Genomic DNA, 108,862 nt, shown 5'->3' on the forward strand with positions numbered 1-108,862 from the left:
GCGAGAGCGGCTCGTTCGAGGCCGGCGATCCGTCGATCGACGTGACGCTGGACTTCTGCGGGTCGATCGAGGTCTCCCTCCGCGTGACCGGTCCGGACGGCGGGGAGAGCACCGCGTCCGCGACGCTCTCGACCGTGGAGGGGTAGGGCCGGCAACGTTCCCCGCGGTTCTCGATCCTGGCCGGGCGGCCTTCCCCCTCGGTGACCGGGATTCCGGAGGAAGCGCACTCCTGCACGGCGCCCGACGGCCGGGCACGGGCGTTCGATCCGCCCAGTCGCGAACGCGACGGCAAACCTCGCCACCGTAGAAGACTTATCACCTCCCCACCCCCACGAACCGACCATGCCAAGTGGCACGACCCACGGTCGGCGCGACGGCTGCGAACGACGGCACCAGCCCCGCACGTCGACAACAATCATCGGGTCGGCCACGACGGACGGAACCCGGATCGGACCGGCGGACGCGCTCCGGGGGGCGAGTTAGATGACCCCCGAACCGGCGTCCGCCCACGGCGAGCGCCCGCCGTCGGGGAGGACCGTGCTGACCGACGGCGGCCCCGGACGCGACGACGCGTCGGGTGCCGACGGCGACGGCCCGAAGGGCGACCCCGCCGAGACCCAGGCCGACGGCGGCGACGCCCCCGTCGCCCACACCATCCGCCTCGAACTCGTCGACGAACCCGGCCAGCTGCTCGCGGCGCTGAAGCCCATCGCCGAGCACGGCGGCAACCTCCTGTCGGTGTTCCACGAGCGCGGGAACATCACGCCGCGCGGGCACATCCCCGTGGCCGTCGACATCGAGTGTCCGCCCGACCGGTTCGACACCATCCTCGAGGCGCTGCGCGAGAACGGCGTGAACGTCACCCGCGCCGGCGCCGAGGAGTTCGGCGCCGAGGTGACCGTCGTGCTCGTCGGGCACCTCATCGACACCGACCTCTCGGACACCCTCCGCCGGCTGGCCGACTGCGCGAACGCGACCGTCGCCGACCTGGAACTGTCCGCGCCCGCGGGCGCCGGGAGCGACGAACAGTCGAGCGCTCGCCTGCGCCTCCGCGCGCGGGAGGGCGAGACGCGCGAGGTGCTCGACACCGTCCGGTCGGTCGCCGGGGAGAAGGGGATCCACGTCATCGAGCCGATGGAGGGGGGCCAATGACGCGGCTCGCCGTCCTCGGCGCCGGCGCCGTCGGCCGCTCCGTGGCGGAGCTCGCGGCCGAGTATGGCCACACCGTCACCGCGCTCGCCGACTCGACCACCGCGACGGTCGACCCCGAGGGCGTGGACGTGGCCGCCGCGCTCGCCGACAAGGGAGCGGGCGCGGGGCTCGGCGACGCCGACCCGGCCGACGCGCTGTCGGCCGAGTACGACGTGCTCGTCGAGGCGACGCCGACGACGCTCGGGGACGCCGAGCCCGCGTTCTCGCACCTCCGGACGGCCCTGGAGCGGGACGGACACGTCGTGCTCGCGAACAAGGGCCCCGTCGCCGAGCGCTACGCCGACGTCCGCGCGCTCGAGGCCGAGAGCGCCGGCGAGGTGCTGTTCGAGGCGACCGTCGGGGGCGCGATCCCGGCGCTCGCGACCGTCGACGACCTCGGCCCCGAACGGGTCGAGGCCGTCAGGGGCGTGCTCAACGGAACGGCGAACTTCGTGCTCTCCCGGATGGCCGCCGAGGGGCTCGACTACGACCACGTGCTCGCGGAGGCCCAGGACCTCGGCGTCGCCGAGGCCGACCCGTCCTTCGACGTGGAGGGGACCGACGCGGCGCTGAAGTGCGTCATCCTCGCGAACGTGCTCCGTGAGGCCGACTGCGGCTCGATCGAGGAGCTTCGGGAGCGGGAGCTCTCGCTCGCGGACGCGACCGTCGACGGCATCCGGAACGTCACCGGGAGCGCGCTGGAACTCGCGAGCAACGACGGCCGGACGGTCAGGCTCATCGGCGAGGCGACGCGCGAGGGCGTTCGCGTGGGTCCGCGGCTGGTCCCGGAGAACGGCACCCTCGCGGTGTCGGGCACGCGGAACATCGTCGAGATCGACGCGAGGTACGCCGGCAACCTGGCCATCTCGGGTGCGGGGGCCGGGGGGGAGGAGACCGCTAGCGCGGTGCTCTCGGACGTCGGTCGGCTGGGGTAGGGTCGAGCGCGCCGGAGCCCGGCACCGTCGGTTCCGGTGTGACGCCCGTCGAGAACGCCGGGGGAGACGCCGTCTCTCGAGCGGAACGGAACCCGGCGGACGACGAACGACGAGGGACCCACCGTGAGAGCCGAACGCACGGGAGACCGACGCACGGAAAATCGCAAGACGGCGCCGCGACGGGTCGTGTCGCGTATCGAAATGGTTTTAGGGCAATCGGACGAACGAAACCTCACAGAGCGCCTTAGCGCGTGAATCCACAATGAGCCAAGACAAACCCCACCAGAACCTGGCCATCATCGGCCACGTCGACCACGGGAAGTCCACGCTCGTGGGTCGCCTCCTCTTCGAGACCGGGAGCGTCCCCGAGCACGTCATCGAGCAGTATCGAGAGGAGGCCGAGGAGAAGGGCAAGGGCGGCTTCGAGTTCGCCTACGTCATGGACAACCTGGCCGAGGAGCGCGAGCGCGGCGTCACCATCGACATCGCCCACCAGGAGTTCACGACCGACGACTACTACTTCACCATCGTCGACTGCCCGGGCCACCGTGACTTCGTGAAGAACATGATCACGGGCGCCTCCCAGGCCGACAACGCGGTGCTCGTCGTCGCGGCCGACGACGGCGTCGCCCCCCAGACCCGCGAGCACGTCTTCCTCGCCCGCACGCTCGGCATCAACGAACTCATCGTCGCCGTCAACAAGATGGACGTCGTCGACTACTCGCAGGACACCTACGACGAGGTCGTCTCCGAGGTCGAGGACCTCCTCAACCAGGTCCGCTTCGGCACCGAGGACGCCTCGTTCATCCCGATCTCCGCCTTCGAGGGCGACAACATCGCCGAGCGCTCGGACGAGACGTCGTGGTACGACGGCGAGATCCTCCTCGAGGCGCTGAACAGCCTGCCGGAGACGGAGCCGCCGACGGACGCGCCGCTCCGCCTGCCGATCCAGGACGTCTACACCATCTCGGGCATCGGGACGGTTCCGGTCGGCCGCATCGAGACCGGCGAGATGTCCCCCGGCGACAACGTCTCCTTCCAGCCCAGCGACGTGGGCGGGGAAGTGAAGACCGTCGAGATGCACCACGAGGAGGTCGACTACGCGGGCCCGGGCGACAACGTCGGGTTCAACGTCCGCGGCATCGGCAAGGACGACATCCGCCGCGGCGACGTCTGCGGCCCCGCCGACGACCCGCCGACGGTCGCCGAGACGTTCCAGGCCCAGGTCGTCGTCATGCAGCACCCGTCCGTGATCACGGCGGGTTACACGCCGGTGTTCCACGCCCACACCGCGCAGGTGGCGTGTACGATCGAGTCGCTCGACCAGAAGCTCGACCCAGCCTCGGGCGAGGTCGCCGAGGAGAACCCGGACTTCATCAAGTCCGGCGACGCCGCGGTCGTCACCATCCGCCCGCAGAAGCCGCTCAGCATCGAACCGTCGAGCGAGATCCCGGAACTCGGCAGCTTCGCCGTCCGCGACATGGGTCAGACCATCGCGGCCGGCAAGGTGCTCAGCGTCGACGAGCGATAGATGCCGGACCAGCAGGCGCGCGTCCGACTCGCGGGCACGGCCCCGGAGGACCTGGACGACATCTGTGACGACGTCCGGGAGATCGCGGACAAGACCGGCGTCGCGCTGTCGGGACCGATCCCGCTCCCGACGAAGACGCTGGAGGTTCCGACCCGGAAGTCCCCCGACGGCGAAGGCACCGCCACGTGGGAGCACTGGGAGATGCGCGTCCACAAGCGGCTCATCGACATCGACGCCGACGAACGCGCGCTCCGGCAGCTGATGCGGATTCAGGTGCCGAACGACGTCAGCATCGAGATCGTCCTCGAGGACTGACGCACCGCTAAGGCGCACGGACGCCCGACCCGTTTCTCACCTCTTTCGACCGCCGAGCGGCACCGTTCGGTCGATCGGCGAGAGCCGCTCCCGGCCGGCCGATCGGCGACTCCCCAGAGGGAGCGTCCACCGCCCGCAGCCGGGGGCTTTTCGTTCCCGTGTCACGGATAGTCGGCAATGTCCCCCACGTCGGGAACCGACGCAGGCGGTGGGCGCGCCGGACGGTCCGTCCTCCTCGGGAACCCGGTCGTCGAGACGCTCGCCGCGATGGTTCTCATGTCGACGCTGACCTGGATCGGCTCCCTCGTCGGGCTCGTCGGGCTGTTCGCGCTCGCGCCGCCCGTCCACCGGCCGCCCTGGGGGCTCCTCACGAGCGTCTACGCCCACGCCGGCCCGGGCCACCTGCTCTCGAACGCGGTCGTGGTCGCGCTCGCCGGCGGCCTGATCGCCCGGGCCACGACCCGGCTCCGCTTTCACGCCTTCTTCGTCGCGACGGGGGTGCTGGCGGGGCTCGCGCAGGTGTGGCTCGGCGGGCTACTCGGCCGGACGGGGGCGGTGCTGGGCGCCAGCGGGGCCGCGTTCGCGCTGGTCGGCTACCTGCTCGCGGCGAACCCGGTCTCGTCCGGGGTGCTCGACCGGCTCCGACTCCCCCCGCGGGTCGTCGTCGTGGTCGCCGGCCTGATCGCCGGCGGACTGACGCTCGCGTTCAGCCCGGCGGGGAGCGCGCTCGTCGCCCACTTCTCCGGCGCGACGCTCGGCCTGCTCGCGGGGCGACTCGGGCTGTTGCGGGTGTGAGTCGGTGCCGAACCGGAGGGGGAAACGGAACCCTCAAGTGGACGCCAGCGGTTCGTTCGTGTGCGGGCTCGTAGATCAGCGGTAGATCGCTTCCTTCGCAAGGAAGAGGCCCTGGGTTCAAATCCCAGCGAGTCCATCCTCGCAGTTCCCGTTTCCTTAGAAGCCTGTAGTAGCGTCTGAGGTAGTCTCTCGCGGGTCCTCCGATTCGCTTTTTCCACCCTTCGTGTTCGCCAGTTGGTCACGGCTGGCGACGGGCGAACCCCGCCGCCGTTGACTCGGTTCCGTTCATCCTCAGGGAACCCGATATCGACCAGCGCCATCAAGAGTTCGTCGACGATCTCCTCGAGGACCTGGACGCCAGTCTCGAAGCCGAGTCGTTCCAGCGACTGCCGTCGCTCGAACCGGACTGAGAACTCGAAGCCCTCATCGATTTGGATGGTGAGGAGCATTCGCCCAGAGACGGCGGTGTCGATATGGTTTCGCTGCATCTGCCGGTGGAGCGTGTGCTCGAGGAGACGCGGCTGTCACAACCGCTACAGAAGGGTGAGATCTGGGGTTGTCGGAAGTGTAACGTCGCTATGCATAATCCCGAGATGATGGCCAGTCATTTTGTCGATCACGAGTTTGAAGACCCAGGAAATGTTGACCGGGTATTGAAATGTAAATACTATAATGATTCTCCTCGCAAATTGGTTTGTCATAGCGACTCATATCTATGTTAGTTATATTTCTCATCTATTTGTTTATAGAATCTTGCTGTAGGGCGGCTGATTAATTCTCCCAATAACTCATCTACCAATTCAATCCCCTCAATCACTGAGTTATAGAATTCCTCAAAGTCGTCAATATTCACTACGTCATCCCGTTTTGTAACGTAGTGACTTACGTCGTCTCTTGATTCAACGACCTGACTTCTTATGCTATTGATATCGAAATCGTCACTAGCTGCATACTTATTCTCCAGGTCAGTCAAGATTGAACTTGCACTGGTATGATCACGATCGTAATCCTTCCCGTCGATGTATGAATTGATGTATTCTGCTCCAACCTCTTCGATCATAGTAGTACATGCAATCGTGGCAACTATCAGTGGAGGATGGGCTATATAGGGAAATGCTGCGGTTGTAAAGCTCTCAAATCTGTGCTCGCTCTGAAGATTCGCCCCAAATCGATTTGCCTGATGCAATGCCTCATGAGTCCATAATATCCAGAGATATGTATGAATGAATAATCGAATCCGTGGTAAAATTGTCCGAGAGTAGTTCAATCCAGCTTTAGCTAATTCTTCATATTCATCATGGCCGCCAAATACAGCTTCGGACCCAAATTGTTCAATCCTATCTTCAAATCCATTCAGCTGTGGTTCCACTTCGTCTTTTAATTTTATTGAGTTTAGAACTCCACCACTAATCTGAACTGGGTTTGCTGGATCGATTAGCCTTCCAGCAGTTTCAGATTCAGTTCTAATTTGCCGGTGGTAGTTTTTGATAGCTTCGTTGACGCTTGTCCTTGTAAATTTGCTCAGTTCATAGGACTCTCTGACAATAGAAACTAGCCACTGGTTCTCTGATTTTTGGTACTTCACCTTTTGTTCAGGAAATTCCTCTTCCTGATCCATTCGCCAATCAAGACAGAATCGAATTGCCTCCAGATGGCCGAAATCAATCATTAGGATTGCGTCTCTCTGCTCCTAATAAATACTATTTGCTGTGACAGTAGAACTATCGATAATCAGTTGTCTCGCTTAGTCTGTCAGTTTCACCTTCACCGAACCGTGCTCAAACTCTAGTATCGCCGACTGGAGTCATAGCAACCGAAGAAGCTCCGTCCTTCGACGATCTCGACCCGGTCGAGTCGCCGGAGGCGAACGACGACGACGAACCGGTCATCAAACTCGACGCGGGCGAGGCCATCGTGGCCGAGGTCCGCCACGTCGAGCCCAACGTGGGCAAGTTCGACAACACGGTGCTGCACCTCACCCAGGAGGGCGACCCGTGCCGGATGTGGTCGAACGCGACCATCGACCGCCAGCTCGACGCAGCCGACGTCTGCCCCGGTGAGACCATCGGGATCAAGAAAAGCGAGGAGCAGTACACTTACGAGACCGACGACGGCGAGGAGCGCGAGGCGTTCGACTACGAGGTATAGGTGCGCGGCGGTGATGACCGATGGCGCACGCGAACCGGATGCGCGGCGTCCTCGGTGACTACGCCAACATTTCACCGGTTCGGTTGGCGAACTCGAACCGACCGGCGTCGAGTACAATCCGGACGATACCGCTCCGTAGTCGTGGGACCTCGGATCCGGCCTGTCCGAGGCGGATCGTGACTGGCCCGGCTACCTCTCTCCTGCGTCAGCGTGGGCCGGTCGAAGAATGATCTTCGCGCGGCGGTGGTCACCTGGCTATCTTCTCAAGCAGGCGCGGTCGACGTGCGTCCATCCCTCTCTCGCTGAAGGGAGCGCCCGATGGGGAGGCGGCACGCGAGAGGCCTCTTGTGGGTCCGAGCGCGCGCCTCCCTATTGTTTTGCTGAAGAAAACTGTCGTCGAGGTGATGACGTTAGTTGCTCGGCGTGCTGCCTTCAGCAAGTGCCTGCGAGTTACTACCGTCCTGCGAGGTCCAGATTACTCTTACAGTTTCATCGGTCCCAACTTCCCTCAGGACAGCGGAGTCTCCAGAACTGATGCCCTCCGATAAGCCGTTGAATGCGGTGGTATTGCTCTCTGCACTGATCGTCAAGTTCCCGGCGTTGTCGTCACTTATCGTCGCACCACCAGAGTGCGTTGCAGTTACGTTGTAATCGCCATCAACATCGTCGTATTCATAGTCGAAGTCGAAATTCGCGTTCGGCGCGGTGTCGCCGAGGTTGTTCCCCAGCCCGAGGACGAACGTCCCGATCACTGCCGCGAGGATCACCGTGATCGCGACCATCAGGATGACGCCGATGACCGGCGACACAGCCCGTTCGTCCGTGAACAGCTTGCTGAATTTCATTGCAACCGGATGGAGACTGAATATACTGATAAATCTAACCGTCCGATTTTCAGGTACGATAAAAAGGCGGTTGCCCTTCGAAATCGACGAAGAGGGCGAGGGACGGTTCGAGCGGCGCCCGTTCACGAACGCCGTGGCTCGTCGTGGAGGGTTCCCTCTACGAATACGTGTTCCCCCGCTATCAGATTCGAGGTCCGAGGAACGGAGGTCTCCCGAGGGGGACGGACTCACACTCTCAGTAATCCGGTAGTGTCCGTCCGCGTTGCCACGACGATTCGACCGACGGGGACGGGTCGTCGACGGCGCGTGCCTCGACCGCGCGAACGCCCTCCGCGGGGTTCCTGCCGATCCGCCCGCGGTGCTCCTCGTTCCGCTGCTCTCCGATGGAGACCGTTCGCCACGCCTGCTGGAGACGGTAGGGGGGATTGCCGGGTGCGGATAGTTGATTGCCGGATGTCGTTTACGTGGTGCCGGAGACATATTTAAGCACGGGTGACGATGTGAGTAACAGCAGGAGCGGAATCATGGACTGCTCGCAGTGTGAAACCAGCGAGGGGGTGTTGATGCACGTCGATTACACCGACGGGAACGCGGAGGAACTTCCGTTGTGTGGGGACTGTCGGGAGGAGTTCGAGCACGGGGGCTTCATCTCCGATCTCGAACCCGTGGAGGAGCACGGCGAGTTTCGATCCTGAGGCGACGCTGTACGGGATGCACCGCGTGGACGAGGAGAAGTGGAGCGACGGACTCCGGATCGGTCCGACCGGGTGAGGCCGGCGTACGGTCGCCTCGGCCGGCGCCTGACTCTCGACCGACGGTTTACGTAGTAGTCACCGCTTAGTGACGGCCTCGCGGGGAACTCAGTACATAACTAACGGGTTCCGTACCGCCGGTATCCCCACCGTGAAGATCGCACTGATCGGGTTCGGGAACGCCGGCGGAAAGGTCGCCGACGAGGTCTTCGCCTACCAGACCGAGGTCGGGCGATCGCTCTGCCGGTCGATACTGGCGGTCAACTCCGCACGCGTCGACCTGGCGCGGATCGAACGCGTCCCCGACGACGACCGCATCCTGATCGGTCAGACGGACGATCGCGTGAAGGGTCACGGCGTCGGAAGCGACCCCGAACTCGGCGGGGAGATCACCCGCAAGGACCTCCACGAGATCGAGCGGGCGATCGACGACGTGCCGATCTACGACGTCGACGCGTTCCTCGTCGTCGCCGGACTCGGCGGCGGGACCGGGAGCGGCGGCGCGCCGGTGCTCTGTTCCGCGCTCCGTGAGACCTACCGGGAGCCCGTCTACGGGCTCGGCATCCTCCCGAGCGAGGAGGAGGGCGGCCGCGCGTCGTTCAACGCCGCCCGGTCGTTCCGATCGTTCGTCGACGCGACGGACAACCTCGTCGTCTTCGACAACGACGCCTGGCGGGCCCACGACGACTCCGTGGGCGCCGGCTACGAGCGGACGAACCGCGAGATCGCAAAGCGCGTCGAGACGCTGCTGTCGGCCGGCAGCGTCGACGGCCCCCGGGTGTCCGAGAACGCGATGGACGCGAGCGACGTCAGGCGGACGCTCGCGACCGGCGGGATCGCCACCGTCGCCTACGCCGAGACCGACGTCGAGCGGTCGACGCGGGACTCGAGGGGACTGCTCTCCCGGTTCCGGAACGGCGAGTCCGAGGGGGAGACCGACACCGCGAAGAAGATCAGCGGCCTGGTCCGGCAGGCGGTCCAGTCCCGGCTCACCTGCCCGGCGGACGTGGCGTCGGCCGAGCGGTCGCTGATCGTCGTCACCGGGCCGCCCGAGGAGCTCTCGCGCAAGGGGCTCGAGAGCGCCCGCCGGTGGGTCGAACAGCGGACCGACAGCGTCGAGGTGCTCGCCGGGGACGGCCCGCGTCCGTCCGCAGAGACGGTGTCCGCGGTCGTCCTGCTCTCGAACGTGACCGACGTGCCCCGGATCGAGCGACTCCAGTCGCAGGCGGTCGACGCACAGGAGAACGTCGAGGCGCAGGCCGCGACGCGCCAGGAGGAGATCCAGCAACTGATCACCGACGAGGGCGGCAGCCTCGACCCGCTGTGAGCCTCCGTTCGTCGGTCGGCGACGGTCGTCCCCCGCCGCCGGGCGCGCCCGGCGGTCCCGACCGTGACCCGGCCCCTTCCCGCACTTTCACTTTCACTCCGCTAGGCCGACCTACAAGTCACTCCCCCTCCACGACGGAGGTATGAGCGCGACCGTCACCGCACCCGAGCGTATCGACGTCGAGGGCCCCACGCGCGCGAGCATCGACGTGACCGAGTCGACGTCCGCGGAGATCCGGGCCTTCGCCGACCGCAACGACTGCGACATCCACCTGGAGCGGCGCGGCGGTCGGACCTACCTCGTCGCGGTCGCGGACCGGTAAGCCGGAACCCGGGCCGAGGACGCGAACGGCTCCCGGACCCCGTCGGCCGATACCGTCCGGGTCGACCCCGTCCCGACCGCTCCGGTCGCTCGCCCGCTGGCACCTCGCCCGTCGATCGGTGGACGGTCGGCGGGGACCGGCTACGTCCCGTCCCGGAACTCGTACTCGTCCTCCGGCTCGTCGTCGGCGAAGAACCCCCACGTCTCGTCGTCGCGGGGGAGGTACTCGTTCTCGAGCATCTCGGAGACGACCCGGCCGAGCGTGTCGAGTTCGTCCTCGACGAGCGCGACGACGTCGACCTCGAACTCCTCGCGCGCCTCGTCGGGGACCTCGGGCGCGCGGTAGCCCACCTCGTCGCTGGCGGGGTCCCAGTAGAAGTCGAACCGGTCGATCAGTTCGAGCCGGACCACCGTCCCGAACTCCCCCTCGGAGAGCTCCGTCCCGTCCGCCCACTCCTCGAAGGCGTCCGCCCAGGCGCCGTCGCGGAGGACGCTCTCGAGCTCCGCCCTGCGGTAGTCGTCGCCCGGATCGTCGTCCTGCTCGGCGACGGCCTCGTAGTTCTCCCGGGACTGTGGGCCGCGTAGCGACGGCGGGTCCGGCACCTCGACGTCGAGGGTCATGCCCGTACGTTCGCACGCCTCGGTGATGTGTCTTCGCTCCGTTCCGCGGCGACCTAGATGGCCCCGTTCCGGCGACGTGCGCGGGCCAGTTCCGAGGGCCGCCCCCACGGGTCGCCTACTCGGGCACCGTCTCGGGCGTCTCGTGGGTCGCCTCCGCGGGGTCCTCGACGACCTCGAGCCCGCGGTTGTTCACCGCGTAGGGGTCGAGCCCGACCTCCTGCATGAACTGCTTGTAGAGGCGCTCGACCGTCTCGCCGTCCTTCTGCTTGCGGGACGCGCGGTCGCACAGTTCCAGGAGGTCCTCGGGCACGTCGTTCGTGTGGACGATCCAGTGGTTGACCAGGTCCGACAGGCGCCGGATGGGCGAGGTGAAGTGGCCGTAGATGTCGAAGTTGAGCGCGTGGTGGCCGCCGAACGGGTCGTTCATGTACTTCGCGCGGGGCATCACCTTCAGCACGGCCCGCTGGATCTTCGAGAGCGCGCGGTCGGGCGCCTCCTCCAGCGCGGCGTTGACGGCCTTCCGGGGGTCGTCCCACGAGTCGCCCGGGATGGAGACGCCCTCGGTCTCCTGGATCTCCCGGAGCGCCTCGTTCCACTGGTCGGGCGTCGGCTGGGGGTGGACGCGGTACATCGCCTCGACCCCGCGGTTCCACATCAGCTCGTGGGTGACCGCCTTGTTCGCCTTCAGCATGCACTCCTCGATGATGGTGTGGGCGCGGTCGCGGCTGGGGTTGAGCACGAGCGAGCCGTCCTCCTTGCGCTGTTCGTGCATCCGGTTTGCCACCTCGTAGGCGAGGACGTTCTCCTCGTGGAGCGGGGGGTCGGGGTCGTCGAGCCGCGCCTCGCACTGCGAGTAGGTGAGCCGCTCGTCGGAGTTGATGACCGACTTGTAGATCTCCAGGTCCTCGAACGAGAGCGTCTCCCTGTCGAGGTGCATCTCGACGGTGTGGGCCAAGCGGTCCTCCTCGGGCACGAGCGAGCAGACGGTCTCGGCCAGCACCGGCGGGAGCATGTGGACCGTGTAGGCCGGGAGGTACACCGTGTTGCAGCGCTTCACGGCCTCCTCCCACATCGCGGACTCGGGGTGGACGTAGTGGGAGACGTCGGCGATGTGGACCCACAGCGTGTACTCCTCCTCGCCCTCCTCGATGGAGATGGCGTCGTCGAAGTCCTGGGCGTCGATCGGGTCGGTCGTCCAGGTCGTCAGGTCCCGGAGGTCCCGTCGCTCGTCGACCGCGTCGGCGATCTCGTCCTCCACGCCCTCGGTGCGCTCCCGGGCCTCGCGTTTCACCGCGGGCGGGAACTCGTCGTGGAGTTCGAACTCCTCGAACAGGTCATCGCGTTTGTTCTCGAGGTGACGCGCGAGGTCCTCCGTAATCGTGACGGGGCCCTGACCCTCGGCGGTACCCGCGGCCGCCTGCTCGTCCCGGTCGGACTCCTCCGGAGAAGGTTCGGTCATGACGGCGGCTACGGGGGAGCGGTACGTAGGCGTTTTGGGGTGCGCGCGGCCGTCGAAGCGGGCGAGACCGGGCGAATCGCGAGCCGGGGCGGCATCCCGGTCGGACGGCGGGTCGATCGCCGTCCTCCGGCGACCGTGCGAACCGGGCTCGGCACCGCGCCGTGGCCCCGACGCGTTCGATGAACTCGTCCGGACGTTACGGGGATCCGCGACGGGATCGGTCACGCATCGTCGGGATCCGTCGCGGGGAGCGTGAACGAGAACGTCGTCCCCTCGCCGGGCACGGAGTCGAGCCACAGTTCGCCGCCGTGGCGCTCGACGATGCGTTCACACAGCGCCAGTCCGATCCCCGTGCCCTCGTACCGGTCGCGGCTGTGGAGCCGCTGGAACACGTCGAACACGCGATCCGCGTTGTCCGGATCGATGCCGATCCCCTCGTCGCTGACGGAGACGACCCACTCGTCGCCGTCACGCTCGGCCTCGAAACGGACGCGTGGGGGTCCGTCGCCGGAATACACGATGGCGTTGTCCAGCAGGTTCTGGAGCACCTGCCGCAGTTGGCCACGGTCCCCCCGGACGCGCGGGAGCGGTTCGGCCGCGATCTCGGCGTCGCTCTCCACGATCCTCATCTGCAGGTCCTCACGGACGTCGACGAGCACGTCCCCGAGATCGACCGGCTCGAACGGCTCGCCCCGCGTCTCGACGCGCGAGTACGCGAGCAGACCGTCGATCATGTTCCGCATGCGGTCGGCGCCGTCGACGGCGAACTCGAGGAACTCCCGGCCGTCCTCGTCGAGCTCGTCCCCGTACCGGCCCTCGATCAACTGGAGGTAGCTCGACACCATCCGGAGCGGCTCCTGGAGGTCGTGGGAGGCGGCGTACGCGAACTGTTCGAGGCGCTCGTTCGACTCCTCCAGTTTCCGCTGGTACTCCCGCCGGTCGGTGATGTCGTGGATGTAAACGGACAGTCCGGACTCGGAGGGGTACACGTTGTACTCCAGCCAGGCGTCGAGCTCGTCGTCGTACTGCTCGAAGTTCGTGTGTTCCTGCGTGTCCAACGCTCCGTCGAACTCCTCCCCCAGCCGGCCGCCGGCTCGCTCGGGGAACGTTTCACGGAGGGACTGCCCCAGAAGCTCGTCCTCGGAGTGCTGGAACAGCTCCGCTGCGCGTTCGTTGAGGTGGGTGAACCGTCGGTCCTCGTCGAGCGCGAAGAACGCGTCGGAGATTCGTCCCAGGATCTCACCCAGTTCCGTCCGGAGTTCCGACCTTCGCCGTTCGAGCCGTCGCTCCCGTTCCCGCCGGTCGGTGACGTCCTCGATCACGACGACCGTTCCGCCGTCACCCGAGGGGATCCCATCGAGCGGAACCGCGGTGATCGAGAGCCACCGGTGATCCCCCTCGGGCCGGTCGATTCGGCACTGGAAATCGTGGACGGACTCTCCCGTCTCGCTCACCCGCGTCCACGGTCTCCTCCCGCCGGGAACGAGTTCGCCCTCGGCGTCGTACAGCGCCCTCGACTCGGCCGGGAGGTCCCCCAGATCGGCCTCGTTGATCTCGAGGAGGGCGAGTGCCTGCCGGTTCGCCCGCACGAACGTCCCGTCGGAGTCGATCACCGAGATTCCGACCGGGACGGTTTCGAGGATCTGCTCGGTGAGGTCGCGCTCCCGGCGGAGCCGTTGTTCGTACTCCCGCTGTTCGGTCATGTCGCGGGTTACCTTCGTGAACCCCCGGAGCGTGCCGTCGACGTCCCGGATGGCAGTGATGACGACGTCCGCCCAGAACCGCGAGCCGTCCTTGCGGATCCGCCAGCCCTCGTCCTCGACTCGGCCCTCCTCCGCCGCGGTCTCCAGGTTCGACTCCGGCACCCCCTCCTCGATTGCGTCCTCGGTGTAGAACGTGGAGAACGGCTCGCCGACGATCTCCCCCTCCGAGTACCCCTTGATGCGCTTTGCGCCCTGGTTCCAACTGACGACGGTGCCGTCGGGATCGAGCATGAAGATCGCGTAGTCCCTGACGGCGCTCACGAACGCGCCGAACTCCTGCAGTTTGGACCGCTGATCGGGGAAGTCGACCTCGTTCGCCGGCTGCCACCAGACCCGGCTTCCATCGGCGAGCTCCCTGGTTCGGAGCTCGCCGAGTTCGACGAGCCTGGACAGGTTCCGTGCCACGTTCCGTTCGGCGTCCCCTAGTCGTTCCGCGATTTCCGCCGTCGTGAAGGGCGTACACTGCCCACCGGACCGGGAGGCGTAGCGCCGTAACTGCGCCCGAGTATCGTCCAGCTCCGAACTGGAGGAATCCATCGGGAAGGTCTTCGTATCGTCCCGTATACACCTAGCGGTTGCACGCCGGCACGGTTTCTCGGCGGGACGGGTTGCCTTGCCGACCCCGAAGCGAGGTCCGGCGCGATGGTTCGACGATCGGGCGTTCACGGCGTACTGCCCACGACGCGTCGCGAACCCGTATCGGATCGCCGAGATCCGGCGTCACTCCGGGGGTCCGGGGCGCCGGTGACCGGAGGCGGTCCCCGAGCCGGGATCACTCGCCCCGCGCGTCCCGGTCGCCCTCCGCGCCGGATCCGGATGCCCCGGGCCCCGCCGCGCCGTACCGCTCCCGAACCGCCCCCTGGTACGCCCGCAGGAACTGCGCCGGACCGGTCCGGCCGTCGCGGTCCCGTTCCACGTCCACCAGCAGCGACTCGAGGTCCCCCCGCGGCTGGTGGCACAGTTCGCGGTGGCACGGCTTGCAGAGGTACTCGAACTCCTTGCCGTCCCGCTCCCAGCGGTTCCCCTCCTTGTCGTACTCGCGGGCGTTCCGGCGGGAGAGGGAGTCGCCACACGCGATACAGACGACCGATTGTTCGCCCCGGTTGGACCGGCCGCGCCACATGTACCGAACTGGGGCCGCCGGGAACTTAGCGATTTTCGTGCGACCAAGTGACAGTCCGTTCGCCGGAGGTGTTCCGGTCGACGTCGGGCGACCGCCCGACCGGCGCCCGCGCGGCGGCCGGAACGGGCGATTTATCCCCGATACGGACCCAACCCGAGACATGGACGTGAAATCCCGCCACCACCTCCGGAGCGACGCCGTCTCGGAGATCCGCGAGACGCTCGCCGATCGGCTGGGGATCGATCTCGGGGGCGACGCCTTCGAACTGGTGGAGCTGACCGACTCGGCGTTCGACCTCGTCCTCGTGGACGGCGACCCGGACGTGCTCTACTACGGGGACGAGCCGTTCGTGACCGTGCGCGGGGCGAACGACCACCCGCCCGAGCGCGGCGTGGTGACCGTCGACGCCGGCGCCATCTCGTTCGTCTCGGACGGCGCGGACGTGATGCGGCCCGGCATCACCGAGGCCGACGAGGGGATCGCGGAGGGCGACCTCGTCGTGATCGCCGAGGAGACCCACGGGAAGGCGCTCGGCATCGGGCGCGCGCTGGTGGACGGGTCGGAGATGGTCGGCGACTCGGGGAAGGTCGTGAAGTCGCTCCACCACGTCGGCGACGAACTGTACGAGTTCTCGGTGTGAGTCCCGTTCGAATCTGACTTCGCTGCCGCGATCGAACGTCGCCGTGGTGGTTCTCCGAACGGATGATGGCGGACCACCACTGCTCGACCAATTACAGCCACACCCTCCCCAGCCGATTCGCTCGCGTCGGCGCGCCACGCGGGCGCGTCGGTTCGCTCATCCCTCGCGCGCAGTCGCCCGCGACGGAGCGCGGGCGACGCGCGCCACCGCGATCGTTCAGTCGTCGTTTTCGCCGTCCCCGCCTCCCTCCCCGTCGTACCGCTCGAGGACGATCTCGCCGCCCCGCCGCGCCTCCTCGAACGTCTCCCGGAGGTCGACGACGGGCGTCTCGGTCGCGTCCACCCGGAGGTCGTCGTAGTACGGCTCGAACTCCCTGTCCTCGGTGGTGGCGACCTTCAGCGCCGCCGACTGGACCGGAAGCTCCTCCCGCTTGTCGCCGCCCTCGTCCTGTCCGGCCTCGAGCGCGTCGATCAGCCGTTCGGCGAGCGGCGCGTCGCCGAAGGCATCCGACTCGTAGGTCGCGGCGACCGCGTCGACGACCGACTCGCCGGTCAGCAGGTTCCCCGCGACCGTGTAGTTCTCCCCGCTCGCGTGGCCGTACCAGTCGTTGCACTCCTCGCCGGAGAAGGCGAACGTCCCGTCGGCGTCGACGCCGTGGAGCTGCCGCCGCTCGCGCCCGTCGTCCGCGTTCAGGAGCGATTCGAGCGCGTCCCCGATCGCCAGTCCGTCGTCGAGGTACTCGATCCCCCTGCGGCCGAGGTCGACGTTGACGAGCGACTGGGTCGCCACCGCGCCGTTCCCGGAGGCGAACGGGCAGATCGTCCCCACCCCCGGCAGCCGGGTCGTGACCGCCACCCCGAACCGAGCGTGCCGCTTCCCCTCGGCCCCCGTGTACGCCTCCCGGACGCAGATGCTGAACGTCATCGTCGGGGGTGGCGCGTCGGCGCGCAAAAAGACGGGGGTCCCGGCACGGCGGGCGCGCCCGGCGGGACCGAACCGACGGGACGCCCCGCGAATCGGCGCCGGCGGCGTGTTCCCTCCTCCGATCCCCGCACCCGCCCCGTCACCCGCGCGTCTGACGTAAGACCTTAAGCGTGCAGTCACACATGAGCGCGTATGGGCATCATGAGCAAGATCCTCGGGGGCGGTGGGACCCACAGCGCCGAGGATTACGTCGAGCTCGACCTGAACGACTTCGAGAGCGCCCACGGGGGCGCCGGCATGCAGGTCCACATCGCCGAGATCGCCGACCAGACGGACGTCATCGACATCAAGGACGCCGTCTACGACGGCGACTTCGTCATCGCCGACATCACGCGCCACTCGACCTCGGACCGCACGGTCGAGCACATCATCGACGAACTCCGGCAGGTCGCCGACGAGGTCGACGGCGACATCGTCCAGAAGGGCGACGACCAGCTGATCCTCACGCCGACCGGCGTCACCGTCTCGCGCGACAAGCTGAACGCCTGAGCCCCCGTCCTCCCCGCATCCGTCCCCGCCCCTGCCGGCCCGTTCGCGTCCGGCAGCTCCCGTGCTCCCGACGGCTCACCGCTCGGATCCGGTCACGTTCTCGGGACGCCGGCACCCGCGTGGGCCGACCGGTAGGCGGCGCGGTACCGATTGATCTTCCGCAGCAGCAACAGCCCGAAGACGCCGTCGTACACCACGACGTACGCGAAGAAGGCGAGCAGCCCGCCGAACGTCGGAATGCCGAGCGCGCCGAACGCCAGGTCGAACAGCCCCGCGCCGATGCCGACCGTCGTGTTGTACGTCGCGTGGATGGCCGCCGCGATGAGCAGCCCCTTGATGACGATGGGGCCGCGGTGCTCCGGGTTGAACTTCGCGAGCCCGAGGTAGTAGCCCGCGAACGCCGAGTAGATGACGTGTCCCGGCCCCGCGAGCGCCCTGACCGCGGTGATCCCCCCGCCCATGCCGACGAGCCCGAGGCCGAGGTCGAGCTCGCCGGGCGCCGCGCCGACGTTCTGGGTGATGTAGAGTGCGTTCTCGATGAAGGCGAACCCGAGCCCGGCCATCGCGCCGTACACCGCCCCGTCGAGCACCGCGTCGAAGCTGTCGTCGCCGTAGGCGTACAGCCGGACGGCGAGGAGCTTCACCGTCTCCTCGATCGGCCCGACGACGAGGAAGAAGAACAGCACGGTGCCGAGGAACTGGAGGGGCCGGAAGTACGGCTGGGCGATGCCGTTGAGCACCGCCGCGAAGTTCGCGGTGAGCACTCCGAGCAGGAACGTCACCACGAGCAGGGTCAGCGGTTCGTCGGTGGTGATGTCGGTGGCGTACACGTACGCCGCCAGCCCGAGCGCGGGGATCGCCGACAGCACCGTGAGCAGGCCGATGGCGGGGTCGGTGAGCGCCGAGAACCCCCCGATCCCGACGAGCAGCAGGAACGCGAGGAGGATGAGCCCCCATCGCGCGGAGGCCGACAGCAGCCGATAGATGGCGACCGCGAGCCCGTCCAGGGAACTCCGCTCCTCCCAGGTCGCGATGTCGTAGAGGTCGGACGACCCGTCCGTCGCGCCCTCGACGGGATCCGTCCGCTCCTTGGCAGTCATATCGATGCTGTCGGCCGCCGCCGTCTAAGTTCTTGTCGCCGACGCGGACGCCTCCGTCGGCGCCGACCCCACGTCCACGCCCCCATCGACGGCCGCGGGAACGTGACCGTTCAAATCCCCGGCGTCCGTAGCGGTGGCCATGCACTTCGACCCGCGCACCCAGGCCGCGCTCCGCGCGGTCGGGCTCGACACCGACGACCTCGAGGAGGCGTCCGACCTCGTCGCCGAGGCCGTCCGCGAGGACGCCGCAGCGCTGGAGACGTTCTTCGCCGACGGCGGCACGTACTACTCCGACATGGACGTCGCTCACGGCGACGCGACGATCCAGGAGCACGGGGTCGATCACCTCGACACGTACACCCACTCGGCCGACCTCCGCGGCTACCTCCGCTTCGACTCGTGGGGCGTCTACGTCGAGGGCGGGCGCGTCCTGAACGACGACGTGGTGGAGCTGACGCTCGGCCCGTCCGTCCACGACCGCGTCCGGTTCGCGCGCGACGCGGACGCGCTCCGATGAACGCCCGCGTCCGCGGCATCTACGCGACCGCGCTGACGCGGCTGCTGCTCGAGGCCGACCACGAGGTCGTCCAGGCCTCCTCCCCCATCCGTCGGCGGTTCGACGCGGAGCTGCCGACGGCCGACCACGACGTCTCGCTCGAGACGACCGACGACAGGCAGGGCGTCGGCGTCGGGGGCGAACCCGACGCCGTCGAGGCGGCGACCGCGCTCCTCCGCGACGTCGGCATCGACGCGTTCGCGTGGGCGGACGCGACCCCGCGCGGCGCGGTGTTCGACGGCCGCGTGACCGAAACGTTCGGCGGCGGCGCGGTGCTCGACCTCGGCGTCGGCGAGGGCTACCTCCCGTTCGAGAACGCCGAGGGCTACGTCGGGGAGGACGACGTCTTCCGGGTCCAGGTCGTCGAGTCGCGGGCGCCCTGGGGCGACGGCCGGCCGGAACTCGACACGCGCGTCCGGGCGATGGCCGGCCTCGCGACTCTCGTTCCGGGACGCGAGGGGACCCGCGTCGCCGGCGGCGACGACGCCGCGGCGCGGGAACTCGTGGGGATGACCGACCTCCTCGACCCGGAACTCCCCGAGGGCTGGGGGATCGAGTGGGCCCGCGGCGCGAGGGACGCGGGCATGGACGCGCTCGGGAGCGCACTCGAACGGGCGACCGAGCACGCCCGAACGCTGGAGCCGGTGCTCGACGAACCCGAAGGCGAACCGGGACGGGTCGCCGCGCCGACCGACGGCGCCTGGGTCTGGTTCGGCCGGGAGTCCCGGTTCGAACTCGACGGTCTCCGCCGGCGGGTGACGGCGACGATGCCGGGCCACCACCGGACGAAGGCGGCCTCCGCGGCCGCGAGCGCCGGCGTCGACCTCGCCGAGGCGCTCTGCTCGTTCGCGACGGACGGCGACGAGGGGAGCGTGGACGGCGGGGAGGGGAACGGGGGGTTCCCGTTCGGGGTCGTCGCGGACCGGTTCGGGCCCGTCGAGGGCGACTCGGTCGCCATCGAGCACGGGAAGCCCGACGGCAGGCTCATCACCCTCGGTCGCGGCGAGGTGACCGGCCGGGACGCGGACGGCACGGTCTCCGTCCGCCGGGAGATGACCGCCGGCGGGACCTACGACGCGCTGGACGCCCGTCGCGAGGCGGGGGACGTGGCGCTCACGACGTTCCGCGAGGGACGCTGGTGGTACCCGACGGTGTACCGGGACGCCGACGGCGAGCGGAAGGGGACGTACGTGAACGTCTGCACGCCCGTCGAGGCGTTCCCCGGGAGCGTCCGCTACGTGGACCTCCACGTGGACGTGGTGAAGCACGCGGACGGGCGAGTCGAGCGCGTGGACGACGACGAACTCGACGGGGCGGTCGCGGCGGGGGAGGTGTCCGAGTCGCTGGCGGCGAAGGCGCGGTTGGTCGCCGGCGCTGTCGAGAACGCGCTATAGGGGAACCGCGCGCTGGCCGACCTCGTCGAGGCGGGACGGACGGGCGGAGGGGTGAACACCGGGGACGAACGTCGGTGGGGTCGCGAGCCGCCTCCCCCCGGAGTTTCGCGGGGCGGCCCACGGCGACGGTCAGCGCACGGGGGCGCTGGTCCCGGCTCCGCGTATGAACCTTCGGTCGTTCCGGAGCCGCGAGCGTACGCGTCGAAGCGCGTCGGGGGAGAAGAAACGCGGGGACCGTCGCCGCCTACTCCGCGCAGCAGGCTTCCTGGCCGCCGTCGGCCTCGGCCCGCTGGGGGGCGTCGAGTTGATAGAGGTTCTGCCGGGCGTCGGCGAAGTAGACGTCCTCGTCCACGATGCCGATGTTCTCCAGTCGTTCGAGCGCGTACCGAACCGTGCGGGCCGAGAGCATCGACTCCTCGACGATTCCCTTCTGGGTCAGCGAACCGTTGTACTCCAGAACCTTGTACACGAGTTTGGCGCTGGGGGGCAAATCGTCGAGACTCTCCTCTTCGGTTCCAGCCATCGTTACGATTCGAAACAGTGCATCGGCTTAAAGCTTGACGACTCGCGAATCGAACCGTCGCCCGCGGAGGGGAGGTCGGCCGACCCGCCGGCACGCGGGCGGGCTCGAACGGGTCGGAGGGGCGTCTGAACCGCAAGCGAACCCCTTTTGTCGCCGCCCGCCGGATTCCCGAGTATGAGTACGGAAACCGCCTCCGGGCTGTCCGACCACACGCGCGGGGTCGCGGTCACCACCGTCGCGTGTCTGGCCGGGATCGCCGCGGCGTTCGTCTCCGCGGCCGTCTTCGGGCTCTCGACGGAGACGGCGGCGAGCACGGAGCCGTTGCTGGTGCTCGCGGCGTTCCTGTTCGTCGAGTACCCGCTCTTGAAACTGATCGGCGTCGACGTCGGCGAGTTCGGGATCAAGGACAACCTCTACGTCGGGTTCATGACGTTCACACTCTGGTTCATCTCGTACGGCGTGTTGCTGTCGACCACCCTCGCCGGGTCGGTCTGAGATGGCCGACGACAGCATCGCGGTCGTCGACCTCGACAGGTGCCAGCCCGACCGCTGCAACTACGAGTGCGCGAACTTCTGTCCGCCGAACCGCACCGGGAAGGACTGCATCGTCACCCGCGGCGAGCACTACGGGGAGGACGAGCCGTACGACGGCGGCCCCGACCAGGTGTGGATCTCCGAGGAGATCTGCCTGGGCGAGTCGTGTGGAATCTGCGTCGAGAAGTGCCCGTTCGACGCCATCGAGATCATCAACCTCCCCTCGGAGCTGGAGGACGAGCCGGTCCACCGCTACGGCGACAACGCGTTCGCCCTCTACGGCCTGCCGGTGCCCGAACCCGGCTCGGTGACGGGCATCCTCGGGCCGAACGGCATCGGGAAGTCGACCGCCGTGAAGATGCTCTCCGGGGAGCTGACGCCGAACCTCGGTCGACACGACGAGGAGGCGAACTGGGACGCCGTCCTCGACCGCTTCCGCGGGACGGAGCTCCAGAACTACGTCGAGAAGGTCATCGAGGGCGAGGTGACCGTCGCCCGCAAGCCCCAGTACGTCGACCAGATCCCGAAGCAGTTCGACGGCAACACCCGGGAGCTGCTGGAGGCGACCGACGAGCGGGGCGAACTGGACCACCTCATCGAGCGGCTGAACGTCGCGCCGGTGATGGACCAGGACATCGACTCCATCTCCGGCGGGGAGCTCCAGCGGGTCGCGCTCGCGGCGACGCTCGCGAGGGACGTGGACTTCTACTTCCTCGACGAGATCACGCCGTACCTCGACATCGGCCAGCGGATGACCGCCGCGCGGCTCGTCCGCGAACTCGCCGAGGACGGGGAGCGCTCGATGATGGTCGTCGAGCACGACCTGGCCATCCTCGACCTGCTGGCGGACACGCTCCACGTCACCTACGGCGAGCCCGGAGCGTACGGCGTCGTCACGGACCCCAAGTCGGTCCGGAACGGCATCAACGAGTACCTGAAGGGGTACCTCGACAACGAGAACATGCGCATCCGGCCCAACGCCATCACCTTCGAGGAGCACGCGCCCCGCGAGTCGGTGACCGGTCGGCCGCTGTTCGAGTACCCCGGCCTCGAGAAGTCCTACGGCGAGGGCGAGTTCTCGCTGACGGTCGAGGGCGGGACGGTGTACGAGTCGGAGGTGCTGGGCATCGTCGGCCCGAACGGCATCGGGAAGTCGACGATGGCGAAGCTGTTCGCCGGGCAGCTGGAGCCCGACGCGGGCGAACTCGACTTCCGGATGGACATCGCCTACAAGCCGCAGTACATCGACATCGACCGGCCGATGCGCGTGGACGCGTTCCTCGCCTCGATCACCGACCAGTTCGGCTCCTCCTACTGGGACACCGAGATCGCGCGACCACTCCAGTTGAACCGGATCATGGAGCAGAACCTGACGGACCTCTCCGGGGGCGAGCGCCAGCGCGTCGCCATCGCGGCGTGCCTCTCGGAGGACGCGGATCTGTACCTCCTCGACGAGCCGTCGGCCCACCTCGACGTGGAACAGCGCGTGCAGGCCACGACGGCCATCCGGCGCTACGCCGAGAACCACGACGCGACGGTGATGGTCATCGACCACGACATCTACATGGTCGACCTGCTGGCCGACCGGCTGATGGTGTTCGACGGCGAGCCGGCCGAGCGCGGGCACGCGAGCCCGCCCCAGGAGATGCGCGAGGGGATGAACGACTTCCTCGCCGATCTGGACGTCACCTTCAGGCGCGACGAGCGGACCGGGCGGCCGCGGATCAACAAGCCCGACTCGCAACTCGACCGCGAGCAGAAGCGCGAGGGCGAGTACTACTACTCAGTTTGAGGAGTCGGATCGTACGTTTCCGGCGCCCGGGCTGGTTCTTCGGTACATTCGACTCGGGGTAAATGCTCGGTGACGACTGCCTCGAAAGCCCCCGGCCGGCCCCTTTCAGTCCCGCCCGCCGCGCCGCACAGCACCTCACCCTCCCCAGCCTCCTGCGCTTCTCGCTCCCTTCGGTCGCTGCGATGCTCGCCCCTCGCACGAGCGGTCGCGCTGCGCGCGACCGCCGCGCGCCAAGCGGCTGATTCCCCCGTGACGCATCTGAAATCGTAGCCGCTGCGCTCGACCGATCAACCGGCGGGTGGGACTGAAAGGGGTCGCGGGGCTATCGGCGACTGCTCCGCGACGACCGGACGGATTCCGGAGCCGACAGCCGCGGGTACCTGCGGCACCTTCGAGACGACGACCGGACCGAGTGCCCAGGGGACGTTCGCGGTCGTCACCACGAATCAGTTTCCCCGTCCACCAGCCTGGAGAGGCGGCGAATCGACCGCGAACCCGAATCGGACTACCCGTTCCCGTACTCCTTCTTGAAGCCGCGGAACTCGGCCCGGTGGGCCTCCTCGTCGGCGAGCAGCGTCACCCCGAGGTCCTCGGAGACCGGGTCGTCCGCCTCCTTGGCGGCGTCGATGAGCGACTTGTACGTCGAGATGGCGTCCTCCTCGGCGTCGAGCACGCCGTTGATGACCGACAGGACGTCCGTCGAGTCCGCGGGCGGCTGGAGGCTGTTCTGGTTCGCCGTGAACTCCGCGGAGCCCGGCGGCCTAGCCTCCAGTTGGCGGAGGCGCTGGCCGATCCGCTCCGCGTGGCCGAGCTCCTCCTGGATGTCCGCCTGGAGGCTCTCCTTGATCTCCTCGGCGCTCACGCCCTCGAGGACGACGGCGTTCGTCTGGTAGTTCATCACGGTCTCCATCTCGTCGCCGTACGCCTTGCGGAGCAGCTCCACGACGCGATCGCTGGACATGACGGGTCGACGTTGGGCCGCGAACGGCAAATAGCTACTCGCCGAAACTCGCCGGGCCGACGGGTCCGGGTCGGGACTCGGACTCAGCGCACGGTCCGCGAGCAGGTGCCACAGAGGTTCTCCTCCTTCACGTCGACCTCGCGGACCGTGGGGGAGAAGCTCATCACGCACTTGTTGTTGTCGCAGTGTTCCAGCCCGAGCGTGTGGCCGATCTCGTGGACGACCTCCTTGCGGACGCGGTCCGAGAACACCTCCCCCGAGGGCTTCGAGGAGATGCCGCCGTCCGAGGAGGTCTGGAGGCGGTAGCTGGAGATGACCGAGCCGTTGCCGTTGAGGTACGCGAGCCCGAAGACGTAGTTTCGCCGCCGGTAGTAGAGGTCCTCCGGCGTGATGCCGATGTTCTTCTCGCCGGCGCCGACCCGCGAGACGAGTTCGATGAACTGCTCCGCCCGGTGTTGGTTCCGACTGCGGTCGTACGCGCCCTCGGGGATCTCCTGCTCGTCGTGTACGGACACCTCGCAGTCGTACACGGAACGGAGCGCCGCCGAAGCCTCCCGCTTCTCCTTCGCGGAGACGTCCCCGACGGGCACGATGTCGACGAGCATGAACTGCTTTATGCGTGGCCCCGCCATAAGTTTCCCGCCCGTGTCCGCCAGTCGCCCGCGCGCCGTCGTCCGGTTCCTCGCCCGCTACGCGAGCCTGTGCGAGGTCGGCGTCGGCCGCAGGCCGGACGTGGCCGCCGCGCTCGCCGACCGCGGCCGTCCGGTGACCGCGACCGACGTCCACGACCGGGAACTCCCGGCTGGGGTCCGGTTCGTCCGCGACGACGTGGTCGAGGCGAGCGAGCGACCCGACCCCGGCGACCACTACCGCGCGGACGCCGTCTACGCCCGGAACCTCCCGCCGGAGCTCCACCGGCCGGTCCTGACGGTCGCGCGCCGCGTCGACGCCGACTGCCTGTTCACCACGCTCGGCGGCGACCAGGCGGCCGTGGACGCCCGGCCCGTCGCCCTCGAGGACGGGACGACCGTCCACGTCGCCCGCGAACGGAACTACCGTCGGGAACGCGACGACGAGCCGAAGCGCGGAAGTGATCCGGAACGCGGGGGCGATTCGGAGCGCGAGATCGACCCCGGGTAACGCGACGGCAGTCCTCGGCCGCGCCCGCCGGCACCTCCCCACCGGCCGGAGTCGGAACGCACATACGCCGGGCCCCCGCCCCTCCGGACATGCGAGTGGACGCGGTCGTGCTCGACGTGGACGGGGTACTCGTCGACGTCGCCGACTCCTACCGGCGGGCGGTCGTCGAGTCGGTCGAGCGGCTCCACGGCGACACCCTGCCGAAGGCCGACCTGCAGGCGTTCAAGGACGCCGGCGGCTTCAACAACGACTGGGAACTGACCGACGCGGTCGCGCTGTACGTGCTCGCCCGCGAGCGGGGGCTGACGGCCGACGTGGCCGCGTTCACCGGCGCCGTCGCCGACCGGGGCGGCGGCCTCGACGCGGCCCGGGCGGTCGTCCGGACCGAACTGGGCGAGGACGCGGCCGACGACGTGGAGGCCGCGTGGGACTCCGACCGCCTGCGGGACACCTTCCAGACGCTCTATCTGGGAACGGAGCTGTACCGCGACGTCGAGGGCGGCGAACCGCCGTTCGACGCCCGCGGGTACGTCAACGACGAGCCGGTCATCGTCACGCCGGGGACCATCGGGACCCTCCGCGAGCGGTACGCGCTCGGCGTCGTCACCGGGCGGCCGCGCGAGGAAGCGGTCATCGCGCTGGAACGGGCGGGCCTCGACCTCCCCGAGGGGCACCGCTTCACGATGGACGACTGGGCGGAGGGCAAGCCCCACCCGCGGGCGCTCGTCACCCTCGCCGAGCGGCTGAACGCGCGTCGGGTCGCGTTCGTCGGCGACACGCTCGACGACGTTCGGACGGCCGTCAACGCCGCCGCGGCCGACGCGGAGCGGGCGTACTTCGGCGTCGGAGTCCTGACGGGCGGCCTGACCGGCGACGAGGGGCGGGCGAAGTACGCGGACGCGGGCGCCACGGCGGTGGTCGACTCCGTGAACGACCTCCCCGACCTGCTGGAATGAGCGAGCCGCGGGGGAGGGACGGGCGGCGGGTTCGACTGCTCCGGTTCCTGACCTACGTCGCCCTCCTCGACCTCCTGGCGCTCGCGATCGCGGCGCAGTTCGCCGCGCCGGACCCGCTCGTCCAGCTGCTCGCCGTCGGGCCGATGCTGGTGGTCGCGCCGGTGCTCGCCTACTGGTTCGTGTACGTTCGGGGACGGAACGACGGCGGCTGAGCCGGGCCGGCAGACGCGTCCGGTCACGCAACGTTTACCGGCGGCCCCCCCGCAGTTCGGGGCATGCGAATCGCGTTGCTCGGCGGAACCGGCGACGTCGGCGAGGGGCTCGCCCTCCGGTGGGGCCGGGACACGGACCACGAACTGCTCGTCGGCTCGCGCGACCCGGAGAAGGCGCGGGACGCCGCCGAGTCGTACGCGGCGGCCGTCGCGGACGCCGGCGGCGAGGCCGACCTGAAGGGGTTCGCGAACGGGATGGCCGCCGACCGCGCGGACGTGGTCGTGCTCTCGGTCCCGCCGTACCACGTCGCAGACACCGTCGAGTCTGTCGCGGACGTGCTGGACGGGGAGGACGTGGTCGTCACCCCCGCCGCGGGGATGAAGCGCGACGACGACGGCTTCCACTACCACCCGCCGAGCGCCGGGAGCGTGACGGCGCTGGTCCGCGAGGCGGTTCCGGACCCGATCCCGGTCGTCGGCGCGTTCCACAACCTCGCGGCCGGTCGGCTGGCGGACCTGGACGCCGACCTCGGCGTCGACACGCTCGTCCTCGGCGACGACGCGGACGCGAAGGGGACGGTGTCGCGGCTGGCCGAGGAGATCGACGGGCTCCGGGCGCTGGACGCCGGCGGGCTGGCGAACGCCGCGGAGGTCGAGTCGGTGACGCCGCTGCTGGTGAACGTGGCGACGAACAACGAGGGGATGCACGACCTCGGCGTACGGTTTCTGTGAGTAGTGGCTAGTTTCGGTGTGGACAGCGGTTCGTAAACTACTGCCTCGAAAGCCCTCGGCCGGCCCCTTTCAGTCCCGCCCCGTGGGACGGTCGGGTGAGCGTCGTGGTGTGTCCCCAGGCCTCCCCGGCGGGCGCGGCGTCGCTCCCTCCGGTCGCTCGCGGGGCGCCCGCCGCATCCTTCCGACCGTCGATCGGCAAACGATTCGGTGGACTACCGGCGACGGACGTACTTGGTAGTCGAGCCAACGACGCTCGGCCGGGAGGCCGGCAGGGTGGGAATGGAAGGGGCCGCGGCGCTCGGGGAAGCACGGCACCGCAAGCACCGCAGCGAGCGAAGCGAGCGAGGAGCGCAGCGTGTGGCGCGCGACCCGAGCGCCGCGGGGGCTTCCGTGGTCATGTCGTCGTTGGCAGCCACCACGACTCCCGAAACACGGACCGATCGAATAGGAATCCTACTCAGTGATCAGCGACCTCCACCACCTGCTTCCCGACGTTCTCGCCCTCGAACAGCCCCAGGAACGCGTCGGGCGCGTTCTCCAGCCCCTCGGTCACCGTCTCCCGGTACTGCAGTTCGCCGCCCGCCACCAGTTCCCCGAGGCGCTCGGTCGCCGCCCCGAACCGTGGCGCGAAGTCGCCGACGAGGAACCCCTCGACGCGGGCCCTCGTCTCGACGAGTTTCCCGAGTTTCCGCGGGCCTGTCGGAACCTCCTCCTCGTTGTAGAGGGCGATCTGTCCGCAGATCCCGACCCGCGCGTCGACGTTCAGGCGCTGGAACACGGCGTCCGTCACCGGGCCGCCGACGTTGTCGTAGTAGGCGTCGACGCCGTCGGTCAGTTCGTCCAGCCGCTCGCCGACGTCCTCCGACTCGTAGTTGACGCCGGCCGTCAACCCCAGCTCCCCGGTGAGCCAGTCGACCTTCTCGTCGCTGCCGGCGACGCCGACAACGTCCGCGCCCTGCAACTCGCCGAGCTGCCCCGCCACGGAGCCGACCGCGCCCGCGGCGCCCGAGACGACCATCACGTCGCCGGCCCGCGGCTCGACGACCTCGCGGACGCCGAAGTAGGCGGTCCGGCCGGGCATCCCGAGCACGCCCAGCGCGGTCGAGACCGGGAGTTCGCCCGTGTCGACCGGCGTGAGCTCGGAGCCGTCCGCGGCGGCGTACTCGGCCCACGGGAGGTTCCCGACGACCGTCTCGCCCGGCTCGAACCCCGCCCCGTTCGACTCGACGACCTCGGCGACCGCGCCGCCGTACAGCGGCCCGCCGACGTCCCACGGCTCGGCGTACGACTCCCCGGCGCGCATCCGGCCGCGCATGTACGGGTCCACGGAGAGGTACAGCAGGCGGACGAGCGCCTGCCCCGGTCCCGGCTCCGGCCGCTCCGCCTCCCGAAGGTCGAACGTGTCGGCGTCGGGCGTCCCCTCGGGTCGCTTCGCCAGGTGGTACCGACGGTTGTCGGCCATGGGCGGGAGGACGGGTCCCGCGCCCAAAGTCCCCGCGGCCGACGAACCCGAACGGCAGGTCGCCCCGGCGGTGGGACGGCCCGACGACCGGGTGAGACGGGCGTCCGAGCGCCGGAGCGACGGGGCGGCAGGGCGCTTATCACCCCCGCAGGACTACTGCGGGGCATGAGCGGACTCGCACTCGACTCCACCCAGCTCGACCGCTACTCGCGGCACATCATCCTCGACGAGGTGGGCCCCGAGGGGCAGTCGGCGCTGCTCGACGGCTCCGTGCTGGTCGTCGGCGCGGGCGGACTGGGCTCGCCGGCCATCCAGTACCTCGCGGCCGCGGGCGTCGGCCAGTTGGCAATCGCCGACGACGACGTCGTCGAGCGGTCGAACCTGCAGCGCCAGATCGTCCACGCCGACGCCGACGTGGGCCGACCGAAGGCGGAGTCGGCCGCCGAGTACGTCCGGGATCTCAACCCCGACGTCGAGGTGACGACCCACGAGACGCGGGTCGACCCGGACAACGCCGTCGACCTGGTCGCCGACCACGACGTCGTCCTCGACGCCTCCGACAACTTCCGGACGCGCTACCTCCTCAACGACGTGGCGCGGCTCGCGGACGTCCCGGTCGCCCACGGCGCGATCTACAAGTTCGAGGGGCAGGTCACGACGCTCGTCCCGGACGGCCCGTGCTATCGGTGTCTGTTCCCCGAGGCACCCGAACCCGGCGAGGTGCCCGACTGTGCCACGACTGGCGTGCTCGGCGTGCTCCCGGGGACCGTCGGCTGCCTCCAGGCGACCGAGGCCGTGAAGCTCCTCCTCCGGGGTGAGGGTCTCCTCGTGGACGGCGAACTGCTGCAGGGGCGCCTGCTGTTCTACGACGCGATGGCGATGAGCTTCGAGACGGTGCCGTACCGGCGGAACCCCGACTGTCCGGTGTGCGGGGACGACCCCATCGACACCATCGAGGGCGTCGAGTACGCCGGCGGCTGCGGCATCGGGGGCGAGGCGTGAACGTCGTCGACCTGCTCAACCGGATGCCGTACACGGACCTGCTCGGCGTCGACGTGGTCGAGGCGGCCGAGGGCGCGGCGGTCGCCGAACTTCCGCTCCGGGAGGAGCACTCCTCGGTCCCCGGCCGGACCGTCGCCCACGGCGGCGTGACCTACGCGCTCGCGGACACCGTCGGCGGGGCCGCGGTCATCTCGCTCCACCGCAAACCGACCCCGACCGTGGACATGCGGATGGACTACCTGGCGCCGGCCACGGCCGACCTCCGCGCGGAGGCCGAGGTCGTCCGCGACGGGGGGTCGGTCGCCACCGCGAGGGTCCGGATCGAGGACGTCGAGGGAACCCACGTCGCGGACGCCCGCGGGACGTTCAAGACCGGCGGCGGCGGGGACGGCGGCGCGTGGGGATCCGCCGACCCCGAAGACGCCGTGTGAGACGTTCTCAGGGACTGTACCCCCTGAATTACGCCGCGCACGTCCGCCAAGGCTTTTTAAGCTTGGGGCACCTAACTCGGAGTGAAGTAAACGTCCGGGCGCGAACCGTCCCGGGTCGTCTTCCCCCCTCCAATGAGCAACGCAAAACAGTTCCGACAGAACCGGCGAGAGCACCGAGCGGACGAACACGAGGTGAACGCGGACGAGCGGGAGTCGGCCGGCGAGCGGGAGTCGGCCGACGAGCGGCAGGTCTGTCCCGAGTGTGGCGGCACCCTGGCGTCCGACGAGCGCCGCGGCGAGACGGTGTGTCGCGACTGCGGGCTCGTCGTCGACACCGACGAGATCGACCGCGGGCCCGAGTGGCGCGCGTTCGACGCCGCCGAGAAGGACGAGAAGAGCCGCGTCGGCGCCCCCACGACCAACATGATGCACGACAAGGGGCTCTCGACGAACATCGGCTGGCAGGACAAGGACGCCTACGGCAACCAGCTCTCGGGCAACCAGCGGCGCCGGATGTCGCGGCTCCGCACCTGGAACGAGCGGTTCCGCACCTCCGACCACCAGGAGCGGAACCTGAAGCAGGCGCTCGGCGAGATCGAGCGGATGGCCAGCGCGCTCGGCCTCCCGGAGAGCGTCCGCGAGACCGCCTCGGTCATCTACCGGCAGGCGCTGGAGAAGGACATGCTGCCGGGCCGGTCCATCGAGGGCATCTCCACCGCCAGCCTCCACGCGGCCGCGCGGATGGCGAACGTCCCGCGCTCGATCGACGAGGTCGCGCGGGTCTCCCGCGTCGACGAGGAGACGTTCGAGCGGGCGTACCGCTACGTCGTCCGCGAACTGAGCCTCGAGATCGAGCCGGCCGACCCGGCCGAGTACCTCCCGCGGTTCGCCTCCGAACTCGGCGTCAGCGACGAGGCCGAGCGGCAGGCGCGCGAACTGCTGGAGACCGCGAAGGAGGCGAACGTCCACTCGGGCAAGTCGCCCGTGGGGCTCGCCGCGGCGGCCATCTACGCCGCCGGCATCCTCACGAACGAGAAGCTCACCCAGAGCGAGGTCAGCGAGGTGACCGACATGAGCGAGGTCACCATCCGGAACCGGTACCAGGAGCTGCTGGCCGCCCGCGAGGACGCGGTGGGGTTCGGCGCCGGGCGCGCCACGGCGTAAGGCGCGAGCCGCCTTCCGGCGGTTTCCGCCGGGAATCCGGCGTTCGCCGATTCCTCCCGAAAGATAACGCTTTTCGGCAGCCACTAGGAACCGAAGGGTATGTCCGACGAACTCAAGCGCGGACTGGAAGGGGTGGTCGTCGCCGAATCCGGTCTGAGCCACATCGACGGGGACGCGGGGAAACTCGTCTACAGGGGGTACGCCATCGAGGACCTCGCGGAACACGCGTCCTACGAGGAGACGCTCTACCTGCTCTGGCACGGGGAGCTCCCAACCGAGTCCGAACTCGCCGACTTCTCCGGGGAGACGTCGGCCGAACGGGCCCTGTCGGACGACGCGATGGAGACGGTCCGGCGGCTGGCCGAGGCCGACGAGGAGCCGATGGCCGCGCTCCGGACGATCACCTCCTCATTCTCGGCTCACGACCCCGACACCGACGAGGACCCGACCGACCACGACGCGAACGTCAGGAAGGGCCGGCGCATCACCGCCAAGATGCCGACCGCCCTCGCCGCGTACGCGCGGATCCGCAACGGCGACGAGCCCGTCGTACCACGCGAGGACCTCGACCACGCCGCCAACTTCCTCTACATGCTGAACGACGAGGAGCCCGACGACGTGTTCGCGGACGTCTTCGACCAGGCGCTCGTGCTCCACGCCGACCACGGGCTCAACGCGTCGACGTTCTCCGCGATGGTCACCGCCTCGACGCTCGCCGACCTCCATTCGGCGGTCACCTCGGCGGTCGGCACCCTCTCCGGGAGCCTCCACGGCGGCGCCAACGCCAACGTGATGCGGATGCTGGAGGAGGTCGACGAGTCCGACTCCGACCCCGTCGAGTGGGTCGAGCGGGCGCTCGAGGAGGGCCGCCGCGTCGCCGGCTTCGGCCACCGCGTCTACGAGGTGAAGGACCCCCGCGCGAACATCCTCGGCGAGCGCTCGGAGGAGCTGGGCGAGGCCGCCGGCGACACGAGGTGGTACGAGATGTCGGTCGCGATCGAGGAGTACATGGCCGAGGAGAAGGGCATCGCGCCCAACGTCGACTTCTACTCCGCCTCGACGTACTACCAGATGGGCATCCCCGTGGACATCTACACGCCCATCTTCGCGGTCAGCCGCGTCGGCGGCTGGATCGCACACGTGCTGGAGCAGTACGAGGACAACCGGCTCATCCGGCCCCGCGCGCGCTACGTCGGCGAGCGGGACGCCGAGTGGGTCCCCATCGAGGAGCGGTAGGCCGGAGCCGCGCGGTCGGCCGCTCGCGTCGCGTTCGCGTGGCCGGTAAGGAGTTCCTACCGCCCGACTCGGCGGGGTGGCGGCGCCACGACCGCCGACGAGGTTATCCGTTTCGCGGCCCAACGACGGGTATGGGGTTCACAATCAGTCCCGAGCAGCGCAGCCAGTACGCCGACCGAATGCGTGAGGGCGGCTCGAAGGCGCGGGTGAGGGCCCGCGAGACGGCCGCCGAGCGGCGCGAGACGCTTCGACGGGAGCTGGGCGACCGTCTGTTCGACGCCCTCGAGGAGAACTTCCCCGAGGAGTACGCCGCCCGCCGGCGCCGCGACGCCGCCAAGGCGTTCGGCGCGGGGGTCGCCGTCGGCCTCGTCGGCCGCGAACTCCTCCGGCGTCGCTGAGGCGGCCCCGCGGTTCGACCCGACCCGTCGACGGCGTCGACGTTTTTCGGAGCCGATCAGTCCGTCGAGCGGCCGCTCCCGCGCTCGGCCATCATCCCGGCCGCCCGTTCGGCCCACCCCGAGTAGCGGAAGCCGACGAGGACGACCAGCGCCATCCAGACGTACTGGAGGCCGACGCCCCAGTAGGCGCCGGTCGCCCCGTGGCCGAGGACGACCCCCGCGACGTACGTGAAGCCGAGCAGGAAGCCGAACACGCCCGTCAGCCGCGCGACCAGCGGGACCCGCGTCTCGCTCGCGCCCTGGAGCGCCCCCGAGAGCACCGAGAAGGAGACGAGGAACGCCCCCGAGAGCCCGTACACGCGCGCGAACGTCACCGCGTACGGGACCGCGCCCGACTCGTCGGTGAACACGTCGACGAACGCCGGCGCGGCGACGACCAGTCCGAGCCCGATGACGCCGACGGTCGCCAGCCCGAGCGCCGTCACCGCGTAGCCGTAGAACCGGGCCGCCTCGTCGTCGCCGTCGCCAAGCGCCTGCCCGACGACGACCGAGGCGGCGACGTTGTACCCACGCGAGAGCGGCCCGGTCACCTGCTGGTACATCCGCCGGCCGATCTGGAAGCCGGCGTTCACGTTCGTGCCGAAGCCGAGGAGGATGCCGTTGAACGGGAACTCCGCGAGCGTGGCCCCGAACCCCTCGACGATCCGCGGCGTCGACACCCGGACGAGCTGCCGGGCGATGACCGGGTCGCGCGGGCGGACGAGGCTCGCGTCCGACCAGTCGGTGACCATCGCGGCGACGAGCGCGACCGCCGTGAGGACGTTCGCGGCGGCGGTGGCGACGCCGACGCCGACGATGCCGAGCCGGGGAATCCCGAGCGGTGCGAACCCGAGCCCGAGCGCCAGCGACCCGGAGATGTTGAGCCCGTTGGCGACGACGTTGACGTACATCGGCGTCCGGGTGTCGCCGGTGCCCTGGAGCGAGCGCGCGCCGATCAGCGCGACGTGGCGGGCCGGCGCGGTGGCGAAGACGATGGCGAGGTACTGTCCGCCGAGTCGGACGCTCTCCGGGGCCGCCCCGAGGACGGCGATCATGGGGCCGCCGAGGAACAGGCCGGCGAGGACGAACGGGAGGCCCGCGAGCGCGCCCACGAGCACCGCCTGCGTGACATCCTCGTCCCGGTTCGCGGTCGCGGACGCGCCGGTGTCCTGGCTGGAGAGCGCGATGGCGCCGCCGCCGAGGCCGAGGCCGATGCGGAGCGGGAAGCGGGCGTACAGGTCCGCGAGGCCGATGGCCACGACCGCCGCGGGGGAGAACTGCGCGGTGACGACGACGTCGGTCGTCCGCATCGCCGTCCGGAACGTCTGCTCGGCCATGACCGGCCAGGCCAGCGAGAGCACTCGCCTCCAGACCCCGACCAGTCGGCCGCCGTCCATACCCCACGCTCAGCCGGTCCGGGTTTCACGGTACCGGAAGCGGAACCGCGAGCGGTCGGCGCGGCTGCCGAAAAGCCGCAAGCGATCGGGGTGACTGTCGAAAAGCCGCGAACGGTCGGCGCGGGTACTGAAATCGAGTACAGGATACAGTGATGGGACCCGGGCGCGTCCTCACGAACGGATGTCAGGCGACCAGGACGCCCCCGGCGGGATGGACCCCGACAGGTACCTCGAGCGCATCGGCGTCGATCCGGACGCCGTCGAAACCCCGGACCTCGAGACGCTCGCGCGACTCCAGCGCGCACACGTGACGGCGGTCGCGTTCGAGAACCTCGACGTCGTCGGGGACCCGTACGGCGACCGGGAGGGGTCGGGCGTGGTCCTCTCGGTGCCGGACCTCTACGCGAAGGTCGTCGAGCGGGGCCGGGGCGGGTTCTGCTTCGAACTCAACGGCCTGTTCCACTGGCTGCTCGCGGAGCTCGGCTACGACGTGGACCGGGTGGCCGCGCGGGTGACCAGCGACGGGGACGCCACCCCGCCCGCGAACCACCACGCGAACGTCGTCCAGTTCGACCGCCGGTACGTGACCGACGTGGGGATGGGGACCCCGACGATGCGGCGGCCGCTCCCGCTCGACGGCGGGTCGCGCGCCGACGGGGCCGGCGTCGAGTGGCGCGTCGCCGAGAGCGACCGGCCCGACGAGACGTACCGGACCGAGTACCGCACGCCGGGGGAGTCGGAGTGGTCGACGCGCTACGTGTTCAGCGACGTGCCGCGGGAGCTGAGCTACTTCGAGGCGACCTGCGACTACCTGGCGAGCGCCCCCGAGTCGACGTTCACGGGCGACCCGATCGTCACCGTCGCCACCGACGAGGGGCACCTCCGGCTGTCGCGGGACACGCTGACCGAGATCGTCGGGGGCGACGGGCGCGAGCGGACCGTGACCGGCGAGGAGTGGCACGAGGTGCTGGCTTCGAAGTTCGGCCTGCGCTACGACCGCGCGTAGCCCGAACGGCCGCGCCGGCCCGGCGAAAGCGCCTTCCCCGGCGGGCGGCACGGTCGCACATGGACGTGTTCGTGTACGGCACGCTGACGAACCCCGATCGCGTCCGGACGGTCGTCGACTCGTTCGTGTTCGTCGGCCCGGCCGTGCTGGAGGGGCTCCGCGTCGTCGACGGCGAGTGTCCGACGCTGGCGCCGCCGGCCGACGGCGGCGGGAGTGGATCGAGCGACGGCGGATCGAACGTCGACGCATCGAACGCCGACGCGTCGGGCGGCGGGATGGCGGGTCCGGACGTCGCGGGGCGCCTGCTCCGGACGAACGAGGTGGACGCGCTTGACGCCTACGAGGGGGTCGAGGACGGGCTGTACGTCCGGGTGTCCGTCCCCGTCGTCGACGAGACGGCCGGCAGCCGGACGACCGGACACGAAGCGGGCGCGAGCAGGTCGGATGGAGCGGCCGAGGGCGCGGGGGAGGCGGCGGTGTACGTCGGCGATCCGGACCGACTCGGCGCGCCGGCGGCGTGGCCCGGCGACGGACCCCTCCGCGAGCGGGTCGAACGCGTCCTCCGCGAGCGTCCGGTCGAGGTCCGAATTCCACCGACAGGTTGAAGCGAGCGACGGACGGCGGACGGGCGTCATACGGACCGAACTTCCCGCCGCCGTGCTGCGGTTTCACTTCCGGTTCGCGTGACTCACCTTTTTATACCTGGGGTGCCAGTGAACTGATGCACGTCACACGCGTGCATTTCCCCTCTTTCCCCTTCGGTCGCAACGACTAACCAGCGGCGCGTGGGACCCCCGGTATGCTCTCGCTGGAGGACGTGCTCGCGGCCCGAGAGCGGGTGGACGCGGTCGCCCGCCGGACGCCGCTGGAGTACTCCCACACCTTCTCGGAAATCACCGGCGCGTCGGTCCACCTGAAGCTGGAGACGTTCCAGCGGACCGGTTCGTTCAAGATCCGCGGCGCGACGAACCGCGTCGCGACGCTCTCGGCCGCCGAGACGGAGCGCGGCGTCGTCACCGCGTCGGCGGGCAACCACGCCCAGGGCGTCGCGCTGGCGGCCTCGCGGGCGGGCGTTCACTCGACCATCGTGATGCCGACGTACGCGCCCATCTCGAAGGTGGACGCGACGCGGCGCTACGGCGGCGACGTGGTGCTCCACGGCCTCGACTACAGCGAGGCGCAGGCCCGCGCCCGCGAGATCGAGGCCGCGGAGGACCGCACCTACGTCCACGCGTTCGACGACGAACTGGTCATGGCCGGACAGGGGACCATCGGCCTCGAGATCGCCGAACAGTGCCCGGAGGTGGACACCGTGGTCGTCCCCATCGGCGGCGGCGGGCTGATCGCCGGCGTCGCGACGGCGCTGAAGGGACGGCTCGACGACGTGCGCGTCGTCGGCGTGCAGGCGGAGGGCGCCTCCTCCGCCGCCGAGTCGCTCCGCAAGGGGAGCCCGCAGGAACTGGCGAGCGTGGACACCATCGCGGACGGCATCGCCGTCCGCTCGGTGGGCGAGCGGACGTTCCCCGTCATCCGCGAGCGCGTCGACGAGGTGGTGACCGTGAGCGACGAGGAGATCGCCGTGGCGGTGACGAAACTCCTCGAGCGCTCGAAGACGCTCGTCGAGGGCGCGGGCGCCGTCCCGCTGGCGGCGACGCTCGAACGGGCGTTCGACTACGAGCCGGACGAGACGGTCGTCCCGCTCCTCTCTGGCGGCAACATCGACATGAACACCATGACGACGGTGGTGATGCGCGGGCTCGTCGAGATGGGCCGATACCTGAAGATCAGGACCGAACTGAAGGACCGTCCCGGGTCGCTGGAGCGGCTGGTCGAGGTCGTCGCCGACGCGAACGCGAACATATTCGCGATCCGTCACGACCGCACCTCTCGGGACATCGCCGTCAACGCGGCGGAGGTCGAGGTCGACCTCGAGACCCACGGCCACGAACACGCGGCGGAGATCGTCGCCTCGCTGGAGGAGCACGGCTACGAGGTCGACGTGCTGGCGTAGATGCGGTAGCTGACGGTGAGGAACCGCCGCCCGAGGACCCACATCTCGTGTGATGCGCGGAGGTCGCCCTCCTCGTCCGGCCCCGCGGGTTCGACGGCGAACGACTGGTCCAGCGGGAGTTCGAACGGGCCGACCGGCGTCGAGAGGTAGAGCCCCGGATCGCCCGGGCCGTCCGTGTGGAGCCGGACGCCCGTTCCGCTGGCCGTCTCCCCGCGTTCGACCGTTCCACCCTCGCCGTCCGGGTCCAGGTGGTCGATCCGGAGCACCGTCGAGAGGTTCCCGCCCGGGAGCGGGACCGCGACGTTGACGAACCGCTCACCGTCCCGCTCGTGGCTCGCGTAGACGGCGACGAAGACTGCCGCGCCATCCTCGTCGGTTCGGACCCAGGCCCGCGCGCCCTCGCGGGGGTCGATACCGGGGCGAACCGCGGCGAATCGGCCGTGTAGTCGCCCGCCTGGCCCCGAACGGCCGGGGAGGTTCAACTGACCGATCGCGCTCGTGAGCGGCGAGACGAGCGCGGCGCCCGCCCGAAACGGCCCGTGCCACCGGACCGCGTACTCCATCTCGAACTCCGCGGTGCGCTCGTAGAACCCGCGAACGACCGGGGCCACCCGTTCGGAGTCGAACCCCGGGCGTTCGTAGGCGGTCAGGTCGTCCATCTCGCCGACGACGGGCTCCCGGTTCGAGCCGCCCGGTTCCCCGGCGGACCCGGTGTCGACCGCGATGCCGACCCGTTCGGGCCAGTCGGGACCGACCCGTCGGCCGGCCGAGAGCGGCGAGAGCGGGACCTCCCGGGCCCCACGCACCGCCCGGCGAACGACGACCCCGGCCAGGGCGACGAGGAGGACCGCCGGGAACGGGAGCGACGGGAGGACCCGTCGGAGTCGCATACCCGACCCAGGTCACGCCGATTTAAGGGCCGTGCGGTTCCACTGGGGGTATGAAGCGCGTGGTCTCCACCGACGAGGCGCCCGCGGCGGTCGGCGCGTACAGCCAGGCGACGACGAACGGCGACGTCATGTTCACCGCGGGGCAGATCCCGCTCACGACGGACGGCGAACTGCTGGACGACGCCCCCATCGCGGAGCAGACCGAGCAGGCGCTGGACAACGTCATCGCCATCGTCGAGGCCGAGGGCGCCGACGCCTCGGACGTGCTGAAGACGACGGTGTTCCTCGCGGACATCGACGACTTCGAGGAGATGAACGAGACGTACGCGACGTACTTCGAGGACGAACCGCCGGCGCGATCGGCGGTGCAGGCCGGCGCGCTCCCGAAGGGCGTCGGCGTGGAGATCGAGGCGGTCGTCGCGCTGGAGTGACGCCGCGCGGGAAGTCGGCGCTCCTCTGGGGCGCGATCGGCGCGCTGACGTTCCTCGTGCTCGCCCAGGGCGCGGTGCTGCTGTCGGTGCCGTTGCCGGTCGGCTTCCTCGGGCTCCTCGGGGTGGCGGCGGCGCTGGGCGGGCTCGTCGCGGTCGTCGCCCACCGGGTCGAACACCGCCTGACGGGGAAGGGACAGGCTTAAAACTGCGACGCCGGTATTTTCCGATGCGAGCCAGGATGGCCGAGTGGTAAGGCGCACGCCTGGAAAGCGTGTTCCCCTTGGGATCCAGGGTTCAAATCCCTGTCCTGGCGTCTTCCGACGGACTCACACCGCGAGCGACGCGGCCGGCGTCCCGAGGGCACGGGACGGAGTACCCGAGATAGGCTTTTCCTCGCGGCGGACGATGGTTCGAGGGAATGGAGCGGTTCTCGCGCCGTTCGGTGGTGTCGATGGGCCTCTCCGCCGCCCTCGGCGGCGGATACGCGTCGACCGCGGAGGGCTCGCCGAGCGATCCGGCGAGGGGATCCGAGACCCCCCCACCGAACGGATGGGGCTGCAACGACGGGCGGTCGCCGCAGGCTGTGAGCACTGGGTCCCGGCGGTGCCCCCCTCCGCCGCTCGACGTCCGGGGCGCCATCTACCTCCCGGCGCGAGCGTTCAACACCTACCAGATGTGGAGCGACTACGACCGCGAGGTCGTAGAGCGCGACTTCGGTTACGCGAACCGGGTGAACCTGAACGCGATCCGCACCTGGGTGAACTACGAGTACTGGAACCGGGAACCCCGCGACTGCGCGGCGAAACTGGAGCATCTCCTCTCGACGGCCGCCGACGAGGGGATGCGCGTGCTGTTGATCCTGTTCGAGGGGATCGGAAGTCGACCGACCGAGGACAACCTCACGGACACGGACCCGCAAACCGCGACGTCGGTCGCCTCGCCGGGGCCCTCGATCATCCGGAACCGGGACCGGTGGGACGAGCCGAAGCGGTTCGCGAACTGGGTGATGGACCGCCACGGGGACGACGAGCGGCTGCTCGGCATCGAGGTGATGAACGAACCGGGGTGGTTCGAGGGCAAGCCGGCGTTCACCCGCGCCGTGCTCGAGGCGCTCGACCGGCGCGAGGGGAGCGTCCCGCTGACCGTGGGGTCGACGAGCATGATCAACAACGTCGACTACTACGAGGCGGGGTGTGACGTCCTGCAGTTCCACTACAACTTCCCCATCGACGCGACGAAGTTCAGGGACGCGCTCCGGCAGGTTTCCATCGTCGAACGATCGATGGAAGCGCCGGTGTGGTTGACCGAGTGGCAGCGCATCCGCTCGGGCCGGGGCTCGCACGCCGCGCCCGCCGAGGACGAGCGGGTCCCGAACTACGCCTCGATGGCGCCACACATCCACGAGGCGGGGTTCGGCAACTTCTTCTGGTCGCTGATGGTGAAACCGGCGTTCAACCGCTCGCAGCGGCGGAAGGGGGTCCTCAACGGCCTGTTCCACGAGGACGGGGCGGTGTGGAGCCGCGAGGACGCCCGTGCCATCAAGGCGATGTCGGGCGACCCCGAGTTCCACGGGGAGAAACGGCAGGAGTGGCCCGAGTGGGCGGAGAGCGCACGGCAGGGGTAGCGACGGCGCCGACCCGGGCAAGGGCGTCGACGCTCTCGTCGGGGTGTCGTGTGGCTCCCCCTTCCCGGACGACGTCGTCGGCGTGGTTTGGTCCGAACGTGACGTTCGCGAGCGTCGTGGAGCCTGCGTCGTCGAGGTACACGCCGACGAAGCCGGTCGAGGCGGTCGAGTCCCTGATCGTGCCGTTTCGGGCGTCCTCGAGGAAGAACCCGTAGGTGTTCCCGGTCGAGTTGACGCCGCGTATCGTCACGTTGGCCGCGTCGTGGACGTAGACCGCCCGATTCCACTCGGTGACCGAGAGGTCCGCAACGGTCACGTCCTCGAGTTCGTCTGACCCGGCGACCCGGATGGCCGTCGTGTCGCTCACGCCGAAGCCCTCGACGGTGTGGCCGTCGCCGTCGAGACGGACGTCGCTGGCCTCGATCCGAATGCAGGCCTCGGAGATGAACGTGAAGTTGCGACCCCTGTCGGCGTCCGCGATGTCCCTCGTGAGCCGGTACGTGCCGGGTTCGGAGATGGTCGTGCATCCGGAGATCGTCCGCACCGTCTCCGACCCGCGGTCCGCGTCCGGCGGCGGTTCGGTCCCGTCGGACGGTGGTCCGTCCTCGTCCGACGGCGACGTGTCCACGCCCGGGGGCGGGACGAGCGCGGCGGTCGCGGCCACCAGAATCACGACGAGGAGCAGCCCCGCGCCGACCGCGGGACGGACGCGACCGCTCATGCGGGAGGAACCACGGCGTGGACCAAAAGAGTGTACGCGGCATCTGCCACGTCGGGCGACCGATCGGTCCCGCTGGGCGGTCGACCGACCCCGCTGGGCGGCGTTCCGCCCGTCCGGCACCGCCCGTCGGTTTCCGGTAGGCACCTGGTACGTATCGGCGACGTATGGCGGTCGATACCTGTTCCAACCGTCTGAAACCGTGGAAAACCGTTGAAGGGATCGATGCCGGTGGTGTCGGTATGGGACCCCGACCCGGGGCGGAGCGTGGCGACAAGTGGCCGGTATCGCGTCGCGAGTACCTCCAGTTGACCGGCGCGGTCGCAGGATCGCTGTCGGCCGCCGGCGGCGACGGCGCCGACGATGCCACCGTCGAACGGACGCCACCCGGGCCTTCCCGGGCCGCGACCGCCGTCGACACCGAGTGGTACGGGCCGGAGCCGGCCAAGGCCGACGTCGAACCGGCGATCGGTCACACGTACACGGCGACGGGCAGCGGCGACCGGTACGTCGGGACCGGGACGGGGTGGGAGCGGGTCGCCGCTCCGGTCCGGATCGGCCTCCTCGGCGACGTCCACTACCCCGGCGGCATCCCCGGCCTCGGGTCGGTGAGCCGCGACCGGACGGGGCGGAAACTCGAGGCGTTCGTCGAGGGGATGAACGAGTGGGGCCCGGACCACGTCTTCTTCATGGGGGACATGACGCACGAACACGGGACGAGAGCGGGGTCCCGGCGGCTGATCCGGGAGTTCCGGGCGCTCGTCGAGGACGGGATCGACGCGCCGACCCACCCCGTGTGGGGGAACCACGAGTACCACGACGCGAAGCGCTGGGGGGCGACGTGGTCCTACGAGCCATGGGGGATCACCGACCACGAGGAGACGTGGTACAGGGTAGAGACGCGGACCGCCGACGTCGTCGTGTTGAACAACGGGTACTCGGAGACCGGAAGCCTCGACCCGCGGTTCCACCCCCAGGAGCTCCCGTGGCTGAAGCGGCTGCTCCGGACCACCCGGAAACCGGTCGTCGTCCTCACCCACGTCCCGTTGTCGGTCGGAAACGGGGAAGCGTACGACCACGCGGTCGGTGAGGAGCCCGTCGGGCGGCTGCTCGGTCGGTACGACAACGTGGTCTGCTCCCTGTTCGGTCACTGCCACCACGACAGCAACACGGCCAACAACCACGGCAGCCATCCGAACCCCTTCTTCGATCGGATGCGCGAACAGCGCGCCTACGGGATGTGCCACGTCTACGTCCCGTGGATCCACCGGCTCCGGTGGGACGGCTCGTACACGCCGTACGGCCGGCTCTACCTGTACCCCGGCGGCGAGGCGCGACTGGAGGCCCCGTACGCCGGTTCGGGCACCCGGGAGGCGTTCGTGATCGGTCCCCGCGGGCGGACCGCCCAGTCGCCCGACGACACGTCCCTCCGAACGCCGCGGCGGCGGCTCCGGTGGCAGACCCACTTCGATTCGCTCGACGGGCTACGGACGCGGGCGACGGACGGTGCGTCCGTCGACCTCCACGAGCGCGGCGTCCGCCTGTCGACTGCCCCGAGCTCGGCCACCGCGGCGACGGTGGCGGGCACGGGCGTCGGGGAGTCGACGGCGAGAGAGCAGGAGGCGAGCGTCGCGAAGGTCCGGGGGTTCCCGGGCGCGCCCAACCCCGTGCTCGGCGGGTGGACGAACTGCGTGTGGCGGTGCTACGCGAACGTCCGGGCCGTCCAGCAGGCGACCGTCGAGTTGCTCTGGGGCCGCCCCGACGTCGCGTACGTCGGCTACCGGATCGAGTCGGGCGAGGTGTACGGCGTCCGTGAGGACGGGCGGGGCGAGGAACGCGTTCGCGTGGGTTCGGTCGGGGACGGCGACGCCGAACTGTTCCAGCTCTTCTACTCGGTCGACCTGGACCGGGTCGACTTCATCGTCGGCGAGCACGGGACCCGTCCCAAGCGGGGACTCACGCCAGGGTCGCCGGACGAAGCCTGTGCCGACCACGTCTTCGTCGCTCGGATCGCGAGCGCCGAGGCGAGCGAGCAGGCGATCGACGTCGGGTGGGTCGAGGTCGACAAGCGCCCGGACCTGCCGATCCGGCAGTGAGTCGCCCCAGCCGGCACGCGCCACCGCACCCCCGGGGGCTCCGGCGGCTACTCCGCGGTCAGATCGTCCAGCCCCGGCGAAACCGACTCCGCGTACCCCTCCAGCATGTTCTCGACGTACTTCGCGACCACGTCCACCTCGAGGTGGACCGGGTCGCCCGGTTCCTTCTCCGAGAGGTTCGTCAGGTCGTACGTCGCCGGGATGACCGCGACGTCGAACTCGTCGGGACGGCGCTCGGCGACGGTGAGCGAGACGCCGTCGAGCGTCACCGACCCCTTGTCGACGACGTACTTCGCGTACGCGGGCGGCAGCGCGAACGAGAACCGCCAGTCCTCGCCGACCTCCTCGATCCCGGTCACCCGGGTCGTCGTGTCGACGTGGCCCTGCACGACGTGGCCGTCGAAGCGCCCGTCCGCGGCGAGCGCGCGCTCGAGGTTCACCGCGTCGCCCGCCCGGAGCTCCCCGAGATACGTCCTCCCGACCGTCTCGGCCGCGAGGAACGTCTCGAACCACCCGTCGTCGAACGCCTCGACCGTGAGACAGACGCCGCTCACGCTGATCGACTGGCCGTGGTGGAGGTCGTCGAACCCCTCGACGCCGACGCGGAGGCGCACCCCGTCGTCGGTCGCCTCGCGGCCGAGGACCTCCCCCGTCGTCTCGACGATGCCGGTGAACATGCTCCCGTCTTCCGCCCCGGAAGTGGAAAGCGTTCCGACCCCGTGACGGCGGCGGCCGGCGCCGGAAGGCGCGGAAGTTTTCTCCCCCCGCTCCGTACCGCCCGGCGTGGCACTCGGCATCCTCGACCAACTGGGGCTCGCCGCGAGCCTCGTGTTCGCGCTCCCGGTCGCGCTCTACGGCCTCCAGCGGGCGGCGGGCGGCGAGGCGCTCGTCGGCGCGGCGTTCCTCGTCGTCGCCGCGCTGATGGTGTATCTCCCGCAGCGGCTGACGACGCCGAGCGACATCCCCGGCAAGGCCGCCGAGAAGGCCGTCGGCGCCGCGGTCAGGACGGAGGCCGAGGCGGGAACTGACGTCGAGCGAGCGGGCGACGCCGACGACGAACTCGACGACGACGCGGTCGCCGAACCCGAGCCCTAGCGTTCCCGCGGCACCAGCCCGAACGGGTACTCGCCGAGCAGTTCGTACCCGTCGTCGGTGACCAGCGCGAGGTCCTCGAGCCTGACGCCCCCCCGCTCGGGATCGTAGACGCCCGGTTCGATCGTGACGACGTTCCCCGCCTCGAGTTCCGCGTCCGCCGGGAGCGACGGCCCCTCGTGCAGCGAGAGGCCGACGCCGTGGCCCGTCGAGTGGACGAACCCGACCTCGTCCGAGTCGACCCTGAAGCCGTACGCCGCCAGCTCCGCGGCGGTCTCCTCGTGGACGGTCGAGGCGGGGACGCCCGCCGCCAGTTCCCCGAGCGCGGCCTCCCGGGCGGCCTCGACGGCGACGTACGCGCGTCGCTCCCAGCCGCCCTCCGGATCGACCGCGAAGGTCCTGGTGAGATCGCCGTAGTAGCCGTCCGGCCCGCGCGGCGAGACGTCGAGCAGGACCGTCTCTCCGGGTCGGATCGCGTCCAGCCCGGTGAAGTGGAGGTCCGCGGCCGTCGGCCCGCAGCCGACGACGGTGTTGCCCGCGTCCCGCACGCCGTGGGCCGCGAGGACCCCGTTCACCTGTCGGCGCAGCCGCTCGGTGGAGAGGGGCCCGCCGTTCCAGACCACCTCGTCCCCCTCGGCGTGCGCCTCGTACAGCACCTCCTCCGCCCTCTCCATTCCGCGGACGGCGGCGCGCTGGACCCGGCGCAGCCGGTCGACCTCCGCGTCGGCCTTGACCCGCCGGGCCGTCGTCACCGCGTCGGTCGATTCCAGGTCGTATCCCGCCTGCTGGAGGTAGACCGCGGCGTCGTGTGGGACGTGTTGCGGGACGAGCACGGTCCCGCCGTCCGCCGCGTCCGCCGCCTCGAGGACCGCGGCCGCCCTGCGTCCGGCGGGGTCTCCCTGCGTCGCAGTTTCGACGGCGTCGCCGGGGAACTCCCGCTCCGCCTGCCCGTCGAACGGCGCGGGCGCACAGAGCGTCGCGGTCCCCCGCCGAAGGACGAACGCGTAGCCGCGGTCGGGACCCGAGAAGCGCGTCAGGTACCGGAGGTCGTCGTCGAAGCGGTCGCCGACGTGGACGAACGCCTCGGCGTTGCGGCGGCGGAGTTCCGCTTCGAGGAACCCGTAGTCGGTGGAGAGCGGGGAGTCGCGGCCGGTCGGACCGGTCGCGTCCGCGTCGTCGGCCGCATCCGCCGACCCGGTCGGATCGTCCGCGTCGCGCACGGCTCAGGCTTCCGGCTCGGGGGCGTCCAGCTCCGCGATGACGTCCTCGACGAGTTCGTCGGCGGGCTGCTCGTGGAGTTCGTTGTACAGCACGACGCTGATGGGGAGCGTCGGGGCGCCCTTGACGAGGTTCTCCATCAGGACGAGCCGCTCGCGGGCGCGCGACATCCCGACGTAGAAGACGCGTCGCTCGTTGTCCGTGAGGATGGGCACCGGGTTCGTCGTCTTCGTGAACTCCTCGTCGGGCGCCAGTCCGGGGACCTCGATTCCCTCCTGGCGGACCTGGGCGGCCATCTGCTCGACCACCTTCTCGGTCAGGTCGGTGTTGACGAACACGTGGTCGGCCTCGCGACCCTTCGCGGAGTGGATGGTGCCGAGCCGGACCCGGCTGGGGTCCATCCCCTCGTAGTCGCCCGCGAAGTACGCCTTCACGGACTTCCGCTGGAAGGAGGTAATCTTCCGGGCCATGTCGGCCGCGCTCACGCCGTCGGGCATGAACGGGACGAAGTCGGTCACGTCCTTCGGCGAGAGCGGGATCTCCGCGAGGTCGTCCTCGTCGGCGGTCTCCTCGGCGTCGTCGAGGAAGTCGTAGAGGTCGTCGCGCTCGTTCGAGCCGAACGCCGAGTCCTGGAGGATGTCGGCGAGCCGGCGGGCCTCCAGCACCGAGAGCGGCTCGTCCGCCTCGATCGCCTCGATCGCGCGGACGTAGTCGGTGAGTCGGTCGGTCCACATCCGCTGGTCGGTGAGACACGAGAAGGGGATGCCCTCGGTGATGAACTCGTCGATGAACTGGAACATCTGGTAGCGCGCCCGGAACAGCACCATGATCGTCTCGTCGGTACGCTGGACGGTGTGGCGGACGTTCCGCACCAGATCGAGCATCGACGGCGACTCGATGGCCTCCACCGAGCCGCCCTCCTTGCGGGGTTTCAGGTCCTTCTCCTGGCGCTTATCGATGTGTCGGATCTCGCGGTTGACGACGTTGAGGATCCGGGAGGGGAGCCGGTAGGAGTTGGGAAGCACCTGATCGTGGTCGACGTGGGTGTCGAGCAGCAGGTCGGGGTCCGCGCCCTGCCAGGCGTAGACGACCTGGTCGTCGTCGCCCGCGATGAGGACGGTCTCCATGTGCGGGCGCCACTCCTCGTACACCTCGTACTGGAGGGTGGTGATGTCCTGGAACTCGTCGATGACGAGGTAGTCGACGTTCGGCAGCAGCGAGCGCTGCTTCACGCGCTCGAGCATGTCGGCGAAGCCGGTGAGGTCGTGTTCGCCCTTGTACGTTCGCCAGGCGCGGATGGCGTTGGGCACGTCGAGTCGGTCGTCGTCGCCGGGCCAGGTCGGGGTGTACTTGTTCCCCTCCTGGGCGTTCGGGTCGATGTCCGGGGGGAGCCGCACCTCCTCGACGTCCCACTGGAACGGGACGTCGTACCAGTCGGCGACCTCGCGGTTCGTGCGCTGGAGCCACTGGGAGGTGGCGATCACCTTGTTCCCGAGCGTCGTCGAGCGGGCGGTCCGCCGTCCGGCGCCAGAGTACTCGTCCTCGAACTCGACGCCGTACTCCTCGCAGAACTCCTCCTTGTCGGAGTCCGAGACGACGTCGCCCCGCGAGAGGTTCAGCAGTTCGTACGCCTTCGCGTGCATGGTGCACACGTTGCCCTGGAGGTGCCGGGGCGTCGTGTCCAGTCGCTCGGCGAGTCGTTCGCGGATCTCCGCCGCGGCCGCCCGAGTGTACGAGACCACGAGGATGTCGCGGACCTCCGCGTCGTCCTCCTCGATGATGGTCTCGACGCGGTCGAGCAGCGCAGTCGTCTTCCCGCTGCCCGGACCGCCGAACAGTCGGGTCACCGTGGGGTCGCTCATCGTCCACGTACTGGCCCTGCCACCCCATAAGCGCCGTGGCTTCCGCTCGGCGGGGAAACGGCGGGCAGAACGGGTCGAGCGGGCGGTCGACCCCTCAGGGATCGGGTCGCCAGCCGCACACCGAACACGTTACCGCGTCCGCCCCGTGGAGGCCCCCACAGTCCGGACACTGCTTCTTGTTGTACGACTCCTCCCACTCGGCTCGCTCGGTGTCGTGGCCGCGGGCGGTCAGGAATCTGTCGAACAGGTCGTCGTCGGTGTTCGGGGCCGACGCCATACATGCTACGCTATGTCATACCAGTATTTAGCTATTGGGGCGCTATGCGACTCGAAAAACCGCTGCACGACGAGGGGTAATCGTTCCCTTCGTGCGGTTTCGGTGAGGTGGCGGTGCGGCCGACGCCGGTCGGGTCGGCCCGACCGGGGCACGGGTGGTCAACGGTGCTACAGCCCGTACAGGTCGCCGAACTTCGCCTCGACGTAGTCGACGAAGTACTCGGCGGTCAGCGGCTCGCCGGTGGCCTCCTCGACGAGTTCGTCGGTCGGGTAGCGCCGGCCGTGCGAGTGGACGTTCTCGGTCATCCAGTCCCACAGCGGCTCGAACTCGCCCGCGCGGATCTTCGCGTCCACGTCGTCGACGTCCCGCCGCATCGCGTGGTCGAGTTGGGCGGCCAGCACGGAGCCGATGGTGTACCCCTGGAACGCCGCGAACCGGCTCGACCAGTGGATGTCCTGGAGGACCCCCTCCGCGTCGGCGTCCGGGACCACGCCGAGGTACTCCTCCATCTTCCGGTTCCACGCCGCCGGCAGTTCGTCCACCGAGAGGTCGCCCTCGACGAACGCCCGGTCGAGTTCACAGCGGAGGACGATGTGGAGGTGGTAGGTGAGCTCGTCCGCCTCGACGCGGATCAGGTTGTCCGGGTAGATGCGGTTCACCGCGGCGTAGGCCTCCTCGGCGGTCACGTCGTCGATGCCGTCGAGGTGCCCTTTCGCCGTCGGGAGGAACCCCTCCCAGAACGGCTTCGTCCGCGCCACGTGGTTCTCCCAGAAGCGCGACTGGCTCTCGTGGACGCCGCTGGAGAGCGACGCGCCCAGCGGCTCGCCGAACCGATCCCTCGGCAACCCGAGTTCGTAGCTCGCGTGCCCGAACTCGTGGACGGTCGCCGTGAGCGCGTCCATCGGGTCCTCGGGCTTGAACCGGGTCGTGATGCGCGCGTCGTACTGGTTGCCGGAGGTGAACGGGTGCGCCGACTCGTCGAGGCGGCCGTGCTCCTCGGGGTAGCCGAGCAGGTCCAGCACGGCGTCCGAGAGCGCACGCTGGTCCCCGTCGGGATGCGGGCCGGCCGCCACGAACGGCGACGGGAGGTCCTCCCCCTCGGCCTCGATCCGCTCGATGAGCGGCACGAGCGCGTCCTTCAGCTCCTCGAAGATCGCGGCCATCCGGTCGAGCGGGAGGTACGGCTCGCCGTCCTCGTACATCACCTCGTAGGCGGGCCGGTCGGGGTCGATCGCCTCCGCGCGCCGGACCTGCAGGTCCCTGAGCGCCCCCAGCGCGGGCGCGAAGCGGTCGAAGTCGTCCTCGGCCTTCGCCTCCTGCCAGACCCGCTGGCTGCTGGAGATGTGCTCGGTCAGTTCCTCGACGAGCGACTCGGGGACGCTCCGGTTGCGGTCGTGCCGCCGGCGTATCTCGCGGACGTTCGCCGCCCGCTCGTCGGTGAGGTCGGCGTCCTCCGCGTCGGCGATGGCCTCGGCCATCGCGTCGTTCGTCAGCTTCTCGTGGGTGGTCGCCGAGAGCGCGGCGAGTTGCTTGCCGCGTGCCGGCGTGCCGCCCTCGGGCATGGTGACCTGCTGGTCCCAGTAGAGGACGCCGGCGCCGCTCTCGAGGCGTGCGATCCGCCCGTATCGGTCGAGGAGGGCTTCGTACGGTTCGGGCGTTTCTCGATCGGATTCGGCGTCGGAGGACTGGCTCGACATCTCGTGTTAGTGTGTTTGGTGGACGGTATCAAGTTCCGGGTGTACCGCGTTCGTGGCCGGTTTTCGTTCGATGTGTGGCCGTGCTTCGGAGGGACCAGGCAGGGGTTCTCGGTGGCTAATCGGACGACCTGGAAAGCGTCCGTAACCCTCGGTTCCCAAAATGTCGTCTCCGGTACCGTTTCGGATGTCGCGACGACCGCCTCGAAAGCCCCGGCCGACCCCTTTCAGTCCCACCCCGCACCGCAAACCGCAGCCACGCCCTCCCCAGCCGACTCGCTCGCTCCGCTCACTCGTCCCTCGCGCACGTCCCGGTCCAACCACGTGGCGCGCGGCGGCCAGGCGCAGCGCGGCCGCTCGTGCGAGGACGAGCACCGGAGCGTGCGCTCCCTCCGGTCGCGCACGCGAGGAGCACAGGAGGCTGGGGAGGGCGAGGCTGCGGTCCGGGCGGGACTGAAAGGGGCCGCAGGGCTCGACGACGTTCACGAGAGCTGCGCTCTCGTAAACGGCGCGGACCGACAAGCACCGCAGGAGGGAGGCCGCAGGCCGGCCGACGAGGAGCGCAGCGGCCGCACCGAGTCGAGCCCTGTGGGGGCTTTCGAGGCATTCCGAACCGTATGATCGAACGGTTTACCACCAACGGTACAGCCGGGGGCTTCCGCGGTCGTCACCACGGTAGTCGCGGTGCTGACCGAACCAACACCGACGACGAAACCCGACCCGAAGAAAACCGATCAGTCGCGCAGCTCCTTCACGCGCTGGATGTTCCACGCGAACGACTTCCCGTTCTCCGTCGGCGTCTCGAGGGCCAACGGAACGCAGCGCAGGTCCTCGTGGTTGAGGAACGCGCGCATTCCCTCCTCGCCGATGAGCCCCTCGCCGATGTGGGCGTGCTCGTCCTTGTGCGTCCCGCAGGCGTGCTTGGAGTCGTTCAGGTGGACGTACTTGAGGTGCTCCAGGCCGACGACGTCGTCCAGTTCCGCGACCGTCTCCTCGACGCCCTCCGCGGTCGAGAGGTCGTAGCCCGCCGCGAACGCGTGGGCCGTGTCGAGACAGACGTCGAGGTCCAGGTCACAGCGGTCGAGCACCCCCGCGAGGTGCTCGAACTCGCCGCCCAGTTTGGTGCCCGAACCGGCGTCGGACTCGACGAGCACCGTCACGCCGTTGGGGACGTCGAGTTCCTCCAGCGCCGAGGCGGCGTTGTCGAGGCCGCCCTCCACGCCCGCGCCGGTGTGGGCGCCGAGGTGGACGTTCACGTACGGGACGCCGAGCCGGTCGGCCGCGTCGACCTCCTTCTGCATGGACTCGATCGACTTCCGGCGGAGGTCGTCCTTCGGCGTACAGAGGTTCACGAGGTACGACGAGTGGATGACCCACGGGCCGACGTCGTTCTCGTCGGACGACTTCCGGAAGCGCTCGACCTCCTCGTCGTCGATCTCGCCGTGGTTCCAGACCTGCGGCGAGTGGGTGAAGATCTGTCCGCAGTTGCCCCCGTCCTCGAGGAGGTCGTCGACGGCGTTGGAGACCCCGCCCGCGATGGACTCGTGTGCGCCGACGCGAAGTTCCGTCATACCAGCGGGTGGTAGGCGGGTCCTAAAAGCCGCTTCGGAAGCGGAGGCGCGGACCGGTGGCCACGGGTTCACACGGGACCGCGCTCCCCTATCGCTCGCCCGGAACCCGCCGCACCCAGTCGTCGCTCCGGTACTTCCCCTCGGCGATCTCCTCGGCGCGGGCGAGTTCCGCGTCCGTCCACTCGCCCGCCGCCGCGTCGGCCCACTCCGCGAGCGCGTCCTCGAACGCCGCGACCGCGTCCGCGCGCGTCGCGTCCGTCAGTTCCGCGATGCCGACCACCCGCTCCGCGAAGCGCGAGTCGGTCACGCCCGGGTCCGCGAAGCAGGCCAGGTGCTCCCCCGCCTTCGCCTCGTAGGTCACGGAGCCGTGCTGGATGACCGCGTCCTCGCGGCGGTACTGGGCGTTCCCGGAGAGCTTCCGACCGCCGCCGCCCGCCGAGAGCACGTCGTGGGCCGGGTGGAGCCCCCGGAGGTAGCACGCGGGGTGGTGGATGGCCTCGCGCTCCTCGCTCACGTAGTCGGCGTCGACGCCGAGCCGGGCGAACGCGTCCAGCACCGGTTCGCAGAGGAGGTGGTACGCTTCCAGCAGCGACCCGGGGAGTTCGGCCGCCGGGGCGGTGATGGAGTACGAGACGTCGCCCGAGTAGTCGTGGTAGATGCCGCCCCCGCCGGTCTGACGGCGCGTCACGTCCACGCCCGCGTCGGCGCAGTGGCCCCAGTCGACCGTCTCGGGGTCCTGGTTGTAGCCGAGCGAGAGGCACGACGGCTCCCAGCGGTACACCCGGACGGTTCGCGGGCCGCCGTCGGCCGCAGTCTCGGCCGCGACCTCGTCGAGTGCCATGTTCAGCGGACCTGGCCGGGCCTCCTCGCGGATCAGCCGCCACTCGCGGTCCGCGAGGGGGCCGACTGAATCCGCGTCGCCGTCAGTCATGCCCGAGGATGGACCACGACGGGGCAAAGACCCCTCGGTGTCGCGGTGTGAACCGACCGGGTTGCGGTGGCGCGCGTGACGGCGAGCCCAAAGGGCGAGCGGACGCGCGCGAGGGATGAGAGAGGAGCGGAGCGACGAGCGAATCGGCTGGGGAGGACGTGGGCGGGGCGGGTGCGGTGGGTGGGACTGAAAGGGGCCGCGGCTATCGGCGACGGCGCGGACCGACAAGCACCGCAGCCGAACGAGCGAAGCGAGTGAGGCGAGGAGCGCAGCGGCCGCACCGAGCCGACAGCCGCGGGGGCTTTCGGGGGCTCTCGCTCAGGACGAGACGAAACCCTCGGTACGCCCGCTATGTTCTTCGTAGAGAGCGGTGGAGCTATCGTTCTTTGATCCACCATTCAATGACCCGCAGGCCAAGGTCGTAACCTCGGGGGTCCGGACGTGTGATTGCCCCATAGAGAATGACACCCATCATGGTTGCACTTGATTGAATCACTCCCTCGTTCCATCCGGCCCGGAACCGGAGTTCTGTTGGAGGTACCCGAGTGCGTATCCTCCAGAACGGATACGCACTCTCAGTTACAAGGGCTTTTGCGAATACCAGGCCAGTGTTTAACGAATAGATGAACAGAGTCACTCCAAACGAGAGGATAATTGATGGAATCGATGGAACTCCGAGAGTTCTGGCGACCCAATTAACGATCAGTCCGAGAGCAGCAGAAAGCGCAGCATCTGAGAGGTTTAGCAAGTCAAGGTGAGTGCCGAACGTTACATATTGACGTCGAGTTTCGTCAAGACCCTGTCTTCCCATTCTCATCCATGCTCGTTTCTCCCCACTCCGTCGCGTCACTCTCGTCTCGGTGATTAACATATATCTCGCACAAATCGTCCCTGAAGGACAATAACGTCTCATCGCCAAATATGGAATCGAGTTGTGCCTGGGCCTTCTCTATCTCGGATTTGAATAGGCCACTGACCGGCATTGAGGCACGATTGTATGTCCGTTGGTTTAAGTTTCGTCCAGTTACTCCCCAAACAGATACAATCTCGACATCCATCAGATGTCGACCAAGCACTAGATTCGATAACTGATGCTTTCGTGACCGACCGCTTTTACCGCGTCCCACGCCTCGTGTAACACATGGTCGAGAACGTCGCGGGGGTGATGGCCGAACTCGAACCCGAGGACTTCTACCTCCTCTCGGGCGTCGAGCAGGGGATGCGCTTCTCCGAGTGGGTGAACCGCGAGAAGCTCCCCGAGTACGCGAACCTCACCGACGAGGAGGTCGAGTACCGGGTCGACCGGTGTTCCGACCGCGGGCTGATCCGGCGCAAGACGATCCAGTACGAGGGGTACCAGCTCACCTTCCGGGGGTACGACGCGCTCGCGCTGCACACGTTCGCCGAGCGGGACACCGTCCTCGGCGTGGGCGCCCCCCTCGGCGTCGGCAAGGAGTCGGACGTGTACGAGGTGGAGTCGTACCGGCCGTTCGCGCTGAAGTTCCACCGCGAGGGGTACACCAACTTCCGCGAGGTGAGCAAGGGACGCGACTACACCGCAGACCGCCAGCACGTCTCCTGGCAGTACACCGCCCGGAAGGCCGCCGAGCGCGAGTACGGCGCGCTGGAGGACCTCTACCCCGACGTCTCGGTTCCCCGCCCCGTCGATCACAACCGCCACGCCATCGTGATGGAGAAGCTCCCGGGGCCGGAGCTCGCGGACGCGAAGCTCCGGTCGGAACAGGTGGTCGGCGTCCTCGATCTGGTCCTCCGCGAGGTCGCGGCCGCCCACCGGGTCGGCTACGTCCACGCCGACATGAGCGAGTACAACGTCGCCGTGAGCGAGGACGGCGTCGTCGTGTTCGACTGGCCCCAGTCGGTCGGGACCGACCACGAGAACGCCGACGAACTGCTCGCGCGCGACGTGGCGAACCTGATCGGCTACTTCCGCCGGAAGTACCCGCGGGAGACGCCCGAGGTCGACGCGGACGCCGTCGCCGACGCTATTGCCGGCGGCGAGTTCGAGTCCGTGCGGACGTTCGGCGAGGCGGAGCAGTAACGGGTTTCCTCAACAGTTTTCCCGCAGTCGGACGTGTCCGGACGCATGAACGAGTCCCTCGCGGCGCTGTTCCTCCTCGCCGCCCTCCTCTCGCCCGCGCTCGTGAGTCGTCGGCCCGGTGTGCTCGGCCGGGCCGGCGCGGCGACCGCCGGAACCCTCGCGCTCGCGTACGGCGGCCGGGAGGTGCTCCGCGCGCTCGGCGGCGGCCACTACTGCTGCTCGCACGGCTACTACGCGGCCGCCGGCGTCGTCCTCGCCTTCGCCGGGTGGATCGCCCTGCTGCCGGCCCTGGGGGTCGTCGAGCCGCCGCGTCCGCCCGGCGAGCGGGGCGCCCCGTCCGCCACGAACCGTCCGGACGAGCCCTGAGCCGACGGCGCTTCGAAGTCCTTAACAGCGACCCCGCGGTACTACCGCCAACTCGCTGGCAGGTGGGCCGCCAGCGGGCACCCGGTTCGCCGGGACGAAATGTGGGTTCCGCGGCCGTCGGCCGCGCACGCCTGAATCGCAAGCGCCCGCAGAACACCCATGGCACGAAGCTTCTACTCCCACATCAAGGAGGCCTGGAAGGACCAGGACGACGGAAAGCTGGCGGAACTGCAGTGGCAGCGGAAACAGGAGTGGCGGCGCGAACCCGCCATCGTCCGCGTCGACCGCCCGACGCGCCTGGACAAGGCGCGCGAACTCGGCTACAAGGCCAAGCAGGGCATCGTCGTGACCCGCGTCTCGGTCCGCAAGGGCGGGGCGCGCAAGCGCCGCCACAAGGCCGGCCGCCGCTCGAAGCGGCAGGGCGTCAACCGCATCGGCCGCCGGAAGTCCATCCAGCGCATCGGCGAGGAACGCGTCTCGCGGAAGTACCCGAACCTCCGCGTGCTCGCCTCCTACCCGGTGGGCCAGGACGGCTCCCGGAAGTGGTTCGAGGCGATCCTCGTCGACCCAGAGCACCCGGCCATCCAGTCGGACGACGACCTGAACTGGATCTGCGACGACTCCCAGAAGGGCCGCGCGTTCCGCGGGCTGACGAACGCCGGCACGAAGAACCGCGGCCTCAACAACCGCGGCAAGGGCGCCGAGAAGACCCGGCCGTCCGTCTCGCGCGGCGACCGCGGCGGGAAGTAGGCCGTCCGGCGTCCGCGGTTCCCGTTTCTCCGAGCGCAACATCCAGTAGCGCGCTCTGCAGTCCACGTCACTCGACTTTGAAAGGTGACACCTCGACGCCGTGGCCGCACGGGCCGTTCGCCCGGCGGCCGGCCCGCGACCCGCGGTCTCAGCCACCGATATCCGCGTCGAACTCCTCCCGGGAGAGTTCCTCCAAGAGGTCTTTCACGTTCCCCTCGGTGTCGTCGTCGAGGTCGTCGACGGCCTCGACGCTGTGAGCCCCGCCGTGTGCGGCCTGGAGGGCGTTCTCGTTGAGGTTCCCGTCGGGGCCGACGACCGGCAGTTTGAGGTCGGTGAAGTCGTCCGGGGGAAACCCGGACGACGAGAGCAGGAAGCGGTCGTCGATCTCCGAGAGGTCGTCGGTATCGAAGTCCTCTGCCTGCGGGGCGTCCCACCCCTCCGCCGTCGTCCCCGAATACTCGGGTTCGTGGAGTTCGTACTCGGTCATGGGCCAGCACCGGATTACCGAACGTCACGGTGAAGAACGCTACGGCGGAACTCCTCCGGGCAGTGCACCGGCGCCCCCGTTCCGGGTTCGGTCCCCGGGGGCTCAGTACTCGCCCAGCCGCGACTGCCCGCCGCCGGACTCCCCGACGCCGGCCAACTCGGCCGCCCGCAGGATCGTTGATTCGAACGTCTCCTCCTGGCTCCGGTCGTACAGCGTCGCCGCCGGGTGAACCGACACCAGCAGCCTGATCGCCGTCCCGCCGACGCGGGCGTCGAACACCTCCCCCGCCTCTGAGGTCACTGCGACCGACCGGTCCAGCAAGTGCTCCGATGGAACCTTCCCGAGCGTGACGACCAGTTCGGGGTCGAGTCGGTCGAGTTCCTCGGCGAGGTACCCCTTGCAGTTCGCCAGTTCCTCGACGTGCGGGTCGCGGTTCTCGGGGGGCCGACAGCGGATGCAGTTCGTGATTCGGACGTCCGCACGGGTGAGCCCGGCGTCCCGGAGGGCGTCGTCGAGCACGGTCCCCGAGCGGCCGACGAACGGTTCGCCGAGTTCGTCCTCGGTCGCGCCCGGCGCCTCGCCGACGAACACGAGGTCCGCGTCCGTCGGGCCGCCGCCGTTGACGATCCGAGAGCGCGACTCGACGAGCGCCGGACAGCGCGTACACTCGTTCACGCAGAGGTCGTCGTCGAGCTCCATGGGGGGAACGCGGGTCGGCGGGGAATTAGGTCTCCCGGTCGTCGTCGACCCCGTCCGCGCCGTCGGCGTCGGGGCCGCGGAACGAGCGCCCGGCCCGCGCCGCGATGCGTGCGACGCGGAGCGGCTCCGGTCGACGCTCCCCGTCGGGGGTGAGCGCGCGGACGACCGCCGTCGCCTCGTCGTCGTCGACGCCGACGGCGCGGACCCAGGTGTCCGTCCCGTCGACCCGGACGCGATCCGGCTGTCGTTCGTACGTCCCGAGCCGTTCCTCGAGCGCCGCGCCCGAGAACTGCTCGCCGAGCGCCGAGGCGAGCCCGGGACTCGCCTCGAAGGAGACCGAGAGCACGGGACGCTCGACCGCCTCGTGGACCCGATGGAGGTCGAGAACGTTGAACCACGCCGGCGCGACGCCCGCCGTGAGGAGGTACTGGACGTCCTCGCGGCCGAGCGTCCCGACGCAGTCGAGGACGGCGTCGGTGTAGTCGGTGCCCCCGACGGTGCAGGTCGAAAACGAGAGCCCGTCGAAGACGCGGTCCGCGCGGACGAGCGCCCCGGCGACGATGCCGGACGCGGCGTCCTCGGTCGCGGCCGTCGATGCGACCCCGGGGGGTGTAGAGACCGCGATTCCGAGCGTCCGCGCGCCGGACTTCACGTCAGTCGTCCTTTATGTCCGAGAGCCTGTCGAGGAGTTCGTCGTTCGACGCGCCGATCTCGAACTCGACGCTTCCCTCGTGGTCCGCCTCGCCGGTCGAAACCGTCTCGTCGTCGAGGTCCGCGTCGACGTCCTGGTTCTCCTGTTCGGACTCGTCGTAGCTTCCGAAACCCATACGGGTACGAATAAGGGGTACGGAGGGAAAAATCCCGTGGTCGAGCCGGCCGAAACCGCCCCGAACGCGCGATATACGGGCTCTCGCTGGCGTTTTCTGAACTGAGGCCGGACGCTGGCAACCGCCGCGGGAGCCGGCGTACCCACGTCTTCCGGAGTCGTTCCCACGCCTTCCGGGGGTGTTTTTCACCCGCGGGCCCCAGGGCCGGGTATGGACGTCGTGAACGTGACCGCGGACGCGGAGGAGTTCACCTGCAACGCGTACTTCCTCGACGGGGAGGTCCCCGCGCTCGTGGACGCGGGGACGATGCCGGGCGTCGTGGACGTGCTCCGGGAGCACACCGACGAACTGGACCGCCTCGTGCTCACCCACCAGCACCACGACCACGTCGGGGAACTCGACGCCGTGCTCGACGCCTTCGACCCGGAGCTGTACGCCTACGCCGATCACCCCCGCCGCGACCACGCGCTCGAACCCGACGACGAGGTCGACCTCGGCGACGAGACGTTCGAGGCCGTGTACACGCCGGGCCACGCGGGCGATCACCTCTCGTTCGTCGGCCAGTCGGCGCTGTTCTCGGGCGACGTGGTCGTCTACAACGACGCCGCCTTCGAGGACGGCTCGTTCGGCCGGACGGACATGCCGGGCCAGTCGCGCGAGCGGCTCGTCGAGAGCCTGTACGACCTCCTCGAGCACCTGCCCGACACGGTCACCTCGATGTACCCGGGCCACGGCGACCAGTTCCACGCGAGCGACGACGAGTCGGTGCGGGACGTGATCGACCGCGCGCTCTCGCGGGCCGAGCGACGGGAGCCGAAGTACCCCGAGGGGTGAGTCGAGGGGATCGGGTCCCGTTCGACCGACGACGCGGTGGCTCGTCCCTGAGAACTGATCGGGTGGCCGACCGCCACGCGGGAGATCGGCCGAGAAGCTGATCGGGCGGCGTTATGCGGTCCGGGGTTCCTTCGCCTTGGGCCGGAGTCGGGAGTAGCCGCACTTTCGGCAGCGGTCGGCACGTTCCGAGTTACGGGCGTTACACCGCATACAGATCATCTTGTTCAGGGTGCGGCGTTCGGCCGCGTCGAAACTCGCCATGGTAGAGTGGAGTGGGCGGACCCGTGTTAACGGTTCCGAGTCGAAGCTCCTCGGTACGGTTTCGCGAGAATCGACTTGCTTGGCCGTGGACCAGCCGTTCCTCGAGGGTGCAGTCCGGCACGAAAGTCCCGCCCCGGGGACGGTCGGCCAGCCATCGCGGTGGCTCCCCGCCCCTCCCCGGCGGGCGCGGCCTCGCTCCCTCGCGACGCTCGGTCGCTCGCCGTGCGCCCGCCGCATCCCTCCGACCGTCGGCCGGCGAACGCCCCGCTGGACTACCGACGGCGTCTGCGAGCGGTAGTCGGGCTTCCCCCTTCGTTCGGCCGGAAAGCCGGCCGGGCGGGAAGAGGGGGACGCGATCGTCACTGCGGTAGCCGCGGCGCTGACCGAACCGACACCGACGAAAACGGCGAACCCGAATCCCCGAGCGAATCAGGCGCCCGCGGACGCCAGCGCCTCCTCGATGTCCTCGCGCTGGGTGACGCCGACGAACCGCTCGACGACGCCGTCGTCGTTCTCGACCACGACCGTGGGCAGCGAACGGACCTGGTACTGGTTGGCGATCTCCTGCTCCTCCTCCACGTCGACCTTCTCGAAACTCACGTCGGGGTAGTCCTCCAGCAGTTCCTCCAGGATCGGGTCCTGCGTCTTGCACGGGCCACACCAGTCCGCGTGGAAATCCTTCAGTCGGACGGTCATTTACGGCCGAGGATTGCGCCGGCCGGCGCATAAGGGTTACTCACCTCGCCAGGTTCACCGATTGCCGTCCCGAGCGGCGAGCGGGGCGGCGGCCCGACGAGTCGAAAGGCTTAGGCAAGACACCCGCGTCGCTCCGGACATGAGCAGCGGACAGAACAGCGGCGGGCTCATGTCCAGCGCGGGGCTCGTCCGCTACTTCGACGCCGAGGACCGCAACGCCATCCGTATCGACCCGAAGACGGTCGTCGCCTTCGGCGTCCTCTTCGGCGTCATGATCATCCTCCTCAACTTCGCGTACTGACTCGCGTCCCGACTCGCCGGTCGGGCCCGCACAACGACACCTTTTCCCCGGTCTCGCGCCGACCTGCTACCATGAGAGCCGGCGTCATCGCCGTCCAGGGAGACGTCTCCGAGCACGCCGACGCGGTTCGACGCGCCGCCGCGAGCCACGGGATCGACGCCGAGATCGTCGAGATCCGTGAGGCGGGGGCCGTCCCGGACTGCGACGTGCTCCTCCTGCCGGGGGGTGAATCGACCACCATCTCTCGGCTGCTCCGCGAGGAGGGCATCGACGAGGAACTGAAACGGCACGTCCGCGACGGGAAGCCGGTGCTCGCGACCTGCGCGGGGCTGATCGTCGCCTCGCGCGACGCGAGGGACGAGCGCGTCGACACCCTCGACCTGCTGGACGTGACCGTCGACCGCAACGCGTTCGGCCGGCAGGCCGACTCCTTCGAGGCACCCCTCGACGTGACCGGACTCGAGGAGCCGTTCCCGGCGGTGTTCATCCGCGCGCCCGTCATCGACGGCGAGGCGCTCCGCGCCTCGAACGCGAACGCGGAGGGCGTGAGCGGCGGGCACGTCGAGGTGCTGGCCGAATGGAACGGCGACCCGGTCGCGGTGAAGCAGGGGCCGGTCGTCGGCACCTCGTTCCACCCCGAACTCACCGACGACGCCCGCATCCACGACCTGGCGTTCTTCGCGCAGGAGCACGCCGGGGCCGACGCGAACGTCGAGGTGGCCGAATGAGCGACGCGTCCGAACGGGTCGGGGCGGAGACCGACGACGGCTCCGAGATCGACGCCGTCCTCGCGGAACTGTTCGCGACCATCGAGTCGCGCGGGGAGGAACTCCCGGATGGGTCGTACACGGCCTCGCTGTTCACCCACGAGAAGGGGGAAAACGAGGTGCTCGAGAAGCTGGGCGAGGAGACCACGGAGGCCATCCTCGCGGCGAAGGACGACGACGACGAGGAGCTGCTCCACGAGAGCGCCGACCTGGTCTATCACCTCCTGGTGCTGCTCGCGATGAAGGACCTCGACGTCGACGACCTCGGGACGGAGCTACGGGACCGGTTCTGAACGTGTCCGTGACGGGACGTTCGGCCGCCGAAGCCGTGCCGCGAGGAACGACTACTTATCCGCCCGCCGAGTACGCCCCCTCATGAGTGGTCGAGCCGACATCGTGCTCGTGGACTACGGGCTGGGGAACCTCCGGAGCGCCACGCGCGGGCTGGAGCGAGCCGGCGCCGACGTGACGATCTCCGAGGACCCGGGGACGTTCGCGGCCGCCGACGGGGTCGTCCTCCCCGGGGTGGGCGCCTTCCGGGAGGGGATGGAGAACGCCGGGCCCTACCGCGACGCGCTGGTCGAACACGCCGAGGCGGGCCGCCCGCTGTTCGGCATCTGCCTCGGGATGCAGATGCTCCTCACCACGAGCGAGGAGGCCGAGCGTGCGGGCCAGGGCGACGTGGAGGGGCTCGACCTGATCCCCGGGACGAACGTCCGCTTCCGGGACGTCGAGACGGTGCCCCACATGGGCTGGAACGATCTCCGGCTCGAGCGCGACCACCCGGTCGTCGGCGGCGTCGACGGGGAGTACGCCTACTTCGTCCACTCCTACTACGCGGAACCCGATACCCCGGACGCCGTGGTTGCGTCCTGCGAGTACGGCAGCCGGTTCCCGGCCGTCGTTGCGAACGAGGCGGGGAACGTCTTCGGCACGCAGTTCCACCCCGAGAAGAGCGGCGAAACCGGGCTCCGCATCCTCCGCAACTTCGTCGACTACTGCGCGGAGCAGTAGCTGACGGCGGGCTGTCACACCGGGGCGCTTATCCGCGGTCCGGGCAGAGCGGTGGGCATGCAGGCAGTCACTCTCGGGCCGGCCGGGACCTACTCCCACCGTGCCGCCCGGGCCGTCGCCGACGGCGTGAGCTTCCGCGAGTCGGTCACGGCCATCGTCGAAGCGGTCGCCGACGGGGAGGCCGAACGGGGCGTCGTCCCGATCGAGAACAGCATCGAGGGGAGCGTCTCCGAGAGCCTCGACGCGCTCGCCGAGTCGGACGTCGCGGTCGTCCGCGAGGTCGTCACCCCGATCCGGCACGGGCTGCTCGCCCAGTCGGAGGAGTTCTCCGTGGTCGCGTCCCACTCGCAGGCACTCGCCCAGTGTCGCGACTACCTGGAGCGGGAGTACCCCGACGTCGACCAGGAGGCGGTCGCCTCGACCGCGCGCGGCGTCGAACGGGCGCGCGAGGACCCGTCGGTGGCGGGCATCGGCCACCCGGCGACCGCCGAACCCGAGGGGGAGGGACGGACCCTGCGGGTGCTCGCGGAGGACATCCAGGACCAGTCGTCGAACGCGACCAGGTTCCTCGTCGTCGCGCCCGAATCGGAGCGCTCGGACGGCGGCGGGAAGACGTCGGTGGTGGTGTACCCGGGCACGAACTACCCCGGGCTGCTGCTGGAACTGCTGGAGGCGTTCGCCGACCGTGACATCAACCTCACCCGCATCGAGTCGCGACCCAGCGGCAACAGGCTCGGCGATTACCTCTTTCACGTCGACTTCGAGGCGGGACTCTACGAGCCGCGCACCGAGGCGGCGCTCGCCGACGTGGAGGAGCTGGCGGCGAACGGGTGGGTCAAGGTCCTCGGCTCGTACGACACCCAGCACGTCGTCGAGTGAGCCGGTCACCCCGAAGCGAAGCGACGGCTGTCCGGTGGTTGGCGAGCAGGCGACCCCCGCGCCGCCGGCGCACCGTCGGATCGCACGATCGCGTTCCGGCACGCCGCGAACCTCACGTCACGGGGCGCCTGGTTCGTCATCCGGTTCGAACGTTGGTCCGGTGAGGACGGGGTCGCGGAATCCGTCCCGTAACTGGCGACAAGATTCAAGAGGAATCGCGCTCCAGATACGTGTATGCCACCCAGGAGCCCCTTCGACGACATCGAGAGCGTGTTCGACCGGATGAATCGGGAGCTCGAGCAGCTCGGGCAGCAGCTCGAGGGCGAGTTCGGCGGCACCGTCGACGTCGACGTCTCCGAGACCGACGACGCGGTCGTCGTGGTCGCGGACCTCCCCGGGTTCAGCTCCGACGAGATCGACGTGAACGTCGCCGATCGGGATCTCACGCTCTCGGCCGACCGCGAGGAGAGCGAGGAGGAGAACGAGGAGGGCGACGGCCGACGGTACCACCGCCGCGAGCGTAGTCGACGGAGCACGACCCGGAGGATTCGCCTCCCGGCCGACGTGCTCGAACGCGAGGCGGACGCCGAGTACAGGAACGGCGTGCTCACCGTCACCCTCCCCAAGGCGTCGCCCGACGAGACCGACGGGACCCACATCGACGTGGAGTAGCTTCCGAACGCCGGATCCGGCACTCGACGGCGACGCCACTGCCAGTGTTTTTCACTATCGTCGGGGAAACCGTGCGATCGGCTATCAACCGTACAGCTACGGTTAATATCTCGGAGATCCTCTAACCCATCGGTGAAACGACGATGACTCGCATGACCCCCTTCGACGACGTGAACCGAATGTTCGACCGGATGTCCCGCCAGTTCGACGAGACCTGGGGCGGCTTCGACGCGATGGCGCGCGGGGACGGCCCCGACGTCGACCTCGCCGAGTACCACGACGAACTCGTCGTGGTCGCCGACCTCCCGGGGTTCGACCGCGACGACATCGACCTGACGGTCCGCGGTGACGTGCTCACCATCAGCGCCGACCGATCGGCGGACTCCACGGAGCAGGACCAGGAGGGCGAGGAGGGCGCCTGGGTCCGCCGCGAGCGCCGCTCGGAGTCCGTCCGCCGGCGCATCCGCCTCCCCGACGAGGTGCGCGAGGACGAGGCGAGCGCGACCTACACGAACGGCGTGCTCACCGTCACCCTCCCCAAGGTCCACGCCGACGACGAGGGCGAGGACCACCACATCGACGTGAACTGAGCGCGGTCGCCCCCGACTGAGCCCGGTCGGCCCCGTGGGACCCCGCCCACGGGTCCCGAGAGGTTCCGTTCTCGGTTTTTCGTACCGTTCCCGCCCACCCGCCGACCCGTCACTCCGCGATGTCGATGGCCGGACGGCCGGGTTCGGCCTTCCGGGCCACGTCGTCGGCGGCGTCCTCCGCACGCAGGACGCGGACCGGGGCGTCGAACTCGCGCTCGACGAGCCAGGCGGCCTCCTCCAGCGCCTCGTGCTCGCGCTCGGGCGCCAGCGCCGGACGCAACGCCTCGCGCTCCGCCTGCAGGTCCTGCCCGTAGGACGCGGCCGCGTCGCCCTGCTCGCGGATCTCCTCGACCCCCATCAGCTCCGAGATGAGGTTCGGGGCGTCGCTCTCCATCGCCAGTTCGAGCGCGCGGTGCTTCCACTCGGGCGCGACGACCACGTCGATTCGCTCGGGGTCCTCGATGCCCGCCACGTCGACGATCTGTCGGACGTCCTCACGGGTGTTCTCGACCAGGCGCCGGCGCTCGTCCGCGGCCGAGGCGTCACCCGCCGGTTCGGGCCACTCGGCCTCGAGGACGAAGCCGTCGCCGCCGAGTTCGTCGTACAGTTCCTCGGCGATGTGGGGGGCGACCGGGGCCAGCAGCCGGACGGCCGTCTCCAGCCCGTTCCGGACGGTCCAGGGGTGGACGTCCCCGTCCCGTTCGTCGGCGTACTCGCGGTAGGTCCGGAGCGTGCGAACCAGCCCTTGCGTCTCGCGCAGGGCGGTGTTGAACGTCAGGTCGTCGTACTCGTCGGTGGCGACCGCGACGGTCGCGTCGGCCTCGCTGCGGACGTAGGCGGCGGCCGCATCGTCGGCGGTCGCCGCGCCGCCCGAGCCGTCCACCTCGTCGACGAACCAGTCGACCAGTTCGGCCAGCCGGGTCAGGAAGCGGTACGTGGAGCGGACGCCCTCCTCGGACCAGTCGAAGTCGCGCTCGGGCTGGGCGGCCTGCATCATGAACAGCCGGGCGGTGTCGGCGCCGTACTCCTCGACGATGCGCTGGGGCGAGACGACGTTGCCCTTCGACTTCGACATCTTCTCGCCCTCGAGCTGGACCATCCCCTGGGCGAGCAGGTTCGTGAACGGCTCGCGGTGCTCCAGCATGTCCAGATCCGCGACGACCTTCGTGACGAACCGCGAGTACAGCAGGTGCATCACGGCGTGCTCGATGCCGCCGACGTACTGGTCGACGGGCATCCAGTCGTTCGCCCGGTCGACGTCGAACGGCGCCGTCTCCAGGTCCGGTGAGACGTAGCGCAGGAAGTACCACGAGGAGTCGACGAACGTGTCCATCGTGTCCGTCTCGCGGACCGCCGGGCCGCCACACTCCGGGCAGTCGACGTGCTTCCACTCCTCGGCGGCGTCCAGCGGGTTCCCGGTCGTGTTGACGAACTCGGGCAGTTCGATCGGCAGGTCGTCCTCGGGCACCAGCACCGGGCCGCAGTCCTCGCAGTGGACGACCGGGATGGGCGTCCCCCAGTAGCGCTGCCGGGAGATGCCCCAGTCGCGCAGGCGGTACTGGGTGTGGAACTCGGCCGACTCGATGTCGGCGGTCAGCCGCTCACGCGCCTCGGCGGAGGACAGGCCCCCGTACTCGCCGCTGTTCACCAGGACGCCGTCGTCGGTGAAGGCGGCCTCGCTCACGTCTGGTTCCGGGGGCTCCTCGTCGTCCCCTTCCGCGTCGTCCCGGCCGGGCTCGTCCGGTTCGGGCGCGACGACCGGGACGATGTCGACGCCCATCTTCGAGGCGAACGCGTGGTCGCGGTCGTCGTGGCCGGGGACTCCCATCAGCGCCCCCGTCCCGACGTCCGAGAGGACGAAGTCCGCGACGAACACCGGGACCTCCTGGCCGGTCGCGGGGTTCGTGGCGGTCAGGTCGGTCCGGACTCCGTTCGGTTCGTCGCCCTCGGGGTCGGCCTCCTCCTCGACGAACCGGCGGACGTCGTCGTCCTGTGCGACCAGCTCCTCCGAGATGGGGTGGTCGGGCGCCAGCGCGAAGAACGTCGCGCCGAAGATCGTGTCCAGGCGGGTCGTGAACGCCTCGACGGGGCCGTACACCCGCGGCTCGCTCCGCTCCCCGCGTCCGTCCGAGGCGCTTCGCGCCTCGCCGATCGTGAACGAGACGCGCGAGCCCTCCTGCCGGCCGATCCAGTTGCGCTGCATCTGCCGGACGCTGTCGGGCCAGCCCTCCAGGTCGTCGATGTCCGCGAGCAGTTCGTCGGCGTACTCGGTGATCTTCAGGAACCACTGCTCCAGTTCGCGCTGCTCTACGGGGGTGCCACAGCGCCAGCACAGTTCGGCCTCGCCCTCGACCTGTTCGTCGGCCAGCACCGTCTCACAGTTGGGACACCAGTTGACCTCCGCGGCCTCGCGCTCGACGAGGCCCTCGTCGTGGAACTCGCGGAACAGCCACTGGTTCCAGCGGTAGTACTCGGGCGTGCAGGTGGTGACCTCGCGGTCCCAGTCGTAGCCGAACCCCATCGACTCCATCTGGCCCCGCATCGTGTCGATGCACTCGAACGTCCAGTCGCGGGGGTTCGTGTCGCGCTCCTTGGCGGCGTTCTCGGCGGGCAGGCCGAACGCGTCCCACCCCATCGGGTGGAGCACCTCGTCGCCGCGCATCCGGCGGTAGCGGGCGTACGCGTCCGTGATGGTGTAGTTCCGGACGTGGCCCATGTGGAGCTGTCCTGACGGGTACGGGTACATCCCCAGGACGTAGGTGGGGTCCTCGGCCTCGTCCGGCGTCCGGTACGCGTCGGCGTCGTCCCACGCCGCCTGCCAGCGTCGCTCGACCGCGGCGTGGTCGTATCCCTCCTCGGACATTCTCTTGGCATCACGTCGTCGGCTTCGGCCCATATCCCTTTCCATCGAACTGGAGGGATTCGGCGGCGTCCCCGCGCGGAGCGGGTGGGTTTCGACGAGGCCGCCGGGCGGTCGACGGACCGACGCCCGTCCTACCAGGTCACGAGGTGATCGACCGACCGCGGTGGCGCGCGCGAGCAACGCGTGCGAGGGACGAGAAGCACAGCGGGAGTGACCGGAGGGAACGAACGCGAGCATCGCAGGAGGCTGGGGAGGACGAGGTGCGGTGCGGTCGGGCGGGACTGAAAGGGGCCGCGGCTGTCGGCTCGGGAGACCGTGCCTGCGCTCCTCGACTCGCTTCACTCGTCTGCGGTGCTTGTCGGGTCCGCCAGCGCCGACAGCCGCGGGGGCTTTCGGGAACTCTGGCGCGACGACCGGCCCGACCACCGAGCCGACAGCCGCAGGGGCTTTCGAGGACTCCGTCACGACGATCGACCCTGTCACGACGACCGACCGAACCAGCCAGTCGGCAGCCGCGGACGCCCTCGACGACGAACCCCACGGAGCCTTTTTCGCCGAGTAACCCCACTAGAGGGGCATGAGCGAGTCCGCCGAGTCCGACGAGCCCGGCGTGCTGAAGCGGACCTACCGGACGGTGACGCCGGGCTACCGGGGCCGCGAGGACGTCGAGATGAACGCGATCGGGTGGGGGATCCTCCTCGGCCTCGTGCTCATCCTCATCCCGCTGCTGCCGTTCATCGTCATCGTCTGGTTCGTCGGGAAGGTGCTGGAGGCAGTCACCCCCAGCGGGGAGTAGCGTCGCCGTTTGCCCGCCGGGGGCGGGGGCCCCTCGCCGAACGCCGACCACGGATCGGCTCGAACGCTCAGTCCGCCAGGCCGAGCAGGTCGAACGGGTAGCCGTTGTCCCGCTCGTTCGCGTGCTCGTAGACGACGTGGGCGGCCGCGACGTCCTGGATCGCCAGCCCGGTCGAGTCGAACACCGTGACGCCGTCCGAGTCGGTCCGGCCCGCCTTCTCCCCGACGACGATCTCGCCGAGCGCGCCGTAGATGTCGTCGTCGCCGAGAACGCCCGCCGTGTACGGGACGTTGATCTCGCCCGAGTGGGTCGTCTGTGCGTGGTCGTCGATGACCAGTTTGGCGTCGAGCAGCAGGTCGTCCGCGAGTTCGTGTTTCCCCTCCGCGTCGGCGCCCATCGCGTTGACGTGGGTGTGCTCGCCCACCGCGTCGCGGGGGACGATGGGGTCCTCGACGGGCGTCACCGTCGAGAGCACGTCACAGGATGCCGCCTCGGCGATGGAGCCCGCGCGCACGTCGAACCGACCCTCGAAGGCGTCGACGAACCGGGCGACGCGCTCCTCGTCGAGGTCGGAGACGACGACCGTCTCGACGTCCCGAACCGTGGCGATGGCCTCCAGTTGCGTGTACGCCTGGGCGCCGGCGCCGACGATGCCGAGCGAGGTGGCGTCCGCAATCGCGAGGTGGTCGGTGGCGACGGCGGCGGCCGCGCCCGTGCGCTTCATCGTCAGTTCGGTCCCGTCGAGGATGGCGAGCGGGAACGCGTTGCTGGGGTCCGAGTAGATCATCGTTCCCATCACCGTCGGGAGGTCGTACTCCTCCTCGTTGTCGGTGTGGACGTTCACCCACTTCACGCCCGCGGCGTCCCAGTCGCCCGCGTCGAGGTAGGCCGGCATCGATCGGAAGTCCCCGTTGTACTGCGGGAGGTCGATGTAGGACTTGGGCGGCATCTGGGCGTCCCCGCGCTCGTAGGCGGCGAACGCCTCCTCGATGGCCGGCACGAGCTCCGCCATCTCGGCGTTCTCGTGGACCTCGGCGCCGTTGAGCAGCAGCGTCTCCATGCGCGCAAAATTTGCGCGGCGGGATTAGAACCCTCCGATAGCGCCCGCGACCGAGCGGGCGACGCGTGGGACGCGGAGCCGCCCCCGCCGTGACGGCCGTCGAGCCCTCGTCCTGACCGTCGTGACCGCGCACGGGTCCCGGTTCGGCCGGCCCGCCCACCGGGACTACGTCCGCACGGACTCCACCCGAGTCCGGCGATTAACTCGCCTTAATCGGGCTGACCGGGCGCCGAATCCGTCCGAATTCCGGTACGGCGTCTCCACCCCCCATTACCCTCCGGTCGGAAGCGGCGGGTGTAGCATGACACCGAAGAAGTTCGTCGCAGTCGCGCTCGCAGCACTGCTCGTGACCGCCGGCGCGGCCGCCGCGGCCGCACCCGGTAACGGATCCGGAAACGGCACGGACGACGCCGGGAACGGCGACGGGGCACGGGGGCCGCCGAGCGACCTCCCCGGACCGGTGCCCGACTTCATCTCGGGCGTCCACGACGCGATCGACTCGTTCCTCGACGGCGACCTGACCGGCTCGCTCGGCGAGGCCGTCCCGGGCATCGCGGGCGGGGGGAACGGCGACGAGGGTGACGCGAACGCCGACGCCGACGACGGCGCCGAGGCGTGAGGCGACCGTTGACGGCGGCTCGCTGAACTGACCGCAGACCGGATCTTCCGACCGCGCCCGTCCGACCGTTCCATTCCCGTCGTTCGACCGATTCCAGTTGCTATCGGTCGACCGGTTCCGGTCGCCGTCGGCCATCCGCTTCGACGGTCACGGTCCGACCCCTTCCGACTACTACGCTCCCTGGGCAGCATCGCTGTCGGACTCGCGGGCCGCGAAAGAAGGTTCGAGCGTTCGGGAGACGGTGCGACGGAGTCGGCGGTCGGTGTGGGTGGCGTGTCTCGGTCGACGCTTACATCGCGCCGCCCATGCCACCCATGCCGCCCATGCCGCCCATGCCGCCGCCGGGGGCACCGCCCTCGTCGCCGTCGCCCTCGGTGGAGAGGTCGCCGGCTGCGATGATGTCGTCGATCTTGAGGACCAGGTTCGCCGCCTCGGTGGCCGAGGAGAGCGCCTGCTCCTTCGAGTGGGCCGGCTCGACGACGCCCGCCTCGAACGTGTCAACGACGTCGCCCGAGAACACGTTCAGGCCGGCGTTCGGGTCGCCGCCCTCGTGGGCCGCGCGGAGGTCGACCAGCGTGTCGATGGAGTCGAGCCCGGCGTTCTCGGCGAGCACGCGCGGGACGAGTTCGAGCGCGTCGGCGAACGCCTCGACCGCGAGCTGCTCGCGGCCCTCGACGGAGTCGGCGTAGTCGCGGAGCCGAGAGGCGAGTTCGACCTCGATGGCGCCGCCGCCGGGGAGCACGCGGCCGTCCGAGACCGTGGTCGCGACGACGTCGAGCGCGTCCTGAACGCCGCGCTCGAGTTCGTCGACGACGTGGTCCGTGGAGCCGCGCAGGAGGAGCGTGACGCCGTGGGCCTCGTCGCCGCCCTCGACGTAGAACAGTTCGTCCTCGTCGTCACGGGCGACCGAGCCGTGGCCGAGGTCGTCGGCGGTCGCCGACTCGACGTCGGAGACGATGGCGGCGTCGAGGATGTTCTGGAGGAAGCCCAGGTCGGACTTCTTCACGCGTCGGGCCGCGAGGATGCCCTCCTTCGCGAGGTAGTGCTGGGCCATGTCGTCGATGCCCTTCTGGCAGAAGACGACGTTCGCGCCGGTCGCCTTGATGGCCTCGACCTTCGCGCGGAGCTGCTCCTCCTCTTGGTCGAGGAACTGCTGGAGCTGGTCCGGGTTCTCGATGTTGACGGAGGTGTCGACGTCGGCCTCCTCGACCTCGATCGGGTCGTTCAGCAGGAGCACCTTCGCGTCCTCGACGCCCGTGGGCATGTCGTCGTGGACGGGGTCCTTGTCGACGACCGCGCCCTGTAGGAGTTCGGACTCGCCGGCCGAGCGGCCGGTCTGGGTCTCGATCTCGACGTTCTCCAGGTCGACGACGTGGCTGCCGTCGTCCGCCTCGACGGTGACCTGCTGGACCGCGCGGTAGATGAGGTCGGCGAGGACCTCCTTCTCCAGCTCCGCGCCCTTGCCGGTCATCGACGTCTCGGCGACCTTCTTGATGCGCTCCTCGTCGTCGTGGTCGACGTGCTCCGCGATGTCGTCGACCTCGGCGCGGGCCTGCTCGCTCGCGAGGTGGAAGCCCTTGATGATCGCCGTCGGGTGGATCTCCTGCTCGATGAGGTCCTCGGCGTTCTTGAGGAGTTCGCCCGCGATGGCGACGGCGGTCGTCGTCCCGTCGCCGGCCTCGTCCTCCTGGGTCTCGGCGACCTCGATGATCATCTCGGCGGTCGGGTTGTCGATGTCCATCGTCGTCAGGATGGTGACGCCGTCGTTCGTGATGGTGACGTCGCCCATCGAGTCGACGAGCATCTTGTCCATGCCCTTCGGGCCGAGCGTCGAGCGCACGGCCTCCGCGACGGCGCGCGCCGCCGAGATGTTGTACTCCTGAGCGTCCTTGTCCTTCACCCGCTGGGAGTCCTCGCCCATGATGATCATGGGCTGACCCTGCATTCGTCGCTGACTCATGGTCACCTCCGAATGAGGTTGTGATTCTATATAAAACTTTGGTTGCCGTCCGACGGCGTGGCGCTCGGGCCGATCGGATCGAACGAGCGAAAGCGGAAGACTCGGACGGGGCGTTATGTGCTAATCTGTACCACACCGTTCGGGCCGACGGCCGGCGAACGACGAGCGAGCGCCTCCTTTAAGTGCGAGCGGACGACGGCGGGAGCGGCGGACCCGGCGGACGGACCGTACCCGGCGGACGGACCGCTCGCCGGACGGATCGTCCGCTGAACGGCCGGTCCACGTCGGACGTTCCGCCCGCCGGAGGGGCCCTACTCGTCGGACGCGCCCCGCCCCGGTCCGCCGGACACGTTCCGCCCCGGGGCGCCGGACGCGTCCCGCTCCGATCCGCCGGACGCGTCCCGTCCGTCGACTGCCCCCTTCCAGTGGATGCGGACCGTTCCGACCGCGAACGCGTCGGTCGTGTCGGTGTCACGCTGGATGGCGACGGTGTTCGTCCCCTCGACGAGCGAGGTCCCGGTGAGCGAGTCCGCCCAGTACTGCCACCCGTCGTTCGGCGGGATGTCGAACCCCGAGAGGGAGTCCCCGTTGACGAGGATCTCGTGTCCGTACTCGGCGACGTCGAACGCCTGAACCCCGACGAACGGGTCCAGCGGCTCGTCGGTCGCCACCTCGAACTCGAACTCGTCGGTCCGGTCGCCGGCGTCCCGTGCCCAGTCGAGGTCGAGTCCCCGACCCGACGGCGCGAGCTGGGCGCCGACGTAGACGGTGGCGTAGTTCGCGTGCGTCCGCATCGGTGTACCCTTCGGGGCGACGGATGAAAAGAACAGCCGTTCGTTCGGCTCAGTCGTCGAGCGCTTCCGCGGCCGACAGCAGCTCCGACTCCAGCTCCGCGGGCGGATACTCGGGCTCGTCCTCGGCGTCGATCGTCTCGAGCTCGCGCCGGTTGAGCTGCCGTTCCAGTTGCTCGCGCTTCTTGCGGCCCTGACGCTCGCGCCCACGTTTCGTGTCTGGCATTGACAACCGTGCCAACGCAACCCACAGTTAAGAACCTTTCCGCTCGGCCGGGTCGTCCCCGAACGCACCTGTCCGGTCGGCACCCGCCGTGGCCGGACCGACTCCCCACCGTGGTCGCCCGCGCGGCCCGCCCGACCGCGATTCCCGGGTCGCCCCGGGCGCCGTCGCGTCGACGGACTCGGACCCCCTCCGGCAGCCATGACGCGCCGGTTAAGTGTCTCGACCCCCTGCATCGTCGTAATGACCGAACGGGTGTCGAGCACCCGCGACGCGGTGCTCCGACGGGGTGGTCGGTAGTGGCGAAGGACTTCATCGAGGTCACGGGCGCGGAGGAACACAACCTGAAGGACCTCGACGTGTCGATCCCGCGGGAGAAGTTCACCGTGGTCACCGGACTGTCGGGGTCGGGCAAGTCCTCGCTCGCCTTCGAGACGGTGTACGCCGAGGGGCAGCGCCGCTACATCGAGTCGCTGTCGGCGTACGCGCGGAACTTCCTCGGGCAGATGGACAAGCCGCAGGTCGAGAGCGTGGAGGGGCTCTCCCCGGCCATCTCCATCGACCAGAAGAACGCCGCGAACAACCCCCGCTCGACGGTGGGGACCGTCACGGAACTCCACGACTACCTCCGACTGCTGTACGCGCGCGTCGGCCAGCCGCACTGCCCGGAGTGTGGCCGCGAAGTCGGCGAGCAGTCGGCCCAGCAGATGGTCCGCCGCGTGTTCGAACTCCCGGAGGGGACCAGGGCGAAGATCGCCGCCCCCGTCGTGCGCGACCAGAAGGGGGCGTTCGAGGACCTGTTCGAGGAACTGCGCTCGGGGGGGTACGCCCGCGTCGAGGTCGACGGCGAGGAGTACGACCTCGCGACCGAGACGCCGGACCTCGACGAGAACTACGACCACACCGTCGACGTGGTCGTCGACCGCGTGAAGGTCCGCGAGGAGGACCGCTCGCGCATCACCGACTCCGTGGAGACCGCGCTGGAGGAGGCGGACGGCGTGCTGAAGGTGATCCTGCCGGACCCGCCCGCCGACGTCGACCTCGGCACCGAAGCCCGCTCGACGGGCGACCTCGCCGGCGACGCCGCCGAACGGCTGGTCGTGGAGTTCTCCGAGGAACTCGCCTGTACCCACTGCGGCATCGACTTCTCGGAGATCGAGACGCGGTCGTTCTCGTTCAACTCCCCGCACGGCGCCTGCCCGGAGTGCGAGGGCATCGGCTCGACGAAGGAGGTCGACGAGGACCTCGTCGTCCGCGACGAGTCGAAGCCGATCAAGCACGTGTTCGAGCCGTGGAGCTACAACCGGAACTACTACCGGACCCGCCTCGACAACGTGGCCGAGCACTTCGGCGTGAGCGTGACCACGCCGTTCGAGGAACTGGACGACGACGTGCAGCGCCAGTTCCTCCACGGCACCGACCGACAGGTGTCCTTCGAGCAGCAGACCAGGAACGGCGTCCGTCGCAAGACCCAGCGGTTCGAGGGCGTCATCCCGAACCTCGAACGCCGGCACGTCGAGACCGACTCCGACCGCACGCGCGAGCACATCGAGGAGTTCATGGCCGTCACCGAGTGTCCGGCCTGCGAGGGGACCCGCCTGAAGCCGCAGTCCCGCTCGGTGTACGTCGCCGAAACCGGCATCGCGGAGGTGAACCGGATGTCCATCGGCGACGCGCTGGCGCACTTCGAGGGGATGGAGTCGACGCTCACCGACCGCGAACGCACCATCGCCGAGGAGATCCTGAAGGAGATCCGCGCACGCCTCGGCTTCATGGAGGAGGTCGGGCTGGAGTACCTGACGCTCGACCGGGAGGCCTCGACCCTCTCGGGCGGCGAGAGCCAGCGCATCAGGCTCGCGACCCAGGTCGGTTCCGGCCTCGTCGGCGTGCTGTACGTGCTCGACGAGCCGTCGATCGGCCTCCACCAGCGCGACAACGACCGACTGCTGAACACGCTCGAGGGATTGCGCGATCTCGGGAACACGCTCATCGTCGTCGAGCACGACGAGGCGACGATGCGCCGGGCCGACGAGATCATCGACATGGGTCCGGGGCCGGGCAAGCACGGCGGCCAGGTCGTCGCGCAGGGCGACTTCGACGACATCGTCGCCTCCGAGGAGTCGATCACGGGCGACTATCTGGCCGGCCGCAAGGACGTCGACGTGCCCGACGAGCGGCGCGGAAGCGACGCCGCGCTGACGATCAGGGGCGCGCGCCAGCACAACCTCAAGGACGTCGACGTGGACGTCCCGATCGGCCAGTTCACCGCCATCACCGGCGTCTCCGGGTCGGGCAAGTCCACCCTGATGCACGACGTGCTGTACAAGGGGCTCGCCAGGACGATGAACGACAACACCGAGGTCGACCCCGGCGACCACGACGCCATCGAGGGGACCGAGCACGTCGAGGGCGTCCGGCTCATCGACCAGTCGCCCATCGGGCGCACGCCGCGCTCGAACCCGGCGACCTACACCGACGTGTTCGACTACGTCCGGGAACTGTTCGCGGACACGAAGCTCGCAAACCAGCGCGGCTACGAGAAGGGCCGGTTCTCGTTCAACGTCAAGGGCGGCCGCTGCGAGGAGTGCGGCGGCCAGGGCACCGTGAAGATCGAGATGAACTTCCTCTCGGACGTGTACGTCCCGTGCGAGGAGTGCGGCGGCGCGCGGTACAACGACGAGACGCTCGACGTGACGTTCAAGGGCGCCACCATCGCGGACGTGCTCGACATGACCGTCGAGGAGGCGTACGACTTCTTCGAGTCCCACACGGGGCTCAGCCGCCGGCTCGGCCTCCTGAAGGACGTCGGCCTCGACTACATGCGGCTCGGCCAGCCCTCGACGACGCTCTCGGGCGGCGAGGCTCAGCGAATCAAGCTCGCCGAGGAGCTCGGCAAGAAGGACTCGGGCGACACGCTCTACCTCCTCGACGAGCCGACGACCGGCCTCCACAAGGAGGACGAGCGGAAGCTCATCGACGTGCTCCACCGCCTCGCGGACAAGGGCAACACGGTCGTCGTCATCGAGCACGAACTCGACCTGGTGAAGAACGCCGACAACGTCCTCGACCTCGGCCCCGAGGGCGGCGAGGGCGGCGGCGAGGTCGTCGCCACCGGCACCCCCGAGGAGGTCGCCCGCACCGAGGGCTCCTACACCGGGAGGTACCTGCGCGACTACCTCCCCGACGTCGACCTGGAGGGGCCGCGTGCGGACCGCCGGCTTCCCGCGCGGGAGGAGGAGGCCGAGGCCCCCGCGGCGACCGACGACTGAGCGAAACCGGTTTCCCCCGGGTTTCGAGTCCCACGTCCATGCCCGCACGACGGCTCGGCGACCTCGCGTACGCCCTCGCCGGCTGGTTCCTCCTCGCGCTCGCGCCCGCCGCGGGGGTGATCGAACTGCTCTCGCTCGGCGCCGTCGGCACCGGGCCGGCGTTCGTGCTCGCCGCGCTCGTCGCGGCCCCGCTCGCGGCGTTCCACTGGCTGGGTCGCCGGTCGGTGGGCCCGCTCGGCGCGATGTTCTTCTGGGCGGTGGCGCTGTCGGTCACCGCCGGCCTGCCGCTCGCGTTCCTCCTCGACAGGTTCGCTGTCGGGGGCGGGCTCGGCGCCCCGGCGGTGCGGCTCGCGTTTCTCGCGGTCGTGTACGCCGGCGCGTACGTCGTCGGCGTCCGGCGACGGTCCGACGGGTTCGCGGTCCGGCCGTGAGCGGCCGACCACCTCCCCCCGAGTCGACGCGAGGCTTTTGTGACTGTCACGCACAGTTCCACGCATGGTCACCGCCTACGCCGCCATGCGCGACCGCTTCCTCGCGGCCGACCCCGACGCGGGGACGACCGTCTCGACGGCCCTCGACGGCCGGTCGCTGGAGTGCGTCGCCGTCCACCCCGACCGGTCCGAACGCGTCTTCGTCGGCACCTTCGAGTCCGGCCTCCGCCGGTCGACCGACGGGGGACGGTCCTTCGAGCGCGTCGACGACTTCCCCCACGACGCCGTGATGTCGGCCGCCGTCTCCCCGCACGACCCGGAGGTCGTGTGGGCCGGCACGGAGCCCTCGCGGGTGTACCGCTCCGCGGACGGCGGCGATTCGTGGACCCACCTCGACGGCCTCGTCGACCTCCCGTCGAGCGACGACTGGTCGTTCCCGCCCCGACCCCACACCCACCACGTCCGCTGGCTCGAACCCGACCCCGCGGACCCCGACCGCTGGTACGTCGCCATCGAGGCGGGGGCGCTCGTCCGGACCCGCGACGGCGGCGCGACGTGGGAGGACCGCGTGCCGGGCTCCCGGATCGACAACCACTCGCTCGTCACCCACGCCGACGCCCCGGGGCGGGCCTGGGTCGCCGCCGGCGACGGCTACGCCGAGACCGACGACGGGGGCGACGGCTGGCGACACCCCCAGAGGGGGCTCGACAGGACCTACTGCTGGAGCGTCGCCGTCGACGAGCCGGCCGAGGACGGCGCGAATCGCGTTCTGGTCTCGGCCGCGCGCGGCGCGTACGAGGCCCACAGGGCCGAGCGCGCCGAGACGTACGTGTACCGCCGCGAGGGTGACGGCGACTGGGAACGGCTCGACGACCGAGGACTCCCGCTCGGGAAGGGCGTCACGCGGCCGGTGCTCGCACGGTCCCCCTCGGACCGACCGGGCAGGTTCTACGCCCTGTCGAACCGCGGGCTGTTCCGGACGGCCGACGCGGGCGACTCGTGGGACGCCGTCGGCGTCGACTGGCCCGACCGCTTCGCCGACCAGACGGCCCGCGGGCTGGCGGTAGTTCCCTAGACTACGGCCGACTCGCTCCCGGTTCACCCCGGCGGACGCTCCCACGGTTTCAAGGCACGGAACGGGACCATCGTCGTCGATGACGTAGCCGGCGACCGGACGGCGTGGAGCGGGTGCGCGACGCGTCGCCGTCCGGAGGGGAGCGTCGCCCGCACGCCACGACCCGGGGTCCGAACCGACGGTGGCACGTCGGACCGGGACCCGTCCCGCGAACCACGAGACATATCTCCCTCCGCGCACAGCCGGAAGTATGTACGATTTCGTCGTGGTCGGCGTCGGCCCGGCGGGGGCGCGGTTCGCCCGGCGCGCGGCCGAGTCGCGATACGACGTGCTCGCGCTGGAGAAGGGCGAGGTCGGGACGCCCCTCGCCTGCTCGGGCCACGTCTCCACGGACGTCTGGAACTACGTTCCCGAGGGGGCGCGGGAGGACCTGTTCCAGAACCGCGTCTACGGCGCGGAGTTCCACGTCGGCGGCCCCGACGGGGACGGCTACCGGTTCTACAAGCGCGAGGAGGTGTCGAACGTCATCGACCGCGTCGAACTCGACCGGACGCTCGCGGACGCCGCCCGGGAGGCCGGCGCGGACGTGCGGGAGGGCCACACCGTCACGAGCGTGGAGGAGCGGGCCGGCCACGTCGCCGTCACCGCCAGCGTCGGCGGCGCCGAGCGCACCTTCGAGGCCCGGATGGTCGTCGGCGCCGACGGCCCGGTCTCCCGGGTCCGCCGGGGGCTCGGCCTCCCGGAGCCGGACGAGACGCTCCACGGGGTGCTCGCGTTCGACGAGGAGCCGGACGGCGGCGACTACGTCTCGGTCCACCTCACCGCGCCGCGCTTCTTCGCCTGGCGCATCCCCCGCGGCGACGCCGGCGTCGAGTACGGCCTCGCCGCGCCGCCGGGCCACGAGGTGAACGAGCTGTTCGACGAGCTCACGGACGCCTACGACGTGGAGACGGACCACTTCTGTTCGGGCGCCATCCCCATCGGCCCGCCCGAGCGGACGACCGCCACACGGGGGTTCCTGATCGGCGACGCCGCCGCCCAGACGAAGCCGTTCACCGGCGGCGGCATCCTCTACGGGATGCGCGCGGCCGACGTCGCCGCCGACGTGGTCGACCCCGAGGACCCCACGACGCTCCCGCGCTACGAGGAGGCGTGGCGCGACGAGCTGGAACGTGAGATCCGGTTCGGCCACTGGATCCGACGGGCCTACTCGCTGCCGGAGCCGGTCCAACGTGCGGGGCTGTGGGCGCTCTCGGGAGAGATCGGCGTCCACATGGACGAGCCGAGTTCGTTCTTCTCGCGCGAGCACCTTCGAAAGTTGTTCTCCTGAGGGGGCATGGAATCGTTCGTCCCTTCGGTGTCGACGGTGTGACGGCCACAGTCGGCGAGAAGTCCCCGGAAGCCCCCGCTCGCTGACCGAGCCCCGACGACGCAAGCACTGGAGCCGAGGGAGCGAAGTCGTTCGAAACGGCGAAGCCGTTTCGTGATGACGAGAGGCGCGAAGCGCCTCTCGAACCACGACCGAGGTGAAGCGCGCAGCGAGCGGCCCCTTCCACTCCCACCCGGAAGTCAGTCGGGGTCGTCCCTCGCCGGAGAATCGGCTTCGTCGCCGGCGGTCACTCGGGGTACGTCGGGAGCCGGGCCGAGTCTGCGCTTCCCTCGACGAAGGGGAGGTCGACGCGTTCTGCGGCCACCTCGTCGCCGCCGACGCGGACGGTCAGGTTGCTTCCGTCGGAATCGAAGTCGACGAACGCGAGCGCGACGGGGGCGTCGAGCGTCGGCGACTCGACGGCGCGGGTCACCTCGCCGACCGCGGCGTCGCCGTCGAACACCGCGGCGCCGGAGTCGGGGAGCTCCTCGGGCCGAAGCCCGACCAGCCGACGGCTCGGCCGGCCGCGGTTCTCCACCTTCGAGACGACCTCCTGGCCGACGAAACAGCCCTTCTCGTAGTCCACGGCGTTCCGGAGGCCGACGACGTTCGGGAGTCTGCCCTCGAGCTCGGACTCGAACTGCGGCGTTCCGGCTTCGAGGGTGAGCGCGTCCCAGGTCCGGTAGCCGAACGGCGCGGCGTTCAACCCCCGCGTCAGGAGGGTGTCGAACACGTCCTCGGCGTCGGCGGCCGCACAGATCACCTCGTACCCCTCCTCGCCGAGCGGCGCGTCCGCCGCGACGACGGTGACGCCGATGTCCTCCTCGGGACCGCCGTCGATTCGCCCGCGAACGAACGAGAGCGCGGGTTCCGGCGCGCCGGCACCGTTCAGCACGGAGGCGACCTTCTCAGTGGCGTTGTGGCCGTGGACGCCGAACACGCCGAACTCGTCGCTCGCGTCCCGGAGTTCGACGTCGTCGATGAACACCTTCCCCGACCAGTCCTCGACGAGTGGCCCCGCCCGGTCCGGCGGCGTGAAAAGCAGGAGCCGCTCGCCGGCGTTGTAGACGTACATGTCCGTCTCGACGGCGCCCTGCGGGTCGAGCAGCAGCGCGTACGTCCCCTCGCCGTCGGTCGTCGGCACGCGGTTCGAGACCGCGTTGTCGACGAAGTCGACGCGGTCGTCGCCCTCGACGACCACGACGCCGTACCCCATCTCGATCGCCCCGACGCCGTTTCGTACGGCCCGCGCCGCACTGTCCGGGCGCCCGTAGTGGGCGACGACCTCCCGGCCGCCGCGCTCCTCGAACGTCGCGCCGTGGTCCTCGTGGACGTCAGCGACCAGACTCATGGCCCCGCGTACGGCCCCGGCATCAAAAGGCCCCCCGGTCGACCGGCGACCGGCGACCGGCGACGTCGCGGTGACGGTCGACCGACGAGATCACAGCCCGAACCGGTCCCTGATCGTGTCGAGGAGCCCCGCGTCGTCGTCCGGAACCTCGCCCGGGTCGGGGACCACCCTGTCCTCGGGGAAGATCCTGACGCGTTCGCCGTCGTCGTTCACCTCGATGAGCCCGTCGTCCTTCAGGGTCGCGAGCGCGCCCTCCAGTTCGTCGATGCCGGCGTCCACGCCCGAGCGGAGTTCGAGGACGGTCATTCCCTCGTCGGCCCTTGCGACGAGCGCGTCGAGGACGGCGACCTCCACGTCCGCACGGTCGCGGAACTCCGACCGCGCCTTCATACGCGGGGTATCGGCGGGCGCCGGTTTACGTGTACCGGCGTCACCGTCTGTCGGGCGTCAGACGGTGAGGGAACCCTTTTGTCCACGAAGCCGGTGTTGGTCGGTAATGGGACTCAGGTGCCTGCTCGGTCACGACTTCACGGAGCCGACGGCCGAGCGAGAGCGCGAGGAACGGGGGGACGAGGTCGTCGTCACCATCAGGGAGGTGAAGGAGTGCCGACGCTGCGGGGAGACGCAGGTGATCACCGAGAACACGGAGGTCACGTCCGTCGACCGGCCGGCCGACCGGGGCCGGAGCGGAGCGGAGCCGAACACGGGGTTGTTCTCGGGGGAACCCGACGCGGGCGGCGCCGGCACGAGCGACTTCGACGCGGGCGGCCGGTCCGGCGTGCGCGTCGACGAGGCCGAGGCCACCGACATCGACGAGGGGTTCGACCACCCGCACGGGGATCCGGAGGACGTGGACCCGTCGATCGAGAACGACGCCGAGATCATCAGGGAGGGTCCCTCCGACGCCCCGGAGGAACCGTCCGGCGCCCCGTCCGGGGAACCCGACGTCGGGTCCCGAGCGCGTGACGCCCACGACGAGGAGGGGGCCGAACGGGCCGCCGAGTCGACGGTCGCGGACGCCGAACCCGCCGGGAACCCCGAGCGCGGCCACGGGGAGTGGCCCGACGCCGACCGCAAGGACGCGGCGGGTGCGGACGAGGAGGCGACCGGCTCTCGCGGCGGGTGGCCCGACCCGGACGGAGCCGACCGCACCGCTCGCGACGGGGCCGTCGACAGCGAGGGGTCCGCGGCCAGCGAGGCCCGCACCGGGGTCGTCTCCGGCGACGAACGGGACGGGGCCGGCGGAACGGCCGCGACCGGGGACGAGGACGTCGAGTTCATCGACGCCGACGGACGGGACGACGCGGACGGACCGGGCGCCTGGCCCGACCAGACGGGCGAGGACGAGGGATTCGACGCCGAGGTGGGAACCGGCGGGTCGGACGGGGACGTCACCGTCGACGGGAACCTCACCCCCCGGGTGAACCCCGACGCCGACCCGGGGGAGGACGTCGAGTTCATCGAGGCGGAGTCCTCGAACGCCTCGACCAGGGAGTCCCGGCCGTCGCCCGGCGTCTCGCCGACCGGGGGTTCGGACGACCCGTCGAGTTCGGCCACCTCGCCGACCGGGCCGGCCAGGAACGGAACGTCCAGCGGCGGCGCGGCGGACCGCTCCTCACGGAGCCACGAGGTCGAGTTGACCACGACCGTGGGGGACCGCGAGACGGAGTACGTCTGCCCGAAGTGTGGCGCGCGCGAGCGCGTCGGCGCCTCCTCCATGCGGGCGGGCGACATCTGCCCCGAGTGCAAGCGGGGCTACATCGAGGAGCGGGAACTGGAGTAGCTCCCCGGTCACCCCCAGCGAAGTTCCAAATCCAGTTCTCCAACGTCCCGTCCTCCGGTCGGTTCCGTTCTCAGTCCGGTCCTTCCGCTCTGCCCGCCCCGTCGCTCCGTGCATCCCCGTTCCGGTCCAGTTCGTTCACGTCGGACTCGCCACCCCGGAGCGTGCGACGGGTGCACACGGGACGCCCGTCACGTCTGACGAAACTCGTTTAGGGACCCCTGCCGAACGGGTGGCCATGAAGCAGTACAAGATGCGCCGCGGAGAGCACCTCGAGGACCGGATGCCGGACCTGAAGGGCGAGATCGAGGAGCGGTTCGGGCCGGTCTCCGGCACCGAGGAGCACGACGGCCACGAACTGTACGTCGTCGAGGAGCCCGACAACCCCGTCTTCGATCGGATCCTCGCCGGTGCAGCCTCCTACTCCGGCAAGAAGGACAAGCTCGCGGTCCACTTCGAGGAGCGACCGGCCGAGGAGGTCATCGCGGAGGGGAACGCCGACGCCGCTGCCGACGCCGTGGACGCCAAGAACTCCTTCCTGCTCGACGCCACGGGCCGGGACGCGAAGTCGCGCCGCGAGTCGCTGAAACGCGAGGTCGAGGACGACGCGCCCGACTACTGATTCTGGGCTCGTGTGGCCATTCAGTACCGGAGAGTCGGTAGCGACTGCACGACCTGCTCGTTAGCCCCGGAAGCCTCCGCCGCTCCCGACCCGTGGATCGATTCGGGTATCGTGGTGCGGTTCCCGAAGCCCCTGCGGCTGTCGACTCGGTAGACTGCTGCGCTCCTCGCTCCCTCCGGTCGCTGCGGTGCTTGGCGGTCCGTTCCTTCGCCGACCCACTGGAGAGCACGCTCTCCCGAGTTCAGGGCGCACGCGCCCGTGAAAGCCGCAGCCCCTTTCAGTCCGGCCCGGACCGCACCTCGCCCTCCCGTACCTCGGAGCACCCTCCTCGGAAACTCACCCCCGCTCGCAGGCTCGCTCGCGTGACCGAGGCGCGGCCGCAGTTCGCCACGACCCGTCGTCCCGACCGTAGTAACCCGGAATCAGAGCCGCTCCGGCAGATACCCCCCGTCGACCTCCACGTTCTCGCCCGAGACGTACCCCGACTCCTCCAGCAGGAAGAAGGAGAGCACGTTCACCAGGTCCTCGACGGACGCCCACCGGCCCCGGGGGGCGTCCTCGGGGAACGCGTCGGAGGTCTCGACCACGTACGGCGAGACGGCGTTCACGGTGACCCCGTCGTCCTGGGTGTCGGCCGCGAGCATGCGCGTGAACATCAGCACGCCCGTCTTGGCGATGAAGTAGGGCGCGTTCTTCGGGTGGACCATCGACTTCCCGCTGCCGGCGTAGCCCACGTTGACGATGCGCCCCCACCCCCTCTCGCGCATCCCCGGCAGCGCGCGCTTCGAGCAGAGGTACGTCCCGTTGACGTTCGTGTGGAGGACGGTCTGCCACGTCTCGAACGGGATGTCCGCCCAGTGTTCCGGCGCGAACGCGCCGACGTTGTTCACGAGCACGTCGACGCCGCCGAGTTCGGACTCGACGTCCGCGAACAGGCCCTCCACCGCGTCCGGGTCGGTCACGTCCCCCTGGACCGTCGTCGCCGCGACGCCGCGCTCGCGGGCCTCCTCGGCCGTCGCCTCCGCCTCCGCGCCGCTCGTCCGGTAGTGGACCGCCACGTCGGCGCCGTACTCCGCGCACGCGAGCAGGAAGCCGCGGCCGATCCCCGTCGCGCTGCCGGTGACGAGGGCGGTCCGCCCGGTCAGGTCCGGTTCCATGCCCGTCCGCTCGCCCGCCGCCGACTAAACGCTGCCCACCGTCGCTACCCTTTTGATACAGGGGTCCAAGTCGCCGCGTATGCCTATCGAAACCGTGCTGCTCGCGGTCGGTCGCGACGATGACGCTCGGATGAAACGAATGGTCGAGGCCGCCGTCGACCTGGCCGCCTCGGCGGACGCCCGAGTCATCGTGGCTCACGCCTTCCCAACGCAGGGATCCGTGGACGACGCGCTGGGCCGGCTCGACATCACCGGTGGATCGCCCGACGACGTGACCCGTCGCCTGGAGAGCGTCCGCGTCGCGCGGTCCGAACTCGAGGCGGCTGAGGTGAACTTCGAGATCCGTGGCCTCGTCGGCGACCCCGGCAGCGCCATCTCGGACCTGGCCGGCGAGGTCGGCGCCGACCGCGTCATCGTCGGCGGCCGGAAGCGCTCCCCCACCGGGAAGGCCGTCTTCGGCAGCACGGCCCAGGAGATCCTCCTGTCCGCGCCGTGCCCCGTCACGTTCGTGCGCGAGTGAGTACTCGCTGGCTTCCTCGGAGGCTGGACGCCCGAGAGCGTCCCCGTCCCGTTCCGCGGCCCGGCACCGTCTGGGTTCGAACGCCCATCAGTTCGCCCGAATATTCACTCGCGGACGGGTGAGAAACGGCACCGTTACGTATCGCGGCGGTCACCGTACGAGTGATGGCTTCGTACGTCGGCGTCGACCTCGGCGCGACGAACGTCCGCGCGGTGGTCGGCGACGAGGAGGCTCGAGTTCTGGGCCGGGCGAAACTTCCGACGCCCGACGGCCCCACCGGCATCGCGATCACCGAGGCGGTCCTCGACGTGACCCGGGGCGCGTGCGCCGACGCCGGCGTCGACCCGAAGACCGTGCAAGCGGCCGCCGTCGCCTCGTTCGGGCCGTTCGACCTCGCCGAGGGGGTCGTCGACAACCCGGCGAACTTCCCGGACACGGTCGGGCGCATCCCCCTCACGGGCCCGCTCTCCAACCTGCTCGGCACCGACGAGGTGCACCTCCACAACGACACCGCCGCGGGCGTCATCGGCGAGCGCTTCCACAGCGAGCGGAACCCCGACGACATGGTGTATCTCACCATCTCCTCGGGCATCGGGACCGGGGTCTGCGTCGACGGCAACGTCCTCTCGGGGTGGGACGGCAACGCCGGCGAGTTCGGCCACGTCGTCGTCGACCCCGACGGCGCGATGACGTGCGGGTGCGGCCGGGAGGGCCACTGGGAGGCGTACTGCTCGGGCGAGAACGTCCCCCGGTACGCCCGCCACCTGTTCGGGACGACCGACACCCCCACGGACCTCCCCGTGAACGCCGACGGCTTCGACGCCGCCGACGTGTTCGGCGCACACGGCTCGGACCCCCTCGCGGACCTCGTCGTCGAACGCGTCCAGCGGTGGAACGTGCTGGGCGTGGCGAACATCGTCCACGCGTACGCGCCGCTCGTCGTCATCGTCGGCGGCGCGGTCGCGATCCACAACCCGGAACTCGTCGTCGACCACCTGAACGAGCGGCTCGCCCCGGAGGTGTTCACCAACGTCCCGGAGGTCCGGCTCACCGAACTCGGCGACGACGTGGTCGTGAAGGGCGCGCTCGCCTCCGCGCTCACCGACGGCACCGGCGACCGGAGCCGGCTGTAACCGGCCGGCGCGTTCGACTCCGCCACGTCTATGCCCGCCCGCCCCGCAACTGGGGTATGCGACGACGCGACGCGCTCCGCGCGGGCGGGGCCCTCCTCGGGGCGGGACTGCTCCCCGGCCGCGCGGTCGCGGACGCCGCCGGCGTGGCGGGCTCCGACGCGACCGGCGTCGGGGACTCCGACGTGGTCGGTTCCGACGGCTACGAGCCGATCGGCCGGCTCGACCTCGAGGGGACCAAGGAGGCCGTCGTCGGGCCCGACGGCGAGGCGGCGTACCTGGCGCTGACGAACGGCTACGCGACGGTCGACCTCTCGGACCCGTCGAATCCGGCCGTCCTCGCCGAGCGCCGCGGGCTCCGGGAGGACGCCGAGGCCGGCGCGCTGCGGCAGGTGTACGACGTGAAACACGACGACGACACGCTCGCGGTCGTCGGCCCGGCGAACCCGGGCGTCGAGGGGTCGTCCGGCGCGCTGCTGGTCGACGTCTCCGATCCCGGCGCCCCCGGGGAGCGGGCGTTCTTCGGGACCGACTACCCCATCCACAACTGCTTTCTCGACGGCTCGACGCTGTATCTCACGGGGAACGGGGCCGGCGGAAACCCGCTCGTCGTCGTCGATGTCGGCGGCGGGGAGCCGACCGAACTGGCGCGCTGGTCGCTCACCGACCACGAGGCGGCCTGGCGGGACGTCGCCCCCGGCCTCCGGGTGCTCCACGACGTGTGGGTGAACGACGGCCTCGCCGCGCTCGTGTACTGGGACGCCGGGACGTACCTGCTCGACGTGAGCGACCCCGCCGCGCCCGAACACGTCGGAACGGTCCCCGCCGGCGACCCCGCGGAACTCGCGGACCCGCCGGCCCGCGAAGCGCTCCTCCCGCCGGGGAACCACCACTACGCCGCCACCGACCCCGCGAACGACCTGCTCGCGATCGGGATGGAGTCGTGGGGCGCGCTCGTCGACGAGGACGGGGAGTACGAGGGCGGGCCCAGCGGCGTGGAGCTGTACGACGTCTCCGACCCGAGCGAGCCCGAACTCCTGTCCGCCGTCGCGTCCCCGGAGTCGCCCGACCCGACCTACTCGGGCGTCTGGACCACCGCGCACAACCTCGAGTTCCGCGACGGGACGCTGTACACGTCCTGGTACCAGGGCGGCGTGAAGCGACACGACCTGACCGACCCGACCGACCCGGTCGAGGAGACGTGGTGGGTCGACCCCGACGAGACGAGCTTCTGGACCGCGCGGACGGCCGTCCCGGACGAGTTCTTCGTCGCCTCCTCGATGGACATCGGGGAGACGACGGCCGGACTGTGGACGTTCCCGGACGAACCCGGCGTCGGCGGGAACCCGGACGCGCTCGCCGAGGGTGGCTCGACCGACGCGCCGGGCGCGACCGGAACGTCGACGGCGACGTCCTCGCCGACGACCGCGACCCCGCCGCCGGCCGCGACGCCGACGGCGACGTCGACCGGGAGCCCCACCGAGACGGCCGGATCGGGCTTCGGCGCGCTCGCGACGCTGGGTGGGGCGAGCCTGGCACTCCTGCGGGCGCTCGGCGGGCGTTAGGAACCCTGACACACTTTCCTTCGGGGAACTCCGGATCGGTCGAACCGCAAGCTTTCAAGGCTCCGACCCCTACGAGGAGGTAATGAACGACCTCGCCGAGCGCGTGGAGGAGTGGATGGTCGGGCAGATGCCGATCATCCGGATGCACGGCGGCACGAGCGTCGTGCGCGAGGCCGACCCCGAGGAGGGGCTGGTCGTCGTCGAACTCGGAGGGACGTGTTCGGGCTGTGGCATTTCCGACGTCACGGCCCAGAACATCAAACGCGACCTCATCATGGACGTCGAGGAGGTCGAGGACGTGCAGGTGAAGGTGCCGGACACGGGCGACATGGGCGCGAGCACGGTCGAGGGCGGCCGCGGCGGCGAACTCCAGTTCTCGACCGAGTCGTCCGACCACTTCTGAACGGGTCGGAACGTCGCGGGGACCGGGTCGCCTGGTCCGCCGCTCGCCCCCCTCCCGGAATTCCGACCGTTCGTCTATCTTTCGTTCGTTTTCATAGACGCATGTTCGTGGAAACGGGGATTCGTAATGATACACCTTATACTCGAACGGTGCATCTATGGACAAACTTTATCCGGTGTTCCCTGCCAGTATCGGTCGCAATGTCCGATGGAAACGAAACGCTCGGTCGGTTCTGGTCCGCCGCTCCGTTCCCGCTGCCAGGGGAGCGTCGCCGGCGCGGGCCGGCCCGGACGAGAGGAGCGAAACGCCGGAGGTGGTCGACGGGCCGGTGAGCGTCCGAGACACCATCCGGCCCGCCCTGCCGTAGTCGCGGGCCAACCACTACCTGCCTTCACCGCTGGAGGCTCCTACGTGTGAGAGCGGTCCGCGCCGCCGCGCGGGCCCACCCGGTCGGTGCCGCCGCCGTCGCTCGGCGACGTCACGCCGGCACGACCGTTATCGTCCGCTTCCTGTCGATCGCGTCCTCGAGTTCCTCGGCGATCGCCGACCCGCGCGACACCTGGATGTCGCCGCCGCGCCCCACCGTCGCCGTGAACAGGTACTCGCCGTCCGCGCGCACCTCCACCGTCTCGCCGACGTGCTCGTCCATCCGGACGACGACGTGGCGGCTGGTGATCTCGGGCTGGACGACCTGCCCCTGCGGCTTCGGCGTTCCGCCCGCGGTCCCGGCACCGCCCGCGTCCCCTCCCCGTGCCCCGCCGTCGGCCGCGTCGAAGCCGCTCGCGCCGCCGGAGTCGGCGGGCCGCTCCGAGTGGGTCCGCACGTCGATGTCGATGCCGAGCCTGTTCTCGATGTCGGAAATGCGGCCGCCGCCCTTCCCGATGACGTAGCTGATGTCGTCCTCGTCCACGTAGACGATCGCCTCGTTCTGTCCCCGGAGTTCGACCTCGACGTGCCCGCGGGCGACCGACCGGATCTCCCGCTCGATCTCCTGTTTCGCGATGCGGCCGACGCCCGTCTCGGGCTCGTCCTCCTCGTCGCCGAGCGGGACGGTGACGACCTGCCGGTTGAACGTGTAGATCTCGAAGGCGGGGACGCCGGTCTCGAAGTCGACGACCTGGATGACCGGACGCGCGAGGTCCTCGGCGGTGAGCCCCGACGGCACCTTCACCTCCGTCGTCACGTCGTAGACGGTGTCCACCTCCCCGGCCTCGATGAAGACGACGGTGTCGACCACCTGCGGGATCATCCCGAGTTCGACGCGGCCGACGAGCCGCTGGAGCGCGTCGATGGCGCGGGTCGCGTGGGTCACCCCGACCAGGCCGACCCCGGCGAGCCGCATGTCCGCGAACACCTCGAAGTCGTGGGTCTTGCGGACCTCGTCGTAGATGGTGTAGTCCGGACGCACGAGCAGGAGCGAGTCGGCCGTCTTGGCCATGTCGCCGCCGAGCGCGGTGTACTGGGTGATCTCCTCGGACACCTGCAGGTCGCGCGGCTTCTCCATCGTCTTCACCGCGTAGTCGTTCTCGTTCAGGAACTCCGCGACCGCCTGCGCGAACGTCGACTTGCCGGCGCCGGGCGCGCCCGCGATGAGCACGCCGCGCTGGCGCTCGAGGAAGCGCTCGCGCAGTTCGTCCGCGAACTCGTAGTCGTCGAGCGTCGTCTTCGCGACCGGCCGGACCGCCGTGATCTCGATGGCGTCCGAGAACGGCGGCCGGGCGACCGCGACCCGGTAGTTGCGGTACTGGACGATGGTCATCCCGGGCTCGGAGAGCTCGATGAACCCCTGGGGGGACGCGCGGGCCGTCGCCTCCACGTCGTTGGCCCAGTCGGCCATCTGCTCCTCGGAGACGACCTCGTCGTCGATGAAGACGTAGCGCATCTCCCCGATGGTGCCGCGCTTGGCCTTCGGCCGCGTGCCGGTCTTCAGGTGGACCGACATCGTGTCCTCCGTGAAGAACGACTCGATGGCGAGCCCGTCGTCCTTCCGGCCGCGTACCTCGGCCTCGACGTACTCGACGTCGAGCCCCGTCGCCTCGCCGGTCTCGGCCTGCACGTAGTCGCTCGTGAGGAGGGTCGCGTCGTGTTCGACCGCGAGCGCCCTGATGAGCGCGTCGACGTCGCCCTCGCCGGCGCCCTCCTGTTCGGCCGCCGAGGGGCGCCGGCCGACGAACTCGGCCTCGACGGTCCCCTCCTTCGCGAACTCGGCGAGCCGCTGGAGTTCGGCGATGCCGTCCCAGCCGGTGTCGAGGCCCTCGTTGGCCTGCCGTTCCAGCTCCGCGACGACGGCCTCGGGGACGAACACCGTCGCTCCCTCGTAGCGACCGTCCTCGACCCGTTCGGACACGCGTCCGTCGACGACGGCGCTGGTGTCCGGTACGACGTTCATACGCCCACTCCGGTCGGCTCACCCATAAAATCCGCGTGTACGGCCGGCGTGAGGGACGCCTCCCCCGTCGGTCGTCGTCGTTGCCCGCGGCTCATCGTCGACGTCCCCGGCCGTTCCACCCGGGGCCGCAACAGCAAGCAGAACGGTTTGGGCCGTGGAGCCGACCGTGCCGGACGCCGCGGGGAAGCCGCATCGATCCCTCCGACCCCTGCATATGGTAGCACGCCACTGATTGACGCAGTCGCCCTCACGGAGAACGGGTGTAACCCGTGTTCTTTCACGACGACGAACTCCAGTTCGAGGTCGAGGTCGAGGAACCGAACCCGTACTTCGCGAAGATGCTCCAGCAGGCCATCGGCGGCGCGGAGGGCGAGATGCGCGTCGCGCTCCAGTACATGTTCCAGGCGTTCGCGGTGCCGGCCGAGAAGCAGGAGTTCCGGCGGCTCCTGATGGAGACCGCCTGCGAGGAGCTCGGACACATCGAGATGCTCGCGACTGCCGTGAGCAAGAACCTCGCCGGGGCCCCCGAGGAGCTCCGCGAGGAGGCGCGCGAGGACGCGGTCATCGACGCGATGATGAGCGGCGGACAGCCACGGCAGGCGCTCTCGGCCGGCCTCCACGCGATGCCCGTCGACAGCAACGGGGTCCCGTTCACCGGCGGGTACGTCGTCGCGAGCGGCAACCTCGCGGCGGACATGTACGCCAACGTGATGGCCGAGTCCACCGGCCGGCTGCTGGCGACGCGCCTCTACGAGTTCACCGACGACCCCGGCATGAAGGACATGCTCGCGTACCTCATCGCGCGGGACACGATGCACCAGAACCAGTGGCACGCGGCGCTCGAGGACATGGGCGAGCACGTCCCGGTGCCGGCGAGCTTCCCGCAGGAGAAGGAGAACGACGACTGGAACTACGCGTTCATGTCCACGTACCGGGAGGAGCGGGAGGACCCCGGGCGGCCGTGGACGGAGGGCACCTCCTTCGACGGGAAGGAGGAGTTCACCTACAGCCCCGACCAGCCCGGCGGCGGCCCCCCGGACCTCGAGGAGGTAATCGACGAGATGTACAACGAGGTGAACTGACGGCGGCGGGCGGGCCGACGGCGGGTCGCGTCGCTCGCAGGGGCGTCGCGGGCGAAGCCGTCGCGAGCGGGACGGCCCCTCGGCGACTCACTCCTCGTCGTCCTCCGGTTCCCTGTCGTCGGGGGACTCGTGTTCCGTCTCGGTCCACTCCTCCTCGTCGACGTCCGCCCCTCCGCCGTCGTCGGAGTCGTCGGCCCCGTTTTCGTCGGTCATGCGTCGGGACGTTCGCGCGGAACGGGCAAAACCGCGGCGGCCGTCGGCGGGGCCGCGCGCGAACGTCCGCCTCCACGAACGTTTTGTCCCCGCTGACGGATGGGGTGACATGGACGAACGCAAACTCGCGGACCTCGCCGCCGACCTCGTCTCCGTCCCGAGCCACGAGGACGAGACGGCCGCCGGCGACGCCGTCGAGGACTGGCTCCGGCACGAGACCGACGCGGCGGTCACCCGCGACGAGCACGGGAACGTCCTCGCCCGCCGCGGGGATCCGACGGCGCCCTCGGTCGCGCTCGTCGGCCACCACGACGTCGTCCCGCCGGGCGAACCGCAGGTCGACGGGGAGGGGAACTACGTCGTCGAGGAGCGGGACGGCCGCCTGTACGGCCGCGGGAGCGCCGACATGAAGGGCGCGGTCGCGGCGTCGATGCTGGCGTTCCGGGACGCCGACCTGGGCGATCGGACGGAACCCGACGGGAGCGGCGCGCCCGCCTGCGAACTCGTCCTCGCCTCGTTCGTCGGCGAGGAGGTCGGCGGCGTCGGCGCCCGCGGCGCCATCGCGGACGGGTTCGCGCCCGACTACGCGGTCGTCGCGGAGGGGTCGACGAACTACTCGAAGGAGGGCGTCACGGACGTCGTCGTCGCACACAAGGGGCGGCGCGCGAGCACGCTCCTCGCGAGCGGGTCGAACGCACACGCCAGCACGCCCGATCGGGGCGTGAACGCCGTCTACCGCGCCTGCGACGCCGTCGACGTCGTCAGGGGACTCGAGTTCCCCGAGGTCGAGGTGATGGGCGAGTGCGTCCGCGGGAGCGTCGCCGTCACCGGGATCGACGGCGGGAGCGCCTGGAACGTCGTCCCCGACGAGTGTACGGTCACCGTGGACGAGCGGACGGTTCCCGGCGAGTACGCCCCCCTCGACCGGACGGAGGAGGTCCCCGGCGTGGAGTGGCGCGTCGAACAGGACCTCCCGCCGATGGCCTGCTCGGACGACGCGTTCGCCGACGCGGTGCTGGCGGCCGCGCGGGACGCCCAGGGGGGCGACCCGGAACACGTCTCGAAGCCGCACGCGACCGACGCCGGCTGGCTGGCGGGCGCCGGCACCGCCTGCGTCGTCTGTGGCGCCTCCGAGCCGGGGGAGGCCCACACCGACACCGAGAGCGTCTCGCTCGACGTGCTCTCGCGGTGTTACCGCATCTATCGGAACGTGGCGGAGGGCGCCGGCGGGTTCGTCGGGTGAGCCGCGGGCGACCGTCGCGGAGCCGACGGCGCCGGAGGCCCCTCCGTCGACGCCCCCGCGCGGGACCCGTCGTCGTGGACCCCACGTGCCGGGAACGGACGTTTCAAGGCCGCCCCCGCGCAAGTTTTGCGCGATGGCAACGGATGCGGCGGCGGCCGAGGAGGCCGACGCGTACGCGGAGCTGACCGAGCGGCTGGAACGGATCACCGCGGTGCAGGGGGCGAGCGGCGTCCTCGGCTGGGACCAGCAGGTGATGATGCCCTCGGGCGGGACGCCCGCCCGCTCGAAACAGCTCTCGGTGCTCTCCTCGATGAGCCACGAGATGCTCACTGACGAGCGCACCGGCGAACTGCTCGACGCCTGCGAGGAACTCGACCTCGACGGGCCGGAGTCGGCCGTGCTCCGAGAGACGCGACGGGAGTACGAGCGCGCCGCGGCGGTCCCGGGCGAACTGGTCGAGGAGATGTCCAGCACCGCCTCGGAGGCGCTGGCCGCCTGGGAGGAGGCGAAGGCCGAGGACGACTTCGAGGCGTTCGCGCCGTACCTCGAGAGGCACGTCGAACTGAAGCGGGAGTACGCCGAGCACGTCGACCCGGACCGCGATCCCTACGAGGTGCTGTTCGAGGACTACGAGCCGTGCCTCCCGCTCGAACGGGCAGAGGATATCCTGGCCGAGTTGAAGGGGACGCTCGTGCCGATGATCGACGAGATCCGGGCGAGCGACGTGGACGTAACGACCGACGCCTTCGAGGGCACGTTCGACGCGGACGCCCAGGAGGCGCTCTCGCGGGACGTGCTCTCGACGCTCGGATACGACTGGGAGCACGGGCGCCTCGACGTCTCCAGCCACCCGTTCACCTCCGGCAACCAGTTCGACTGTCGCGTGACGACCCGGTTCGACGAGTCCGACCCGCTCGGCGCGCTGATGTCGACGATCCACGAGTTCGGCCACGCGTTCTACAACCTGGGGCTCCCCCGGGAGCACTACGGGACGCCGCTGGGCGAGTCGCGGGACCTGTCGGTCCACGAGAGCCAGAGCCGCCTCTGGGAGAACCAGGTCGGTCGGTCGCGGGCGTTCTGGGACCTTGTCCTGCCCGAGGTACGCGAGCGGTTCCCGGACGTCGACGCGTCGGTCGACGAGGCCTACGAGTCGGCGAACCAGGTGTACGAGGACAACCCGATCCGCGTCGAGGCGGACGAGCTCACCTACCACCTCCACATCGTCGTCCGGTTCGAGATCGAACGGGCGCTCGTCTCGGGCGACCTCGACGTCGAGGACGTGCCGGAGGCCTGGAACGACAAGTACGAGGAGTACCTCGGGATCCGGCCCGGGACGGACGCGGAGGGCTGTCTCCAGGACATTCACTGGGCCCACGGCAACTTCGGCTACTTCCCGACGTACTCGCTCGGCTCCGTGATGGCTACCCAGCTGTACGACGCCGCGAGCGGGGAGATCGACGATCTGGATGGGAAGGTCCGGGAGGGCGAGTTCGCCGACCTGCAGGACTGGCTGCGCGAGAACGTCCACCGCCACGGCGCCCGCTACGAGACGGACGAGCTCGTGGAGCACGCGACCGGCGAGGAGTTCACGGCCTCGCACTTCCTCGAGTACGTGACCGAGAAGTACGGCGAGCTGTACGACCTCGAGGAGTCGGTCTGAGGCGTCGGGCCACCTGTAACCGCGGTTTTCGCCGCTTTCTCGGACCGCAACCGCGGGCACGAGCACCGCTACCGTGTCCCCGGGAGCCCCCGTTCCCTCATCGGCCGGGCCTCGCCGTGCTCCTCGTCGCTCGGCTGACGCCCCGTCGCCTCCGGCGCGCGTTCCGACGGGAGCGCACCGGGCGTCGGGCATGTCGCGACCCCTCGGGGAACCGACCCCTGGCGGACTCACGAAGGGCGAGGGCTTCGTTCCGTGGTTCCATCGAACCGATCGACGGTGTACGCGACTCATCCGACCCCCTTTTCACCGACCCGCACACACCGGAACCCGAACGAACCGAAATGCGCCGATTCACGCCCGAGTACCTCGACCGGACGCGCCGCGGGATGTGGGCCTCCCGCGACGCGCTCGCCGACCTCGAACTCGACTCGCGGAACCGCGTCCTCGACGTCGGCTGCGGGACGGGCGAACTCACCCGCGTCCTGGCCGAGGAGGCGCCGGACGCGACGGTCGTCGGCGTCGACGCCGACCCCGACCTCCTCGGGGTCGCGGCGACGGGGACGGGCCTCGACTTCTGTGCCGGCGACGCGCTCCGGCTCCCGTTCGCCGACGACGCGTTCGACCTCGTCGCCTGCCAGGCGCTGCTCAGCAACCTCCCCGAACCGGCCGCGGCGGTCCGGGAGTTCGCCCGCGTCTCCGCGGACCTGGTCGCGGCGATCGAACCCGACAACGCCGACGTGGGCGTCGCCTCGACCGTCGGGACCGAGGCGGACCTGGAGGCGCGCGTCCGGGCGGCGTACATCCGCGGCGTCGGGACCGACGTCGCGCTCGGCGAGGGAGTACGGCGGACGTTCGCGGCGGCCGGCCTGTCCGACCTCCGGACGCGCCGCTATCACCACGAGAAGCGCGTCGAGCCGCCCTACTCCGAGGCCGACCTGGCGGGCGCCCGACGGAAGGCCAGCGGCGCCGGCATCGCCGACCACGAGGCGGAACTCCGGAACGAACTGGCCGCCGACGCGTACGACGACCTCCGGCGCGACTGGCGCGAGATGGGGCGCGAGGTCGTCGAACAGATGGCCGACGGGGAGTACGAGCGGGTCGAGGTCGTGCCGTTCGACGTGACGGTCGGGCGGGTCTGACGGAACCGGTTTTCACGGCCCTGCGACCCGGTCAGACGACGTCGCCGCGCACCGTCGGCCCCTCCTGGCCGTCCCGGTAGGTCCGCACGGCCTCGGCCGCTTCGGTCGCCTTCGGCCCCTCGACGCCGAGCATCTCCAGCGCACCCGAGAGCGTCGGGAACGGGAGCTCCCCGCCCCTGAGCTTCGCCATCGTCTCCTCGGCGCGGGTGCCGTCGGCCCACAGCTGGACGCCGCGCGGGTCGAGGATCTTCGCGTAGTCCTCGCGGGCGAGCGCGCCCTTGAGCCGCTGTGTGACGTTCCTGTCGAACGGCGCGTTACACACCTCCAGGTGAACCGGTTCGTCGTCCGGGAGGAGCTGTGCCGCGAGACACTTCTCCGGGGCGGCGTGGCCGTTGTCGTTCGCGCGGAGGTGCTCCGGAAACTCGCGGGCCCACTCGGCGGAGACCGACTTCCCGACGCCCTTCACGCCGTGGGACGCCTCGAACTCGGCCTCCGCGTCCGCGTCGCCGCGCATGTGGAGGTCCTTGGTGACGTACACGTCGAGCCGCTCGATCGGATCGAGCCCGAGCGCGACGTCGCCGTACACCCAGACCTCCCGGACGGGCACCGGCATCGGGTCGGACTCGACCGCGTCGACGACGGCGTCCACGCGGTCGAGGGCGGCATCGCGATCCATGGCCGTTGCTGGGCGCCCGGGCTGTAAGCGTCTTGCGTCACGTACCGGGACGGACCCGGAATCGGTCCGAGGACGAACCGTCCGGGGACGGTCGGCCCGAGGAGGGACTCGACCGGAGGGGCCCGACCGGCCCGCGGAGGAGACCCGGCCGACCCTCCTCACTCGTCCCGCCGGACGTACACCGTCTTCTCGATCTCGGCGTGAACCGTGCCGTCGGCGTCGACCAGGTCGACGTCGTACACGCGGTCGCAGGACTCGCCGGGCGCGAGCGAGCGGCTGATCTCGTCGACCTCCCCGTCGGGGAGGTGGAACTCGGCGTACAGCGTCGAGCGACCTGGTTTGCGGAACTCGATCTCGGCCGCCCGGTCCCAGACGGTGTACCCGTCTCCGAGCCGTCGCGTCAGGAGCACCACGTACACCGGGTCGACGACGCCGTACATGCTCCCGCCGAAGGTGGTTCCCATGCCGTTTCTCGTCCGCCAGTTCAGGGGGAGTTTCACGCGGGCGTACGAGAAGTCCGGCGCCAGGTCCGTCACCTTCCCGCCGGTCGACCAGAACGCCGGGAAGTACGAGAGGCCGATCCGATAGAGGCGTGCGCGGACGGCGGCGAGCGAGGGAACCATACGTCTTCGTCCGACCGGATCACGATCAGGCTGTTCGTTCCGGTCGCGTCGCTCGGGGGGCGAACAGGCGGTCCCGTTCGGGGCGACTGGGCACGCCGTCGGACCGCACACCCGCTGCCCGGCGCGCCGCTGGCCTCAGGTCACGGGGGGTGTGGTCCCGTCATCCGCCTTGAACCCTCGCGCGGGACGAAACCGGTATCCCCGCGCGGTCGGTACCGTCCGGCAATGGATTGTGACAAGTGCGACCGGGAGGCGGTCCACCACGCGGCCTACTCCGGGGCCCACCTCTGCGGGACGCACCTCCGCGAGTCGGTCGAGAAGCGGGTTCGCCGCCGCGTCCGCGAGGACGGCCTGCTCCCGAGGGACGCGACCCCGGAGGACCCCGAGCGGTGGGTGATCGGGCTCTCGGGCGGGAAGGACAGCGTCGTCCTCACGCGGATTCTGGACGAGACGTTCGCGGAGGACCCCCGCGTCGAGATGATCGCGCTCTCCATCCACGAGGGGATCGAGGGGTATCGCGACGAGTCGCTCGCCGCCTGCGAGGAGCTGGTCGAGCGGCTCGACGTGCGCCACGAGACGGTGACCTACGAGGAGGAACTCGGCGTCCGGATGGACGACGTCGTCCAAGACGACCCGGAGGACATGGCCGCGTGCGCGTACTGCGGGGTGTTCCGCCGGGACCTGCTGGAGGAGTACGCCGCCGAGTTCGACGCCGACAAACTGCTCACGGGCCACAACCTCGACGACGAGGCCCAGACCGCGCTGATGAACTTCCTCGAGGGCGACGTGACGCAGGTCGCGAAGCACTTCGACGCGAGCCTCGGTCCGTTCGACGAGCGCCGGGAGTCCGAGCACTTCGTCCCCCGGGCCAAGCCCCTCCGGGACGTCCCCGAGAAGGAGGTCGCGCTGTACGCTCACCTGCGCGACCTGCCGGCCCACATCACCGAGTGCCCGCACTCGAGCGAGGCGTACCGCGGCGAGATACGGGAGCTGCTGTTGAAGTTGGAGGAGAACCACCCCGGAACGCGCCACTCCATCATGGCCGGCTACGAGGAACTGTCCGGACTCGTGGCCGAGGAGTACCGCGGCGAGGGCGGCGCGGACCTCTCGGAGTGCGAGCGGTGCGGGTCGACGACGGTCCGCGACGTCTGTCGGAAGTGCCGGCTCGTCGAGGCGGTCGAGGCGGTGTAAACGGGAAACGGGTCGTCGAGCGCGTCGCCGTGGCAGGTTGCCCTCGCACGGAGGTGGCACGTCGGACGCGCCGCTCGTCGGTCACCGTTCCTTCGAAAGGCGCCCGCCCCGGTTCGGGGACGCGACCGCGAGCCAAGGTAGGCGATCGAACGGGCGTGTCGGCCGCCCGCGGTTCGGAATCAGCCGTGAACGTGGGTTCGTCCGCCGTTCCCGTCCGTCAGCGGATGACGTCGAGGCCGTTGTGCTGCTCGCGCTCCTCGCGGCCGCCGTCGGACTGCCAGGCGGCCTGGGAACTGCCGTTCGACGCGGCGTTCGTCCCGACGTCGAGGTCGCCGCTCCCGGGGTCCTCGATGCTGGCGCGTGACTTGTCCGCCTGCTTCTGCGTGCTCGGGCCGAGCACCTGGGCGCTCTGGACGCCCGTCATGATGGCCATCACTCGAACCTTGCCCTTGTACTCGTCCTGGATTCGCGCGCCCCAGATGACGTTGGCGCTCGCCTCCAGGCGTTCGGTGATGTTGTCGGCGATGCCCTCGGCCTCCTTCAGGGTGAGGTCCGGGCCGCCCGTGATGTGGACCAGACCGCCGCTGGCGCCGCGGTAGTCCACGTCGAGCAGCGGGTGGTTCATCGCGTCGTTGACGACCTCCTGGGTCTTGTTCTTGTCCTGGGTCTCGCCGACGAGCATCACGGCGACGCCGCCCTGGTTCATGATGGTGGACATGTCTGCGTAGTCCAGGTTGATGAGCGAGGGCTGGGTGATCGTCTCCGAGATACCCTTCACGGTCTCGGCGATGATCTGGTCCATCACCGAGAACGCCTTGCCGATCGGGAGGTTCGGAACGTAGTCCAGCAGCCGGTTGTTGTCGAGGACGATGATCGAGTCGGCCTCGTTGCGGAGGTTCTCGAGGCCCTCCTCGGCCTTCACGGTGCGGGCGCGTTCGACGTTGAACGGCGTCGACACCATGCCGACGACGATCGCACCCTGCTCCTTGGCGATCTTCGAGACGACCGGCGCCGCGCCGGTGCCCGTCCCGCCGCCCATCCCGGCGGTGACGAACACGAGGTCCGCGTCGCCGAGCACCTCCTTGATGGTCCCCTGGGCCATCTCGGTGGCGCGCGAACCCATGCTGGGGTCGCCGCCGGCGCCGAGCCCCTGGGTGAGCGACTTGCCGACGAGGATCTTCGTGTCGGCCTCGATCATCTTTAGGTGCTGCTTGTCGGTGTTGATGGCGACGGTCTCCGCGCCCTCGACGCCGATGTTGTACAGCCGGTTGATGGTGTTGTTGCCGGCCCCGCCCGCGCCGACGATGACGATCCGGGGCTCCCCGAACTCGTCGTCGTCGTCGCCGGTCTCGGACATCTGACGCTTTTCGGCCTCCGCGTTCTCGAGGGCGTCCTGGACGATGTCCTGCATCGTTACACCTTCGCCCAGCTGCGCTTGCTGCGTTCGCGGCGGGTGCGCTCGCCCGAGCCGTCGGTCTGCTCGTTGAGCATGTCGCGAACCGCCGAGCGGATCGCCTCGCTCCGGTTCGGGAACTCGCCCGTCTCGACCATCTGTTCGACCTCCTCGATCTGCTGTTTGGGTATCCGTAGTGTCACACGCTCCATTGTTGCATTCCCCCGGTAAGACGGCGAGCACGCGTCCGCGTGCCTCGGATCCGGGGCCGTCCGGGCGGCGTCCGCCCGGTGTCATCGGCCCGTAAGACGTTCCGTCTTACGCAGCCGTAATCACAGACGGATGTGATATAAATGTACCGGGGAGTGTAAGACGCTCCTCCGCGGCGCCGTCCGCCGGTAGGGTCTTCCTACCGGGTCGTTCCGGTCGCGCGCCGGTCCGGGAGCGGCTGCCCCGTCGGACCGGCAGACGCGCGTACGACGGCCAGCACCCGCGGTTTCGACCGAAACCCGTAGCCCCTGGGCCCGTAATACCGCCCGATGGGCCGATCGTTTCTGACCGTCGTGTCGTCGGCCGTTTACTCGGGGCCCTCGTTTCAACCCTCCGGCCCGGGCGGTCATCGCATCCGGTTCGTTGGCTCCGTGGGTCGTGGCCCCGGCGTTTACGGCGGCGAACGTACGCCGTCGCGGAGGATATCACACGACGGTAGCTGACCGAACGGCCGTCGACCGAGTAGCGGTGTACGTTCGCGTACACGTCACGCGCGATGAAGAAGTATACTAGAGAGTCAGCCGCGTTGACGGTCACGTCGGCGGCGGAGCACTGCGCCGAACGAAAACGGCCGACGCGACGGCGTCGGAAACCCGGCCTCCCGATAAGACGACGTGAGGGCCGTGTAAACACGGTCGAGACGGCCGAATATGCGTGTCGGCGAGGTCGCGGGACGTCGTCCGCCGATTCGAACGCGGTGTCGACGCGTCCGGTGGTACGACGCCGCCCGCCCCGGCGGAACCCACCGTCGGCCGTCCGTCCGACGCCCGTTCCGGTACCCCACGTCAGGGCCCGGCAGTAGCCGGCGAACTGCCTTTGCGGGTTCCGAACTGAGTCGGCCCCATGGAGCACTTCACGGAGACGCACGTCGGCATGACGGTCGTCGACCAGCGGGGCGAACCGATCGGGAAGATCGCGGGCATCGAGGGGGGCACCGCGCGACTCAAGCCCGGAACGGGCGTCGAGTCCCGGATGGGCGCGTCCGCGGACCCGGAGGTCGACGCGCTGGACGTCCGCCCCGAACAGGTCGAGGCCGTCACCGACGAGTTCGTCCGCGTGGACCTGGACGACGGGTGAGGCGACCGCGAGGGAACGCCCCGTCAGTCCTCAAGGAACGCCCGCGTGGCGGCGCGGCACTCGTCGTCGTCGAGCACCGTCCCGAACGAGTCGTGGATGCGCTCCCGTTCCTCCGCCGACGCCAGCCCCGCGGCCGCCGCCCGCTTCGCCGTCCTCGTCGCCGTCGGCGGCGACTCGGCGATCGACGCGACCAGCCCTTCCACGGCCGATTTGAGTTCCCCGTCCGACACGACCCGGTTGACCAGTCCCCACTCGCGGGCGCGGTCCGCGTCGATGGGCTCCCCGGTCAGCGCCAGTTCCATGAGCCGCTTCCGACCGACGGTTTCCGCGGCGCGCTCCATCGCGTACGGCGGGTACGCGCCGATGCTCGTCTCCGGGAGCGCGAACCGGGCGCCCTCGACAGTGACGGCGAGATCGGCCGCGGCGACGAGTTCACAGCCCCCGCCGTACGCGTGGCCGTTCACGGCGGCGACGACGGGCACGTCCAGCGTCTCGATGCCGAAGAAGGCGTCCGAGAGACAGGCCGCCAGTTTCCCGACGTCCGCTTCGGTCTCGACCGCGTCGAGCGCCGCGACGTCGTCGCCGGCGCAGAACGCCTCCCCCGTACCCGTGAGCACCGCGACTCGCGCCTCGGCCTCGGCCCGTTCGAGCTGCTCGACGAGTTCGCGCCAGTCGGGGACGGTGAGCGCGTTCCGCTTTTCGGGCCTGTCGAGGGTGATCCACGCCGCCTCGTCCGCCACGTCGTACGAGAGCATGGAGGCCGATTCGCGAAGGAGCCTCAAGGAGGTTGGGAGCGACGGAAACCGGACGACTACGCCGAGGTCGTCCGAGTGGTCGGGGGAAAACTGGAGGACGAGTCGGAGGTGAGTTGACTCGTTGACACCTCCTCCGAAGGAATTTGATATCGCGTCATTCGATTTACCGGACCGGTCGATCGGTCGCCGCAAACGCCCCTCCGCTTCCCCGAACCTTATGCCGCAACGGCCGAATCCGGCAAGTATGGCGACGAAACTCCCCGAATCCGAGTTCGACGGTCGGCTCACGCACGTGCGCGGCCGCCTCGCGGACACGGACGCCGACGCGGCGACGTGGTTCGGCGCGACCGGCATCGAGTACCTCACGGGCTTTCACCACGTCCAGACCGAGCGCCCCGTCGTCCTCGCGGTCACCGACGAGCGGGTCGAGATCACCGTCCCGCGACTCGAAGTCGAGCGCGTGGCGTCGAACCCCCGCATCGACGACGCCCACCACTACTTCGACTACCCCGGCGGCGCGCCCGTCGAGGTCGCCGCGGGGATGCTCGAGGGGATGGGCGTCGAGTCGGTCGTCTCCGACGCCGACGGCGCCCCCGGGGTGATGGGGTACGAGGGCCCCGCCCTCTCGGAGTTCGTCGAGGTCGACTCCCAGTCGTGGACGACCCGGATGCGCTGGGAGAAGACCGAGGCGGAGGTCGACCTGGTCCGCGAGTCCGCGAAGTGGGCGAACCTCGGCCACCGGTACCTCGCGGAGTACACAGAGGTCGGCGCCCACCCCGCGACGGTGAGCCAGCGCGCCTCGACGGAGGCGTCCCGCGCGATGCTGGACGCGCTCGGCGACCGGTACTCGGTGCGGGTCCGGGGGAGCGGTCCGGTCCACGCGGGCTACATCTCCGGCGAGGAGACCGCGCTCCCGCACGGGCACACGCCGAACGAGACGCTCTCGGAGGGGGACGTGCTCATCACCGGCGCGTCGGCGAACGTCGACGGCTACCGCTCCGAACTCGAGCGGACGATGTTCGTCGGCGACTACACCGACGAGCAGGAGCACTACTTCGAACTCATGCTGGAGGCCCAGACCATCGCCATCGACGCGCTCGGCCCCGGCGTCCCGATCAGCGACGTGGATCGGGCCGTGTGGGACTACTTCGAGGAGCAGGGCGTGACCGACCTCGCGCGCCACCACGTCGGGCACAACATCGGGCTCGACGGGCACGAACCGCCGTACATCGACCGTGGCTGGGGCGAGTACGACCACGTCGACGAGGGCGACGCGCTGATGGCGCCGGGACAGATTTACACCATCGAACCGGGCCTGTACACCGACGAGGCGGGCTACCGCCACTCGGACACGATCGCCGTCACCGAGACCGGGACCGAGTGGCTCACCTACTTCCCGCGTGACGTCGACTCGAACGTGATCTGAGCCCCGGTAGGGGGATTCGTGATGACCGGGACACCCATCCTCGACGGCCACACGGACGTTCTCCTCGACGTCCACGGGTCCCGCTCGGGCGACCGATCGTTCTCGGAGCGGTCCGCCGAGGGGCACGTCGACCTCGCCCGACTCCGGGAGGGGAACGTCGCCGCCGCCTTCTTCGCCTCGTTCGTCCCGACCCCGGACGGCGGTGCCGGAGGGGGCAGCGGCGACACGGGGAACGGAGACGTCAGCGAGGGTGGAGCGGTCGGACGCGCCGACGAAACCGACGACCGCGAGCCAACCAAACTCCCGAAGCGGGTCGACCACGACGTCGCCCGCCGGGAGACCGGACGGATGCTCGACCTCCTCGATCGATGGGCCGACGGGATCGACGGGTTCCGCCTCGTGGGCGACGCGGCCGACCTGGACGCCTGTCTCGCCGGCGACGTCGTCGGGGCCGTGCCACACCTCGAGGGGGCCGAGGCGATCGCCCCGGACCTGTCGAACCTCGACGCGCTGTACGAGCGTGGCGTCCGCTCGGTGGGGCTCTGCTGGTCCAGGCCGAACGCGTTCGGGCACGGCGTCCCGCTCGTCCACGACGCCTCGCCGGACATGGGACCGGGGCTGACCGACGCCGGCGAGCGACTCGTGCGGGCCTGCGGGGAGCGCGGCGTCGTCGTCGACTGTGCGCACCTGAACGCCGCCGGGTTCGGCGACGTCGCCCGCGTCTCGGACGCGCCGCTGGTGGTGAGCCACGGCGCGGCCCACGCCGTCTCGCCGGCCGCGCGGAACCTCACCGACGACCAGCTCCGCGCGGTCGCCGACTCCGGCGGCGTCGTGGGGCTGACGTTCGCCGTCTCACAGCTCCGCCCGGACGGCGAGAACGACCCCGGGACGCCCCTCTCGGTGCTGGTCGACCACCTCGACCACGTCGTCGACGTGATGGGGCCGGAACACGTCGCGCTCGGCTCGGACCTGGACGGAACGACGGTTCCCGACACCGTCGGCGACGCGTCGGGTCTCCCGCGCGTCCTCGACGCCCTGCGCGACCGGGGGTGGTCCGAGCGAACCGTCGAGCGGGTGGCACACGGGAACTGGGCTCGCATCCTGCGCGAGACGCTGTAACGGCCGAACGGGACCGACGCCGACGCCGATACGGGGCGACGGGTCGCCGCACGCCCGACCGACAGCGGTGGCTTCTTGCCGGCGCCGCGCCCAGCCGACAACAGTCGTGGCGACCTCCTTCGACATGTTCGGGACGCTCGTCTCGGTCGAGCGCCCCGCCGACCCGGCCGCCGCCGTCGCCCGCGAGTTACGGGAGCGCGACGTGGCGGTGCCGGACGACTGGGAGGCCGCCTACCGCGAAGTCCACGTCGACGCCCCCGACGGGGCCGAGATCCCGCTCCCCGCCCACGTGAGCGCCGCGCTCGCCTCCCGCGGCGCGGACGCGCCGGCCAACGCCGCGCGCCGGGCCGTCGTCGCCGCCTTCGACCCGGAGGTCGCGACGCTGGAGGGCGCCGTCGCGGCCGTCCGGGCGGCCGGCGAGCGCGGCCCGGTCGGACTGCTGTCGAACTGCTCGGTCCCCGAACTCGTCGGCCGGACGCTGGTCCGCTCGGGGCTCTCGCGGGACGACTTCGACGCGATCGTCTCCAGCGTCGCCTGCGGGTGGCGCAAACCGGACGCGCGGGCGTTCGAGACGGTCGCGGACCGACTCGGCGAGCCCGTGGACTCGCTGGTCCACGTCGGCGACGACCCGGCCACGGACGGCGGCGTCCGCGCGGCCGGGGGGGCGTTCCTCGACGCGTCCGAGCGGCCGCTCCCCGAACTCGCGACCGCGTGGCGGGCGGGCGCGGAGGTGGACGGGTGCTGACCGCGGAGGTAGACGCGTGCTGACCGCCGCGGCAGTCCTCCTGGCTGCGGGGCTCGACGCCCTCCTGGCGGAGCCCCCGTCACGGGTGCACCCAGTCGCGCTGTTCGGCCGGCTCGTCTCACCCGTGGACCGGGGGTGGACCCGGCCGCGGCTCGCGGGCGTCGCCGCCGCGGCGTTGTTTCCCCTCCTCGCGGGGGGCGTCGCCTTCGGCGCCGTTCACCTGGCCGCCGGGGTCGAGCCCGTCGCGGGCGCCGTCCTCACGGGGGTGGTCCTGTTCTCGACGTCGAGCCTGCGGATGCTGCTCGCGGCCGCCCGGCGGACGGTCCGGGAGACGGAGTCGGACCTCGACGCGGCGCGGGAGTCGCTCCCCGCGCTCGCCGGACGGGACGCCGACGCGCTGTCCGCGGGACAGGTTCGCTCGGCGGCCGTCGAGTCGCTCGCGGAGAACCTCGCGGACGGGTTCGTCGCGCCGCTCGGGGCGTTCACGCTCGCGGGCGCCGCCGCCGGCGTCCTCGCCCCCGACCCCGGCGCACCCGGCCTCGTGCTCGCGTCCGCTGCCGCCGCGGCGGCGTGGGTCAAGGCGGTGAACACGCTCGACTCGATGCTCGGCTACCGGTCGAAGCCGGTCGGCTGGGCGCCCGCCAGGCTCGACGACCTCGTGATGTGGGTTCCCGCGAGGGCCACCGCGCTGCTCGTCGCGCTCGCGGCCGGGCGGCCGGCCGCGCTCGTCGCCGCTCGCTCGGACGCACGGGCCCCGCCGTCGCCGAACTCGGGCTGGCCGATGGCGACGCTCGCGCGCGTCCTCGGCGTGCGGCTGGAGAAGCCCGGCGTCTACGTCCTCGCCGGGGGCGACGGCCATCCGACCGCCGCGGACGCGACGCGCGCGCTCGGGGTGACGGCGTTCGCCGGGATCGCGGCGGTCGCCGTCTCCGTCGGCGTGCTCCTGGAGGTGGCGCTCTGATGGCGAGCGCGCTTCGGGGTGCGGTCTCCTTCCTCACGCGCCTGCCGGCCGGCGGCGACGGCGACGACTGGGACGCCTTCAGACGGGCGCCCGCGGCGTTCCCGGCGGTGGGGTACCTCGTCGGCGGGCTCGCGGGGCTGGCGCTCCTCCTCCCGTTCCCGCCGGCCACCGCGGCCGCGGCGTACCTCGTCGCCGTCTACGTCGTCACCGGCCTGCCCCACGCCGACGGCCTGGCCGACCTCGGGGACGCCGCGGCCGTCCACGGCGACGCCGACCGGCGACGCGAGGTCATGAAGGACTCCGCCACCGGGGTCGGCGGCGCGCTGGCGCTCGGCTTGGCGCTCCTCGTGCTGGCCCTCGGCGCGTTCGGCGCCGCCGAGATGGGGAGCGAGGTCGCGGCGTTCCGGCTCGTCGTCGCCGCCGAGGTCGGCGCGAAGGCCGGAACGGCGCTGCTCGTCTGTCTCGGCGACCCCGGTCACGAGGGACTCGGGAGCCGGGTCGTCGGGGAAGCCGGTCCGGTCGACCTCGTGCTCGTCGCCGCGCTCGCGCTCCCCGCCGCCGTCGCTGGCTTCTCGACGTTCCCGGCGCTGGTCGCCGCGCTGCTTGCCGCTCCCGCGGTCGCGTTGCTCGTGAAACGGTGGGCGGACCGGCGCCTCGGCGGGGTCACGGGCGACGTGCTCGGCGCCGCGAACGAACTCGGGCGCGCGGCCGCGCTCCACGCGGGGGTGGTGGCGTGGACGCTGTTCTGATGTGCGGCGGGGCGGGTAGCAGGCTGGAACCGGCCGCTGCCGCGGAGAAGCCGCTCGTCCCGGTCGGCGGGGTGCCGATGGTCGAACGCGTCCGCCGCGCGCTCGCGGCGTCGCGGGTCAAGCGCGTCCACGCCGTCGCCTCCACGCGGACGCCCCGGACCCGGGAGTGGGCCGAATCGGCCGACTGCGAGGTGATCGACGGAACCGGCGAGGGGTACGTCGCCGACCTCGACCGGGCGCTCGACGCGGTGGGACGGCCGGCGCTCACGGTCGCCGCGGACCTCCCCCTGCTCGCGCCCGGGACGGTCGACAGGGCCATCGACGGGGCGAACGGCGACTCGCTCGCGATCTGCGTTCCGGCCGACCTGAAGCGAGACCTCGGCGCAAGCGTGGACACGTCGTTCGAGCACGACGGGCGGGAGCTCGCGCCGTCCGGCCTCAACGTCGTGGGGGAGGGGGAGGACCGCGTCGTGGTCCGGGACGACGAGAGGCTCGCCGTGAACGTGAATCGGCCGGGGGACCTCGAACTGGCCCGGGAACTGGCGGAGTGATCTCGGTTCGTTTCGCGAGAGGGAACCAGCCGGTCGGCGCGCGCGACGCGAGCCCCCTCGTGGGGCGAGCGCACGCGCGCGAGGGACGAGCACCGTAGTAGAGTGAGCGAAGCGAACGAAACGAGGAGCGCAGGAGGCTGGGGAGGGTGAGGTGCGGTCGGGCGGGACTGAAAGGGGCCGCGGCTCTCGACGAACGCGGACGACGCAAGCACCGCAGGAGCGAGGCGGAGCCGAGCGACGAGGAGCACAGCGAGGCCCTGGAGTCGAGAGCCACGGGGGCTTTCGAGGCGTTCTACCCTCGGGGATAACCGCCATTGCGTTCTGCGCGTTCCGACCGACTGGCCGACCGAACGACACAAGATTCAGGCCGACCCGCCCCGACGACCCCGTATGCACCCCGACGCGCTCGGGTCGGTCGGCCGCGTCCCCCACGGCGGCGAGTCGGACCCGGCCGTGCTCGACTTCAGCGCGAACACGAACCCCGAGCGGCCGCCCGGCGTCGCGGACGTCTACGCCGAGGCGCTCGAGGGCTCCCGGAGGTATCCGGACGACGACTACCCGGAGTTCCGGGCCGCGGCCGCCGAGTACGTCGGCTGTGACCCCGGGCACGTGATCGCCTCGCCCGGCGGGCTGGCGGGGATGCGGCTGGCGTTCGAGGCGACGCTGACCGCGGGCGACTCGGCGCTCGTTCCGTACCCCTCGTTCTCCGAGTACGCCCGCGAGGTCCGACTGCAGGGCGCCGACCCCGAGTTCGTCCCCCACGACGCGATCCTCGGGGCCGACCCGTCGGGCCACGCGCTCGCGGTCGTCTGCACGCCGAACAACCCGACCGGCGAGGCGGCCGACCCCGAGGCGCTGCGGAGATTCGCACGACGGTGTCGGGAATCGGAGACCGACCTGCTCGTCGACGAGGCGTTCCTCGACTACACGGGGCTCGCCTCGCTCGCGGGCGAACCGGGCGCCGTCGTCGCCCGCTCGCTGACGAAGGTGTTCGGCCTGCCGGGTCTCAGGGCGGGCTTTCTCGTCGCCGAGGGCGACCTCCGGGCCCGACTGGCGGCCGCGCGGCCCCCGTGGAACCTGTCGACGCCCGCGGCCCGCGTCGGGGCGCGCTGTCTCCGCGCGACCGACTTCGTGGGGGAGACGCGCGAGCGGACCGACCGCGAACGCGAACGGCTGCGGACGCGGCTCGAACCGGCGTATGACGTCGCGCCCTCCGACGCGCCGTTCCTGCTGCTCGACACCCGCGAACGCGACCCGGAGCAGGTGGTCGCACGCGCCCGCGACCGTGGGGTGGCCGTCCGAGACGCGACGACGTTCCGCGGGCTCCGGAATCACGTCCGCGTGGCCGTGAAACGCCGCGAGGGGAACGACGAACTCCTTCGGGCGCTCCCGGGGGTAGGACCGTGAGACGGGACGGCGAATCGGAGGGATCGCGGGACGGGCGCGACGACCCCGCGCCGGGCGTCTTCGAGGCGGCCGTGCGCGACGGCGTCTGTCGGCTCCGGCGGCCCGGGACCCGCTGGCTCTCGACGGGCGCGAACGGGGGCGAGTCGGTCGCGGACGCTGCGTACAACGTCACCGTTCCCGATGGGTGGCCCGAGACGGACCTGGCGACGTACGTCCGGGAGCGTCGCGAGCGCGCCGGGTTCCTCGCGGACGGCGCCTCCGACCGAGCGCCGGACCGCGACGGCTTCCGGGCGGACTCTCCGACCCCCGCGCTGCTCACCGGCGTCGACCAGCGGCACGCCAGACGGGCGCGGTCCGGTCCCGTCGAGGTCGTCGCGACCGCCGGCCTATCGAATCCGGCTTCCCTCCCGGTCGTTGGATTCGGGACGAATCGAAATAGTACGAGAAAATCGGGAGACGGAGATTCGAATCGGAGAGACGACCCGCGTCTCGGCACGGTGAACGTCGTCGTCGGGGCGGCCCGTTCGCTCACGCCGGGCGCGCTGGCGAACCTCGTCGCCGTCGCGGCGGAGGCGAAGGCCGCCACGCTGCTGGCGGCTGCGGGGTTCCCGGGGACGACGACCGACGCCGTCGTGGCGGGGTGTGATCCCGACGGCGAGCGCGCGGCGTTCTCCGGGAGCGCGACGGTGGTCGGCGACGCCGCCCGGATCTGCGTCAGGGACGCGGTGCTCGCGTCGCTCGAATCGAGGTACAGCGTCGAGGATCGGAGCGTCCCCGACTCGGTCGCAGACGCGGAGTACGGGACCGTCGCGGACGGGACGGCGACCGTGTCGCGACTCACGGAGCAGTGACGGTCGGCCCGAAGATCACGCCCCGGTCACGAAAAAGAGGATGACGGAGACGGCGAGCGAGGAGACGATGACCGCGAGCGCGAGCGCGCCGCCCATCGACACCGCGGCGTTGGCGTGGCTCGCGAGCGTCTCGGTGCGGTCGTTGCCGAAGACGGTGACCTCTGCGCGTTCGGTCGCCATGCCGGCCTCGGCGGGTTCGAGGTCGGCCGTCGCCTCCGCCAGGAGGTCGAGCACGAGCGCCTCGAGTTCGTCCGCGTCGATGGCCGCGCCGACCTGGTTGTCCGCGTCGACGGTGTTGACGATGTGGGTGTCGGTCGTCATCACCTCGGCCTCGTCGACGCCGTCGGCGAGGAGCGCGTCCACGAGCCTGTCGCGCAGGCCCGGCTCCATGTTGTTGCCGTCCACGAGCACGTAGGCGGTCCTGTGGGCCTCGCCGCCCGACACCCCCTCGCCCTCCGGCGCTGCCACGTCGGTGACCATCACCCGGATGCCGAGCGGGCCGACGCCCTGCGTCGGCACCCACTCGGTCCGGTCCCAGGCGACGCCGACGTGGAGATCGCCCGTGGGCGCGGCAGCGAGCCGGTCGGCGGCGTCCCGGGAGGCGCCGATGAGGTCGAACGATCGGGGCGACCCGGGGGTGACGTGACCGAGGTCGGGGCCCTCCAGGCCGTCGTTGCAGTTGTGTCCGTCCACGAGCAGCACGTCCCGCAGGCCGCCGGCGCGGGCCTCGGAGGCGGCCGACAGGCCGACGGCGTACTCCACGTCGTCGGCGAAGCCGGGGGCGAACGTCGAGACGAGCAGCGCCTCGTCGCCGAACGACTGGCCGAGCACCTTCGCCTCGCCGGCGGCGACGCGGACGCCACGGGACGCGTCGTTCGTGTACTCGAGCCGCTCGAACGCCCGGTCGGCCGCCTCGACGACCGGGTCGACCTCGCGCCCGGTGACGAGGTTGAAGTCGTGGCCAGCGGTGGCGTGGGGCGGGAACGCCACCCCCTCGGCGTGTTCCGCGATGCGGACCGGGAGGTTGCCGCCCCCGATCTCGCCCATCGGCCCCGGGTGGAGCATCGGCAGCACCCAGCGGGCCTTCTCCTCGCCGTCGGGCGTCCGGAACGCGAGGACGGTGACCGGGACGATCGCCTCCTCGCCGAGCTGTTCGAAGAAGTCCTCCAGCTCACGGCTCCCCTCCGCGATGTGACCGATGAAGCCGCCGAGGAAGTCGAGCACGGAGACGCCCATCGAGTTCCGCCACGGGCGGTCGACGACGTAGAGGAACCCCCAGACGGCGAGCCCGTAGAGCGCGCACGTGGCGCCCAGCAACAGGAAGTGGTTCGGCCCGATGGCCGACAGCGCCTGGGGCGCCTCCTCCGGGCGGGCGAGATACGGCATGAGGATGGCGTCGAACAGCGGGCCGCCGACCTCGAGGTACAGCAGCGTCCCGCTGTAGACGAACAGCAGCGCCGCGGCGGT

At 70.3% G+C, this 108,862-nt stretch carries 115 protein-coding genes, 2 tRNA genes and 1 pseudogene (2 of these 118 running past the window's edge); 73 read left to right on the forward strand and 45 right to left on the reverse strand.

Annotation, left to right across the window (positions count from 1 at the left end; all coding sequences use genetic code 11):
• From HUG12_RS19160 to HUG12_RS19190, 7 genes are all read left to right on the forward strand, one after another.
• Window positions 1–146, forward strand: partial view of a PQQ-binding-like beta-propeller repeat protein gene (locus HUG12_RS19160; protein WP_179270313.1) — the 3' portion only. 1,606 nt of this gene lie to the left of the window's left edge; 146 of the gene's 1,752 nt are visible here — the last part of the coding sequence; its start codon lies beyond the left edge, outside the window; the stop codon is at window positions 144–146.
• 337 nt (window positions 147–483) lie between these two features.
• Complete coding sequence (locus tag HUG12_RS19165; protein ID WP_246308094.1) at window positions 484–1,152, forward strand: amino acid-binding protein; 669 nt, start codon at window positions 484–486, stop codon at window positions 1,150–1,152.
• Window positions 1,149–2,126: a homoserine dehydrogenase gene (locus HUG12_RS19170; protein ID WP_179270314.1), complete on the forward strand. Its 978-nt coding sequence runs from the start codon at window positions 1,149–1,151 to the stop codon at window positions 2,124–2,126. The genes HUG12_RS19165 and HUG12_RS19170 overlap by 4 nt, the downstream gene beginning before the upstream one ends.
• Before the next feature lie 262 nt (window positions 2,127–2,388).
• The gene (gene tuf, locus HUG12_RS19175; protein WP_179270315.1) at window positions 2,389–3,657 is read left to right on the forward strand and encodes a translation elongation factor EF-1 subunit alpha; all 1,269 of its coding nucleotides are present in this window, start codon (window positions 2,389–2,391) and stop codon (window positions 3,655–3,657) included.
• A complete protein-coding gene (gene rpsJ / locus HUG12_RS19180) occupies window positions 3,658–3,972 on the forward strand; it encodes a 30S ribosomal protein S10 (RefSeq protein WP_179270316.1) in 315 nt (104 codons plus the stop codon).
• 177 nt (window positions 3,973–4,149) lie between these two features.
• Window positions 4,150–4,767 (forward strand): rhomboid family intramembrane serine protease, encoded by a 618-nt coding sequence (locus HUG12_RS19185; RefSeq protein WP_179270317.1) that lies wholly within the window; start codon window positions 4,150–4,152, stop codon window positions 4,765–4,767.
• 64 nt (window positions 4,768–4,831) lie between these two features.
• A tRNA-Ala gene (locus HUG12_RS19190) sits at window positions 4,832–4,903 on the forward strand.
• Window positions 4,904–5,485: 582 nt separating this feature from the next.
• Here the strand turns inward: HUG12_RS19190 and HUG12_RS19195 are convergent.
• Window positions 5,486–6,436: a hypothetical protein gene (locus tag HUG12_RS19195; RefSeq protein WP_179270318.1), complete on the reverse strand. Its 951-nt coding sequence runs from the start codon at window positions 6,434–6,436 to the stop codon at window positions 5,486–5,488.
• A gap of 245 nt (window positions 6,437–6,681) precedes the next feature.
• Between HUG12_RS19195 and HUG12_RS19200 the strand changes: the two genes are divergently transcribed.
• Window positions 6,682–6,915 carry a hypothetical protein gene (locus HUG12_RS19200; protein WP_218836359.1) on the forward strand — a complete coding sequence of 78 codons (234 nt, stop codon included), beginning with the start codon at window positions 6,682–6,684 and terminating at the stop codon, window positions 6,913–6,915.
• Window positions 6,916–7,325: 410 nt separating this feature from the next.
• On the opposite strand, the gene HUG12_RS19205 is transcribed toward HUG12_RS19200, so the two are convergent.
• On the reverse strand, window positions 7,326–7,760 hold the full coding sequence (locus tag HUG12_RS19205) for a type IV pilin (RefSeq protein WP_179270319.1): 435 nt from the start codon (window positions 7,758–7,760) through the stop codon (window positions 7,326–7,328).
• 500 nt (window positions 7,761–8,260) lie between these two features.
• Between HUG12_RS19205 and HUG12_RS19210 the strand changes: the two genes are divergently transcribed.
• The 3 genes from HUG12_RS19210 (at window position 8,261) to HUG12_RS19220 (ending at window position 10,161) form a co-directional block, all read left to right on the forward strand.
• A complete protein-coding gene (locus HUG12_RS19210) occupies window positions 8,261–8,455 on the forward strand; it encodes a hypothetical protein (protein WP_179270320.1) in 195 nt (64 codons plus the stop codon).
• A 208-nt stretch (window positions 8,456–8,663) separates the two neighbouring features.
• Complete coding sequence (locus HUG12_RS19215; protein ID WP_179270321.1) at window positions 8,664–9,839, forward strand: tubulin/FtsZ family protein; 1,176 nt, start codon at window positions 8,664–8,666, stop codon at window positions 9,837–9,839.
• 142 nt (window positions 9,840–9,981) lie between these two features.
• Window positions 9,982–10,161, forward strand: coding sequence for a hypothetical protein (locus HUG12_RS19220; protein WP_179270322.1), 180 nt, complete (start codon window positions 9,982–9,984; stop codon window positions 10,159–10,161).
• Window positions 10,162–10,301: 140 nt separating this feature from the next.
• Here the strand turns inward: HUG12_RS19220 and HUG12_RS19225 are convergent, their stop codons facing one another.
• The 4 genes from HUG12_RS19225 to HUG12_RS19240 form a co-directional block, all read right to left on the reverse strand.
• Window positions 10,302–10,781, reverse strand: coding sequence for a hypothetical protein (locus HUG12_RS19225; protein WP_179270323.1), 480 nt, complete (start codon window positions 10,779–10,781; stop codon window positions 10,302–10,304).
• 115 nt (window positions 10,782–10,896) lie between these two features.
• Entirely contained in the window at window positions 10,897–12,240 is a 1,344-nt protein-coding gene (locus HUG12_RS19230) for a ribonuclease catalytic domain-containing protein (protein ID WP_179270324.1), read from the reverse strand.
• 221 nt (window positions 12,241–12,461) lie between these two features.
• Window positions 12,462–14,540 (reverse strand): PAS domain-containing sensor histidine kinase, encoded by a 2,079-nt coding sequence (locus HUG12_RS19235; RefSeq protein ID WP_179270325.1) that lies wholly within the window; start codon window positions 14,538–14,540, stop codon window positions 12,462–12,464.
• Between the two features lie 235 nt (window positions 14,541–14,775).
• Window positions 14,776–15,126 carry a DUF7562 family protein gene (locus HUG12_RS19240; RefSeq protein WP_179270326.1) on the reverse strand — a complete coding sequence of 117 codons (351 nt, stop codon included), beginning with the start codon at window positions 15,124–15,126 and terminating at the stop codon, window positions 14,776–14,778.
• A 160-nt stretch (window positions 15,127–15,286) separates the two neighbouring features.
• On the opposite strand from HUG12_RS19240, the gene HUG12_RS19245 reads away from it, so the two are divergent.
• Window positions 15,287–15,766, forward strand: coding sequence for an RNA-binding protein (locus HUG12_RS19245; RefSeq protein WP_179270327.1), 480 nt, complete (start codon window positions 15,287–15,289; stop codon window positions 15,764–15,766).
• A gap of 216 nt (window positions 15,767–15,982) precedes the next feature.
• On the opposite strand, the gene HUG12_RS19250 is transcribed toward HUG12_RS19245, so the two are convergent.
• Window positions 15,983–16,690: a DUF1028 domain-containing protein gene (locus tag HUG12_RS19250; RefSeq protein ID WP_179270328.1), complete on the reverse strand. Its 708-nt coding sequence runs from the start codon at window positions 16,688–16,690 to the stop codon at window positions 15,983–15,985.
• Between the two features lie 192 nt (window positions 16,691–16,882).
• Between HUG12_RS19250 and HUG12_RS19255 the strand changes: the two genes are divergently transcribed.
• On the forward strand, window positions 16,883–17,239 hold the full coding sequence (locus HUG12_RS19255) for a cell division protein SepF (protein WP_179270329.1): 357 nt from the start codon (window positions 16,883–16,885) through the stop codon (window positions 17,237–17,239).
• A gap of 92 nt (window positions 17,240–17,331) precedes the next feature.
• Here the strand turns inward: HUG12_RS19255 and HUG12_RS19260 are convergent, their stop codons facing one another.
• Window positions 17,332–18,339 carry a PrsW family intramembrane metalloprotease gene (locus tag HUG12_RS19260; RefSeq protein ID WP_179270330.1) on the reverse strand — a complete coding sequence of 336 codons (1,008 nt, stop codon included), beginning with the start codon at window positions 18,337–18,339 and terminating at the stop codon, window positions 17,332–17,334.
• A gap of 139 nt (window positions 18,340–18,478) precedes the next feature.
• Here HUG12_RS19260 and HUG12_RS19265 point away from each other — a divergent pair, with 139 nt between their 5' ends.
• Together HUG12_RS19265 and HUG12_RS19270 are read left to right on the forward strand one after the other, a co-directional pair.
• Complete coding sequence (locus HUG12_RS19265; protein WP_179270331.1) at window positions 18,479–18,856, forward strand: DUF7532 family protein; 378 nt, start codon at window positions 18,479–18,481, stop codon at window positions 18,854–18,856.
• Window positions 18,853–20,289, forward strand: a complete 1,437-nt coding sequence (locus tag HUG12_RS19270; protein ID WP_179270332.1) for a DUF402 domain-containing protein — start codon at window positions 18,853–18,855, stop codon at window positions 20,287–20,289. The genes HUG12_RS19265 and HUG12_RS19270 overlap by 4 nt, the downstream gene beginning before the upstream one ends.
• 244 nt (window positions 20,290–20,533) lie before the next feature.
• On the opposite strand, the gene HUG12_RS19275 is transcribed toward HUG12_RS19270, so the two are convergent.
• Window positions 20,534–20,812, reverse strand: coding sequence for a winged helix-turn-helix domain-containing protein (locus tag HUG12_RS19275; RefSeq protein ID WP_179270333.1), 279 nt, complete (start codon window positions 20,810–20,812; stop codon window positions 20,534–20,536).
• Window positions 20,813–20,986: 174 nt separating this feature from the next.
• On the opposite strand from HUG12_RS19275, the gene HUG12_RS19280 reads away from it, so the two are divergent.
• Window positions 20,987–21,307: an EMC6-like membrane protein gene (locus HUG12_RS19280; RefSeq protein WP_179270334.1), complete on the forward strand. Its 321-nt coding sequence runs from the start codon at window positions 20,987–20,989 to the stop codon at window positions 21,305–21,307.
• Between the two features lies 1 nt (window position 21,308).
• The gene (locus HUG12_RS19285; protein ID WP_179270335.1) at window positions 21,309–23,138 is read left to right on the forward strand and encodes a ribosome biogenesis/translation initiation ATPase RLI; all 1,830 of its coding nucleotides are present in this window, start codon (window positions 21,309–21,311) and stop codon (window positions 23,136–23,138) included.
• Between the two features lie 505 nt (window positions 23,139–23,643).
• Here the strand turns inward: HUG12_RS19285 and HUG12_RS19290 are convergent.
• On the reverse strand, window positions 23,644–24,099 hold the full coding sequence (locus HUG12_RS19290; protein WP_179270336.1) for a ferritin-like domain-containing protein: 456 nt from the start codon (window positions 24,097–24,099) through the stop codon (window positions 23,644–23,646).
• An 83-nt stretch (window positions 24,100–24,182) separates the two neighbouring features.
• The gene (locus HUG12_RS19295) at window positions 24,183–24,704 is read right to left on the reverse strand and encodes an archaemetzincin family Zn-dependent metalloprotease (protein ID WP_179270337.1); all 522 of its coding nucleotides are present in this window, start codon (window positions 24,702–24,704) and stop codon (window positions 24,183–24,185) included.
• 10 nt (window positions 24,705–24,714) lie between these two features.
• Here HUG12_RS19295 and HUG12_RS19300 point away from each other — a divergent pair, with 10 nt between their 5' ends.
• From HUG12_RS19300 to npdG, 4 genes are all read left to right on the forward strand, one after another.
• Window positions 24,715–25,239: a UPF0146 family protein gene (locus HUG12_RS19300; RefSeq protein ID WP_179270338.1), complete on the forward strand. Its 525-nt coding sequence runs from the start codon at window positions 24,715–24,717 to the stop codon at window positions 25,237–25,239.
• Window positions 25,240–25,328: 89 nt separating this feature from the next.
• On the forward strand, window positions 25,329–26,195 hold the full coding sequence (locus tag HUG12_RS19305; protein WP_179270339.1) for a TIGR01548 family HAD-type hydrolase: 867 nt from the start codon (window positions 25,329–25,331) through the stop codon (window positions 26,193–26,195).
• Window positions 26,192–26,407: a DUF7534 family protein gene (locus tag HUG12_RS19310; protein WP_179270340.1), complete on the forward strand. Its 216-nt coding sequence runs from the start codon at window positions 26,192–26,194 to the stop codon at window positions 26,405–26,407. Before HUG12_RS19305 ends, HUG12_RS19310 begins: the two co-directional genes overlap by 4 nt.
• 63 nt (window positions 26,408–26,470) lie before the next feature.
• The gene (gene npdG / locus HUG12_RS19315) at window positions 26,471–27,139 is read left to right on the forward strand and encodes an NADPH-dependent F420 reductase (protein WP_179270341.1); all 669 of its coding nucleotides are present in this window, start codon (window positions 26,471–26,473) and stop codon (window positions 27,137–27,139) included.
• Window positions 27,140–27,596: 457 nt separating this feature from the next.
• On the opposite strand, the gene HUG12_RS19320 is transcribed toward npdG, so the two are convergent.
• Window positions 27,597–28,601 (reverse strand): NADP-dependent oxidoreductase, encoded by a 1,005-nt coding sequence (locus HUG12_RS19320; RefSeq protein ID WP_179270342.1) that lies wholly within the window; start codon window positions 28,599–28,601, stop codon window positions 27,597–27,599.
• Between the two features lie 165 nt (window positions 28,602–28,766).
• Between HUG12_RS19320 and ubaA the strand changes: the two genes are divergently transcribed.
• The 5 genes from ubaA to HUG12_RS19345 all read left to right on the forward strand — a co-directional run bounded on the left by ubaA (window position 28,767) and on the right by HUG12_RS19345 (window position 32,832).
• Window positions 28,767–29,603, forward strand: coding sequence for an SAMP-activating enzyme E1 (gene ubaA, locus HUG12_RS19325; RefSeq protein ID WP_179270343.1), 837 nt, complete (start codon window positions 28,767–28,769; stop codon window positions 29,601–29,603).
• Window positions 29,600–30,034 (forward strand): PaaI family thioesterase, encoded by a 435-nt coding sequence (locus HUG12_RS19330; protein ID WP_246308095.1) that lies wholly within the window; start codon window positions 29,600–29,602, stop codon window positions 30,032–30,034. The genes ubaA and HUG12_RS19330 overlap by 4 nt, the downstream gene beginning before the upstream one ends.
• A 132-nt stretch (window positions 30,035–30,166) precedes the next feature.
• A complete protein-coding gene (locus HUG12_RS19335) occupies window positions 30,167–31,198 on the forward strand; it encodes a transcription initiation factor IIB (RefSeq protein ID WP_179270344.1) in 1,032 nt (343 codons plus the stop codon).
• A 99-nt stretch (window positions 31,199–31,297) separates the two neighbouring features.
• Entirely contained in the window at window positions 31,298–32,434 is a 1,137-nt protein-coding gene (gene citZ, locus HUG12_RS19340) for a citrate synthase (protein ID WP_179270345.1), read from the forward strand.
• Window positions 32,435–32,565: 131 nt separating this feature from the next.
• A complete protein-coding gene (locus HUG12_RS19345; RefSeq protein WP_179270346.1) occupies window positions 32,566–32,832 on the forward strand; it encodes a hypothetical protein in 267 nt (88 codons plus the stop codon).
• Between the two features lie 56 nt (window positions 32,833–32,888).
• On the opposite strand, the gene HUG12_RS19350 is transcribed toward HUG12_RS19345, so the two are convergent.
• Window positions 32,889–34,268, reverse strand: coding sequence for an MATE family efflux transporter (locus HUG12_RS19350; protein ID WP_179270347.1), 1,380 nt, complete (start codon window positions 34,266–34,268; stop codon window positions 32,889–32,891).
• A gap of 181 nt (window positions 34,269–34,449) precedes the next feature.
• Here HUG12_RS19350 and HUG12_RS19355 point away from each other — a divergent pair, with 181 nt between their 5' ends.
• The 3 genes from HUG12_RS19355 to ilvA all read left to right on the forward strand — a co-directional run bounded on the left by HUG12_RS19355 (window position 34,450) and on the right by ilvA (window position 37,285).
• Window positions 34,450–35,274, forward strand: coding sequence for an arylamine N-acetyltransferase family protein (locus tag HUG12_RS19355; protein ID WP_281362317.1), 825 nt, complete (start codon window positions 34,450–34,452; stop codon window positions 35,272–35,274).
• Between the two features lie 59 nt (window positions 35,275–35,333).
• Window positions 35,334–35,879: a gamma-glutamylcyclotransferase family protein gene (locus tag HUG12_RS19360; RefSeq protein ID WP_179270348.1), complete on the forward strand. Its 546-nt coding sequence runs from the start codon at window positions 35,334–35,336 to the stop codon at window positions 35,877–35,879.
• Window positions 35,880–36,073: 194 nt separating this feature from the next.
• Window positions 36,074–37,285: a threonine ammonia-lyase gene (ilvA, locus tag HUG12_RS19365; protein WP_179270349.1), complete on the forward strand. Its 1,212-nt coding sequence runs from the start codon at window positions 36,074–36,076 to the stop codon at window positions 37,283–37,285.
• Here the strand turns inward: ilvA and HUG12_RS19370 are convergent.
• Window positions 37,261–38,175 carry a hypothetical protein gene (locus HUG12_RS19370; protein WP_179270350.1) on the reverse strand — a complete coding sequence of 305 codons (915 nt, stop codon included), beginning with the start codon at window positions 38,173–38,175 and terminating at the stop codon, window positions 37,261–37,263. The two genes, ilvA and HUG12_RS19370, sit on opposite strands and share 25 nt — an antisense overlap.
• A gap of 50 nt (window positions 38,176–38,225) precedes the next feature.
• Between HUG12_RS19370 and HUG12_RS19375 the strand changes: the two genes are divergently transcribed.
• From HUG12_RS19375 to HUG12_RS19390, 4 genes are all read left to right on the forward strand, one after another.
• Entirely contained in the window at window positions 38,226–38,606 is a 381-nt protein-coding gene (locus tag HUG12_RS19375) for a Rid family detoxifying hydrolase (protein ID WP_179270351.1), read from the forward strand.
• Entirely contained in the window at window positions 38,603–38,809 is a 207-nt protein-coding gene (locus tag HUG12_RS19380; protein WP_179270352.1) for a hypothetical protein, read from the forward strand. Before HUG12_RS19375 ends, HUG12_RS19380 begins: the two co-directional genes overlap by 4 nt.
• Window positions 38,810–38,838: 29 nt before the next feature.
• Window positions 38,839–38,919 (forward strand) — tRNA-Ser (locus HUG12_RS19385).
• 105 nt (window positions 38,920–39,024) lie between these two features.
• Complete coding sequence (locus HUG12_RS19390) at window positions 39,025–40,230, forward strand: glycoside hydrolase 5 family protein (RefSeq protein WP_218836361.1); 1,206 nt, start codon at window positions 39,025–39,027, stop codon at window positions 40,228–40,230.
• On the opposite strand, the gene HUG12_RS19395 is transcribed toward HUG12_RS19390, so the two are convergent.
• Window positions 40,145–40,951: a right-handed parallel beta-helix repeat-containing protein gene (locus HUG12_RS19395; protein WP_179270353.1), complete on the reverse strand. Its 807-nt coding sequence runs from the start codon at window positions 40,949–40,951 to the stop codon at window positions 40,145–40,147. The genes HUG12_RS19390 and HUG12_RS19395 overlap by 86 nt on opposite strands.
• A 239-nt stretch (window positions 40,952–41,190) precedes the next feature.
• On the opposite strand from HUG12_RS19395, the gene HUG12_RS19400 reads away from it, so the two are divergent.
• Window positions 41,191–43,044, forward strand: coding sequence for a metallophosphoesterase family protein (locus HUG12_RS19400; RefSeq protein WP_179270354.1), 1,854 nt, complete (start codon window positions 41,191–41,193; stop codon window positions 43,042–43,044).
• A 47-nt stretch (window positions 43,045–43,091) separates the two neighbouring features.
• On the opposite strand, the gene HUG12_RS19405 is transcribed toward HUG12_RS19400, so the two are convergent.
• Window positions 43,092–43,721: a riboflavin synthase gene (locus HUG12_RS19405; protein WP_179270355.1), complete on the reverse strand. Its 630-nt coding sequence runs from the start codon at window positions 43,719–43,721 to the stop codon at window positions 43,092–43,094.
• 106 nt (window positions 43,722–43,827) lie between these two features.
• On the opposite strand from HUG12_RS19405, the gene HUG12_RS19410 reads away from it, so the two are divergent.
• Entirely contained in the window at window positions 43,828–44,139 is a 312-nt protein-coding gene (locus HUG12_RS19410; protein ID WP_321169617.1) for a DUF7533 family protein, read from the forward strand.
• Here the strand turns inward: HUG12_RS19410 and HUG12_RS19415 are convergent.
• The 6 genes from HUG12_RS19415 to HUG12_RS19440 all read right to left on the reverse strand — a co-directional run bounded on the left by HUG12_RS19415 (window position 44,136) and on the right by HUG12_RS19440 (window position 51,689).
• Window positions 44,136–45,356 carry a M24 family metallopeptidase gene (locus HUG12_RS19415; RefSeq protein WP_179270356.1) on the reverse strand — a complete coding sequence of 407 codons (1,221 nt, stop codon included), beginning with the start codon at window positions 45,354–45,356 and terminating at the stop codon, window positions 44,136–44,138. The two genes, HUG12_RS19410 and HUG12_RS19415, sit on opposite strands and share 4 nt — an antisense overlap.
• A gap of 3 nt (window positions 45,357–45,359) precedes the next feature.
• A complete protein-coding gene (locus HUG12_RS19420; RefSeq protein ID WP_179270357.1) occupies window positions 45,360–47,216 on the reverse strand; it encodes a UvrD-helicase domain-containing protein in 1,857 nt (618 codons plus the stop codon).
• Window positions 47,217–47,310: 94 nt separating this feature from the next.
• Window positions 47,311–47,493: an HVO_0416 family zinc finger protein gene (locus HUG12_RS19425; protein ID WP_179270358.1), complete on the reverse strand. Its 183-nt coding sequence runs from the start codon at window positions 47,491–47,493 to the stop codon at window positions 47,311–47,313.
• A 167-nt stretch (window positions 47,494–47,660) separates the two neighbouring features.
• Window positions 47,661–49,190 (reverse strand): carboxypeptidase M32, encoded by a 1,530-nt coding sequence (locus HUG12_RS19430; RefSeq protein ID WP_179270359.1) that lies wholly within the window; start codon window positions 49,188–49,190, stop codon window positions 47,661–47,663.
• 731 nt (window positions 49,191–49,921) lie between these two features.
• Window positions 49,922–50,758, reverse strand: coding sequence for a deoxyribonuclease IV (locus HUG12_RS19435; protein WP_179270360.1), 837 nt, complete (start codon window positions 50,756–50,758; stop codon window positions 49,922–49,924).
• 88 nt (window positions 50,759–50,846) lie between these two features.
• Window positions 50,847–51,689, reverse strand: coding sequence for a lipoate--protein ligase family protein (locus tag HUG12_RS19440; RefSeq protein ID WP_179270361.1), 843 nt, complete (start codon window positions 51,687–51,689; stop codon window positions 50,847–50,849).
• 623 nt (window positions 51,690–52,312) lie between these two features.
• On the opposite strand from HUG12_RS19440, the gene HUG12_RS21930 reads away from it, so the two are divergent.
• Window positions 52,313–52,447: a hypothetical protein gene (locus HUG12_RS21930; protein WP_281362318.1), complete on the forward strand. Its 135-nt coding sequence runs from the start codon at window positions 52,313–52,315 to the stop codon at window positions 52,445–52,447.
• Window positions 52,448–52,480: 33 nt separating this feature from the next.
• Here HUG12_RS21930 and HUG12_RS19445 read toward each other — a convergent pair whose 3' ends face one another.
• Entirely contained in the window at window positions 52,481–52,672 is a 192-nt protein-coding gene (locus HUG12_RS19445) for a hypothetical protein (protein WP_179270362.1), read from the reverse strand.
• A 158-nt stretch (window positions 52,673–52,830) separates the two neighbouring features.
• On the opposite strand from HUG12_RS19445, the gene HUG12_RS19450 reads away from it, so the two are divergent.
• The 3 genes from HUG12_RS19450 (at window position 52,831) to HUG12_RS19460 (ending at window position 54,864) form a co-directional block, all read left to right on the forward strand.
• Window positions 52,831–53,748 (forward strand): serine/threonine-protein kinase RIO2, encoded by a 918-nt coding sequence (locus HUG12_RS19450; RefSeq protein WP_179270363.1) that lies wholly within the window; start codon window positions 52,831–52,833, stop codon window positions 53,746–53,748.
• Window positions 53,749–53,793: 45 nt separating this feature from the next.
• Window positions 53,794–54,114, forward strand: coding sequence for a hypothetical protein (locus tag HUG12_RS19455; protein WP_179270364.1), 321 nt, complete (start codon window positions 53,794–53,796; stop codon window positions 54,112–54,114).
• Window positions 54,115–54,273: 159 nt separating this feature from the next.
• On the forward strand, window positions 54,274–54,864 hold the full coding sequence (locus tag HUG12_RS19460) for a 50S ribosomal protein L15e (protein WP_179270365.1): 591 nt from the start codon (window positions 54,274–54,276) through the stop codon (window positions 54,862–54,864).
• 148 nt (window positions 54,865–55,012) lie between these two features.
• Here the strand turns inward: HUG12_RS19460 and HUG12_RS19465 are convergent, their stop codons facing one another.
• From HUG12_RS19465 to HUG12_RS19480, 4 genes are all read right to left on the reverse strand, one after another.
• On the reverse strand, window positions 55,013–55,351 hold the full coding sequence (locus HUG12_RS19465) for a hypothetical protein (RefSeq protein ID WP_179270366.1): 339 nt from the start codon (window positions 55,349–55,351) through the stop codon (window positions 55,013–55,015).
• A 102-nt stretch (window positions 55,352–55,453) separates the two neighbouring features.
• Complete coding sequence (locus HUG12_RS19470) at window positions 55,454–56,050, reverse strand: uracil-DNA glycosylase (RefSeq protein ID WP_179270367.1); 597 nt, start codon at window positions 56,048–56,050, stop codon at window positions 55,454–55,456.
• 25 nt (window positions 56,051–56,075) lie between these two features.
• Window positions 56,076–56,702, reverse strand: coding sequence for an endonuclease dU (locus HUG12_RS19475; RefSeq protein WP_179270368.1), 627 nt, complete (start codon window positions 56,700–56,702; stop codon window positions 56,076–56,078).
• A 1-nt stretch (window position 56,703) separates the two neighbouring features.
• Window positions 56,704–56,877 carry a DUF5786 family protein gene (locus HUG12_RS19480; protein ID WP_179270369.1) on the reverse strand — a complete coding sequence of 58 codons (174 nt, stop codon included), beginning with the start codon at window positions 56,875–56,877 and terminating at the stop codon, window positions 56,704–56,706.
• A gap of 210 nt (window positions 56,878–57,087) precedes the next feature.
• Between HUG12_RS19480 and HUG12_RS19485 the strand changes: the two genes are divergently transcribed.
• Window positions 57,088–57,711: an MBL fold metallo-hydrolase gene (locus HUG12_RS19485; RefSeq protein WP_179270370.1), complete on the forward strand. Its 624-nt coding sequence runs from the start codon at window positions 57,088–57,090 to the stop codon at window positions 57,709–57,711.
• 111 nt (window positions 57,712–57,822) lie between these two features.
• Here the strand turns inward: HUG12_RS19485 and HUG12_RS19490 are convergent, their stop codons facing one another.
• Both HUG12_RS19490 and HUG12_RS19495 read right to left on the reverse strand, forming a co-directional pair.
• Window positions 57,823–57,972 (reverse strand): 50S ribosomal protein L40e, encoded by a 150-nt coding sequence (locus HUG12_RS19490; RefSeq protein ID WP_179270371.1) that lies wholly within the window; start codon window positions 57,970–57,972, stop codon window positions 57,823–57,825.
• Between the two features lie 429 nt (window positions 57,973–58,401).
• A complete protein-coding gene (locus tag HUG12_RS19495; protein WP_179270372.1) occupies window positions 58,402–58,668 on the reverse strand; it encodes a thioredoxin family protein in 267 nt (88 codons plus the stop codon).
• A gap of 139 nt (window positions 58,669–58,807) precedes the next feature.
• Between HUG12_RS19495 and HUG12_RS19500 the strand changes: the two genes are divergently transcribed.
• From HUG12_RS19500 to hsp14, 7 genes are all read left to right on the forward strand, one after another.
• Complete coding sequence (locus HUG12_RS19500) at window positions 58,808–58,969, forward strand: preprotein translocase subunit Sec61beta (RefSeq protein WP_179270373.1); 162 nt, start codon at window positions 58,808–58,810, stop codon at window positions 58,967–58,969.
• 71 nt (window positions 58,970–59,040) lie between these two features.
• Window positions 59,041–59,697, forward strand: coding sequence for a pyridoxal 5'-phosphate synthase glutaminase subunit PdxT (gene pdxT, locus HUG12_RS19505; RefSeq protein WP_179270374.1), 657 nt, complete (start codon window positions 59,041–59,043; stop codon window positions 59,695–59,697).
• Window positions 59,694–60,029, forward strand: a complete 336-nt coding sequence (hisE, locus tag HUG12_RS19510) for a phosphoribosyl-ATP diphosphatase (RefSeq protein WP_179270375.1) — start codon at window positions 59,694–59,696, stop codon at window positions 60,027–60,029. The genes pdxT and hisE overlap by 4 nt, the downstream gene beginning before the upstream one ends.
• An 82-nt stretch (window positions 60,030–60,111) precedes the next feature.
• Entirely contained in the window at window positions 60,112–60,750 is a 639-nt protein-coding gene (gene hisH / locus HUG12_RS19515) for an imidazole glycerol phosphate synthase subunit HisH (protein ID WP_179270376.1), read from the forward strand.
• Window positions 60,751–60,807: 57 nt separating this feature from the next.
• Entirely contained in the window at window positions 60,808–61,629 is an 822-nt protein-coding gene (gene pheA, locus HUG12_RS19520) for a prephenate dehydratase (RefSeq protein ID WP_179270377.1), read from the forward strand.
• A 234-nt stretch (window positions 61,630–61,863) separates the two neighbouring features.
• Window positions 61,864–62,301, forward strand: a complete 438-nt coding sequence (locus HUG12_RS19525) for an Hsp20/alpha crystallin family protein (protein ID WP_179270378.1) — start codon at window positions 61,864–61,866, stop codon at window positions 62,299–62,301.
• A 152-nt stretch (window positions 62,302–62,453) separates the two neighbouring features.
• Window positions 62,454–62,891, forward strand: coding sequence for an archaeal heat shock protein Hsp14 (gene hsp14 / locus HUG12_RS19530; RefSeq protein ID WP_246308096.1), 438 nt, complete (start codon window positions 62,454–62,456; stop codon window positions 62,889–62,891).
• 109 nt (window positions 62,892–63,000) lie between these two features.
• On the opposite strand, the gene leuS is transcribed toward hsp14, so the two are convergent.
• The gene (gene leuS / locus HUG12_RS19535; RefSeq protein ID WP_179270380.1) at window positions 63,001–65,754 is read right to left on the reverse strand and encodes a leucine--tRNA ligase; all 2,754 of its coding nucleotides are present in this window, start codon (window positions 65,752–65,754) and stop codon (window positions 63,001–63,003) included.
• Between the two features lie 577 nt (window positions 65,755–66,331).
• On the opposite strand from leuS, the gene HUG12_RS19540 reads away from it, so the two are divergent.
• Window positions 66,332–66,550, forward strand: coding sequence for a DUF7535 family protein (locus HUG12_RS19540; protein WP_179270381.1), 219 nt, complete (start codon window positions 66,332–66,334; stop codon window positions 66,548–66,550).
• A 67-nt stretch (window positions 66,551–66,617) separates the two neighbouring features.
• Here the strand turns inward: HUG12_RS19540 and HUG12_RS19545 are convergent, their stop codons facing one another.
• Window positions 66,618–67,610, reverse strand: coding sequence for an ornithine cyclodeaminase family protein (locus HUG12_RS19545; RefSeq protein ID WP_179270382.1), 993 nt, complete (start codon window positions 67,608–67,610; stop codon window positions 66,618–66,620).
• A 301-nt stretch (window positions 67,611–67,911) separates the two neighbouring features.
• On the opposite strand from HUG12_RS19545, the gene HUG12_RS19550 reads away from it, so the two are divergent.
• Entirely contained in the window at window positions 67,912–68,229 is a 318-nt protein-coding gene (locus HUG12_RS19550) for a hypothetical protein (RefSeq protein ID WP_246308097.1), read from the forward strand.
• 289 nt (window positions 68,230–68,518) lie between these two features.
• Here the strand turns inward: HUG12_RS19550 and thsB are convergent, their stop codons facing one another.
• The 3 genes and pseudogenes from thsB to HUG12_RS19565 form a co-directional block, all read right to left on the reverse strand.
• The gene (gene thsB / locus HUG12_RS19555; protein WP_179270383.1) at window positions 68,519–70,189 is read right to left on the reverse strand and encodes a thermosome subunit beta; all 1,671 of its coding nucleotides are present in this window, start codon (window positions 70,187–70,189) and stop codon (window positions 68,519–68,521) included.
• Between the two features lie 407 nt (window positions 70,190–70,596).
• Window positions 70,597–70,983 (reverse strand): annotated as a pseudogene (locus HUG12_RS19560) (DUF7383 domain-containing protein); the annotation flags it as partial.
• Between the two features lie 49 nt (window positions 70,984–71,032).
• Window positions 71,033–71,206 (reverse strand): hypothetical protein, encoded by a 174-nt coding sequence (locus HUG12_RS19565; RefSeq protein WP_179270384.1) that lies wholly within the window; start codon window positions 71,204–71,206, stop codon window positions 71,033–71,035.
• Between the two features lie 296 nt (window positions 71,207–71,502).
• Here HUG12_RS19565 and uvrA point away from each other — a divergent pair, with 296 nt between their 5' ends.
• The 4 genes from uvrA to HUG12_RS19585 all read left to right on the forward strand — a co-directional run bounded on the left by uvrA (window position 71,503) and on the right by HUG12_RS19585 (window position 77,308).
• Window positions 71,503–74,472, forward strand: a complete 2,970-nt coding sequence (uvrA, locus tag HUG12_RS19570) for an excinuclease ABC subunit UvrA (protein ID WP_179270385.1) — start codon at window positions 71,503–71,505, stop codon at window positions 74,470–74,472.
• Between the two features lie 38 nt (window positions 74,473–74,510).
• Window positions 74,511–74,903: a hypothetical protein gene (locus HUG12_RS19575; protein ID WP_179270386.1), complete on the forward strand. Its 393-nt coding sequence runs from the start codon at window positions 74,511–74,513 to the stop codon at window positions 74,901–74,903.
• Window positions 74,904–74,967: 64 nt separating this feature from the next.
• Window positions 74,968–75,978, forward strand: coding sequence for a WD40/YVTN/BNR-like repeat-containing protein (locus tag HUG12_RS19580; protein ID WP_179270387.1), 1,011 nt, complete (start codon window positions 74,968–74,970; stop codon window positions 75,976–75,978).
• A gap of 250 nt (window positions 75,979–76,228) precedes the next feature.
• On the forward strand, window positions 76,229–77,308 hold the full coding sequence (locus HUG12_RS19585; protein ID WP_179270388.1) for a geranylgeranyl reductase family protein: 1,080 nt from the start codon (window positions 76,229–76,231) through the stop codon (window positions 77,306–77,308).
• A 286-nt stretch (window positions 77,309–77,594) separates the two neighbouring features.
• Here HUG12_RS19585 and ygfZ read toward each other — a convergent pair whose 3' ends face one another.
• Window positions 77,595–78,698, reverse strand: a complete 1,104-nt coding sequence (gene ygfZ / locus HUG12_RS19590; protein WP_179270389.1) for a CAF17-like 4Fe-4S cluster assembly/insertion protein YgfZ — start codon at window positions 78,696–78,698, stop codon at window positions 77,595–77,597.
• Between the two features lie 90 nt (window positions 78,699–78,788).
• Window positions 78,789–79,088, reverse strand: coding sequence for a DUF6432 family protein (locus HUG12_RS19595; protein ID WP_179270390.1), 300 nt, complete (start codon window positions 79,086–79,088; stop codon window positions 78,789–78,791).
• A gap of 106 nt (window positions 79,089–79,194) precedes the next feature.
• On the opposite strand from HUG12_RS19595, the gene HUG12_RS19600 reads away from it, so the two are divergent.
• Together HUG12_RS19600 and HUG12_RS19605 are read left to right on the forward strand one after the other, a co-directional pair.
• On the forward strand, window positions 79,195–80,481 hold the full coding sequence (locus HUG12_RS19600) for a DUF7093 family protein (RefSeq protein ID WP_179270391.1): 1,287 nt from the start codon (window positions 79,195–79,197) through the stop codon (window positions 80,479–80,481).
• 235 nt (window positions 80,482–80,716) lie between these two features.
• Complete coding sequence (locus HUG12_RS19605; protein WP_179270392.1) at window positions 80,717–81,100, forward strand: DUF5611 family protein; 384 nt, start codon at window positions 80,717–80,719, stop codon at window positions 81,098–81,100.
• 422 nt (window positions 81,101–81,522) lie between these two features.
• On the opposite strand, the gene HUG12_RS19610 is transcribed toward HUG12_RS19605, so the two are convergent.
• Complete coding sequence (locus HUG12_RS19610; RefSeq protein WP_179270393.1) at window positions 81,523–82,257, reverse strand: SDR family NAD(P)-dependent oxidoreductase; 735 nt, start codon at window positions 82,255–82,257, stop codon at window positions 81,523–81,525.
• A gap of 79 nt (window positions 82,258–82,336) precedes the next feature.
• Here HUG12_RS19610 and HUG12_RS19615 point away from each other — a divergent pair, with 79 nt between their 5' ends.
• The 4 genes from HUG12_RS19615 (at window position 82,337) to HUG12_RS19630 (ending at window position 85,875) form a co-directional block, all read left to right on the forward strand.
• Window positions 82,337–82,777: a universal stress protein gene (locus HUG12_RS19615; protein WP_179270394.1), complete on the forward strand. Its 441-nt coding sequence runs from the start codon at window positions 82,337–82,339 to the stop codon at window positions 82,775–82,777.
• Window positions 82,778–82,941: 164 nt separating this feature from the next.
• Window positions 82,942–83,910, forward strand: coding sequence for an ROK family protein (locus HUG12_RS19620; protein ID WP_179270395.1), 969 nt, complete (start codon window positions 82,942–82,944; stop codon window positions 83,908–83,910).
• Window positions 83,911–83,966: 56 nt separating this feature from the next.
• Window positions 83,967–85,472 (forward strand): LVIVD repeat-containing protein, encoded by a 1,506-nt coding sequence (locus HUG12_RS19625; protein ID WP_179270396.1) that lies wholly within the window; start codon window positions 83,967–83,969, stop codon window positions 85,470–85,472.
• An 82-nt stretch (window positions 85,473–85,554) separates the two neighbouring features.
• Window positions 85,555–85,875 (forward strand): NifU family protein, encoded by a 321-nt coding sequence (locus HUG12_RS19630; RefSeq protein WP_179270397.1) that lies wholly within the window; start codon window positions 85,555–85,557, stop codon window positions 85,873–85,875.
• A 478-nt stretch (window positions 85,876–86,353) separates the two neighbouring features.
• Here the strand turns inward: HUG12_RS19630 and HUG12_RS19635 are convergent, their stop codons facing one another.
• On the reverse strand, window positions 86,354–88,264 hold the full coding sequence (locus tag HUG12_RS19635; RefSeq protein WP_179270398.1) for a PINc/VapC family ATPase: 1,911 nt from the start codon (window positions 88,262–88,264) through the stop codon (window positions 86,354–86,356).
• Window positions 88,265–88,533: 269 nt separating this feature from the next.
• Between HUG12_RS19635 and HUG12_RS19640 the strand changes: the two genes are divergently transcribed.
• Entirely contained in the window at window positions 88,534–89,346 is an 813-nt protein-coding gene (locus tag HUG12_RS19640; protein WP_179270399.1) for a manganese catalase family protein, read from the forward strand.
• Window positions 89,347–89,433: 87 nt separating this feature from the next.
• Here the strand turns inward: HUG12_RS19640 and HUG12_RS21935 are convergent, their stop codons facing one another.
• Window positions 89,434–89,559, reverse strand: a complete 126-nt coding sequence (locus HUG12_RS21935; RefSeq protein WP_281362320.1) for a hypothetical protein — start codon at window positions 89,557–89,559, stop codon at window positions 89,434–89,436.
• 109 nt (window positions 89,560–89,668) lie between these two features.
• Between HUG12_RS21935 and HUG12_RS19645 the strand changes: the two genes are divergently transcribed.
• The 3 genes from HUG12_RS19645 (at window position 89,669) to HUG12_RS19655 (ending at window position 93,601) form a co-directional block, all read left to right on the forward strand.
• Complete coding sequence (locus tag HUG12_RS19645) at window positions 89,669–90,802, forward strand: M20 family metallopeptidase (protein WP_179270400.1); 1,134 nt, start codon at window positions 89,669–89,671, stop codon at window positions 90,800–90,802.
• A 133-nt stretch (window positions 90,803–90,935) separates the two neighbouring features.
• Window positions 90,936–92,462, forward strand: a complete 1,527-nt coding sequence (locus tag HUG12_RS19650) for a carboxypeptidase M32 (protein WP_179270401.1) — start codon at window positions 90,936–90,938, stop codon at window positions 92,460–92,462.
• Between the two features lie 341 nt (window positions 92,463–92,803).
• The gene (locus HUG12_RS19655) at window positions 92,804–93,601 is read left to right on the forward strand and encodes a class I SAM-dependent methyltransferase (protein WP_179270402.1); all 798 of its coding nucleotides are present in this window, start codon (window positions 92,804–92,806) and stop codon (window positions 93,599–93,601) included.
• Between the two features lie 31 nt (window positions 93,602–93,632).
• On the opposite strand, the gene HUG12_RS19660 is transcribed toward HUG12_RS19655, so the two are convergent.
• Both HUG12_RS19660 and HUG12_RS19665 read right to left on the reverse strand, forming a co-directional pair.
• Entirely contained in the window at window positions 93,633–94,277 is a 645-nt protein-coding gene (locus tag HUG12_RS19660; RefSeq protein WP_179270403.1) for a DUF7095 family protein, read from the reverse strand.
• Between the two features lie 158 nt (window positions 94,278–94,435).
• On the reverse strand, window positions 94,436–94,900 hold the full coding sequence (locus HUG12_RS19665; RefSeq protein WP_179270404.1) for a DUF4442 domain-containing protein: 465 nt from the start codon (window positions 94,898–94,900) through the stop codon (window positions 94,436–94,438).
• A gap of 225 nt (window positions 94,901–95,125) precedes the next feature.
• On the opposite strand from HUG12_RS19665, the gene ncsA reads away from it, so the two are divergent.
• Entirely contained in the window at window positions 95,126–96,091 is a 966-nt protein-coding gene (gene ncsA / locus HUG12_RS19670) for a tRNA 2-thiolation protein NcsA (protein ID WP_179270405.1), read from the forward strand.
• A gap of 217 nt (window positions 96,092–96,308) precedes the next feature.
• Here the strand turns inward: ncsA and ftsZ are convergent, their stop codons facing one another.
• Together ftsZ and HUG12_RS19680 are read right to left on the reverse strand one after the other, a co-directional pair.
• The gene (ftsZ, locus tag HUG12_RS19675) at window positions 96,309–97,502 is read right to left on the reverse strand and encodes a cell division protein FtsZ (RefSeq protein WP_179270406.1); all 1,194 of its coding nucleotides are present in this window, start codon (window positions 97,500–97,502) and stop codon (window positions 96,309–96,311) included.
• A gap of 2 nt (window positions 97,503–97,504) precedes the next feature.
• Window positions 97,505–97,696, reverse strand: coding sequence for a ribbon-helix-helix domain-containing protein (locus tag HUG12_RS19680; RefSeq protein ID WP_179270407.1), 192 nt, complete (start codon window positions 97,694–97,696; stop codon window positions 97,505–97,507).
• A gap of 901 nt (window positions 97,697–98,597) precedes the next feature.
• Between HUG12_RS19680 and HUG12_RS19685 the strand changes: the two genes are divergently transcribed.
• Entirely contained in the window at window positions 98,598–98,831 is a 234-nt protein-coding gene (locus HUG12_RS19685) for a hypothetical protein (RefSeq protein WP_179270408.1), read from the forward strand.
• A 23-nt stretch (window positions 98,832–98,854) separates the two neighbouring features.
• Here HUG12_RS19685 and HUG12_RS19690 read toward each other — a convergent pair whose 3' ends face one another.
• On the reverse strand, window positions 98,855–99,586 hold the full coding sequence (locus HUG12_RS19690) for an enoyl-CoA hydratase/isomerase family protein (RefSeq protein WP_179270409.1): 732 nt from the start codon (window positions 99,584–99,586) through the stop codon (window positions 98,855–98,857).
• A 244-nt stretch (window positions 99,587–99,830) separates the two neighbouring features.
• Here HUG12_RS19690 and HUG12_RS19695 point away from each other — a divergent pair, with 244 nt between their 5' ends.
• From HUG12_RS19695 to HUG12_RS19730, 8 genes are all read left to right on the forward strand, one after another.
• Window positions 99,831–101,012, forward strand: coding sequence for a M24 family metallopeptidase (locus HUG12_RS19695; RefSeq protein WP_179270410.1), 1,182 nt, complete (start codon window positions 99,831–99,833; stop codon window positions 101,010–101,012).
• 21 nt (window positions 101,013–101,033) lie between these two features.
• A complete protein-coding gene (locus tag HUG12_RS19700) occupies window positions 101,034–102,131 on the forward strand; it encodes a dipeptidase (protein WP_179270411.1) in 1,098 nt (365 codons plus the stop codon).
• 106 nt (window positions 102,132–102,237) lie between these two features.
• The gene (locus HUG12_RS19705; protein ID WP_179270412.1) at window positions 102,238–102,876 is read left to right on the forward strand and encodes an HAD family hydrolase; all 639 of its coding nucleotides are present in this window, start codon (window positions 102,238–102,240) and stop codon (window positions 102,874–102,876) included.
• A gap of 16 nt (window positions 102,877–102,892) precedes the next feature.
• Window positions 102,893–103,837 (forward strand): adenosylcobinamide-phosphate synthase CbiB, encoded by a 945-nt coding sequence (gene cbiB / locus HUG12_RS19710; RefSeq protein ID WP_218836362.1) that lies wholly within the window; start codon window positions 102,893–102,895, stop codon window positions 103,835–103,837.
• Complete coding sequence (gene cobS / locus HUG12_RS19715) at window positions 103,834–104,586, forward strand: adenosylcobinamide-GDP ribazoletransferase (RefSeq protein ID WP_179270704.1); 753 nt, start codon at window positions 103,834–103,836, stop codon at window positions 104,584–104,586. The genes cbiB and cobS overlap by 4 nt, the downstream gene beginning before the upstream one ends.
• The gene (locus HUG12_RS19720) at window positions 104,571–105,137 is read left to right on the forward strand and encodes an NTP transferase domain-containing protein (RefSeq protein WP_246308098.1); all 567 of its coding nucleotides are present in this window, start codon (window positions 104,571–104,573) and stop codon (window positions 105,135–105,137) included. Before cobS ends, HUG12_RS19720 begins: the two co-directional genes overlap by 16 nt.
• A 390-nt stretch (window positions 105,138–105,527) precedes the next feature.
• Window positions 105,528–106,544, forward strand: a complete 1,017-nt coding sequence (locus HUG12_RS19725) for an aminotransferase class I/II-fold pyridoxal phosphate-dependent enzyme (protein ID WP_179270413.1) — start codon at window positions 105,528–105,530, stop codon at window positions 106,542–106,544.
• On the forward strand, window positions 106,541–107,395 hold the full coding sequence (locus HUG12_RS19730) for an adenosylcobinamide amidohydrolase (RefSeq protein ID WP_179270414.1): 855 nt from the start codon (window positions 106,541–106,543) through the stop codon (window positions 107,393–107,395). The genes HUG12_RS19725 and HUG12_RS19730 overlap by 4 nt, the downstream gene beginning before the upstream one ends.
• 15 nt (window positions 107,396–107,410) lie before the next feature.
• Here HUG12_RS19730 and HUG12_RS19735 read toward each other — a convergent pair whose 3' ends face one another.
• Window positions 107,411–108,862: the 3' portion of a DUF2070 family protein gene (locus HUG12_RS19735; RefSeq protein WP_179270415.1), read on the reverse strand. Its footprint extends 492 nt past the window's final position; only the last 1,452 of its 1,944 coding nucleotides appear in the window; its start codon lies beyond the right edge, outside the window — the gene reads right to left on this strand; its stop codon occupies window positions 107,411–107,413.

The organism is Halorarum salinum (assembly GCF_013402875.1).
GTDB lineage: Archaea > Halobacteriota > Halobacteria > Halobacteriales > Haloferacaceae > Halorarum > Halorarum salinum.

Bases quoted from the DNA above. Each gene is read 5' to 3' on its own strand.
- HUG12_RS19235 (WP_179270325.1), bottom strand. From the start codon at position 14,540: ATGGATTCCTCCAGTTCGGAGCTGGACGATACTCGGGCGCAGTTACGG.
- HUG12_RS19550 (WP_246308097.1), top strand. From the start codon at position 67,912: ATGACACCGAAGAAGTTCGTCGCAGTCGCGCTCGCAGCACTGCTCGTG.
- HUG12_RS19420 (WP_179270357.1), bottom strand. From the start codon at position 47,216: ATGAGCGACCCCACGGTGACCCGACTGTTCGGCGGTCCGGGCAGCGGG.
- tuf (WP_179270315.1), top strand. From the start codon at position 2,389: ATGAGCCAAGACAAACCCCACCAGAACCTGGCCATCATCGGCCACGTC.
- HUG12_RS19435 (WP_179270360.1), bottom strand. From the start codon at position 50,758: ATGACGGAACTTCGCGTCGGCGCACACGAGTCCATCGCGGGCGGGGTC.
- HUG12_RS19565 (WP_179270384.1), bottom strand. From the start codon at position 71,206: ATGCCAGACACGAAACGTGGGCGCGAGCGTCAGGGCCGCAAGAAGCGC.
- hisE (WP_179270375.1), top strand. From the start codon at position 59,694: ATGAGCGACGCGTCCGAACGGGTCGGGGCGGAGACCGACGACGGCTCC.
- HUG12_RS19595 (WP_179270390.1), bottom strand. From the start codon at position 79,088: ATGAAGGCGCGGTCGGAGTTCCGCGACCGTGCGGACGTGGAGGTCGCC.
- HUG12_RS19725 (WP_179270413.1), top strand. From the start codon at position 105,528: ATGCACCCCGACGCGCTCGGGTCGGTCGGCCGCGTCCCCCACGGCGGC.
- HUG12_RS19170 (WP_179270314.1), top strand. From the start codon at position 1,149: ATGACGCGGCTCGCCGTCCTCGGCGCCGGCGCCGTCGGCCGCTCCGTG.
- HUG12_RS19605 (WP_179270392.1), top strand. From the start codon at position 80,717: ATGAAGCAGTACAAGATGCGCCGCGGAGAGCACCTCGAGGACCGGATG.
- HUG12_RS19630 (WP_179270397.1), top strand. From the start codon at position 85,555: ATGAACGACCTCGCCGAGCGCGTGGAGGAGTGGATGGTCGGGCAGATG.
- HUG12_RS19370 (WP_179270350.1), bottom strand. From the start codon at position 38,175: ATGCGACTCCGACGGGTCCTCCCGTCGCTCCCGTTCCCGGCGGTCCTC.
- HUG12_RS19490 (WP_179270371.1), bottom strand. From the start codon at position 57,972: ATGGCGAGTTTCGACGCGGCCGAACGCCGCACCCTGAACAAGATGATC.
- HUG12_RS19430 (WP_179270359.1), bottom strand. From the start codon at position 49,190: ATGTCGAGCCAGTCCTCCGACGCCGAATCCGATCGAGAAACGCCCGAA.
- HUG12_RS19425 (WP_179270358.1), bottom strand. From the start codon at position 47,493: ATGGCGTCGGCCCCGAACACCGACGACGACCTGTTCGACAGATTCCTG.
- HUG12_RS19165 (WP_246308094.1), top strand. From the start codon at position 484: ATGACCCCCGAACCGGCGTCCGCCCACGGCGAGCGCCCGCCGTCGGGG.
- HUG12_RS19350 (WP_179270347.1), bottom strand. From the start codon at position 34,268: ATGGACGGCGGCCGACTGGTCGGGGTCTGGAGGCGAGTGCTCTCGCTG.
- HUG12_RS19185 (WP_179270317.1), top strand. From the start codon at position 4,150: ATGTCCCCCACGTCGGGAACCGACGCAGGCGGTGGGCGCGCCGGACGG.
- ubaA (WP_179270343.1), top strand. From the start codon at position 28,767: ATGAGCGGACTCGCACTCGACTCCACCCAGCTCGACCGCTACTCGCGG.
- npdG (WP_179270341.1), top strand. From the start codon at position 26,471: ATGCGAATCGCGTTGCTCGGCGGAACCGGCGACGTCGGCGAGGGGCTC.
- hisH (WP_179270376.1), top strand. From the start codon at position 60,112: ATGAGTGGTCGAGCCGACATCGTGCTCGTGGACTACGGGCTGGGGAAC.
- HUG12_RS19635 (WP_179270398.1), bottom strand. From the start codon at position 88,264: ATGAACGTCGTACCGGACACCAGCGCCGTCGTCGACGGACGCGTGTCC.
- HUG12_RS19615 (WP_179270394.1), top strand. From the start codon at position 82,337: ATGCCTATCGAAACCGTGCTGCTCGCGGTCGGTCGCGACGATGACGCT.
- HUG12_RS19295 (WP_179270337.1), bottom strand. From the start codon at position 24,704: ATGCTCGTCGACATCGTGCCCGTCGGGGACGTCTCCGCGAAGGAGAAG.
- HUG12_RS19310 (WP_179270340.1), top strand. From the start codon at position 26,192: ATGAGCGAGCCGCGGGGGAGGGACGGGCGGCGGGTTCGACTGCTCCGG.
- HUG12_RS19405 (WP_179270355.1), bottom strand. From the start codon at position 43,721: ATGTTCACCGGCATCGTCGAGACGACGGGGGAGGTCCTCGGCCGCGAG.
- HUG12_RS19700 (WP_179270411.1), top strand. From the start codon at position 101,034: ATGACCGGGACACCCATCCTCGACGGCCACACGGACGTTCTCCTCGAC.
- HUG12_RS19335 (WP_179270344.1), top strand. From the start codon at position 30,167: ATGAGCAACGCAAAACAGTTCCGACAGAACCGGCGAGAGCACCGAGCG.
- HUG12_RS19600 (WP_179270391.1), top strand. From the start codon at position 79,195: ATGGGACTCAGGTGCCTGCTCGGTCACGACTTCACGGAGCCGACGGCC.
- thsB (WP_179270383.1), bottom strand. From the start codon at position 70,189: ATGAGTCAGCGACGAATGCAGGGTCAGCCCATGATCATCATGGGCGAG.
- HUG12_RS19480 (WP_179270369.1), bottom strand. From the start codon at position 56,877: ATGGGTTTCGGAAGCTACGACGAGTCCGAACAGGAGAACCAGGACGTC.
- HUG12_RS19470 (WP_179270367.1), bottom strand. From the start codon at position 56,050: ATGGAGCTCGACGACGACCTCTGCGTGAACGAGTGTACGCGCTGTCCG.
- HUG12_RS19680 (WP_179270407.1), bottom strand. From the start codon at position 97,696: ATGGAGCGTGTGACACTACGGATACCCAAACAGCAGATCGAGGAGGTC.
- HUG12_RS19205 (WP_179270319.1), bottom strand. From the start codon at position 7,760: ATGAAATTCAGCAAGCTGTTCACGGACGAACGGGCTGTGTCGCCGGTC.
- ygfZ (WP_179270389.1), bottom strand. From the start codon at position 78,698: ATGAGTCTGGTCGCTGACGTCCACGAGGACCACGGCGCGACGTTCGAG.
- HUG12_RS19660 (WP_179270403.1), bottom strand. From the start codon at position 94,277: ATGGATCGCGATGCCGCCCTCGACCGCGTGGACGCCGTCGTCGACGCG.
- HUG12_RS19545 (WP_179270382.1), bottom strand. From the start codon at position 67,610: ATGGAGACGCTGCTGCTCAACGGCGCCGAGGTCCACGAGAACGCCGAG.
- HUG12_RS19195 (WP_179270318.1), bottom strand. From the start codon at position 6,436: ATGATTGATTTCGGCCATCTGGAGGCAATTCGATTCTGTCTTGATTGG.
- HUG12_RS19500 (WP_179270373.1), top strand. From the start codon at position 58,808: ATGAGCAGCGGACAGAACAGCGGCGGGCTCATGTCCAGCGCGGGGCTC.
- HUG12_RS19225 (WP_179270323.1), bottom strand. From the start codon at position 10,781: ATGACCCTCGACGTCGAGGTGCCGGACCCGCCGTCGCTACGCGGCCCA.
- HUG12_RS19485 (WP_179270370.1), top strand. From the start codon at position 57,088: ATGGACGTCGTGAACGTGACCGCGGACGCGGAGGAGTTCACCTGCAAC.
- ilvA (WP_179270349.1), top strand. From the start codon at position 36,074: ATGCTCTCGCTGGAGGACGTGCTCGCGGCCCGAGAGCGGGTGGACGCG.
- HUG12_RS19375 (WP_179270351.1), top strand. From the start codon at position 38,226: ATGAAGCGCGTGGTCTCCACCGACGAGGCGCCCGCGGCGGTCGGCGCG.
- HUG12_RS19285 (WP_179270335.1), top strand. From the start codon at position 21,309: ATGGCCGACGACAGCATCGCGGTCGTCGACCTCGACAGGTGCCAGCCC.
- HUG12_RS19525 (WP_179270378.1), top strand. From the start codon at position 61,864: ATGCCACCCAGGAGCCCCTTCGACGACATCGAGAGCGTGTTCGACCGG.
- HUG12_RS19265 (WP_179270331.1), top strand. From the start codon at position 18,479: ATGCACTTCGACCCGCGCACCCAGGCCGCGCTCCGCGCGGTCGGGCTC.
- hsp14 (WP_246308096.1), top strand. From the start codon at position 62,454: ATGACCCCCTTCGACGACGTGAACCGAATGTTCGACCGGATGTCCCGC.
- HUG12_RS19260 (WP_179270330.1), bottom strand. From the start codon at position 18,339: ATGACTGCCAAGGAGCGGACGGATCCCGTCGAGGGCGCGACGGACGGG.
- HUG12_RS19300 (WP_179270338.1), top strand. From the start codon at position 24,715: ATGCGTGGCCCCGCCATAAGTTTCCCGCCCGTGTCCGCCAGTCGCCCG.
- rpsJ (WP_179270316.1), top strand. From the start codon at position 3,658: ATGCCGGACCAGCAGGCGCGCGTCCGACTCGCGGGCACGGCCCCGGAG.
- HUG12_RS19240 (WP_179270326.1), bottom strand. From the start codon at position 15,126: ATGTGGCGCGGCCGGTCCAACCGGGGCGAACAATCGGTCGTCTGTATC.
- HUG12_RS19455 (WP_179270364.1), top strand. From the start codon at position 53,794: ATGAACGAGTCCCTCGCGGCGCTGTTCCTCCTCGCCGCCCTCCTCTCG.
- HUG12_RS19445 (WP_179270362.1), bottom strand. From the start codon at position 52,672: ATGCCGGTCAGTGGCCTATTCAAATCCGAGATAGAGAAGGCCCAGGCA.
- citZ (WP_179270345.1), top strand. From the start codon at position 31,298: ATGTCCGACGAACTCAAGCGCGGACTGGAAGGGGTGGTCGTCGCCGAA.
- HUG12_RS19695 (WP_179270410.1), top strand. From the start codon at position 99,831: ATGGCGACGAAACTCCCCGAATCCGAGTTCGACGGTCGGCTCACGCAC.
- HUG12_RS21930 (WP_281362318.1), top strand. From the start codon at position 52,313: ATGAACAGAGTCACTCCAAACGAGAGGATAATTGATGGAATCGATGGA.
- HUG12_RS19645 (WP_179270400.1), top strand. From the start codon at position 89,669: ATGGACGAACGCAAACTCGCGGACCTCGCCGCCGACCTCGTCTCCGTC.
- HUG12_RS19400 (WP_179270354.1), top strand. From the start codon at position 41,191: ATGGGACCCCGACCCGGGGCGGAGCGTGGCGACAAGTGGCCGGTATCG.
- HUG12_RS19495 (WP_179270372.1), bottom strand. From the start codon at position 58,668: ATGACCGTCCGACTGAAGGATTTCCACGCGGACTGGTGTGGCCCGTGC.
- HUG12_RS19270 (WP_179270332.1), top strand. From the start codon at position 18,853: ATGAACGCCCGCGTCCGCGGCATCTACGCGACCGCGCTGACGCGGCTG.
- HUG12_RS19255 (WP_179270329.1), top strand. From the start codon at position 16,883: ATGGGCATCATGAGCAAGATCCTCGGGGGCGGTGGGACCCACAGCGCC.
- HUG12_RS19460 (WP_179270365.1), top strand. From the start codon at position 54,274: ATGGCACGAAGCTTCTACTCCCACATCAAGGAGGCCTGGAAGGACCAG.
- HUG12_RS19230 (WP_179270324.1), bottom strand. From the start codon at position 12,240: ATGACCGAACCTTCTCCGGAGGAGTCCGACCGGGACGAGCAGGCGGCC.
- HUG12_RS19620 (WP_179270395.1), top strand. From the start codon at position 82,942: ATGGCTTCGTACGTCGGCGTCGACCTCGGCGCGACGAACGTCCGCGCG.
- HUG12_RS19450 (WP_179270363.1), top strand. From the start codon at position 52,831: ATGGTCGAGAACGTCGCGGGGGTGATGGCCGAACTCGAACCCGAGGAC.
- HUG12_RS19395 (WP_179270353.1), bottom strand. From the start codon at position 40,951: ATGAGCGGTCGCGTCCGTCCCGCGGTCGGCGCGGGGCTGCTCCTCGTC.
- HUG12_RS19305 (WP_179270339.1), top strand. From the start codon at position 25,329: ATGCGAGTGGACGCGGTCGTGCTCGACGTGGACGGGGTACTCGTCGAC.
- leuS (WP_179270380.1), bottom strand. From the start codon at position 65,754: ATGTCCGAGGAGGGATACGACCACGCCGCGGTCGAGCGACGCTGGCAG.
- HUG12_RS19685 (WP_179270408.1), top strand. From the start codon at position 98,598: ATGGAGCACTTCACGGAGACGCACGTCGGCATGACGGTCGTCGACCAG.
- HUG12_RS19290 (WP_179270336.1), bottom strand. From the start codon at position 24,099: ATGTCCAGCGATCGCGTCGTGGAGCTGCTCCGCAAGGCGTACGGCGAC.
- pdxT (WP_179270374.1), top strand. From the start codon at position 59,041: ATGAGAGCCGGCGTCATCGCCGTCCAGGGAGACGTCTCCGAGCACGCC.
- HUG12_RS21935 (WP_281362320.1), bottom strand. From the start codon at position 89,559: ATGACCGACGAAAACGGGGCCGACGACTCCGACGACGGCGGAGGGGCG.
- HUG12_RS19610 (WP_179270393.1), bottom strand. From the start codon at position 82,257: ATGGAACCGGACCTGACCGGGCGGACCGCCCTCGTCACCGGCAGCGCG.
- HUG12_RS19360 (WP_179270348.1), top strand. From the start codon at position 35,334: ATGGACGTGTTCGTGTACGGCACGCTGACGAACCCCGATCGCGTCCGG.
- HUG12_RS19390 (WP_218836361.1), top strand. From the start codon at position 39,025: ATGGAGCGGTTCTCGCGCCGTTCGGTGGTGTCGATGGGCCTCTCCGCC.
- HUG12_RS19440 (WP_179270361.1), bottom strand. From the start codon at position 51,689: ATGACTGACGGCGACGCGGATTCAGTCGGCCCCCTCGCGGACCGCGAG.
- HUG12_RS19655 (WP_179270402.1), top strand. From the start codon at position 92,804: ATGCGCCGATTCACGCCCGAGTACCTCGACCGGACGCGCCGCGGGATG.
- HUG12_RS19275 (WP_179270333.1), bottom strand. From the start codon at position 20,812: ATGGCTGGAACCGAAGAGGAGAGTCTCGACGATTTGCCCCCCAGCGCC.
- HUG12_RS19665 (WP_179270404.1), bottom strand. From the start codon at position 94,900: ATGGTTCCCTCGCTCGCCGCCGTCCGCGCACGCCTCTATCGGATCGGC.
- HUG12_RS19625 (WP_179270396.1), top strand. From the start codon at position 83,967: ATGCGACGACGCGACGCGCTCCGCGCGGGCGGGGCCCTCCTCGGGGCG.
- HUG12_RS19540 (WP_179270381.1), top strand. From the start codon at position 66,332: ATGAGCGAGTCCGCCGAGTCCGACGAGCCCGGCGTGCTGAAGCGGACC.
- ftsZ (WP_179270406.1), bottom strand. From the start codon at position 97,502: ATGCAGGACATCGTCCAGGACGCCCTCGAGAACGCGGAGGCCGAAAAG.
- HUG12_RS19250 (WP_179270328.1), bottom strand. From the start codon at position 16,690: ATGACGTTCAGCATCTGCGTCCGGGAGGCGTACACGGGGGCCGAGGGG.
- HUG12_RS19280 (WP_179270334.1), top strand. From the start codon at position 20,987: ATGAGTACGGAAACCGCCTCCGGGCTGTCCGACCACACGCGCGGGGTC.
- HUG12_RS19580 (WP_179270387.1), top strand. From the start codon at position 74,968: ATGGTCACCGCCTACGCCGCCATGCGCGACCGCTTCCTCGCGGCCGAC.
- HUG12_RS19345 (WP_179270346.1), top strand. From the start codon at position 32,566: ATGGGGTTCACAATCAGTCCCGAGCAGCGCAGCCAGTACGCCGACCGA.
- HUG12_RS19465 (WP_179270366.1), bottom strand. From the start codon at position 55,351: ATGACCGAGTACGAACTCCACGAACCCGAGTATTCGGGGACGACGGCG.
- pheA (WP_179270377.1), top strand. From the start codon at position 60,808: ATGCAGGCAGTCACTCTCGGGCCGGCCGGGACCTACTCCCACCGTGCC.
- HUG12_RS19650 (WP_179270401.1), top strand. From the start codon at position 90,936: ATGGCAACGGATGCGGCGGCGGCCGAGGAGGCCGACGCGTACGCGGAG.
- HUG12_RS19575 (WP_179270386.1), top strand. From the start codon at position 74,511: ATGCCCGCACGACGGCTCGGCGACCTCGCGTACGCCCTCGCCGGCTGG.
- HUG12_RS19320 (WP_179270342.1), bottom strand. From the start codon at position 28,601: ATGGCCGACAACCGTCGGTACCACCTGGCGAAGCGACCCGAGGGGACG.
- HUG12_RS19355 (WP_281362317.1), top strand. From the start codon at position 34,450: ATGTCAGGCGACCAGGACGCCCCCGGCGGGATGGACCCCGACAGGTAC.
- HUG12_RS19690 (WP_179270409.1), bottom strand. From the start codon at position 99,586: ATGCTCTCGTACGACGTGGCGGACGAGGCGGCGTGGATCACCCTCGAC.
- ncsA (WP_179270405.1), top strand. From the start codon at position 95,126: ATGGATTGTGACAAGTGCGACCGGGAGGCGGTCCACCACGCGGCCTAC.
- HUG12_RS19220 (WP_179270322.1), top strand. From the start codon at position 9,982: ATGAGCGCGACCGTCACCGCACCCGAGCGTATCGACGTCGAGGGCCCC.
- HUG12_RS19245 (WP_179270327.1), top strand. From the start codon at position 15,287: ATGGACGTGAAATCCCGCCACCACCTCCGGAGCGACGCCGTCTCGGAG.
- HUG12_RS19585 (WP_179270388.1), top strand. From the start codon at position 76,229: ATGTACGATTTCGTCGTGGTCGGCGTCGGCCCGGCGGGGGCGCGGTTC.